Origin of the sequence: Spirulina subsalsa PCC 9445 (genome assembly GCF_000314005.1) — a bacterium.
In the GTDB taxonomy this organism is placed as follows: domain Bacteria; phylum Cyanobacteriota; class Cyanobacteriia; order Cyanobacteriales; family Spirulinaceae; genus Spirulina_A; species Spirulina_A subsalsa.
The window spans coordinates 5,044,907-5,160,249 of the sequence record NZ_JH980292.1; the positions used below are offsets into that span (position 1 = coordinate 5,044,907).

Here is a 115,343-nt window from a genome sequence, read left to right on the forward strand (position 1 = left end):
GAGCCTTAGCCGATACCCGTAAGCGCACTTCCCCGGCCGAAGCGTAGGGGGCGACGGTGGGATTGGGGGAGTCAAAGAAATCGGCTACTTTGGTGGCTAAGGTAGACTCCCCAATGCCCCAAAACTTGAGTAAACGACTGTGAATAATCTGTTTACCCCACCCTTGGGCTTGCAAAAAGGGAACCGCCGTTTCTTGCCACATCCGGCGCATTTCCGACGGCACCCCCGGAAAGGTGAGGAGAGTTAAATCCGGTTTAGGTTGCCAAATCATGCCCGGTGCGGTGCCACTGGGATTAGGTAGCACGGTCGCCCCTTGGGGGAGGAGGGCTTGCTTGCGATTGTTGGGGGTCATTTCCCGCCGTCGCATGGCAAACTTTTCCGTAATATCCTGTAAAACCTCGGGATGTTCCACTAAGGGGGTTTGGAAAAATGCGGCGAGGGTTTCGGTGGTTAAGTCGTCGGGAGTGGGGCCCAGGCCTCCGGTAAAGATCAAAATTGAGGAGCGGGCGATCGCCATTTCCACAACCTGATGAATTCGTCCCGGATTATCCCCCACCACACTTTGATAGTAGTGAGGAATGCCCAAACGCGCCAATTCCTTGGCCAAATACTGGGCATTACTGTTGAGAATATCCCCCAGCAATAATTCCGTTCCGACGCAAATAATTTCCGCACTCATACCCTTTTTCACCCTTTAAGACCGACTTGCCCGAGTATTGCGCCAAACCTGCCACCCCACATAGGCTAATAATGCTGTTGCGCCCATCGCATAGGCTTCTCCACTGGGAATCCCTGAGAAGGCGAGGGCTAAACTGCCCACCCAGAGGGTGAGACAGTAAATAAACAAAACCGTTAAGCGTTGGGAAATCCCCGCATTGAGTAAACGATGGTGGAGATGACGATTATCGGACAAAAACGGGGATTTGCCTTGACTCAGGCGAGAGATAATCACCGCCGACATATCCAAAATCGGCACGGCTAAAATCAAATAGGGTAGCACTACGGCTGTGACAGCCGTAGTTTTCACCAACCCAATCACCCCCACGGCCGCTAAGACAAAGCCCATAAAATAAGCCCCTCCATCGCCCATAAAAATCTGAGCGGGGTTGAAGTTATAGCGCAGAAAACCCAATGCTCCCCCCGCGAGGGCTGCCGCAATCAGGGCGGCGGCCGACTGCTGCATAAACAGGGACACCACCAACATCACTACCGCCGCAATGCCTGAGACTCCGGCGGCTAACCCATCTAGACCATCAATCCAGTTAATGGCATTCGCCATCCCCACCAACCAAATCACAGTCACAGGTAGACTGAGCCAACCAATTTGGACTAAACCCGCAAAGGGAATGGAGAGAAAATCAATTTGGACTCCCAACATCCAAGCCAAGGTAGCCACCCCGACTTGCATTAGTAAGCGAGGCAATGGACCAAGACTAAATAAATCATCGGTCAGTCCAATGAGGAAAAAACCAACCCCTCCGACAATCAGACCGAAGATATCGCCTTTGTCTTGGGGGAGAACTTCAAAGCCCCCTAAAAGCCAAACCAAACACAGGGCAACTGCCGTCCCCGTAAAAATGGCAACGCCCCCCAAGCGCACCATTGGCCGCTCATGGACTTTCCGTTCTTCGTTGGGGTGGTCAACGTGACCGCGTTTTAGCCCAATGGTTTTGACGACTGGTGTACTCCATAGGACAACAATCGCAGAAATGAGGAAGGCAATCAAATGATACAGATGGAGAGGCATCTGGATTGTACACCTAATGGGATCAGGCAAAGTCTACAACAAATTCCCCTCCTTAGCCTAGAGTAATCCGGTTAATTTGTGACTTTTTTGGGATTTCTTGGGGGGTCAAGGAGGGGTGCAGTCTCAATTTAGCAGGGTTTAGGCGAGAGCAGGTACGGCAATCCGTAAATGATCATACAGGGGGAAGCGATCGCACAGCGCCCCCACCCGACGGCGACAATCTTCCGCCACCGCCTCATCGTCAGGATTCAACAACCGATCGGCGATAATATTAGCAATTTCGGTAAATTCGGCCTCTGCCATCCCCCGGGTGGTCATGGCCGGAGAACCTAAGCGTAACCCACTGGTGACAAAGGGGGATTCGGGGTCAAAGGGAACGGTGTTTTTGTTGGCTGTGATGCGCACCCCACTCACCAACTGATCCGCCCGTTTCCCGGTCATGCCAATGGAACGCAGGTCTACTAACATTAAGTGGTTATCGGTGCCCCCGGAGACGATTTTAAAGCCCCGTTGGATTAATCCGGCGGCGAGGGCTTGGGCATTGGCGATGACTTGCCCGGAATAGGTCTTAAATTCTGGTTTCAGGGCTTCCCCAAAGGCGACGGCCTTGGCGGCGATAACGTGTTCTAGGGGGCCGCCTTGGGTGCCGGGGAATACGGCTTTATTCAGTTTTTTGCCTAACTCTTCATCCCCAGTCAGGATTAAGCCTCCCCGTGGCCCCCGTAGGGTTTTGTGGGTGGTGGTGGTGACGACGTGACAATGGGGGATGGGGTTGGGGTGGTGTCCGGTGGCCACTAATCCAGCAATGTGGGCAATATCGGCCATTAAATAGGCTCCGACTTCATCGGCAATTTCCCGGAATTTGGCAAAGTCAATGATCCGGGGATAGGCAGAATACCCACAGATGATCAGCTTGGGTTGTTCTTTTTTGGCGATCGCGCGAATCATCTCATAATCCAACTGTTCGGTTTCAGGACTCACCCCATACTGCACCACCCGGAACCATTTCCCCGACACATTCACCGGGGACCCGTGGGTTAAATGGCCCCCGTGGGACAAGTCCATGCCCATAATGGTGTCACCGGGGTTTAATAGGGTCAGGAAGACGGCAAAATTGGCCTGGGCGCCGGAGTGGGGTTGAACGTTAGCACTGGCCGCCCCGAAGAGTTCTTTCGCCCGGTCAATGGCTAACTGTTCCACTTGGTCGATAAATTCACAGCCGCCATAGTAGCGTTTTCCCGGTAGACCTTCGGCGTATTTGTTGGTCAAGACGGAACCTTGTGCCGCCAGAACTGCTGCTGAGGTAAAGTTTTCACTGGCAATTAATTCTAGGTGATCCCGTTGGCGTTGGAGTTCTAGGTTAAGAATTTCGGCCACGCGAGGGTCGCTTTGTGCTAAAAAATCTAGATTGGTTCTGCTCATAGTTGCTTTTCACTTAAGGTCTATTGAGGGCGCCCACACCACAGCCCACCCCCAAGGGGTCAAAGTGGGAACTTTTTATCATAACGCTCTTGGGGGTCTATCCGGGATTTGCTTAGAGTATTTTTATGGGATAGGGAACGGGGAGCGGGGGAGCAGAGGAGCAGGGGGGCAGGGGAGCGGGGGAGCGGGGGAGCAGGGGGGCAGGGGAATAGTGAATAGCTAAAACTCTTTTATTTTAGGGAACAGGGAACAGGGAACAGGGAACAGGGGGGGAGAGTTCCCGACTCCCGACTCCCGCTCTTTCCGAAGAAAGTATTAAATTTGATTGTGTAGCCTACGATACAGGATTATGGTCATTATAGGCACTGCGTTGTTTTGAGCGCCCCGAACGAGGGACAGTGAACCCGAATAACTCGCTCTACATGGTTTTGGAGTTCCAACGGACGAATGCAGTGGGTCAAAGGTAGTTGATCTAAGCCAATGGCGTGAGGGTGTTGGCCGTTGATGGGCAAGCCGATTAAGGGGAAATACGATGAAAATTTGGCAGACCAGTTTAAAATTTCGGTTAGTTAGCTATTTTTCGGTGTTGTGCTTGGTGATGACGCTGATGACAGGCACACTAACATTTTTTGGCTTGCGTACGGTGATTCGGGAGAATGGGGTACAGCATTTTGAGCGGATGACGGACTTAAAGGAAGATGCGCTGAACTTGTGGTTACAGAATCAGCGTCAGGCGATCGCACAACTGAGTCAATGCCCTACAGTTCTCGCCCCCCTAGCCACCCTCAATAATCCCCTGGCGACTCCTACAGAATGGCAAAGCGCCCAAGAACAGTTACAAGCTATTTTTACTATTTCCTTGGCCGGGAATGATGCTTTAGACAATATCACGATTCTTCGTCCCTCCGGTCAGGTTCTCTTCTCCACCCTACCCCCCCCTTCCTACCAAGATTTACCCCCCCTCGACTCTGCCCCGTTAGCCGGATCCCGCTTCGATCTCAATTCTTCTTCTAGTTCTCCCCTATTCGTTACTGTTCCGCTCACAGCTGCCGGAGAAACCCATTCTCTGGGAACGTTAGTGGCTCATCTAAACCCCGTTATTTTCCAAGGCATCGCGAACAACCCGACTGGACTGGGGAAAAGCGGGCGAATTTACCTGCTCAATAGTCAAGGGGAATTCACCCCTCAATTCCCTCGGGAGATGACGTTACAGCCTAACCACAATCAAGGCATTCAAAAGGTACTCAACCATCAGAGGGGGGTGGGATGGTATCGCAATCGCCAATCGGTTCCGGTGATTGGGATTTATCGTAGGTTGAAAGAATCCCCTTTCCTGCTGTTGGTGGAAATGGATCAGGCCGAATTGTTTCGCCCGGTTTATCAAGTCGTGTGGCAATTGGTGAGCGCTGAACTGTTTGGCTCAGTGTTATTACTGATGGGGGTGTATTGGCTCGCTGGTCGAGTAACTCAGCCGATTTTAGCGATCGCCCAAAGTGCCACCCAAATCGCCGAAGGGAACTTTAGCGTTAAAACGCCCCCCGTGAGTGAGGATGAATTAGGGATTCTCGCCCAAGCCTTCAACCGCATGGCTAAACATCTCTGCATTCTCTATGCGAGTCTCAATGAACAAATTGTACGTCTCCGTCACACGGAAACCTCTCTGCGGGAAACTTGCCAACAGCTAGAACAAGAGGTTGCCGAACGTCATAAAGCGGAAATAGCCCTAGCCCAAGTCAATCAACACCTCTATCAACTGGCCACCCTAGACGGCCTCACCCAAATCCCCAACCGTCGCCAATTTGACGAAACCCTGCACCACGAATGGAAGCGCATGGCACGGGAACGCCTTCCCCTCTCCTTGATTATGATCGACGTAGACGAATTTAAACGCTACAACGACTATTACGGTCACTTGATGGGAGATGATTGTTTACAGAAAATTGCCCAAGGCATTGAGCAAGTTCTCAAACGGTCTGGAGACTTAGTAGCGCGCTATGGTGGAGAAGAATTTGCTGTTTTATTGCCTCATACCGACACCACAGGAGCCCTGCGCCTTGCCCATTTAATTCAAGAAGCGGTTACAGACTTACAACTGATTCACGCCACTTCCCACGTGCAACCCTATGTCACAGTGAGTCTGGGATTAGCCACAGTGGTTCCCCATCCTGAACAAGCGGCCACGGATTTAATTGAACAAGCGGATAAAGCCTTGTTCCAAGCGAAACGGAACGGCCGCAATTGCGTTAGATCCGGTTCTGCTTTATCGGTGATTGCCCGTTAATTAGGGTCTTTAGTACATTCGCGTTAAAATGTAGTCCGCTAAATCAATCAAAGCTTGATGACAGTCGGAGGGTTTGAGATTTTTAAGGCTTTCAACCGCTTGCTGGGAATGGTAGGCGGCCAGTTCTCTAGAGCGTTCAATGCTGTTCCCTTGATTGACTAAGGCGATCGCCTCTTCAATATCCCCCTCCTCGCTGAATTCCCGTTCAATCAAGGTGGCTAAATAGGGGGCTTCCTCCATAGCATAAAGTGCGGGTGCTGTCAAGTTCCCACTGATCAAATCCGATGCGGCGGGTTTCCCTAACACTTCACTAGAGGCGGTAAAGTCTAAGATATCATCGACAATCTGGAAGGACAACCCGAGGTGACGACCATAATTGTACAGGTCATTGGCGATCGCATCAGATACCCCACTTAACACCCCAGCCGCCTTAGCACTATTCGCCATCAAGGAAGCCGTTTTAAAATAGCTTTTTTCTAAATAAGCCTCAAGAGATAAACTCGTATCAAAGCGGTTCAAACCTTGGCGGATTTCCCCCTCCGCAAAATCCCGAATCACCTCCGATAGCAGTTTTACCACCTCTAAGTTATCTAAATTCGCCAGATACCAAGAAGACTGCGCAAACAAAAAATCACCCGCCAACACGGCAATCCGATTGCCAAACAAACTATTCACCGTTGCCACATTGCGGCGGATTTCTGACTCATCCACCACATCATCATGGACTAAACTCGCCGTGTGAATCATTTCGGTGATTTCCGCCAGACGACGGTGACGAGGCGTAATGTCCTGGTTTAACATAGTACCTCGGGAGACTAACAACACAATAGCTGGCCGTAACCGCTTGCCACCCGCCCCAAACAGATGTTCGGCGGCGGCACTGAGAATCGGGTGTTGTGCGCCAACTAATTCTTTCAAGTTCGCCGATAGGATGCTGAGGTCATGATCGACCGGGGAAAAGAGAGATGTTACTGAGGTCATTGGTGAGCCAGATTTGGCAGAATAGTTAAGAAAGTTTACATATCTTTGTAAATTATATTAACAGATTCCCTCAACTGTCCTCATCTATCCGTCTGAGGGTTTTTCGCGTAATTGGCGGGAAACCGCGCACTACTGAGGGGTCAAGGCGATGGTTAGCGCAATATAGCGGTACAATTGTGCAAGAACCAGACAATTTAGGTCAGTTTTAAGCGGTTTGATTTTTACGGTAACTCTCAACTCTATGGAAAAACCCTCTATTTCCTCTTGGTCTTCAAGTTTACTGGCGAGTCTCACAGCTTGTACATTAGGACTGGCAACGGTTCCGGTACGAGCGCAACAGCCCATGTATCGACCCATTCCCATCGTTTCTGGTCAAGTGGTAGAGGACATCCTCTCAGAACAAGACATTCCAACAGGAGACGGAGGTTTTTCACGGGACTATCGCGTTCGTCTCGAAAGCGGCGATCAAGTGACCATTGATCTGATGTCTGATGAATTCGATACTATTGTGATCTTGTTATCGGCTGATGGTAGCACCGTCGGGGAAAATGATGATGGCCCCGACGGAACAACGAATTCTCTCCTGTTTGCGCGCATTGTGGAGGGAGGGGATTATGTGGTGAGAGTTCGCGCTTTTGGAGAAACAGGAGGGGGAAAATTTACACTAAAGGTGACGCGTTTACGTCCGGTGGATGATTAGGAAATAGGCAATCCCTATTCCCGAGACAAGAGAACAAAAGACTCCTGCTGATGAAAACAATCTCCCGTCTGATTCTACTGGTATTCAGTCTGGTGTTGGCGCTCCTGCCTGTTGCCTGTCAGGGGAATAATTTACCGCGACAGACCGTTGATCCCATCCGGGTGGGGTTAATCTTACCGTTGACGGGGGAATTTGCCGATAGTACGGGGCAGGATGGCTTAAATGGCGCTCAATTAGCCGTGAGGCAAATTAATGAGGCCGGAGGGGTAGAAATTAAGGGGAAACAGCGTCTGGTGGAATTAGTGGTGGAAGATGATCAAGATCGTCCTGATGTGGCGCTGTCGGCTGTGCGAAAATTGGCGTTTCAGGAACAAGTGGTGGCTATTGTGGGGGTGCCGTTGAGTCGGATTGCTATTCCGGTGGCGGAATTTGCGGAAACCATTCCTTTGCCGTTGATTAGTTCTTGGTCTACTCATCCGAAAACTACGGAGGGAAAACGCTATATTTTCCGGGCAACGGTGACGGATCGTTTTCAGGGGCGGGCGATCGCACAATTTGCCTATACCCAACTCCAAGCCCGCACCGCCGCCATTCTCTACGATGTGGCCAGTGAGTATAATAAGGGTCTGGCGGAGTTTTTCAAGGCGGAATTCCAAGCGTTGGGGGGGCAAGTGGTGGCCTCGGAAACCTATACCACCGACACCAATCAAGATTTTACCGAACAACTCAAAACTATTCGCCAGAGCAATCCAGCTGTTCTCTTTCTGCCCAACTATAGCGTCGATCTCGCCCAACAAGCGCCCCAAATCCAAGCCCTAGAACTCTCTGCGGCCTTGATTGGGGGGGATACTTGGGGCAGTTTGTCCCCCATCACCCAGCAACAATTAGAGGGGGGATTCTATAGTTTAGATTGGACTCCTCAGCCCCGCACGGAACAAGGGCGACAGTTTTTTCAGGCCTATGAGGAGAAATACCAAAAACCCCCTAAAGTTCATGCCGCTTTAGCCTATGATGCGATGGGGTTGCTTTTTGCTGCCTTGAGTGACCAAAAACAAACGGACCCCGAGGCCATTCGTCAGGGCTTAAGTCAACTGGAATATGAGGGAGTCACGGGGAGGATGTTATTCCAAGGCAGTGGTGATCCGATTAAAGAATTGACGATTTTTAAGCTAGAATCTGGTCAACCCCAGATATTTCAGACCATCCAGCCCCATGTTAACCGCGCCCACCAAAACAAAACCAGAACCCCCATAGCGATGCCATCGGCTTTTTTTAAGCGGAGTTGATGCCATTGAACGCGGTGTTCATTGGGGCGAGTAAAGCCGCGTACATCCATCGCAATGGCAATTTGTTCCGCCCGACGCAGCAGATTTTCTAACAATCGTTCCGCGACAATCAACCAGATTTTAAAACTTTGGCGCAGGCCTAACTTTTTCCAATTAATCGCACGGGTACGAATGGAACGGGCTAAATTTTGCACTTCTTCCAACACTAAGGGAATAAACCGTAGGGAGAGGGTGAGGGTGAGAGCAACTTCTGTGACAGGGAGTTTAAACCGTTCTAGAGGCTGCATAATATCCTCCAATCCGGCCGTAATTTCTTCTGGGGCGGTGGTGAGCAAGTATAAGGTCGTACTATAGACCAAGGTGAAAATAATCGTACTCAGACGCAGGGCTAAATCAAAGGAACGGCGAGTCACTCGGAGATTGCCCAACTCTAACAAAATGTATTGATAGGGGGTGTCGGGAATGTTCTCAATGTCCACCGAGGGTAAACGGGCTTGATAAGTAATGGCCAGCCCGTCATTCATGACAGAGGTAATGACAAAGGCCATTGTCCCCACTAATAATAACCAGCCCATTTGTTGCCGCCAAGCTCGTAGGGGAATCCGGGCGGATAGGGTGAATAGCACTAAAATGAGGACTAGACTCAAACGCCACTCGGAACTGGCTAAAACCGGGGTGAGTAAAAAACTCATGAGCCAGGCCAGTTTGACTCTCGGATCGAGTTGGTGTAACCAAGTAAAAGGTTGTTCAAGATAGAGTCCAATGGGAAGCGATCGCAATAAATCCATCGCAAGTTAGCCAAATTAGAAAAACAACAATCCAGATCGCCTTGCCGCCCCCCTACCCCCCCAGCAACCACCACTTAAACAATTAGGGTATTCTAGGGAAAGGGTATCACTCCCGCGCCTATTCTAGCAGAATTTCTCCTTTACTCCTGAGCCATGACTAATACTCAAACCGCCCGGAAAGTCTCCCCCAGTCGCATTTTCTTAATTGCCGCCCTCGTGTTCATTATCGGCTGGGTGGCCATGCGTCTCGTCGCCCCAGAACGCCCGACCCTCCTCGCAGGCAGTCGCCCGGCTAACTTAGGGGTAGAAGCCGGACAATTAGCCCCTTGCCCCCCCACCCCCAACTGTGTCAACAGTCAAAGCAACCTCCCCAGTCAGGCCATTCCCCCCCTCACCTTTCAAGGCAATCCCGACCAAGCATTACCACAAATAGAGAATATTGTCAAGAAACTAGACCGAACCCGTATTATTACCAGCACCGATCGTTATCTTTACGCCCAATTTAGTAGTCATTGGATGGGATTTGTGGATGATGTGGAATTTGTTCTCAATCCCGAGCAGAAATGGGTCGATGTGCGCTCGGCCTCCCGTTTAGGAGAATCAGATTTAGGAGTGAATCGCCAACGAGTAGAAGAAATACGCGCTAAATTCAGCCCCTTAGAACTTTAACCCGATTGCAGTGGGGTAGTTCACCGAATACAGTTTAGGGACTCAACCCAAACTCTCTTAAACTCCCGCCCCTTGATTAGCCACGCCATCCCTTGCCCTCGGCTATGACTCTCAATCAAATTCTACTCTGGACAGTGTTTCTTTCCTGTTTTTCCCTGATGATTCGCACCCTCTATTCCAATCAGCATAGAGGGTGGAGTCTGGTGTCAGGTTCAATTTTGGGTGTCACCAGTGGTCTATTCTACCTTGCCCCCAATTTAGCGGGAATTATTGGCGGGAGTTTGTGGGCTGTGTTTCTGCTGGTGCCTTTGGTGGGTTTTGCCAAAGTCAATAAACTGATTTATCAGGAAAGATACCGGGATGCGCGGCGCTTGGCGGCTTATTTACGCTGGCTGCACCCGGCCGATGGTTGGTTAGAACAGCCTGTGATCTTAGAAGCATTGGAAATGGGGCAACAGGGGAAAATGGCGCAGGCCCTGAAGAATTTGCACCCCTACGAGAAAGCAGAAACTCCTATCGGGCGCAATGCCACAGCGTTGTTATTCCTAATGAGAGCGCGCTGGCAGGAGTTACTCCAGTGGATTCAACACACCATTCCTGAAAGCCTGCTGATTCAAGATCCCTATCTTGTCACCTACTATTTACGGGCTTTGGGGGAAATGGGGGATCTCAATGATCTACTTTGGACTATAGAGCGCTATGAACGCCATTTGCGCAAACAGGGGCAACCCATTCCCTTACATTTGGCTTGGCTCTTTGCTTTGGCTTTTTGTGGGCAAACGGAGGATGTCGGCTGTCTCTTAGGGAGTTCTCTGTCTACTCTCTCACCAAAAGTGAAGACTTTTTGGCGGTTAACCGCTCAAATGGCCACAAAACCCAATCATCCCGTTCCGAGTCAACTGGGGCAATTGCGGGATGATTGCCCTAATACGGTGTTAAATCATGCGATCGCCTGGCGCAGTCGTCACCCCCTCGCCAATCCCCGAGAAGTCCTCACTGGAGCCTCTTGGGAAATGTTATGGCGCATTAAAACTGAAGTGCGGCAAGAAGTCCGTTATGGTCAACCGTTTCTGATGACTCCTCGTAAAGCCCACGCTACCTATATTTTAATTGCCCTCAATTGTCTAGTTTTTAGTCTCGAAATTCACTTAGGCGGCAGCACTAATCCCCTCACCCTAGACCGGATGGGGGCATTAATCCCGAGTCAAGTCTGGGCGGGGGAGATCTGGCGTTTAGTGACGGCTAACTTCTTGCACTACGGCGTTCTGCACTTACTCACGAATCTGATTGGGTTATATATTCTCGGTCCCTTTGTCGAATTACGTTTAGGGTTTGAACGGTACTGTATCACCTACTTTGGCGCAGGAATTGGGGCAATGGCGGCCTTTAGTGCGATCGCCCTCACCTTTGGAGATCCAGAACAGCGCCTCGTCGGAGCTTCGGCAGCCATTATGGGCATTTTGGGCGCCATTGTAGCGATTCTTCTCCAAGGTTGGCTACGAGAAAAAAGCCACATCGCCGCCAAGCGCCTTTGCTGGTTTTTGGTCATTATTGCCTTACAAACTACTTTTGACCTGTATATCCCCGAGGTGAGTTTTCTCGCCCATGCTTTAGGTTTAGGCTTTGGGTTTACAATTGGTACGCTATTGTTGCCCAATCGTTAGGGGAAGCTATTCCCTAAGTCATTCATTCATCCCCCAAAGTTTTATCCTTCACCCCTCGAACAATACGGGATAACTCCGTTTTCTCATCAACCGTAATCCGACTTGGAGAACCACTAATAATCCGCTCATAATTGCGGAAAGAATCCCGAATATCTGGCCCTTCGGAACTAATCGTGTACTCCCGAATTCCCTTATCATGCCAAGAACCGCGCATTTTAAACACATTAATCGCCCGAGACATTTCACCACGAATTTCTACATACTGCAACATAATAATCGTATCGGTAATAGTAGAAATATGGGATTCAGTAATCGAATTTGACCCCATAAATTGATCCGTAGTATTGGTAAAAAATCCCGTAATTTCTTCCTGTTTTGCGTAGCCCGTCACCCCGATGACAAATTGCCGGAAAGCATTGTTCGTCACCCCACGTGCTAAAGCTGAGAGAGAGTCAATGGCAATCCGAGAAGGTTTAAACTGCTCAATTTCTGATTTAATAATTTGTAAGTGGTCTTCTAAACCCGCCGATTCAGGATAGGAACAGAGCAATTTTAACAATCCTTTTTTTTCCATTTCCTCAAAATTGACCCCCCAAGAACTGGCATTTCGGGAGAGTTGAGCGCGGGATTCTTCATAGGCAAATAAAATCGCCCGTTCCCCTTGGCGACAGCCTTCTTGTAAAAACTTGCTGACGAGGAGCGTTTTCCCGGTACCTGTGGCTCCAGTGGCTAAGATAATGGAATCTTTGAAGAAACCACCGCCACACATTTCATCGAGTTTCTTCACACCCGAAGAAGCGCGGACATTAGAAGAACGTTGAGTCAAACGCATTGCTCCTAGGGGGAAGATATTAATCCCATCATTGGTGATGGTGAAAGGATATTCTCCTTTCATGTGGGTTGTACCTCGTAATTTGAGGATTTCTATGGTTCTGCGTCGTCGTTCACCTTCTAATACATTGCGCAGAATAATCACATTATCCGAAACAAATTCTTCGACCCCAAAACGTGCCACTGGACCGTATTCCTCAATCCGTTCTGTGGTCATGATAGAGGTGACTTTAATTTGCTTTAAACGGGCGACTAAACGGAAGATTTCACGACGCACGACAGAAGCTGCTTCATACTGTTGAAAAACAGCCGTTACTGAGTCAATGGAAACCCGTTTTGCTTTATATTTCCGAATAGCGTATTGAATCCGCTCAATCAAAGCAGAAAGGTCAAAGTTCCCCACAACTTCTTGACCTTCTGGGTCAGGAGAAGCATCGAGGATGAAGAGTTTTCCTTGATCAATTAACTCTTGTAAATTCCAGCCAAAACTGTAGGCATTCGTGATAATATCCGAAGGAGATTCTTCAAACGTTACGAAGACTCCCGCTTCTCCAAGGTGTTTAATCCCGTTGTAGAGGAATTGGATAGCCAGTAAGGTTTTCCCTGTGCCGGACGTTCCACTCACAAGGGTTGTTCTTCCAATTGGCATCCCCCCATGACTAATTTCATCAAACCCTTCGATCATGGTCCGAATTTTACGGACTCCTAAAATGGATGTGCTATTAGAAGGGTGATCACTCGAATTAGGTTGATTCATCACTGAGTTGTTTAAGGTGTTCGGTGAAACAGAAGATGAGAAACGGATTCAAGAATCAGAAGAAAACGTTTTCATCCTAACAGAAAGATGGCAAGCTGTTGATTTAACTTTCGATTGAACTGTTAAGTCATTTGATACAGGTTGAGTAGGGGTGACTCAGTGATGGGTCTTTTCCGTTGGAGGAAACCGTGTCTTTGCCGAGATGGGGCGACCTCCCTTAAGCTTCGGTAATTTCTTCATATAATAAATCTAAACCGATTAGCACTTTTTCTCGATCGGATAAATCACCGATAATTTTCCGCACCGGGGGAGGCAATACTTTTGATAAGGTGGGCGTGGCTAGGATTTTATCCTCTTCGGCAAGTTGTGGATTTTTCAGTACATCAATAACTTTTAGAGCATAAACTCCTTGAAAATCCTGTTCTAAGATGTTTTTTAAGGTTTTCAAGGCTCGCGCTGAATTTGGGGTATTGCCAGCGACGTAGAGCTTGAGAACATAGGTTTTTTTGGACGCACTCATAGGATAACAGTTCAAAAAAAGAAAATAAAGGTTAATTTTTAGTTACTTTGTTCTACCTTGAGGTAGACTTTACTCACTAGACGTGAAGATTTCAAAGGGAATATCTTCTCGGGGGATAGAACGACGATACATTTCACAGAGGTGAGCGATGATGTCAATGAGTGCGAGACGGTAATCTAAGAGGATTTCTTCGCTGCGTCCTTCTAGCTTGAGTTGTTGGGAGAATCGATCCATCAGTTCCATGTGAATTTCCAAAATTTGTGAGACAGATAAATCCGCAAAGAAGGCTCGGTTGACAAACTGATCAATCGTTTGATTGAGGGGATAGTCTGGGATGAAGTAGTTGAGGATAATTTCACGGTATTCTACGCTCAATTCTTCGAGGAGTTCTTGCTTGTCTTTGGGGGGGAGGTTTCGCCAAAATTCTTGGGGGTTTCGTTTGTAGTAGATGCCGAGATAGCCTAGACGTTCTTTCAGTTTTTCAGCGAGTCGTCGCTGTTGGAGGAGGAGGAAGTTTGGGCAGGGTTGCTCATGGTGGGGGTTGGAGAGGGTGGGGGTTTGGGCGAAGGTGGGGGTTTGGGTGAGGGGGGAGAGTTGGACAAAGGGGGGGAGTTGGAGGAATTTAGCGATCGCCTGTTCAATGGCGTTGGTAATCTGTGCGACTTGGGTCGCCAATAACCAAACCTCTCCGGTATGATACAAGTAGGGGGATGCTCCGGGGGTGGAATGCTCAGAAATTCTATCATCTCCGGTGGTGTCCAAGAGGGAGGTATTCTGATTATCAGAGTTTCTGGGTTCAATAATCACCACAGGCAAAAGAGTCCCTTGAGTGAACAAGTGATTTAAGACCGCTAACTCCCCATCAATATTTTGTAAAATCAGGCAGTCGATCTGTTCTTTATGGTGTTCGACAAACTCCAAAAACTGAGCTTGTTGATCAAAGCGATAGCAATTATACCGTTCATGATTCAAAAAATGTTGCAAAGACTGAGCGAGTCCCTCGGTCTTGGCATAGAGACAAATACACAATTTAGGGTTCAAGAGGTTACTGGGATCGGACTCCAAAGGAGCGTTTTCATGGGTCATCAGACATAAACGGGGACATACATCGTAGGCTTGTCGTAAAAGTTAACATCAGATCGATTATACCTGATCCCCTCTCATTCTTAAGTTGTAGCTGATACTCGTAGATGATGTTTAGCATGGGGCTATGATAGCATCGGGGGCAGGCCATCGGCTCAGAGTCAAGCCGCCCTAGAAGGGCGGGACTTGTGTCCCATGAATTTTGCTTAATTGGAAGGCAATATGATGAACAAATGGTCGAAATGGTTGCGGTTGGGGGTTTTTGCTCTGTTAGGGCTTGGGGTGAGTTGGTTGGTGAGTTGTTCCCGTCCGGTGGCTACGTCGGGAACGGAGATTGAGTTCTGGACGATGCAACTCCAGCCCCAATTTACGGCCTATTTTGAGGGGTTGATTGAGGACTTTGAGGCGGAAAATCCGGGGGTTAAGGTGCGCTGGGTGGATGTGCCTTGGGAGGCGATGGAGAGTAAGATTTTAACCTCGGTGGCGGCGAATACGGCTCCGGATGTGGTGAATTTAAATCCTAAGTTTGCGTCCCAGTTGGCTAGTCGTGAGGCTTGGCTGAATTTGGATGAACAGCTTTCTGAGGATGACCAACGGCTTTATTTACCGAAGATTTGGCAGGCTAGCACTCTGAATGGGAAAACCTTTGGTCTGCCTTGGTATTTAACGACGCAGGTAACGATTTATAATCGGGCGCTGTTGGAGGCGGCGGGGATTGAAAATCCCCCCCAAACCTATGAGGAGTTGGCGACAGTGGCGCGTCAGGTGAAGGACCAAACGGGCAAGTTTACGCTGTTTGTGACCCTGATTCCGGAAGATTCGGGGGCGGTTTTGGAGTCTTTGGTCAAAATGGGGGTGACGTTAGTAGATGAGTCGGGGAAGGCGGCGTTTAATAGTCCTGAAGGGGTGGCAGCGTTTGAATATTGGGTCAATCTCTATCGGGAGGGATTATTACCGCCGGAAGTCTTGACAAGAGGACATCGTTATGGTATAGACCTGTATCAAACGGGGGAGGCGGCGTTAGTGGCGACGGGGCCGCAGTTTTTAAATGCGATCGCCACCAATGCGCCAGATATTGCTGAAGTCTCGGGAGTTGCGCCAGAAATTACCGGAGAAACGGGCAAGAAGAATGTGGCGGTGATGAATTTAACGATTCCCCGCACCACACGACACCCGGAAGAAGCGGTTAAGTTTGCCCTGTTTGTCACCAATAGTCAAAACCAGTTAGCTTTTGCCCAAGAGGCGAAGGTGTTGCCCTCTACTCAGGAAGCGGTGGCGGAGTTTATTGAGGTGCTGGAAAGTTCTAGTGAGTTATCACCCCAAGAGGAGGCGGTTTTAGTGGGGGCGAAACAGTTACAAGATGCTGAGGTATTAATCCCAGCGATGGACAATTTGAATGTGTTGCAAAGGGCAATTTATGAGAATTTACAGGCGGCGATGTTGGGGCAAAAAACTATAGAACAGGCGCTAGCAGATGCGGCTCAACAATGGGATCAAGACCAGAGTTGAGGACGTTGGGAGAGGACAAACTATGAGTTGTTCAGTTGTTTGTCCTCTATTCTCATCAGAGATTTTAGCAGGATAGGTTTAAGTGGAGTTTGAGGGCAGTCTCTACTATTTCCATAACTTCTTGGCTCAAAAATCCCACTGCATCCCCACGAATCCTTTGTTTAGAAATAGAACGCACCCTACCACTACTCATGAAATCGCTCCGGGTTGGGGCTGAATCTGTTGTCCGCTAATGTTAGAGTGGAGAATTGCCGAAGTAACTGATGATTGACGAAGAATGCCGTTCTCCTCTCTAATTCGCCACTTAATGCGATCGCCTCTCACCCAAGACCTGATCGCTAAACTCCAAGACAGGCAAAACCTCCAGTTAACTGGGATTCCCCGATTACCGAAAGGGGTAGTCGCTTCTACCCTGGCCCGGAGTTTGGGGCGCAATCTTTTGGTGGTCTGTGCGTCCTTGGAAGAAGCCGGGCGCTGGACGGCACAAATGGAAATGATGGGCTGGGATACGGTGGACTTTTACCCCACCTCAGAGGCCTCCCCCTATGACCCGTTTGACCCAGAATCGGAGATGATCTGGGGTCAGATGCAGGTTCTCTCTCACCTCACGGGAGAATCGCGCCAGAACCTCGCTATTATCACCACAGAACGGGCGTTACAGCCCCATTTACCCCCGCCAGAGGTCTATCGGGACTATGGCCTCACGTTGCAGGTGGGGAACGTATTTGGGGGGAAATTGCTAGATCGGCAACTGGCGAAACTGGGTTATGAACGGGTGGGACTGGTGGAGACGGAGGGACAATGGAGCCGTCGGGGGGATTTGGTGGATATTTTCCCGGTTTCGGCGGAATTGCCTGTACGGTTGGAATGGTTGGGGGATGAAATTGAGACGCTGCGGGAGTTTGACCCGGCCACTCAGCGCTCCTTAGATGCTCTCCCGGAGTTAGTTCTCACCCCGACGAGTTTTTCCGGTGCGATCGCCCAATCTCTCTCCTATCCCGAGGAACTCTTTTCGGATCAGGAATTAGAGCAATTACGCAGGGGGAATTATCCCGAAGGAATGCGGCGCTTTTTAGGGGTGGCCTTTAACCATCCGGCCTCCCTATTGGACTATTTAGCCCCAGAAACCCTGATTGCTGTGGATGAGGTGGAATTATGCCGTTTAAATTGCGATCGCTGGGTAGAACACGCTCAGGAACAATGGCAACTCACCCAAGAGCAATTCCCCCCCGAAACGGCCACACTTCATCACCCCTTCGCCCACTCTCTCCAACAGATTCAAGAAAAATACTATTCGCTGCAATTATCCACCCTAACTGAAGACAACCCCCAAACCCCCTTTCCTAGCATTAATTTATCCAGTCGTCCCCTGCCCACCAGTCCCCACCAGTTCGCCAAACTCGCGGAAATCTTAAGGGGGAAACGAGATATTTATAGCGGAATGAACCTGAAAGAATACGCCACTTGGCTCATTTCTGCCCAACCTTCGCGCTCGGTTTCTCTCTTACAAGAACACGATTGTCCGGCGCAATTTGTCCCCAATATCCGCGACTATCCCGCCATTGAACGGTTAGTTATTCAAAAAACCGCCATTGCTTTAAAATATTCGGGTTTAGCAGAACTGGAGGGCTTTATTCTCCCCACGTTTCGAGTCGTTATTGTCACTGACCGGGAGTTTTTTGGACAACATACCTTAGCCAGTCCCAGCTATATCCGCAAACGTCGCCGCGCTGCCTCTAAAAAAGTTGATCCAAACAAGCTCAGTCCGGGAGATTATGTGGTGCATAAAAGCCACGGGATTGGCAAGTTTTTAAAATTGGAACGGTTGGGAGATCGGGACTATTTAGCCCTGCAATATGCCGATGGTATTTTAAGAGTGCCTGCGGACAGTTTTGATAGTTTGTCCCGCTTCCAACCTGCGGCCAAAACGCGCCCCGATTTGGATAAAATGACGGGCAAGGTGTGGCAAAAGAATAAAGCCAAAATTCGCAAACTGGTTAAAAAGTTGGCGGTGGATTTATTGGCACTCTATGCCAAACGGTCTAAACAAACAGGCTTTGCTTATCCCCCGGATACCCCTTGGCAACAGGAACTAGAGGATTCTTTCCCCTACCAAGCCACCCCCGACCAACTCAAGGCGGTACAAGATGTTAAGCAGGATTTAGAACAAGATCGACCGATGGATCGGTTAGTCTGTGGGGATGTGGGCTTTGGGAAAACAGAAGTCGCGGTGAGGGCGATTTTTAAAGTCGTAACAACGGCTCATAAACAGGTGGCTTTTCTCGCCCCGACGACCATTTTAACCCAACAACATTATCACACCCTCAAAGAACGGTTTGCGCCCTATCCCATCAATGTGGGGCTATTAAATCGCTTTCGGACGGCTTCTGAACGGCGAGAGATTCTCAAACGTTTAGAAACGGGAGAATTAGATATTGTGGTAGGCACTCATCAACTCCTAAGTAAGTCGGTGAAATTTAAAGATTTGGGGCTATTAGTGATTGATGAAGAACAGCGCTTTGGGGTCAATCAAAAGGAGAAAATTAAGGCATTAAAAACCCAGGTTGATGTATTAACCCTCAGCGCGACTCCCATTCCCCGCACCCTCTACATGGCCATGTCGGGCATCCGGGAAATGAGTTTGATTACCACCCCTCCCCCCTCCCGTCGTCCCATTAAAACCCATCTCTCCCCCTACAATCCCGAAGTGATTCGCACGGCCATCCGCAATGAGTTAGATCGAGGGGGACAGGTGTTCTATGTTGTGCCGCGTGTGGAGGGGATTGAGGGGGTGGCCGCCCAACTACAGGAAATGTTACCGGGAATTCGGATTGCGATCGCCCATGGTCAATGTTCCGAGGCTGAATTAGAGTCTACCATGCTCACCTTTAGTAACGGAGAGGCGGATTTATTGGTCTGTACCACCATTATTGAGTCAGGGTTAGATATTCCCCGCGTTAATACCATTATTGTGGAAGATTCCCAACGCTTTGGACTGTCCCAACTCTACCAACTGCGGGGCCGGGTAGGACGGGCAGGAATTCAAGCCCACGCTTGGCTATTGTACCCCCAACAGGGGGGGCTGTCCGAAGCAGCCTTAGAACGGTTGCGCGCCCTACAAGAGTTTACCCAATTAGGCTCCGGCTACCAACTGGCCAGTCGAGATATGGAAATTCGCGGGGTGGGGAATATCCTAGGGGCTGAACAGTCGGGACAAATGACTACCATTGGATTTGACCTTTATATGGAGATGTTACAGGAGGCGATTCGGGAGATTCAAGGTCAGGCCATTCCCACCGTTGAGGAAACTAGCGTCGATTTAAAACTGACGGCCTTTATCCCCAATGATTATATCCCCGACTTAGAGCAGAAAATGGCCGCCTATCGTGCTGTGGCTACTGCCCATTCTAAGCGGGAATTAGACCTGTTAGCGGAAGATTGGCGCGATCGCTACGGAGAAATCCCCTCCCCGGCCTTACAATTGATTAAAATCGTACACCTCAAACAACTCGCCAAATCCCTCGGTTTCTCCCGCATTAAACCCGACGGCAATCAGCACATTGTCCTTGAAACCCCCATGGAAGAACCCGCTTGGCGACTGTTGCAAGAAAACCTCCCCCAACACCTCCGCTCCCGTTTCGTCTTCTCCCCCAAAAAAGTCACCGTGCGCGGTTTAGGCACCCTCAAACCCCAAAAACAATTAGAAAACCTCATCGAGTGGCTAGAGAAAATGCAGGGCGCGCTCCCCGACTCCCTGCCACAATGAAGAAAATGCCCAACCTGCGTTAATATTCACTAGATGACGCTTGCTGAATCAATCTGGTAGTGGGGCATGGGGAACAGGTAATAGGTAATAGGCACTCTTGCAATAGGCAATAGCCAAAAGTTTTTGCTATTCACTGCTCCCCCTCCTCCCCTCTCCCCCCTGTTCCCTGTTTCCTGTTCCCTAACCCCAAGCCCTAGACACCCCTTAAAAACATCTACTATGGAATGGACTGCCGAAGCTGAAGCCAAACTGAAAGAAATCCCTTTTTTTGTCCGTCCTGCCGCCCGGAAAAAGATAGAAAAATTTGCCCAAGAAGCCGGACAAACTCAGATTACTGTTGAGGTTTACGAACAAGCTAAAGCCAAATTTGGCTAATTCTAAATCGTCCCCTCACATCCCACTTGATGACCCTCTATGAATCAATCTAAACTTCAGAGACTCTGGAATTATGTCCGCCCCTATTGGCGCTCTGTCGTGTTCGGGGTAAGTGCCCTGTTAGTGGTGAATTTAATTGGGGTTTATATCCCCCTATTAATTCGCGATAGTATCGACACCTTAAGCGGGTCTTTAACCTTTGCCCAAATCTCTAAATATGTCTTTTTAATCTTTATTTACGCCTCCATTATGTGGGTCATTCGGATGACTTCCCGCATTATCTTATTTGGGGTCGGTCGTCAAGTGGAATATGACTTAAAACAGCGACTTTTTCAACATATTTTAAGATTAGAACCCGCCTATTTCGCCACCAATAGCATCGGGGATTTAATGAACCGCGCCACCAGTGACGTAGATAATATTCGCCGCTTACTGGGGTTTGCGGTGTTGAGTATTGCCAACGCCCTATTTACCTATGCCTTAACCCTGCCCGTCATGTTGGCGATTAATGCACGGTTGAGTTTAGCGGCTTTGGCGGTTTATCCTTTTATGTTGGTTTTGGTGCAGTTATTTAGTGATAAATTGCGGGAAGATCAGCGAGAAGTTCAGGAGAACTTATCCGACTTAAGCCAATTGATTCAAGAGGATATGAGTGGAATTTCCCTCATTAAAATCTACGCCCAAGAAGCCAACGAAACCGTCGGATTTCAACAAAAAAACGCCAAACTATTAAAAGCCAATTTAAGCCTTGCCCGCACCCGAAATTTACTCTTTCCCATTATTGAGGGTCTGGTTTATATTTCCCTGTTAATTCTGCTCTGGTTAGGTTCAGGCGCTATTGCCCAAGGAATCATCACAGTGGGGGATTTTCTCGCCCTGATTCTCTATGTAGAACGCCTTGTATTCCCCACCGCTCTCCTTGGGTTTACGATTACCACTTACCAACGGGGAGAGGTCAGTATTGACCGAGTGGAGTCGGTGTTATTAGCGAAACCTGCCATTACCAATCCTGAAGAAGCGATTACCTTACCCCCGGAATTGGTGCAAGGGAAAATTGAAATTAAAGACTTAACTTTTATCTATCCGGGAACGAAAAAACCCGCCCTGAAAAACATTTCCTGCACCATTGAACCGGGAGAAACTATTGCCCTTGTGGGATCGATTGGTTGCGGCAAATCTACCCTCGCCAATGCTATCCCGCGCTTACTGGATATTGAACCCGGCCACATCTTCCTAGATGGCTATGATGTCACGCAATTGAGGCTGAATGATCTGCGAGAGGCGATCGCCTACGTTCCCCAAGATAGTTTCCTCTTCAGTACCCAAATCCGCAACAATATCCGCTATGGGCAACCCTTAGCAGAACAGCCAGAAGTCGAAGATGCCGCCCAACAAGCCCAGATTCACCCCGAAATCCTCAACTTCCCCAGCCAATACGACACCCTCGTAGGAGAGCGAGGAATCACCCTCTCCGGGGGACAACGACAACGCGCCTCCCTCGCCCGGGCTTTGATGATTGATGCACCTGTATTAATTCTTGATGATGCCCTATCCAGTGTTGATAATAAAACCGCCACCGACATCCTCGATTTTCTCTCCCAAGGCACAGCACGGCAAACGGTGATTTTTATTTCTCACCAACTCTCAGCCGCCGCTACTGCCGATCGGATTTTTGTCATGGATCAGGGGGAAATTGTACAAAGCGGCACCCATCAGGAGTTAGTGGAACAACCGGGCCCCTATCAACACCTCTGGCAACAGCAACAACTGGAAAAAGTTCTAGAGTAGGAGGTGATGGCAAGCCAAACGGCAAGAGCAACTGTCTCCGACTGAGGCTAAAGCTATTTCAGCCAAATCTGGGATCGAAGTTTACCCCCATTAGTGGAGCAAGCCCCCATTTCCAATACAATACACCCCTAAAATACACCCCATGAAATACACCCCCAAACTTCAAGAATGGATGGAGCGCGCTAACCTGACCAGTTTTCGCCAGTTAAGCATCAAAGCTCGGGTTTCCCCCTGGTCCGTCCAACAACTCCGACAGGGTAATGTTGCCAAAATGCGCATAGAAGTCCTCTCTAAACTGGCGGCTGCCTTACACGTCTCCCCCCCTGATCTCTGGGAGGCTTTTTCCGGGCAAGAGAAGGTCAAGGCCGCTCAGGGCGCAACGATTGCCCCCCGACTGTCCAGCGAAGAATGGGAAACCCACAATTTACAAATCTTAGAAGGCTGGCTGCTGCAATGGTACACGGCCGTTGCAGCCGTGGAGAAAAACCCCGATCTCGCCGCCAGTCATTTGGTGCCGTTAGTGAGGCCTGTTGAGGAATTGATCCAAAGTTGGGGAGTGGAGGCGATCGCACCCGTTGGGGCAGAAATTCCCTATGATCCCCAGTGGCACGAGCTTATGGGCGGCTCTGCTTCCCCCGGTGATCCCGTGTGCGTCCGTTATGTGGGCTATCGCCACCGAGGGAAATTACTCCACCGGGCTAGGGTGAGTCCCTGCTAACCATTCCTCCCCAACAGACTGCTATGATGAGGCAAATCATCAGAGATTTTGATCCATGAACACCACTCAAGCCTTAGTCGGAATTATTATGGGCAGTGATTCGGACTTGCCCACCCTTGAAGCCGCGATCGCCATTTGTAAACAATTTGCTGTTCCCCACGAAGTAGCCATTGTTTCCGCCCACCGCACCCCCGAACGCATGATCCACTACGCTAAAACAGCCCACACCCGAGGTCTAAAAGTGATTATCGCCGGAGCAGGAGGAGCCGCCCATTTACCCGGAATGGTCGCCTCCTTAACCCCCCTCCCCGTGATTGGGGTTCCCGTCGCCACTCGTCACCTCCAAGGGGTAGATTCCCTTTACTCCATCGTCCAGATGCCCCGAGGGATTCCCGTGGCAACCGTCGCCATTGGCAATGCTCAAAACGCCGGATTATTAGCCGTGCAGATTTTAGCCACACACCAGCCCGAATTATTAGAAAAAGTTCAACAATATCGTCAAGACCTGAGCCAATCCGTTCTAGATAAACAGAATCATTTAGACTACATGGGCTATCAAAATTACTTAAAAACCTTTGGCTCCAATTAGTCTGAATCTGGACATTGTTTTTTAGGGGTGCGGCTTATGTCCTATTGTTTAGTCTGCCTTCCCGATACCCGACAGGAACGAAGTTTTCCCCTTCAGGTCGGCTCCAACATCATTGGGCGTTCTCCCAACAATCATATCGCGATTAAACATAACAGCTTATCCCGCCGTCATGCTGAAATTATTGTGACCCCCCATCGGGTTATTTTGCGAGACTTAAATAGTCTCAATGGAACCTTTGTCAATGAACGACAAATTCACACAGAACAGATTGTACAACCGGGGGATAAAATTGTCTGTGGCATGGTGATCTTTAAATTAATCCAGAAAGGCTTTTCTCCCTTTGCCACTAGCCCCGACTCCCAAGAACAGGGAATTGATACCCAAGGAATCCCCATTGTTCGCCAACTTTCACCCCGTCAAACTCGTATTGAAATTCAAGACATTTTAGATTCCAGTTCCCCCAGACAAACGGGATCTGCCTTGAAAATTCGGGAACAAAATGAAGCCCAACGTGCCTTAGATAAACTAAAAATTCTCCTAGAAGTCAGTAAAGAATTATCCTCTCCCGAAGACCCAGATAAATTATTAGAAAAAATTCTAGACTTATTATTAAAAATAATGAACGTGGATCGGGCTGCCATTTTAATGGTCAACGAAACCACAGGACAATTAGAACAACAAGCCGTTCGCTCCCGCTCGGGAATTTCCGTCAGCTACCAGTTTTATAGTACCCAAATCACCAACTATGTTCTACGACATGGGGATGCCATCCTCACCGACGAGGCGCGCAAGGATCAACGCTTTGAAGGATCAAACTCCATCTTAATCCAAGCCATTCGTTCCTCTATGTGTGCGCCCTTACAACCCAAGGAGGAGGTTTTAGGGGTATTATACGTCGATAATTTATCTTGTTCTAAAGCCTACACCGACGAGGATTTAGAGTTTTTAACCGCTTTGGCCAGTCAGGCGGCGATCGCCATTGAAAACGCCCGTCTCACCAACAAAATGCAAAGCGAAGCCATTTGGCGCGATAAATTAGAGCGTTTTTTCCCCTCAGCCGTCAGTCGCAAATTACGAGAAGAAGGCCATCTCGATATTATTGATACAGAAGTTACCGCACTTTTTGCCGATATTAGCGACTTTACTAGAATGTCTTCCACCATGCAGCCTCGGGAAGTTATTGAAATGTTAAACGACTATTTCAACGTCATGGTCGAAGAAATTGTTTTCGCCTACGAAGGCACCTTAGAAAAATACATTGGTGATGCCTTATTAGCCATTTGGGGCGCACCCTACCCCCAAGAAAACGACGCACAACGCGCCGTTCAAGCCGCCATTGATATGCAGTGGGCTGTCCGTCGTTTAAATCGAGAATGGGAGAAGCGCAACCGTCAACCTATTGCCATTCATATTGGCTTAAATACAGGGAAAGTCGCCGCCGGAAATATTGGCTCCCGCAAACTCATTCAGTATGCTGCCATTGGCGATACAACGAACGTCACCAGTCGCATTTGTAACGTCGCCAGAGCCGGGGAAATTCTACTCTCTCAAAGTACAATCGATCAACTTCAACCCGGACTCTTTGCCTTAGAAAAATTGCGCCCTGTACGAGTCAAAGGCAAGAGCGAACCATTACAACTCTATCGCTTAGATTGGCGACAAACCCCCGTAGATCAAACCATCGTTCACGATGCTAATTGTTAGCTTGACTATCTTTGTTTAACGATCAATAACGTAATATCATCAAAAACCTTTTGTTCTCCAATATGTTGATAAACATCCTCAATAATCTTTAACTTAATTTCTTCACTCGATTCATGCCAATACCGAGAGACTAAAGTACAGAGTCTCTCAATCCCATAATGCTCTTGCTCCAGATTTTCCGCTTCCGTAATCCCATCCGTATATAACACAATTCCATCCCCCGGTTCTAACTCCACAAAATGATGATTGATAAACTCCTTAATATCATCATGTAAACCGATGGGAAACCCTAAATCAATCGTATCAATTCTTTCAACCTTCCCTCCCTTTCTCACTACAATGGTTTCCTCATGTTGACCACTAATGCTAATTTTACCCTTAGCATAATTCAGAATCGCTAAAGTAATATTTTTATCCGACTGCATCCGTTCAATATTATTATAAATTGCCCGATTTAAAGTATCTAAAAACCGAACCGGATTTTTTTCTTGAATCTCTTGCAAAGTTCTAACGGCGGTTTGAGTCATCACCATCAAGATGCCACTTTCTAATCCATGACCCGTAACATCTCCAATAGCAATCGTAATCACCCCATCTGAACACAAAACATCATAGTAGTCTCCCCCTACTTCATCCGCAGGCTGCATAAATCCGGCAATATCTAACTCCTGAATACTCTCTAATTCTTCAGTTTTAGGCAAAATTAATTGCTGCATTCGCTTAAGTAAATCTAACTCTGCTGACATCCTCAGATTATCTTTTGTGAGTTGCTCTTTCAGCAGGGTTTCTCGTTTTAATCTCTCCAGAGATTTCAAAAGCTTTTTGTTCTTATTTTCTAATTCCTGCATTAATTCATAACGACTTTTCTCCGCGAGAATCCTTCTGGCCTCGTCTAAAATTCCATCATTGGGAATACCTGTCTTGAGGAAAACAAGACATTGCAACTGAAACGCTCTACGTTTGGATGTGAGATAATTCACTTCATCAAAAAAACTCAATAAAAAAGTAGCCTCTGATAGGGGGTTTTGCCCCACAAAAGTTAAACAAAATGCCACGTGATGAGCCTTGTTAAATAGAGCAACATTAACCGTTGATTTGACAGATGTTTGGTATAATAATCGACAGACTTGGGATGTTGCACTCGCAACTCTACCCGACATAATCGGATCTTCAGTCAATAACTTTAAAACCTGAAGTACCTTTTTTCGGATGGCATAAATTGAATCGGAATGGGTTAAACTGATGCTACCGAGACGGATCATTTTTTATAGCGTAAAACAAGGCAAGTCGCATCATCATAAACTTTCTCAAACTGACGTACAATATTACGAGCTAAAGATTGGGGACTTTCATATAATAATTGAGGATAATCATCTACTTCAAAACGATCTTTTACCCCGTCGGTGTACATCAACAGAATATCTGTTGGCGTTAAATATAATTTTTGTTCAACGGGAGTTCGCATTCGATTCCCTACAATGCCATCCACAGAATAAAGACGTTTGGACTGCCTGCCGACTACGCGAATTGTAGTATTTCCTATCCCACAGTAGGATAATTCTCCCGTCTGCACCTTGAGGAGGCCTAAACCAACCGCAGCACCTAATGTTCCTTTACAATGGTCATGTAGACTGAAGAGGGTTGTTCGTAGATCAACTGTCCAGTTTTCTTGCAAAAAGTTTTGCATGAGTACTGAAACCTGATTGGCCTCTCTTCCATGACCTAAAGCGTCGATAATCCCTAAGAAAATAATACCATCTTTTTCATCGATCATGGCTTGATCTCCGCTCACTCGTTCGCCAAAGCAGGGACGACCAAAAATGGAGTAGTCTACAAGACTTAAAGCACTGGCTTGATTTTCATTGTCCATGTTTTTTTAGAAAAGTTAATTGCCAGTATAATTATATGATAATGTTTTACTATTCACAGCCATTTTCGGATAATGACTTTTGTTCCCTGATTGACAATAGACGTAATTTCAAATTCATCCATCAGACGTTTGACTCCGGGCAATCCTAAACCGAGGGTTCCCGATGAACTGAAATAATCTTTCATGGCTTGGTCAACATTGGGAATACCGGGGCCGCTATCTTGACAAATAATCTCGATGCCGGAACGTCGTCTCTCATTTAAGGGAGTAATAATAATTTTGCCTTTTTCGGCGTATTTAATAATATTGCGAGCCAGTTCAGAAACGGCGGTTGCAATCATTTGGGCGCGACCATGATCAAATCCTACGCTTTGAGCCATCCGTTGGCTTTCAAAAATTGACCGAGTAATATCAGCTTCCCGATTAATCACAATCCAGATTGATTTTGGATAATCCATAATTTTAGTTCTTTAATCAATTGAAGATCAGGTGAGACTTCTCCTGATAATTTTAACGTAACCATTTTATGAAAATTCGTCTTTTTTTCCTAAATTCTCAGAGACAAACTCGGGTTTTGTTGTTTGAACTTGTGACCATTCTTGTCGTAGTTCTTTCATCAGTTCAAAGGCATTATCTAAGGTTAAGGTAGCGTGAATTCGTTCAAAGTCTACCCTAAAATCAACGAGGGCGGACACTACGCCGGGTTGAAATCCACAAAGAATAGTTTTTGCACCCATTAAAGAAGCCATTGCTATAGTAGCGGTGAGATCCTGAAATTCGATCATATCCATCACTTCCACGCCGGATAAATCCAAAATAAGGCCGTGAGCGTTGGTTTGATGGAGATAGGTTAGGACATCTTGCCGAAATTGCTGTAAGACGGCATCCGTTAAATCAATTTGAATGGAGGCAATAACACAATTTTGGGCAAATTGTAGGGGGATGCGTTGAATTTCGGATCTTTTGATCATAACCTAGGTTATCCATTGGGGGTGATAGGTTGGGGATATTATCTGGTTATCGCTCGACTTTGTGAATTTGTAAGTTTAGTGAACGGAAGGAGTCGTTGAGTGCGTCCATCATGTTGGCGGTTGTTTTAATAGTTCCTACGTCAATTCCTAGTTCAATCATGGTTTGAGCAATGGCGGGAGAAATGCCGGAAATGGTTGATTCACAGCCCATTAAACGAGTGGCTTTGGTAATTTTAATTAGGTGATTGGCTACGGCGGTATCAACAACGGCAACGCCACTAATATCCAGGATAAAAATTCTAGATTGGGTGCGATTAATGGCTGATAAAACGGCGTTCATGATGTCTTGAGCGCGTTTGGAGTCTACAATCCCCACCACGGGTAAAAGTAAGATATTTTCCCAAATTTGGGTGACGGGGGTAGACATTTCCATCAGGGAGCGACTTTGGGCTGTAATTGTCTCGTTAGACATGATGGTATAGACTTCGCAGACTATGCCTGTGTCGAGATGGAGGAGTTTGCTCACAGCATCAATGGTGCGGACTTGTTCTTTTAGTTTCAAGTTTCGTTGTGCCATGATTTTAGAAAAAAGGTCATGGAAAATGCTCATCCCGGCGAAAAAGATGGTCATGGACAGTCCGATTCTGGCGTGAGTTTCTCCAATTTTGCGCCGAGATTCTACATAGTTATCATCAAGTTGGGCTTCGATAAATTGTTCCCAGTAAATATGCTGCATTTTTTGGGCATGATGAAGCGCTCTACTGTCGGAAAAAAACTGTTCATATTCGGGTTGAGTCATGAGCCATTCATACCACGTATGAACCATGTGATCCATTTGGGGCAGCATAAATTCTCCGAGTTCTCGGATATAGTGAATGTCCTCTTCTGAGATTTTATAAAGTTTTTGTAGGGTGGCTGCATTCCTCATGTCTCCAGCGTCGCTAGCGTAAAAGTTGCTCATCATGGTGGTTGTCTTGATGGTCTGTTAGTTTTTCTATAATATACGGCCTCTCCCTCGTGAACTGTTCCGGGATTATTGGGGTTGAGGGAGAAGAATAATCCCCCGCCAGAATAGCGAGGGATTTAAACTCTATCTGTTTTTGGCTGTCGGTTTAGCCTCCCGAGGCGGTTTGAGTTTCTTGGGCTTTGAGTTCTAATAATTCCGGGACGGTGACAAATTCATAGCCTTGTTCCTGGAGTTTGGTGATAATGGTGGGCAGGGCGAGAATGGTGGGACGGCGATCGCCTCCTCCGTCATGAAGTAGGACAATTGCGCCGGGTTTCGCTTGGCTGAGGACGTTTTCAATGATGCGCGGGGCGGGGGCGTAGTAGTCTTTGGAGTCTACAGACCACATGACTACGGTTTGTCCCTGTTTGGCGGCATAGGCGGCTAAACCGTTATTTAAAAAGCCCCCCGGTGGACGGAAGAGACGACTTTTCACACCTCCGGTGGCCTGTTCAATCCAGTGGGTGGTATTGTCAATTTGCCCGGCCGCTTGACTGTCGCTATGTTGGTGATAAGGATGACTCCAGGTGTGATTGCCTAAAGCATGACCATGTAAGTACATTTGTTTTGTGCGCTGGGGGAAGTTCCGCACGTTGCGCCCGATGACAAAAAAGGTGGCTTTGACGTGATGGTGTTTGAGAATATAGAGGATTTCGTTGGTGAATTCGGGCCAAGGTCCATCATCAAAGGTTAGGGCAATGACTTTTCGCCCACTGTTGAGGGGAACTTGACTGACGGTTTTGCTTTGAAACTCTTGAGGAATCATCCCGTTCAAGGTTTTGGATAGCTCAACGGTTTGTTGATGGAGGGCTTGACTGGCCGCGCTATTGAGTTGTTCTAGACCTGTGCTTAGGAGAACGGGGGAAACTAGCGTTTGACTCATTAATTGCTGATGAGCTACAAAACCTATAGGCAGAATGGCTCCTAATACGGTGATTAGGATTCCAAGAACAAAGGCGAGCTTAATTCTCGCTGAAATGACGTTTTTCTTTCGCTTAGACCGTTTACGGGTTGCGACTTGTTGCTTAGACAGATCCGCCTCCTCACGCCTCAAAAATGTGATATTAATTGGAATAGACAAAATTAGCCCTTCAGAGGATAGTGATCCGTCTGAGGACTTAACCCTGACAAGCTGTTCTTGAAACTCTTCAAATCTTACTGCTTTTGTTTAGCAGTTCTGTTTCAATCTTATCCGGAATATTACCAAATGTTTTGAGCGAATTGGGGGGTGGCAATGGGTGATTTCTCGGGATCATTGCCTAGCCAGTGATCCCCGCTACAACAGATTTTTGATAGAGTTGAACAATTTGTTCAATGACGGTTTCTATGGTCAATCCGTCGGTGATGATTTCGATGGCATTGAGGGATTTACGGAGGGGGGAGGTCGGGCGGGTGCTATCAAGGCGATCGCGCTCGGCAATTTGGGCTTCTAATTCTTCTAGATTTCCCCCAGGGATCCCCTGTTCTTGCAGGTCTTGGAGACGGCGACGGGCGCGTTCTTGGACGGAGGCGGTGAGGAATATTTTCAGGTCGGCATCGGGGAATACTCGGGTGCCAATATCTCGCCCTTCGGCGACGATGCCCCCTTTGCGTCCCCAGCGTTGTTGCTGGGCGACTAGGTGCTGACGCACGGCGGGGACTTGGGAGACGAGGGACACTTGGGCGGTGACGCGGGGGGTGCGAATGGCTTGGGTGATGTCTTTGCCGTTGATGAGGACTCGTTGGTTGTGGTCTTCGGGGGAGTTAATAAATTGAATTTGGCTATGGGCAGTTAATTCTGCGATCGCCGCTTCATCGTCTAGGGAGATTCCGGCTTCTAGCACTTGCCAGGTTAGGGCGCGATACATGGCTCCGGTGTCGAGATACAGCAAGCCTAAGCGTTGGGCGACACCTTTGGTTACGGTGGATTTTCCGGCTCCGGCGGGGCCGTCGATGGCAATAATGGGCTGGCGCTGACGCAGTACGAGATTATCAATTAACCGGGTTTGACCGAGATAGGCGGCGATCGCTAATAATCCCTCATCTTCCACTTCTCCTAGGGGGGCGAGGGTTTCGGGATCCACTAATTCGGCATACTGGACCGATAGGGCGGGTTCGCTGGCTAGTTCCTGATTTACCATGTCTAGGAGGCGATCACTATTGCGTTCCCCGGCCTCAAAGGCCTGTTTTGCCCGTTGTAAACTGCGGGACAAAACCACGGCTTGCTCTTTTTCTTGGGGCGTTAAATACTGATTGCGGGAACTATAGGCTAACCCAGATTCTTCCCGCACGGTTGGACAAGCTCGAATTTCCACAGCTAAACTTAAATCTTTGACTAAACGTTGAATAATGGCTACTTGTTGCGCATCTTTTTCGCCAAAATAGGCGCGGTCCGGTTGCACCACATTAAGCAATTTTACAACAATAGTAGCCACTCCCTGAAAATGACCCGGCCGATAGGTTGCACAGAGTCCACTGAGGAGGGACGGGGGGGGTTGGATAACGCTGGTTTGTTCGAGGAGGGGGGTGGCTTTGCCGTTGTTGGTTGGGGAAGATGCGATCGCCAAATCTTCCGGACTCGGCGCAAACACCACATCCACCCCCAACTCTTCGCAGAGTTCACAATCAGTCCCTAACTGGCGAGGGTACTGTTGAAAATCCTCCCGTGGACCAAACTGAAGGGGATTGACAAAAATGCTCACGATTACTACTTCATTTTCCCGTCGAGCCTGTTCAATTAAGCGGCTGTGGCCCCGATGTAATGACCCCATCGTAGGCACTAAACCCACCCTTTGCTGATGCCAAATCGGCGCTAAATAGGTTCGTAAGCCCGCCACTGTTTTAAACAGACGCATTTTGACCCCCTTGCTCTTTCAGTTAGATTCTACCCAACTTCCCCCAGATCCGTCACAGAAAAGAGAGCATTCAAGGCTTAACCCTCAATGCTCATCCCAACGTTAAAATTCCAAGTGTTCATCTAGTGTAGCAAGAAGCTTGTATTTTGCAAGAAAACAGGAAAAAACAGCCAAAATAGAGAAAATGCCCCCTCTAGCCTATCCTAGGTTGGTCTGACTTTTTTGGGACATTTACCCCCTATACTAGGGGGAATTGATCAATTCCCCTGACCAAAACCGATTCAGTACGGCTACAATTGTAGTGCTTTTCGGGAGGATGACCGCTAATCATGAGCCGAATAAACTTAGAAAACCTGTATAAACTTGATGACTTAGAATGGTTAGAAAAAACCATTACTTTATTAAAAAAGCAGCAATTCAATCAACTAGATATAGAACATTTTTTTGTCCAGATCAAAACCCAACAGACCCTAAACTTGCCCCCAGAATGTCCCTACCGTCTAGAGCAACTGCTCGATATTCATTGGTTGCCCCCGCAAAAAGACTAGGATATTTAGGGATTCCGATGTTCAATCCCAGAGCAGAGCGCAGGACTTATTCCCCCCCAAACCATGATCAATAAAGAGGGTTCCGTTTTCGGAAGAAAAGGTTAGAATAACAGATACCCCCCAAAGCATCCCCTTCTCCTATGCGGGAACATTGAATTGAAGTCCCTTAAATTAACCTCCCAGTCTGGTCTATTAGAGGTGCCGGGGAACATTCGATTAGGTCATAGCCATTACGTTATCGCCATTAGGTCACAGAGACAGTGAGAACAATATGAGTAGGTTTGGCAAGTCAATTTACTGGGAACTTGTATCACCGTTAACCGTAGAAGATATTCAAGCGCAACGGTGGGGAATCCTCAAGCGCCTACAAAAAGTCTCCGATGATGTAGATTTACAAATGCTAGACATTCAAGGAGGACTCGCTCAACCCACTATTGTCCGGTTTGAAGGTTCTCCTCAAGGATACCAACGCATCCGTACCCTCGTAAAAACCATGCAACTGACGGACCTAGTGGGAGTGATGGTCAAAGAAGTACGGGAAAGACAGCACAATCAGCATAATATCGCGGAAACTAGCCAAATTTCTCAAATCCAGCCCAGGAGTCCGGGAGCAGGTTGGAGAACTGTAGCGGTTGATTCCATTGACCTAGAAGAACTGCAACGGGAGATATATAATCATCTCAATGACTGTGTACAGAAACAAGATCCGGCAGATGTTTTAGAACGGTTTCGTTGTTTATTTATTGATAGTGGCGAATATTCCGATTTGAAGATTAGAGCCACATTAGAGAAAATTGTTAATGCAAAATCGGCAGAAAATGAGTATCATTTGTTCCTGAATCACTGCTGTTATTTACTCATTGACTATTGGCAATTAGACAGTAAACAACGCCATGCGATTCCAGAACTCATTGCCCTCTTTGAAGAAATTCCGCCTCCGGGTATGAGGCAAACTCGCTCCGTGCGAAGGTTGCGGCAACTTGCAGAAATGTTTGTTGAAACCCATCAGTATAAAATGCTGCAACGATTAGCGCGGGTGATTTGTCCGGTGAAGGATAGTGAAGATCCTAATCGTCAACTGGTGAAGGTTTTACTTTATCGTTACACCTACTTATTCCGCCACTATTTGTTAGATGAAGAGAGTACCTATGAGCAACAACAAACGATTAAGTTAATTCAATCTCGTCTACAAAATCGTTTTGAGTTTCGTTTAAATCGGTTTGTTACCTATCAAGTGACTTTAGCCGAAATTGCGAAGGCGCGCCAACTCTCCCAAGGGGCTGGGCGAATCCTACGACGGGAGAAGAATCCAACGTTTTTGAGCGATCGCGAATTAGCCATTGCTTTACGTCTCTTTTTTGGCAAGGTACAGGGGAACTATACCTATCAGCAGTTAGCCGAACGTTTTAGTAGCCATATCCCTGAAATCTCGTCCTATCAAGAGTTTAAGGATAAATTACTCGCCTATTTAGTTTCTAATTTAGATTCAGATTTTGCCTTACATCAGTTGAATCCTCAACTCAAGAAATGCCTTAATGAGACATTAACTCATTACAACCATCAGAAAATGAGCAACTCCTTGATTTTGAGAACTTCTACAAAGTTGCTCAGTTTTTTAGTGGTAGAAAATGCCCAAAATGTCCATCATTATCTTTTCATAGATTTAGTCACCCATTTAGGAGCAGCCTCGACCCTTGGGTTGCTGTTAAAAATTGTCTTACTTTGTCCTCCGGTTTTAGGGGAATTAGAAAAGCGTTTTGCGATTCTTTTTAATCATTATGAGGAATTTCCCCAGTCGGATGTAGTCTGGTTTATTAAAGTATTGGAAACCTTCCGCGTTGCCCATAGTATTCAATTTGGGACGGCGGATTTATCGCCTTTGTATAAGTTAGTCAAGCGCTAAACCAACTGTCCTAAACGCCGAAATTCCTCGGCAATTTCCGCCACCAACGCTCGATTGTGGGGATCCGTGCGCAGGGCTTTTTTGAGGTAGATTTTGCCTTTAGCCAGTTGACCTTGGCGAATCAGTTGCCGTCCCCAAGCTTGATAGGCAATGGCCTGCCATTGTCTCACCTCCGCATCTTGAGGTAAACGGAGCGTTAATCCTTCAACTAAAGCGATCGCACGAGCAAAACGGCGCTTCTTCAATAAATCCTGTAAACGCTGGTAAGCCTCCCGTTTGAGTTTCTGCTCTGCGGGGGAGAGGGGGGAAACCGGGGGAGGAGAGGGGGGAGGGGGAGGAGGGGAAGTCACAACAACCGGAGAACGAGGAGGTTGAGGTTCTAGAGTCGCCTTGACCAAAAACTGATAAGCCTCATTGAGACGGATAAAAGCCTCTTGGGCTGCCAGTTGATTCTGTGGGTTCACATCGGGATGATAACGCCTCGCTAACCGCCGATAGGAGGCCTTAATCGCCTTCAGATCCGCCCCCCGTTTTAGTCCCAATAGGGAATAACACTCCTCCAAATTCATGTTTTTTGCCTGACCCCTAATGCCCCCTGACCCCTATTATGAGTGTGACTTAATCCTCATGATCCTCAAAGGGATCACTCAATTCCGCCGAAGGCGCACCAAAGGACATATAAATCGAGTATCCCGTCACCGCTAAGACTAAAGCCGCCAAGCCAATTACAAAAATTGTTGCCGTTTCCATAGAGTTTGATTAAGAATGATTGCTTAATAGCCTTATACTATCATGTAGTACAGTCCTTGGAAGCCCTGTCCGCCTCCAATATCAATCCCCTGAAAAGGGTCGGATTGTGATATCATCCTTCAAATAGAAACTCTGAAGTTCAAACAGGTTGCGACATTCAACCTGTGGGTTAAGACAGGTAAGGCAACACCGAACCCTCTCACCTTAGCCCATAAATCCCTCTATCTCAAGGTTAGGGAATATGTCAAGAAAAATTAACAAAAACTCACTTACATTCACAATTTGGTGACTTATGGCACAGCGTACTTGGTTAGGCGATAGACTCAAACCCTTGAATTCTGAATACGGCAAAGTTGCACCCGGTTGGGGAACTACCCCAGTGATGGGCGTTTTTATGCTACTCTTTTTTGTTTTCCTCTTGATTATCCTGCAAATCTACAACGCTGATTTGTTACTGGAGAACGTAGACGTAGACTGGACTAGCTTCGGTCGGTAGGCTCAATTTTACCCACTTCTTAGTGATTTGGATTAAGATTTCGAGTCAATCATATCCCCGCTTGTCGGGGTTTTTTTGTAGAGACAAAAACCCTTAACCCGGAGCAAATTATGAATATTTTTGGCATTGGACTACCCGAAATGGCTTTAATTTTTGTGGTAGCGTTGTTAATTTTTGGGCCTAAAAAGCTCCCTGAAATTGGGCGAAGTTTAGGGAAAGCCTTGCGCAGTTTTCAAGAGGCCTCTAATGAGTTTCAAAAAGAGATTAAACGAGAAGCCGAACAAACGGAAACATCAGTTAAAATGCAGGCACAGCTTGAGCCTGAAGCGAAAAAAACACCTCAGCCTAGCTCAGAAACGGAAACGGAAAAAGCGTCAGAGAGTTAAAGGGCTAATGAGCCAAATCTCCTCACTACATTGGGGAGATTGCCCTAGATACACTTAAGCTTCAGCACTCTTTTCTCCAGAAGGGACTTCAAAACGATAACCAAAACCGCGAATGGTCTTAATAAAACTAGGATCTGAGGAGTTGGTTTCAATTTTCTTGCGAATTTGCCCAATATGAACATCCACCACTCGATTATCCCCAACCATTTGGTCATATTCCCAAACGTCATTAATCAAAGTCGTCCGTTTTAAGGCTTGACCGGGATGAGTGGCGAGATAATAGAGCAGATCAAACTCTAAGGCCGTAAAAGACACCAAGTTATCATGAACTCGGACTTCTCGACGTTCCGGGTCAATGGATAAGTGACCAAAAACGAGAGGTTGTTTCGTGGACACTTGTTTAACATCCCGTTTACGCTTTAACAGCGCGGCCACTCGTAATTCCAATTCCAGCAGATCAAACGGTTTGGTTTGATAATCGTCGGCACCCTGACCATAGCCGATCACCTTATCATCAGGATCCGTGCGACTGGTGAGCATCATGACTAGCACCCCAGTCTGTTCTTGCATCGTCTTACAAAGATCATAGCCCAAGGCATCGGGCAAATTGACATCAAGAATCACAAGATCCGGGTTAAATTTTTGGAAAACCTCCAGAGCAGACTTTCCATCCGCCGCAGCCTCCATCTGATAGTTTTTTTGGCTGAGGAAACGGAAGATTAGATTACGGACTGCCGGGTCATCGTCCACAACCAGAATCTTGACAGATTCATTAGCCATAGCCATTGTTCTTTCTCGGTAAAAGTTAGGAAACTTAACAATTTAAAGCCAGAATAGTTGATCCAAGGGGTTTAAACAGCATTCTAGACAAAAATGGCGAGAGAATCTGTCGAATTCCACAAAGATTGACATTTCCAACCATACAAATGCTCATCAACGATAACAACGAGGGACTAGATTGGTCAATCTACACACTAATCCATCAGCAGCTATGGTTTAGAGTGTAGGCGATCGCGCTCTTGGCACATTTGGTCAAGAGAGGTCAAAATAAACTAAAGACCGACCTAGCGGATCTGTTACAGAGCGCAAGGTTCAAGCTACACTAACAACGAAAGGGTCAGTTAGAGCTATTGGTTCTAAAGGACGGCCTTTACTGCTGTAGTCAATTGTCTATTAGTTTACAGTTTGCAGCAACCACAGGCAAAAACGGGACAATCGCGGAGGTTCAACATGAGTGAGCAAAATCCCTACGAAACGCTTGGGGTGACAGAAGATGCTTCTTTTGAAGAAATACAAAATGCTAAAAGTCGTCTCAGCCAGGAACATCAGAATGATACCAAATTGGTAGAGACGATTGAGGCAGCCTATGATTCGATCATCATGGAACGGTTGAGAATGCGGCAAGAAGGGAAAATTAAGGTTCCTGATCGCATTCGGTTTCCTGAACGATCCATCGAGGTTCCCCCGGCCGTCACCCCCTTGAATCCAAAAGCCTCAACCGGGTGGCTACAGAATTTTCTGGACAATCCATCTCGTTCAGATATTCTCTGGGCAACGGGTGTCTTTGGCGGTTTAGCCATTCTCACCCTGTTATCCCAAAGTAACGGATCGTCTTTTTTACCGTTGGCGTTGGCATTGGGGTTCTGTGCCAACCTCTATTTCCTCAATCGCAAGGAAAACCGCCTAGGACGTGCCTTTTTAATGAGTTTTGTCGGATTAATCCTCGGACTGCTTTTAGGGGGAGTATTGTCCCAATTCCTTGGCACTCCTGTAGGAAATGGAGGGATTCGCCCAGCCGAATTTGCAGAATTAGTCACTTTTGTCTTTTTCTGGCTGATCAGTTGCTTTCTGCGCTGACGGATGGGTTTACCCCAATAGGTTCAAAAGTTCTTACTACAGAAACCCGGTTTTCTTTTGAGATTCGTCATCAGTTAACAGTGAATCCTTTTTTCTCCTGATGGCTAATCACACCTAAGAAACCGGGTTTCTTTCCGTTGCCAGAATGATTAGGGGGTGGGGAAATTAATTATCGATTAAATTTGTCACCCAGGCGGACTGATAGGGATTTAAGACCAACTGATCATAGATGTCTGTGATCACGATGCCGCTAATTAAATCTACCCAAGGATCCGTCGCGACGAGATTCAGATCCGTTAAGCGCAATTTTTGGGGGCGATCGCTTAAATTGTGAATAGAAAAAATACTCTGATCCCGTGCCATACTCTGCCGCCAAAACACAAACAAAGCCTTATTCAAGGGGTGCAGGGTGTATTGAGTCGCGTTGGGGTGAAACGCAGGCTGACGGCGACGAATGCGAATTAGACGGGAGAGTTCCGCTAAAACCCTAGCGTGGGGACTCTGTTCATCCTGTAACTGTTTTTCCAGTTCCACCCCTGACCAACGATAACGATTAATAGCGCGATTTTGTCCCGTGGCTTCTACCCCAGCCTCATGATTGTGGGTGGCTAACAAACTATGCAGATAAAAGGCCGGAATTCCCTCTAACGACATCATAATGGTTTGACAACAGATGAACCGTTCAATCTGCCATTGATCTACCCCTTTAACGGTTCCTTGGAGCGCATCAAACAGAGAAATATTTAACTCATAGGGACTGGCTGAACCATCGGGTTTTTGCCGATAACTAATCTTGCCGCCAAAGCGTTGAACTGTTTGTAATAAGCTCTGATACTCCTCGTCATTTAACAAACCCTCCGCCGGACGTAAACCAATCCCATCATGGGAGGCCGTGAAGTTTAAATAAGCACAGCCCAAAGGAGCGGGAGGCATACTCATCATCCAAGTTTTCAGGTGATCAGAACGACCTTGGAGTAAGGCATTGAGCAACAAGGGGGGTAAACTGAAGTTATAGATTAAATGGGCTTCATTTCGATTGCCAAAGTAACTTAAGTTTTCTCGATTAGGAACGTTAGTTTCCGTAATTAAAGAAACTTCCGGATCAATCATTTGTAAGACTTCTCGCAACAATCGAATGACCGAATGAGTTTGGGGTAAATGAATGCAGGGTGTGCCGATTTCTTTCCACAAAAACCCCACGGCATCTAAGCGAACATAACGCGCCCCCATTGTAACATAAAAAGCGAGAATTTTGATGAATTCTAACAAAACATCAAAATTGCTAAAATCTAGATCAATTTGGTCTGGGCTAAAGGTTGCCCAGACGTACTGTTTACCGTTTTTGGTGTCATAAGGGACTAAAACAGGGGTATTGCGAGGGCGTACAACTTGGGATAAATCTTCGGTAGGGTCAACGGTAATAAAGTAATCACAGCCGGGTTTTTCCCCTTGCTTAAATTGTTCAAACCAAGGGCTTTGACTAGAGACATGATTTAAGACTAAATCGGTCATTAAATCATAATCTTGGGCAATGGTTTGAATTTCAGCCCAAGTGCCTAGGTTAGGGTTAACGGCTAAATAGTCAATAACGGCAAAACCATCATCGGAACTGTAGGGAAAAAAGGGCAGAATATGAACCCCGGTAATGGTATCTTTTAGGTGTTGATCTAGAAAGCGTTTCAGGGTGACTAAGGGTTTTTCCTGACCTTGGGGATTGTAGATACTATCCCCATAGGTAATGACTAATATATTGTCCTGACTCCACTTATAGAGATTTTCCTGACTGTTTTGGGTGAGATGAGGTTCAATAATGGTGAAGATTTGACCAAGTAATGATTCAGATTGAGCGGTGGGATAAAGGGTTTCCAGTAAGGGGGTTAAACGTTGAGTTAGGGTGAGAAAATCGGGGGATGGATTAAGCATAGATTAGGGGGTAAAGATTAGGAATAAACGGTGGGGGGGTTGAGGGCGACAAAAACTTGCATTGGATAGTCCCCTTCTGGGAATAAAAAGGGTTCATATCCCCCATCCCAGCGGGTTTGTTTAACGGGGAGTCCTGCCTCCTGAAATGCCGATTGCCAGTCACTTTGAGCAAAAAGACCGAGGAGATGGCGATCGCAATGAATCGTCAGTTCCCCCCCTTGTCGAATCAGGTAGACTAAGGTCGCCTCATAGGAAGTCGGCGGATCACCGGGCAGAATGTAGTTATTCTCAAAAATGGTAATTTCTACCGCATCATTCCCCCCCCTATAGCAAAAATTATTATGCCAAAATTCCTCACGAGTTTTCCCCACAATCACCAGCACTCCCCCCGGTTTAAGATGTTGACGGGCTACCGCAATCACCCTTTTAAGGTCAGGTAACGTCACCATATAATCAATTGCATCGGGAATGATGACCGCATCAAAACAGGCGCAGAGTTGCAGGTTGCGCATATCTCCCTGAACATAGGTTAGTTCAGGATTGGTCTGTCTGGCAATAGCTAACATTTCCGGGCTGATATCCACGCCAGTTACTTGGAAGAAACGCTTAAAAATAAAATCATAACCCCCTGCCCCACAGCCTAAATGGAGTAAAGTTTTAAGCTCAGATGGGGAATTTTCCTGAAGAATTTTGACACAATACCCAACTTCTTCTTCATAATCGGCGGGAGGGGTAATAATCGGTTCTGTCCAAGCGAGCAAACTATAACTTAGGTAAGAATTAGGTTGCATTTTGATGAATCAATGAATTGAGTGATGAATGCAGCTAACATTAAACTAGCCAATCTCTAGGAGATGAGCCATTATGGCACAGACCCCCGTCCAACCGGAAACGGAAACGCTGTTATGTCGGGTTTGGAGTTAATCTACCGATGGGAATTCCCCTCAAGGTTGCCTCTGGCAAACTCGGCCTCAAAATTTTCTGCTGTTTTTCCGGATTGGGAAATTTTCTCTGGTAGAGAAAAAATATAGACCATAATTCAAACCCTATTTGCTCTCTTTCACTGTTGAGGGGGGGCTTTTTTTGTTTAATTAGGGTTGGCTGAATAAGTCGGGGGGAGGGGGAGAGGGGAGCGGGGGAGCAGGGGAATAGTGGCTAGTGAATAGCTAAAACTCTTTTATTTTAGGGAACAGGGAACAGGGAACAGGGAACAGGGGGGGAGAGTTCCCGGACTCCCGACTCCCGACTCCCGATTCCCGACTCCCAACTCCCCGATTCCCTATTCTCTATTCCCTATTCTCTATTCCCCGTTCTCGACTCCCTGTTCCTCATTCCCTAGCGATGAACGAACGTAAGGGCTTAACCATTAACAGGGAATGGGTGTGATAGCCGAACTTGTGGTATAGGGAGAGGGCGGTTTGATTGTTGGCGAACACTTGTAAGCCTATTTGGCGATCGCCTCTTGCCATTGCCCAAGCTTGTGCTTCTTGCATCAAGGCACTTCCCAGGCCTTTCTGACGGTGTTCGGGTCGGACATAGAGCAGGAAAATCTGGGCAAAGCGATCGCCTTCTATCGGATCTAAGGCATTCCCTAACCATAATCCTGCTACCGGATTAAAGGCTAACTCGTCTTCTGGCACCACCCACCAGCGCGGCGTTTGTTCGGAACAATACTGATCAATCATTTGCCATCCCAAACCCTCAGCAAAGCCATCCGGACATAATTCCTGATAGGTTAAGGAGACAAACTCCAATAAAACCGACCGCTCCTCAGAGGAAGCTTTAGCCCAACCATACCCTACAGGCAAACTCACAGCCCCCTCCTAGACCCGAGGCGCTGCACTCACCCCTCCCCAAGGTGTTATCGGTGTAATCCGGGCTTGATCCGCCTCAAACGCCTCCACTGGAGCAGGCGCCGCCAAATCAGAAGGCAGGAAAATCCGCGCACTCACTGCCACTAAAGCCACCAAAAAGATTAAAACCACGATGAAAGGGGCTACATATTGACGGAAAAATGCCATAGAGATAACTCCAATTTCTTGGGTAAGGTTTGCCTTGACAAAGTTATCTGAGCTTGTTGGGTCTAACTCACGTTCTTAAGCCCTTAGAGATGTTTAAAGTTAGACGACAGAGCCGCGAACTGGCACCCATTCCGAGGTGTCTTGACCCAGATAACGTAGTTCTTGAAAAACCTAGTCTGGTCACGTTTAGACTTTTTCAAGCCCCCGTTAGATTGTGTCAGCAATTTAACGGCGGGTTCGTGACAACACCAGATTCAGCCAGAACAACCTTCTGATTTTAACCCAATGTCGGGCAGAATTCCCTTATCCTCTGTAGGTTAGGGTTAAGTTGTTGTTGGCAGCCCCAACTTCAGCCAAGCAAGTTGGCGAGCCAGTGAACGAAGAATCCCCGTCTAGGCAAGAGTAGGGACTGTCAACGTCCTATTACCTTGACTACGCCAATGCCGCCGAAATATAAGCCCAGGACGGCTCCGGCGAGGAGGGATTGAGTTACTGGGTCGGTGGAAGGGGTTAAGACAGCACCGAGGATGACGGCACCGAGGACGACGAAACGCCATCCGGCGGTCATTTGGGCGGAGGATACGATACCGAGGAGACTTAATAAGATTTGTAAGATGGGGACTTCAAAGACTAAGCCGGTGCAGAACATGAAGAGCAGGATAAAATCAAAGTAACGCTCAATAGACCAAGCTTGTTCGACGACATCGGCTCCATAGTTAATGAAGAAGTTAAGGGCGGCGGGGACTAGGACCCAATAGGCAAATCCTAGACCAACGAAAAAGAGGACACTGGCTCCTAGGACGACTGGACCGAGTAAACGTCTTTCGCGACGGGTGAGGCCGGGGAGGACAAAGCGGACAACCTGATAAATAATGAAGGGACTGGCGAGTAAGATTCCACAGTAGGCGGCGACTTTGAAGGATACCCAGAAGAATTCCCCGGGGGCAAGTTGGAGGAATTTCACGCCTTGGGCGGGAACTTCTAGGATGTTGACGATGGGACGCACGGCAAAGAAACAGCCTACCATGGCGATCGCAACAGCGATTAAACTATAAAAAATCCGCATCCGCAATTCTTCGAGATGGTCGAATAAAGACATTTCGAGATCCTCGGGGATTTCGTCGAGATACTCTTCCGGGTTGAGATCAGGGTTGGGTTTTACTTCAGTCGTCGCCATGCTTTGTGATTCTGGGGTCTATTGCTCCTTCGTTATTCTAACCAATCACGGGTTCAGGGAGCTATGGGACGAGGCATGGGGATCCCTAGGGATCTCTATTTTTGGGTTTTTTCTCAGTCTTGAACGGGGATTAATCCAACTCACTAAATGTCACATTTCCTACAGAACACTACATTGGGTGACAAAAATTGGGTTGACGAGATGTTATGATTTAATGACGGTTGAAGATGTGAACCACCCCACCCTGCCTAGGCGTGAGGATGGAGCTTCCTGATTCAATGGGAAGTGCTTTCTATACCGAAATATAGCGAGTCTTATCTTCCCTCCCCAGGCAGAAGTCCTAGTTCCTAAGACCCAAATTTTCTCTTGCAACACAGCCCTTTTTAGCTTGGTTTTCGCTTTGGGAGTTAGTGGTCAAGATCTATTTATCTTAGCATGGATTCGCTGTCGCTCAGTATATTGCTGGGTTGCTATCCATCCCCTCCCTGCAAGCGAGGAAGGGGAATTCCGCAACATTTTTGTTAAATATCAATGGTTTCCACTGCCCCCCATCTTGTTTATCCGTCTCAGATTCGTCCGGCCATTCGCAATTTACAACCCCAGTTAGTACAATGGCGCAGACGGTTTCATCGTTTGCCAGAGTTGGGTTTTCAAGAAAAAATTACTAGCACTTTTATCTCCGCTTGTCTCTCCCAGTGGGGAATTGAACATCAAACGGGCATCGCCGAGACGGGGATTGTGGCGCTGATATCGGGGGAAGAATCCGGGTCGGTGTTAGGGATTCGGGCGGATATGGATGCGTTGCCGATTCAGGAATTAAACGAGGTGTCCTATCGGTCCCAACATGATGGGATTATGCACGCTTGCGGTCATGATGGCCATACGGCGATCGCACTCGGAACCGCCTACTATCTTTCTCAACACCGCGATCGCTTTCGGGGTACCGTGAAAATCATTTTCCAGCCAGCCGAAGAAGGCCCAGGGGGAGCAAAACCCATGATAGAAGCCGGAGTCCTCAAAAACCCCGATGTAGACGCTATAATTGGCCTCCATCTCTGGAACAATTTGCCTATGGGACAGTTGGGAGTTCGGACCGGCCCGTTAATGGCAGCAACAGAATGTTTTCGCTGCACCATTTCCGGCAAGGGAGGACATGGAGCCATGCCTCATCAAACCGTAGATTCTATTTTAGTCACAGCCCAAGCAATTAATGCCCTCCAGACCATTGTGGCGCGCAATGTAGACCCCATTCAATCCGCCGTGGTGACAGTGGGAACTGTGGAGGGAGGAACAGCCCTCAATGTGATTGCTGACTCAGCGCGCTTTAGCGGCACCGTGCGCTATTTTAACCCCGACTTAGCCGACTTTTTCTGCCGACGTATTGAGGAAATTGTGGCGGGCGTGTGTCACAGTCACGGGGCGACCTATGATTTGGACTACTGGCGACTCTATCCCCCCGTGGTGAATGATGCCCAGATTGCCGACCTAGTGCGGTCTGTGGCGTTTAGTGTGGTGGAAACTCCCGCCGGGGTAGTGCCGGAATGTCAGACCATGGGCGGTGAGGATATGTCGTTTTTCCTGCAAGAGGTGCCAGGGTGTTACTTTTTCTTGGGGGCGGCCAATCCTGAAAAAGGGTTAGCTTATCCCCATCATCACCCTCGCTTTAATTTTGATGAAAGTGTGTTAGGGATGGGGGTGGAAATGTTTGTCCGTTGTGTCGAGCAGTTTTGTCAGTGAACAGTCAGTTGGTGGGAAGCTTCCCACCCAACCCTTAAATTCACATCAAATAAGACTGTCCTAACTTCGCCACCCAAGCATCACCCACCCCATGATGCACATTATCCTCCGTATGATCATTTACCCCAGCAGGCATCACACCAGACGTTACACCCGCCACATACACAGCATTTTCTCCCAAGGCGATCGCATGAGACACATCATTACGCACAGTTCCCAACTGAACCGCCCACTGATAAGCCCCATCCCGGTTATACATCGCCACAAAACCATCCCGGCCCCCTGCCTCCCCATGCAGTTCACCCAACGCCCCATCCGTATAGCCCGTAATATACACATTGCCCTCCCCATCCGTCGCCACACCCGTCGCCCGATCCGCCAACTCCGTCCCCAGAAGACGTTTCCACTCAGAAACCCCATCCCCCGTAAACTGAGCCACCCAAGCATCCCCTTGGCCGTGATAAGTGCCACCTAAGCCCGACATATCCCCATGCACCCCAGCCCACACCGCCACGGGATCTTTCCAATCGTAAATATTCACCTTTTGTCGATCTAACGTTTCACCCAACCATCCCCGTGTATACCCCGCCAGATGAATCCGCACCAACGAAGGATCATGATCATCACCCCCCGAATTGGGATCATAAACAGAAATCCCCAACACCTCATCCGTTGCCATCGTGCCGAACTGTTTCACCCATTGGAAATTCCCCTCCCCGTCATACTTCGCCAACCAGCCATCCTTATCCCCCAAGTGAGTTTGTTCCTTCATCGCCCCTTGAGTATGTCCTGTTAGATAAACATTTCCCGCCTTATCAACTGCCACCCCCGTCGCCTCATCCCACCGGGACGATCCCACAGAAGCTCCCAACTGTCGCAACCAAACCTGTTCCCCATCCGGGCTATATTTAGCCACCCAAGCATCCGCCGTCCCCGCAACAGTTCCCCCTAAATTCCCCGTCGTGTAGCCCGTAATATAGAGAAAACCATCATCCCCTAGGGTCATCTTGCCACTAGCAATGTCATAATTCAGCGAGGACTGACCACTGATGCGTTTATTCCCCACAAACTCCGTCCATTGAACCTCACCAGACCCATTATATTTGGTAATAAAAGAAGCCCGACTGCCGTTCATACTATCTTCCCCATCAGTCCAGCCTGAAATATACACATCTCCCGTGTGAGGATTCACTACAATACTGTTCGGTTCAGTAAATCCATCATTCCCCCATTGTTTCACCCAAGTTAACTCCCCATTGGGGTCATATTTCGCCACAAAACCATCACCCAATTGGATAGCCGGAGAGTCGGAGTCCTTGTCTCCTAAAGCCCCGGCCGTCCGTCCAGTCAAATAAACATAACCCGCCCCATCCACAGCAACTCCCGTTGCTAGATCAAAAGCGTTTGTCCCCAATTGCTGAACCCATTGCACCTCGGTTTTATTAATATCATCAATCCAGAGTTCAACCGAGAATCGTGACCCAATAGAATAGGCATCATCTTCTCGCAACACAATCCGAACTCGTTTATTGTTTGGATCGCGCAACCCATTATTAATCGGCACAATTTCCAATGTCACCGATTCTTCTCCATCGGGAATAATAATACTGCCCTGCAAGCGGTTATTTTGATTAAATTCTCCATTTACCACAGGGCGGCCGTGAGCGTCTGTAATATAACCTCCTTCTGGCACTTCATAATCAATTCCCGGCAGTGCTTTCAACCACCACCCATTATCCCAATAGTGAATTTCTAAATCCCCCTCTAGGAATCCCTTGCGGGTAAACGTGACTTGTCCCACTGTGCCATCTTCAGAAGCCCGTTGAGTGACGGCCATTTCGATCACAGGTTGAGAATCATTATCTAAAATTTCTATCGGAATATAGTTTGGTTGCCGACGATTATAGGATGGATGAACGATATAAGAAACGTCCGAATCATCTCCTTGTAAATTGCTAGGTTCAATCTGGATAATAACTTTTTCTGTGGGTTCTACTTCGTCATCATTAATAGGGGAAAAATCGATCCATGGCGATTCCCATTGACCCGCCGCAAAGGTAACTGTTCCTGTCCCTAAAATCATACTATTGGGGTCGGGATTAGGGGTAAATACATCCCGTGTATTTCTTGGGTTAATCGTGAAATCATCCAGTTGAGCAGGATGGAAGATTTCCGTCAAAAATTGATCATAGCTAACTCCGGGATAAACTGGAGCAAATATATCATTAAAGGCCTGTTCTGTCACCTCTGTTGTAATCGAATAATTAACCGTTAACTCTTGATCTAAATCACCCATTCGGCGTAATTTAAACATTGCATTATGTGACCCTTCAGTGGCTACACCTCCCTTGTCTTGATATTTAGAAGACCAATGACTTAAAAGCCAGACTAACGGCACATTATTATCCCAAATTGTCACCGCAGCTATGTCGTTTGTTCCCACTTCATAGTGTTTATCTTCATCTTTTTTCTCCGTTCCATCTTCCTGTTGATCTTCTGCAAGGTGTAAGTACACCATTTCACGATACTCGGATAAATCATCATCAACGGGTTGCACTGTAATTTTTACTTCGGATTCTCCTGCTGGAATAATCACACTCCCCTGCGCTAAATTGCCTGTTGCACGGTCAATGGACTGAATTAAATTGCCATTATCATCCGGGTTTTCTGTGGTTAGGAAGTAATCCACATTAGGAGTTGCCGCAGGACGAGATATGCTATTCCGCCCTTCTATCGTGTAATACACTGTTAACGCTTCTTGGGTGTTACCCGTGCGCGTAATCGTAAACTCCCCTGAATGTTCCCCCTCCTTCGCATCCGGATTCGTAGCGACAATAGAAATCGTTGGTTTATAACCGTACAGATTCAATTTCCACTGTTTTAATTCCCCTGTTATCTCATTATTATTCTCATCAAACACTTGCAGCGTCCAATCCCCAACAGACGACTCTCCCCAATGACGCGCCGATGTAAATATCCACTTATCAAAATTATTCCCCGTATCCTTTAAACGAGGTTGCGCCAGAATCGACTCTGTACCACTCGGAGACGTTAACACCACTTTTAAATCCCCTCGATTGCTATGAGTCGCATCAAACATCACCTCAACTTTTTCTAGGGTTATATTTTCCCTAATCTCTACAGTTGAAGTCACAGAATCACCATTTTCGGGAATCTGTTCACCCACCGGAATCACTCCCGACGTAACCATCCATTCCCGCCCCACTAATTTCCCCGTTTCCCTCCACTCCTTCGCTAACTCAACCGCCCTCGCCGCATCCAATGCCCCAAACCCATACTTATAATTATGTTCAAATCCCCCACCATTCACCGTCCAACCTTCATCCTCTGGATCATTTTTCCGCGCACTTTCCACCAGAATATGCTGCACATCCCGCCAGGTTAAACTCGGATGCGCCTCCAAAATCAACCCCACCACCCCAGAAGTCAACGCCGCCGCCGCCGAAGTCCCCCCAGTGTCTACATAGTCAGCAAGATCCGTTGTGATAATATTGTGACCATCACCACTCGAATAAGCGGAAATCAACAGAGGTGCGCCCGACTCACTATAAACCGCTTGCACACCCTCACGGGTAATCGCTGCCACCGGAATCACATAACGAGAATTTGCATAGCCATCAAAATTCACCCCATCATCCTGCTGCCCTCCATTGCCACCAGCCCAGACAAAAATACTCCCCAGTCCATTCCGTCCTTGGTTAATTCCGTTATATAAAACCATCTGAGTTAGAGGATCTGGCGCGCCTAATGTTGAGCCATTATCCAACGGTCCCCAACTATTGTTATAAATATCAATATTGTGATTTAAATAAGACAGAGTATCCGCTTTTACTAAATCTGTAGGGTTGCTTGAGTCAGGATCCAAACGTAATCCCACCAGAGAAGCATCGGGTGCCGCTCCTTTATAATCTCCCAAACCATCATCATATCCATTCCCCCCAATAATTCCCGCCATCTCAGTCCCATGAGCTTGCCAAAAACCCGGACTCGCATCATTGCCATAAATCCCAAAACCTTGAGAATCGGTAAAATTACGACTTAAATCCACCCGATAATTATGACTTAAAGCCGGATGATTAAAAGCTACCCCATCATCAACAATGGCAATTGTCACCCCTGTTCCCGTTACTCCCTGCGCCCAAGCCCCATTAATATTCACACTTTCTCCACCCGGATTATGTAAATGCCATAGCAGAGTATCATCAGGTAACAAACCTCGTAATTCTAACTCCCGAGGGACTAAAGGATAGGCAAACTCTAACCCCTTCAAACCATCTAACTGACGCAACACCTCACCCGATGTCACCCCCTCCCCAAACTGCCAGACATAAGTATTGGGAATATGCCGAGTTGTCCCTAAACTTTCCGCCTCCACTAACGTTAATAAATTGGGCAGTAATTGTTGACTGGTTACTCCCACCACCCACTGATGATTCTGGACTAATGTTTCTGGACTATAACTATCAGGATTAACCGCTCGTTCTAGGGAATATCTTACGGGGTCAGGTAGTCCTTCAACAATGGAAATTTCCGGCTCATCAAACGTCACATATTCAATCAAAGCCCTGCCCAACTCTGTCTCACGCCAATCCAGCGCAGGATTGATCACTTCCTCAATATGAATTGCTTCCCCCCTTGCACCATTCACCCGAAAAATAATGTCATTGTAATCAAAATCCGTCTTCCCATCCACTCGGGCATCTTCCCAAGCAAACGTCATCCCCTCCCCCGTCACATCCGCAATCTGACCCAAGTTTAAACCATCATCGGGATTGGCGGTTGCTAAAGAAAATAGAGGACGGAGTGACCCCCCTGCACTAGGATTAGCGGCCAATCGTTGCACCGTTCCATTCGGTACTAACATCACCCCAAAAGTGTCCCCCGGTCGCATTTGAAAGGTTTTTTCTCCTAGATATTCCCCGGTATTCCAATCCGGTTCTCCCAATTCTCCACTAAATCTTGCCCCTTCCAAACGGTCAGAAATAACCACATAACCCATTTCAGAATCACTTAATGAACGAGCCACGGCTTCCCGAATAAAGTCCACTGACCCCGGTTCAAATTCCTCCATTCCCTCTAGGCTAAAAATGGCTAATTCTCCTTGATATTTCCCCCCATCAAACACAAAATCAATGGTCACTTCTCCCGTCTCACCCACCGTAAACACCCCAGAGGTAAATTCAACCCCTTCTGACTGGTCAAAGGTTTCCATGAAGGGCAAAACTTCCAGGTCATTTAAATCCACCTCTAGGGGGTCAGTAATCTCAACCGCCGCCTCGAACACTTCCAGCGTTTCTAGAGCCATTTCCGGGTCAAGTTCAATGCCATCCTCTCCCACATCAATTAATCCCGACGGCGTTAAAATTGGCTCAAGAATAAATGCTTGAAACAGGGGAGTTTCGTCCGGGGTCGAGGAAGACTTTTTAAACCAAGAGAACACCATAAAACCTCCAAAAACTTTAGCCTTGTTGTCTTGTCGGTTAGGCACAGGAAAAGCACAACCCAACAATTCTCACATCAAAATCTCTCATAGAATGCGTCAGACCGAGCCAATTTAAAACCATTAAAACTGACATAAACCCGACGCACCATCAACAGCGAACCCGTCAAAATTTTCGTTCATTATGCCGTTGAAAAAACTGCTGACCAGTCCCCATAAAAACAGCCCCTAAAACCAATAAACTCAACAGACTAGAAGGTTCAGGAGTAGAAGCTTTATTAGAATTATCTTCAGAAGGCCCCCTTACTATTTTGTCCCAGTAGTCAATACGCTCCTTTGGTGTTTCCTGACACCCAGAAATTAAACTACCATTGCTCGCATCCCCAAGAATGGCCAAAGCATCCGCATTACATAAACCGAAAAAGTCAATAACATATTGACCCTCTAAACGTTCAGGAATAAAAAAGTGTTGTTTCCCCTCACCCCTGTCATAAAACGCATTGGGAATTTCCTCAAACAAGCCAAACTCTTCAGTATAGCCCAAACGTCGCCCTAAAGGGTCTGTGAGTAGAAACTCAACATTCTGGAATAACCCCTGTAAAGTGTCCGAATTGTTCGAGAAATAATGGTTCAGGAGATAGTGCAGAAAACCGGAGGAAAGCGTTGGTATCTGTAGCGGATTTCTCAACTCATAATCAGACCGACATTCAATCGTCGTCGGAAAAACACTTAGACATTCCCAAGGGACTTGAGAAGCTGGCTGGCTACCATTAACATGGATTAATTCGAGATGGTTGAAAATAAAACCCTGACCATTAAAGATTCCCGCTTGTTCAGCCGCCCGTTCAATCAAACCGATGCCGCTAAATACTCGCCGAAAATCATAGCCCTTTTGTCGCACAGGGGTAACATTAACATCTGAGGAAACATAAGGGCGATTTTCCTGACTTTGAATATAAGCCAGCATCAATTCTACTTGATTTTCGCTGACATAAGGAATATCGGAAAAACGCACAATTTCTCGATTTTGAACAGGGGAACTATTCGGGTCAGATGAAAGATGGAGGAATGTCCCCAAGGTGTGAGTAGATTGCACTCCACTTTGAGAATTAACGGCTATACAATCTTGTGCAAAAATATCCCAATAGCAGGGCTGAGTATAAGCTGGACTTGACTCATAAATATTCGTCCCGTCAAAGAATCCTACATGATCAAATGATGAGTTAGTCCCGGTGCTAAGAAAAACTAAGCCCGCCTCGGTAGAAATCTTAGTGTCTACATTAAAAGTGTAGTTCTGGCTGGGGTCTTTGGGTGTTACCAGAAATTCGATAATAGACCCCTGTTTAACTTTTAAATAACTGTCCCAGCTAGTTTCTCCACTGGCTTGTCCGTTGGTTTGATTCGTATTCTGAATGTCTAAATTACCAAGGATATCCTTTCCATCAAGCAAGATTTGAAAGGTCAATTGATCTACTGTCCCCAACGTTGTGGAAAGGTCAATATAGCCTGTAAAGGGACTTTGCCAGATTAAACTTTGTTCGGTGCTGTTGAGGGTTCCTTGAAATAGGGTCATCCCTAGGGTGGGAGAGACTCCACTAAAGACTCCTAACGTTAGGCTGGCTAAGGTGAGGAGGGTTTTATTAAGGTGTCGCATAGGTCAATCATAGAAGCTAGTTGTTTTCAGTGATGTATTACTTATGAAAAATTGGTCAGTGGTGCGAATTCCACTCGATAGAAACATTTAGAGGGATTTGGGTTGAAGGAGACATCTGACAACCTATTATTTAGTTAGTGCGTGCAACAGCTTAGATTTTTATTTAGCTGGAGTTAATTCTAAATCAGTCCATAGTATCTGTCTCCTGTAATATTACCGAGTTTATTTAAAGAGTTGATGAAGTTTTTTAGGGTTTAATAAAAAATTGAATAAACTCTTTATCAAGTTGGTGTAAAAATACGGAGACTTGCTAATAATTAAACACGAGAAAGTTAGAGTGATATTTAGTCAAAATCCAGTAAATGGGAACAGACTAAATCATCACTCCGCAAAATCAACAGAGGAGTTGCGACAGACTAGGCCACAACTTAGGGGAACCTGACGAACTGAGTCAGTGAAGACTGACTTACTGTGTTCGTCTTCATTTAGTTCTCTGGAGGTGGGGCGGGTTTTGATGCAGGGTGGCCAAGATTGTTACATAAGTTTACATCTGGCGGGGTTGGTGTGCCTTGGGATGAGGGAGTTAAGATGGCGTGGAATGGAGAATCCCCGTGCTTTGATGCGGGGGATTCTGACGGTGAGGCTTTTCTGGGGGTTATGGTTTAATCTACTTTGGGGGAGGTTGCAAGTAATCCCCATGTTCCGGTGATTAGTAATCCTAAGATAATAGAGGGTTCAGGGACTGATTGTGACTGAGTTTCTGGTCGTAAATTCTCCATAACAGTTGTTGAGGTTTGACAAAGGTCTAGTTCTGTCCGAATGGTCTGACTTCCATCTTCAATTGTTGATGATCCTTGACGACTGTTTCCGATTTGCTTAATTTGATATTGACCGGGTAATCGATCCATAATAAAAAACTGGAAAATACTGGAAACAAAGTTAGTAGATTCACTGTTATTTTGATTCTCTGAATAACTAATGGGTTGAGATACAGGGGTTACATTACAAGTTTTTTCTTCGGTTGCAGGTTGAGATGACTGAGGTTTTAAAAGGGGAGCTATTTGTCCCATTGCATCGGGTAGTCCTACTAGGTTTTCCCCCGTATAAAGAACATTGGGAATCTCGTTAAAGAATCCGAATTCTTGACTGTAACCCATTTGGCGACCAAGAGGATCGGTTAAGATAAAATCTACGGAGTCAAAAGAACCTTGTAACCAACTTGATCGTTGAAACGGATTAATTAATGTGGCAAACTGTTGAGGTTTAAAATATTGGGTTAGAGTTAAATTTTCATCATAAAGAAAGAAAGCCCAATAAGGTATATCTAAGCTAAGATTATTGGGGTCTTTTATAATAGAAGTAATATATTCATAAGTCTCTTCTGTTGTTTTTTCAAGCTCCTTAAATCCCTGTGTTTGAAGATAATCAAATTGGGTGTTGTTTTGATGTTCAAGACTTTGGGGAATAGAGGGCATTCCGTGATGTAGAAAATCCCAAATTCTATACTGTAACATATCATAATTTAATCGTGTACAATGAAGACTAAGGCATGAGATTCCAACTCGATAATCTTGCTCCAAATGTGTAGGAATAAATCCTTGCCTATTGTTAACACGAGCTTCTTCTGCTGCTCGCTCAATTAGACCTACATTAGTAAACTCACCAAACCATCCTTTTTGGGCAAGAGGAGTTAAATTCGTGGTAGATGGAATTAAGTAAGGTTTTCCTACTTGTGATTCAATATAACTGGCCATCGTTTGTGAGATAAAGGGAGGGAGTTGTTTAAATTGATGGTCAAAAGGAGATAGATTATGGTCTTGGATGAATGTGTTAAAGGGTTGAACTATTACACCATACTGGGAATGAGCGTGATAGACGTTACCGTTAAAAAGAAGTGCTACATGACCTCCCTGAATGCCGGGATATTGATCCAAAAATATCAACCCTGAAGAGGCTTGTATTTTTGCCATTAAATTAAATTGCCCACTCCAGTTGTTAGAAGGAGCGAAAATAAAATCAACCTGAGAGCCAATGTTAACCGCAATATTATCCAAATTATAGATACTATGTCCGTTTTGAGAGGAACTATCTTGAGATAGTAAAACTTGATTATCAACGATAATTTTTTGGGCAAAGGTAACATCGGAATTATTACTATCTGTGGAAGGCATTAAGGCAGATAGGGAGATAATTCCGTTGAAGTTACTAACCCAACGGCGGGCAATCCATTCTGGATTATTGCCGCCGTTGATAATTCCTCCAGAAGAGCTAAAAGTTCCCCATTGTGGATTAGAGTTTAGTTGAAAACCATTGCTGTTGTAATATCCATACTGCCATCCATAAAGACTGGTTTCAAGGGAAAAGTCTTTTTCTGAATCGGCAATGAAGGAGCTAGCATAACTGGGAAAAACGGAACTCGATAAACCACAAATTATCAGTAATAGTTGAGCGACGGTATTTTTGAGATTAATCATGATTTTTAAAGGGAGCAGAGGAATGAGGAATAATAAGAAATAATGTAGATTGCACCCTGTTTTAGCTGGGGGGTCGGGTTGCGCTGGTGCTTTAACTAACCGACAAATGGCTAAAATGGTGTTTAGTTTAGGACGGCTAGATAAGGGTTATTGCTGACGAGAGACGGTCAACAAAACACCACTGGCACTGAGCATAATTAATCCCATAATGGTACTGGGTTCAGGGACTGGTTTTGATGGATTGGTTGAACTATCTTGAGTTAATTGAACCCCTAAAACGGATTGATTGGAATTTGATGTGAAGATGCAAGCAGACGCTTGGTCAAAAGCGGTGCTGGAATTTAAGGGAGTTCCCCCTTGTGTCGCTGGATTATCGGGTTTACCAAAAACTTGAACCCAATAATTTTCTTCTGAATTGCGATCGCTAGAAACCCCAAAACCAATTTCTGTGTAGTTGGGGTTGAGAATATTTTCTCGGTGTCCTTGACTATTCATCCAGCCTTCCATGACTGATGTAGCACTCCGGTGTCCACGAGCAATATTTTCGCCGACATAATTCCAATTATAACCTACGGCTCTGGCTCGATCTCCAACGGATGAACCGTTCAATCCTGTATGACTGAAGTAGTTATTTTGAGCCATATCTTCGGCATGGTTTTGAGCGGCTTGGGTGAGTTCTAACACTAAGGTTAGATTATTCAGCCCTTGTTTTTGTCGCTCGGTATTGGTTAAATCGAGCAATCTCTGGAATAACTCTTTTTGAGCAATATTGACACAAGAATCCTGATGGTTGACTTCTACTGTGTTGGTTGATGGTGTGGAGGAGTTTCCCCCCTCTGCATCATTGATATTACTCGTGTTACTACTGTTTCCACTTCCACCGCCACGACCACAACCCGTCATGACTAAGGAGAAGACAACAAGACACCAAAACACCTGATTCGGAATTCTTTGCATGAGCATTTTTCCTTTTGGGTTGAATAGAACAGGAATAAGTTGTGGCAAACTAGACCACAACTTATAAGGAATAGACGAACATTCCAGTGTTATTTTGGCTCCGGGTTGGTGTGGCACACTAGACCACAACCAGCGAAGACGGACTGACTTTTGTTGTCTTCATCTAGTTCTCTGGAGGTGGGGCGGGTTTTGATGCAGGGTGGCCAAGATTGTTACATAAGTTTACGTTGGGGGGGGTGAGGGGGTTAAGATAGCGCAGAATGGAGAATCCCCGACCTAAAAGCACGGGGATTCTCACGTTAAGTTGCTTTTGGGGATAGGTTGTGAGAGTAGCAGAAATCAGAAACGGGGTTTCTACATTTTAAGCGGGGGGGTGTTGGGTTGCGCTGGCGCTTCACCCAACCTACGGATAGGGGGGTGTTGGGTTGCTGGCGCTTCACCCAACCTACGGTTCTGGGCGGCAGGGGACGAGGAGATGACCGGGGGCGATTTCGGCGACTAATTCAATGTCCCCCTGGGCGTTGGTGCGCCAAGTTTGGGCTTCGATGAGGGGGGGATGGGGGAGGTTGAGGTCTTGCCAGATGTTGGTGTTGCTGAGGGGGGCGGTGGGGAAGTTGGGGAAGCCACCGGAACCGATGTTATAGAGGGAAACGGGGTTTTCGGATTCGAGGGCGGCGCATCCGGTGGCGAGTTCGGCGGTGATGAATTCCCGGGGTAGGTTGTCGAGGCTGAGTTTGTCGAGGATGTCGATGTTAACGATGCCGTCTATGCCGAGTTCGGAGGTGGCGGTAAAGTCACTTTCGGGGGTGCGACGGCCTTGGAATTGCCGGAAGCCGAAGATGCCCCGGGCGCGTCCGGTAATGTTGCCGCCCCGTCCTTGGAAGGCGCTGGCGACGATATCGCTGTTTTCGGAGAGGAAGGCGAGGATGAAGCCGCCAACGTCGAAGGTAATGTTACCGCCTGTACCGAATCCTCCGGCTTCGGCGGTGATGTCGCTGTTGAAGCGGAGGATGATGGATTCGGCGACGGTGAGGTTGATGTTGCCGCCGTTGCCTGCGGCGGTGCTGGCGTTGAGTTTGCCTTGATTGTTGAGGAGGATGGAACGGGCTTGAATGTCTAGGTTGCCGGAGTTGCCTATTCCGTCGGTTCTGATGGAGATTTCGGAGTTGTTTTGGATGGTTAGGGTTCCGGTTTGCAGTTGGATGTTTCCGGCGTTGCCTGTGCCTGTGGCTTGGGCGAGGATGCGGCTGTTTTTGTCGAGGGTGGTTTGTTGGCGGGGGGTGGCGGTGATGTTGCCGCTTTGTCCGTCAACGGTGGAGGCGGAGATTTGGCTGTTGTTGAGGTTGAGGTTTTGCAGGTTTTGCAGGGTGATGTTGCCGCCACTGCCTCGGATGGTTTCGGCTTTAAGGGTGCTGTTGGTTAGGTTGAGGTTGTTGGCACTAATCCCTAAGTTCCCGGCGTTTCCGGTTCCAGTATTACTCACACCAACTTGAGCGTTCCTCTGTAGGTTCAATTGTGGGGTGAATAGGTCTATATTGCCCGCATTCCCGGTTCCGGTGGCGTTACTGGAGATGAGGCTATTTCCCCCTAAACTTATCTGTTCGGCGGCACGAATGCCAATATTTCCCCCCTGTCCGTTAACGGTGCTGGTGCTGATTTGGCTTTGATTTTCTAGAAAAAGCGATCGCACATTTCCCAATACTACATTCCCCCCCGCGCCCTGTCTGGTTTCTGCGCTTAATTTCCCTTGATTTAAGTTAATCTCACTGGCACTAATCCCTAAGTTCCCCGCGTTCCCGGTTCCGGTATTACTCACACTAACTTGAGCCTTATTCGTAATATTTAAAACCTGCCCCTGTAGCGTCACATCTCCAGCGCGACCAATCCCTATAGACTGGGCAATAATTTCACTATTGCCCCCTAAATTAATCCGATTCCCGTTTAAAACTTCAATATTTCCCCCTTGTCCCCTTTGAGTAGAAGCCGAAATTTTACTATTATTAGCAAGGGTTAATAATTGTGAATTTCTGATGATAAGATTGCCCCCTTGTGCTATATCTGTTTCAACCGAAAGTAGGGCATTTTGATTTAATTCCAGAACCCCCACCCTTAAATCAATATTGCCCGCCTTGCCCTGTTGTTCACTTTTCGCTAAAACTTGCCCCCCCTCTAAAATTCGCATTTGATGGGCGACAACATTTAAATTTCCTGCGTCTGAATTGCCCAAAGTTTGGCTTGTAATTAAACTAGGAACTCCATTCTGAGATCCTCGAACTTCAACTAAATTCCCATTGAGATTAATTGTTCCAGCTTTTCCCAAACTATTAACATCCGTTGACGTGGAAATTCTAGCCCCATTTTCCACCAAAAGATTCCCCCCATTCACCGTAATATTCCCCGCGTTTCCCGTTGCACCTAACCCTGATTCTGAATAAATCCCACTCGGGCGATCTCCCACAACACCCCTTAAAACGACATTTCCTGCATTAATAACCGTATTTCCTGCATTACCTGCTCCCACTGTAGAAGTTAAAATCACTCCCCCATTTTCTAGGACTAAAAGCGGGGTTGAAATATTGATATTCCCCCCATCGGCAATTCCCCCTAAATTTTGAGCATAAAACCCACTCCTAATATTCGTAGATAATGGCGAATTTCCCGAAATTTGCACCGATTCAGAAGCCCTGACCGTTAACCTTCCCCCCGGTTGATCAAACGTAGGAGGAACACCGACAGTAGAACCCCCAGTTAAAATAATATTGCGACCATCTAAGGTTACATTTCCCCGCTCTACAGAAATATTAGAAGACTGAGGAATACCAAAATTCAACGTATCGGAAAGGATAATATCTCCACCCACGAAAGACAAGTTATTGCCCGGACTTGGGATTAAATTTGCCCCTTGCAGTTGAATTGAACCGGGATTAGTCCCCCGTTGGATTCCTACAGGAACACTCATCGTTAAAGGAGGATTATCGCCTGTTGCGGGAAAAACAATCCCATCACTAAAAACTATCCCTGTTCCCGTAGCTGCCGTAAACGAACCGTTAAAATTTAAACTAGCATTAGCTCCAAAAATAATACCGTTGGGATTGAGCAAAAATAAGTTAAAATTAGGGTTAGTGGGTGCAGCTTGAATAAAACCATTAATCTCTGACGGCAATCCTCCCGTTACTCGGGCAATGACGTTATTAATAGCCGGATTATGCTGAAATTGGGCAGTATTGAAAAGGGGAACAGAAAATGCTTGAAAACTGTGGAATAGGTTATTCCCTATCGTTGTTCCTTGGGTAATTGTCCAAGTAAATCCTGCATGATTCACAACCGTATTATTAGGTAGGGTTGTATCTTCAGCAATTTGAGCTTGTAGGGAAGCATTAAAATTGAGCAAACCGAGGACAAACCCACTTGATACAACCAGCGCATTTTTAAACATATTATAGTTTGAACTCCAAAAATAAGGTTATTTGTCTTAATTCCTAGGTTAGGCACAGGAAAAGCGCAACCCAACAAATAAATTACCGCCAGTATTGGGAAGGTTGGGTTACATTTCATTTCACCCAACCTACAAATTTAAGTAAAATGATGTCACCGAACCTAGCTCAACCCATCTACCACCAAAATATGAGAAAAATTGCTCAATTTTGCGGCATTCCAGCCTTAATTCTCCTCAGTTGGGGCGGGATCTTAAATCCCCTATTTTTAAACCCCCTTGCGGCTCAAAATCTACCCAATCCTAACCCAAATTTCCCCCCTCCAGATCCCCCCTCTCCTCTCCCTCCCCCGGAAGAATTGCTCACTCCCCCCTCTCCCCCCACTCCTCTGAGGGAGACGCTTCCCCCCGATAGGATAACGGTAACGCGGTATGAGGTGCGAGGGAGTACCGTGTTTAGTGAGGAACAGTTACAGGCCATTACAGCGCCTTTTACGGGGGAAGGGGTGACATTTGATCAGCTAGTGGCTGCCCGTTCTGCGGTGGAACAATTGTATTTAGAGCATCAGTATTTAACCTCTGGGGCCTATCTACCCCTACAAACCATTCAAGGGGGGGTGGTGATTATTCAGGTGGTGGAGGGACGGATTGCAGAGATTGAGATGCAGGGGTTAAATCGTCTCCCAGAACAGTATATCCGCCGACGTTTACCGAATGCCCAGAGGGTTCCTTTACATCTGCCCAGTTTGGAGGAGGAGATTCAACTGTTGCAACAAAATCCTTTGATTGCGGGAATCTCTGCCAACTTGATTGAGGGGGAAAATCCGGGGGAAAATGTGCTAGATGTGACAGTACAAGAGGCATCCCCGTGGCAGGTGCAAGTGGGGGTGACAAATGATCGGGTGCCGACGGTGGGAACGGTGGAAGGGTATGGAATGATCAGTTGGGGGAATGTTGGGGGATGGGGAGATCGTTTGGGGGGGAGTTATCGCAGGAGTGAGGGGAGTGAGGGGTGGGAGGTAAGTTATGCGCTGCCGTTGAATGCTCAGGAGGGGACGCTGGGATTGCGTTACAATCTCACGAATAGTCGGATTATTGACCCGGTGTTTGAGATTTTACAGATTAGTTCTCGTTCTCGTTATTGGGAATTGACGGTGAATCAGCCTGTGGTGCGATCGCTCCGAGAAGAGTTTACCCTAGGATTTAGTCTATCCCATCAGGTCAATGAGACGTTTTTACAGGATATTCCTTTCCCCCTCAGTGTGGGGGCCGATAGTCGGGGGGTGACTCGTGTTTCTGTGTTGGGTTTTAGTCAAACTTGGTTGAGACGTTCAGAAAAAAGTGCGATCGCCCTCCGTTCCCAATTTAACTGGGGAGTCAATCTTTTAGACCCCACTCGCAATAATACCCCCCCCGATGGTCGGTTTTTCACTTGGCTTGGTCGATTACAATGGGTTCATCGTCTAACCCCCGATACTACCCTAATCCTACGGGGAACCTACCAATGGGCGGATCGTCCCCTCCTTGGGGTACAACAGTTAAGTGTGGGAGGTCGAAACACGGTGCGAGGATACCGTCAAGACTTGAGCCTTGGGGATCACGGGTTTTATAGCACGTTAGAACTACAGTTTCCCCTAGCCCGTCTCCCAGAAGACAGGGGAACTCTTTACCTAACCCCCTTTTTGGACTATGGCCGAACTTGGAGACAGGGGGCCGAGTCGGTGAACACCTTGGCCGGACTGGGAACCGGGATGATCTGGCAAATCGGCGACTCATTTCAAGCGCGCTTAGATTGGGGGGTGCCGGTGTTGAATGCTTCCTCTTCCGTTGGGACATGGCAAGAACAAGGGTTACATTTTTCCCTACAATTGTCCTATTAAATCCTGCCTGATACATTTACGCTACATTTTTCCGGTTTTTCCCGGACAATGGGACGATAGCACTATTACCCGTTAAGGTAACAGAGGCGTTATCCCGCAAAGCACGCACGAAAGATTCCCAAATCAGGGGTACATTTTCCCGGACAAAATAACCGGAAACGTTTTTATGACGGGGGAAAAGAGGGGAGAGGAAACTTTTCCCGGAGAAGGGTGTCCTCAGTGAACATACAGAGTTTAGATGGGTAAACCGTCATGAAATATTGCGCTCGGATTCGGTTTTGGCCTGTTATTTGTTCTTTAGGGGCGATCGCACCGTTATTCCTATTTAACCCGGCCGCCCAAGCACAAACGGGGATGTCAGGGAATTATATGGGGTTTGGTATGGGGAATAATTCATCAGGTTTAGTGGAGGACTTAATCCGTCAACAGTTTGGGGGAATTACCATTGATACCCTCAGCACCTTAACAGGAATTAACTTATCCACTCCGCCTAAATCTTCCGCTTCCTCTTCCCCCGTCGGGACTTCTTTTAATGGCCGTTATGATGTCCCCCATAGTAATTTATCCGTCCGAGGGGCGGCATTTTTAGGCAGTCAAACCCGCGTTGTTGAACCGTCTGTTTCCTATGATTTTCCGGTGGCCGAAAATACCAACGTTTATGTTGGGGGCGGTTATACTTTTGTGGAAGGAAAATCAACAGCAACTCCCCTCGGAGAAACCAGTTCCCCCGTCATTACCGCCGGGGTAGAAACGGCCGTTATGGGGGATTTTGTCATTTATGGCAATGCCCGATTCCGGTTAAGTAATCCCACCCCCAACAGTTCTCCCTTGCGGATGCAGGTGGGAGCAGGGTATCGTTTTTGAGCCAAGAGGTAGAACGTCCTGATGACATCCTCAAACAAAATAACGAAATAGATGGAAAATTTGTCCGGAACACCATAGACCCTCACCGTAGTAGAAAAAAGAGTAGATGCACCCTGATTGGTTGACCTTGGCTGGATACCAGCCAAGGTTTTTATTGCTCTTTTTACCGCCAGTTCTCCCGATTTTTGCGCTTTTTCTAAAAATGTCCGGAATCTTAGGAGAACCTGCTGTAACAACACATTAGATGCACCCTGATTGGTTTCCCTTGGCTGGTTTCAGCCAAGGCTTTTTCTTTTTTTAGCCCAGTTCACTACAGGATAACCTACCCATTTCGTCCAAATTTAGCGACAATAGACTGAGATTTTCCATCTCGTGACTGGCAAGCCCATCTAAAATGCTATGTACCGTTATTGTCTTTCTCTCCTTCTCGGTTTTTCGTTAGCCACCCTTCCGGGGAGCGTTCTCGCTCAAAGGGTGGATGCTCAAAGAATTGAGCAGTTGTTTGAACAAGGAAATGCGGCTCAGGACGCAGGAGATTATAATGGGGCGGAGTCGATTTGGCGCAGGTTGTTGCGCATTGATCCCGAAAATGGGGCGGCTTATAATAATCTGGGCAATACCCTACAAGCCCAAGGGAAGCTAGAGGAAGCCATTGCCGCCTATCAACGCGCCATTGAACTCGAACCGACGGCCATTCGTTACTATAATCTGGGGAATGCCTTCTATGAGCAAGGAGAGTTAGACGAGGCGATCGCGGCTTATCAAGAAGCCATTCGTCTGGATCCTGAATATGTCTACAGTTACAACAATTTGGGCAATGCTCTAAGTGATCAAGGAGATTTAGAGGGAGCTATTGCTGTCTATCAACAAGCCATTCAAGTAGCCCCCGATGATCCCCTAGCCTATAGTAATTTGGGGGTGATTCTGGGGGAACAGGGACGCAGGGAGGAGGCGATCGCGGCCTTTCGCCAAGCCCTCCAACTAGACACCCCCCCCAATGGTGTCACCCACAATGGCTTAGGCATTGCTTTAGCCGAACAAGGGGACTTAGAAGGGGCAATGAGAGCCTATCGGGAAGCGTTGCGCATTGAACCCAATCCCATCTATTATCGCAATTTGGGCATGGTTTTAGTCGAGATGGAACAATGGGAGGCGGCCATTGCAGCCTACCGACAAGCCCTCAATTTAGACCCCAATTATTACCCCGCCTATAATAGTCTGGGCTTGGCTTATACCGACTTGGGGCAATATGAAGACGCGATCGCCGCCTACCAAAAAGCCCTAGAATTAAACCCCGAATACCATTGGTCCCACTACAATCTCGGCGTTGTCTTAAGTCTCATGGGGCGTTATACAGAATCCATCCAAGCCTATCAACGCACCCTAGAACTTGATCCCACCTATGCCCCCGCTTACTACAGTTTAGGCATTGATTTAGGGCAGGAAGGCAACTATAACGAAGCCATTGAGCAACTCCGTCAGGCCATTGTTTATGATCCCAGCTTCACCGATGCCTATATTTGGCTTAGTATCTGGTATCAACGGGCGGGGGATTTAGAACAAGCCCAAAGCATGATTCAACAAGCCCTTAATTTAGAACCCCAATCTACTTGGGCCTATGCGAGTTTAGGGGATTTATTATTAGAACAGGGAAATGCTAGTGAGGCGATCGCCCGTTACCGCCAAGCCCTTGGTTTACCCGATCGCCCCGGTGTGGGAACCACAGCCCACGCTCACGCCCACAATGGCCTGGGCAGTGCCTTAAAAGTCCAAGGCAATCTAGAGCAGGCGATCGCAGAATTTCGTCAAGCCCTCGCCCTCGATCCCGATTACACCACCGCCCAAGAAAATCTACGCACCACTCAACAACTGTTACAACGGAATAGGGAGTAGGGAGTCGGGAGTCAGGAATCGGGAGATTGCCTCTCCCCTGCTCCCCCTTCCCCCCTCTCCCCTCTCCCCTATTCCCTGTTCCCTATACCCTATGAAAATTACCCGAAGACTCCATCATTGGCTTGAACAACGCTGGGCTGCCCCTGCCTATAGTGGGGGGATTTTGTTAACCCTAGCCTTGTGTTTTTTTGGAGCAGCAACCAATACAATGGCCGGATGGTTATATGCCATCAGTGGGCTAATTCTCGCCCTCTTAGGCCTCAGTATCCTGCTGTCTATGCGCAATTTATCTCAGTTGAAAGTGCGGCGCTTCCCCATTACCCCCGTAACCGTGGGAGATGAATTAGCCATTGAGTTAGAACTAGAAAACCCCACCCTCCAACCGAAACTTTTACTACAAGTGTGGGATCAAGTCCCTCCCCCCCTCCAAACTCAGGAGGCGATCGCCCTCGAAGTCATCCCCCCCCAAACCACCCAACGCTGCACCGCTTACTATCAGGCCCGGAAACGGGGAGTTTATCGTTGGCAAAACGTGGATTTACGCACCGCCTCCCCCTTGGGCTTGTTTTGGTGTCGTCGCAGCCACTCCGCCCCCGGCAAAGCCATTGTTTACCCCACCGTCTTACCCCTCACCTACTGCCCCCTCGTGGAAAGTTTAGGCCAAGACGACACCCTACAAATTGAGCGCGATCGCCGCTACCAATCCGCCACCCAAGGCATCACCAAAGCCCTCCGCCCCTACCGTCTCGGAGATCCTACCCGCCTCATCCACTGGCGCACCAGCGCCCGTTTAGGCATCCTACAAGTCCGAGAATTGGAAATGCTCACCAGTGGCCAAGAAGTGGTCATCTGTTTAGATACCCAGCACCCCTGGGACCCAGACAGCTTTGAACAAGCGGTAACAGCCACAGCCTCCCTTTATTTTTATGCCAGTCGCGCCCAACTCGCCGTTAAATTATGGACGGCTAAAACGGGCTTAGTCCAAGGCAATCACTTAGTTTTAGAAACCCTAGCCGCCACCTCTCCCCAAGAAGAAAGACACGGGGATCCCCCCCAAAATGTCCCCCTCGTTTGGCTAACGTCTTCCCGACAAACCTTGCAAAATTTGCCGACTGGGAGTTGTTATGTGTTGTTCCCCGATCCCCTAGCCGGAACGATTGCACCCATTCTTCAATCTACCTATCCCGGGTTAGTAATTGATCCCGAAAAAGGTTTACAGCAACAACTTCAACGCAGGATTTGTTAAAAAAATGGCCTCAAAATTTGCACTTTTTTTGTTGACTTTTGACTTTTGTAGTGATATTATTAGATAATGGGAGTGGTTGCTTTCATTGACAGGTTCAACCACTCCCATTATGAAAAAACTTTAACTAAAAACATTATCCCAAGGCCTCGCCCTTTCGTCAAAAAAAATTACATTTCGTTACATAATGTGATCAAGTTTTCAATTTCTAGCCTGAACAATCCTGCCCGTGTTAAGTAGCATTTAAGGAAAAATAGTGCTAGAACAGAAAATACGACTTTGAACGTGTTTTCAAATCTGTTTTCCAATCCATCCCAATAACTCACCCCATCTTTAACCGAGAAACCACCATGATTTTAACGAACTTAGAGAGCGTTCCTGGAAAGACCATCGTTAAACACTATGGCATAGTCCAAGGTAGCACCGTCCGAGCGAAAAACGTTGGTAAAGACATTTTAGCGGGACTACAAAACCTAGTCGGGGGGGAATTAAAAGGCTATACCGAATTATTGCAAGAGGCACGACAAGAGGCCGTTAATCGGATGATTGCTGAGGCGGAAAAAATGGGAGCGAATGCCATCATAAATGTACGTTTTGCCACCTCTTCTATTTCCCAAGGAGCCGCAGAACTCTTTGCCTATGGAACAGCCGTTCAAGTCATGTAAAGGTGTGAATAGTTAATAGATAGGGTCTGCTGACTGTTTACAAATAAAACCTTGAGGATTAAATTATGACAGCAATCTTTGACTTGATTGTAATTATTTTAAGTCTAGGGATTCCCTTGTTTTTGCTGATTTTAGGTTATTTTGTAGGTAGCTGGCGGGAGAAATCCCATTTTCAAGACTTAGAACAACGAGAGAAAAAAACGGCGGACTTAGAGACTTGGAACTATGGAGGAAAGCAAGAATTTCTACGGGCAAAAAAAACAACTTTGGTTGTGGGGAGTGTTGTATTAACGTCAGATTATTTTAAACAGTTTATCCTCGGTTTCGTTCAGCTAACTGGGGGCAAAATAACGGTTTATGAAAGTATTGTAGAACGCGCTCGTCGGGAGGCACTTTTACGGATGAAAGAACGAGCTATTGGTTGGGGCGCGACCAAAGTAGTCAATGTGCGCTATACCAGTAGTTCATTAAATGGGAATAATCCCAAAGATGGGGGGTTTTCGATTGAAGTTATTGCCTATGGCACCGCTATTCAAGATTAGGAGAAAAGAGGCAAAAGGCAGGATGTAGGAGGGAATAGGGAATAGGGAATAGGGAATAGGCAACCTTAACAAGTTAAGCTTGTGTGCATTTTTTCAAGTCCCATATATAGTGTCCAATTAATTGGACACTATATATGGTCTGCTGAATATCCCTCTAAGCATTGTTACTAGGACTTTTAGCCGTTTATACCAAATTAAATAGACTTGAGGGCAAAAAGCTGAATTTCCCCTGTTCCCTGCTCCCCTGCCCCCCTGCTCCCCTGTTCCCTAGCCCAGTTATTCAGCAGACCCTAGTTAGTGAAAGTACAATTAATCATAGAAAGCATCCGGTGAGTTGGGAGAAAACTGTGAGAAAACAAACCCTAGGGAGAACTTGCGCGATCGCCTTAATCCTACCCTTTCTCTGGAATGTATCGCCGGGGATGGCTCAGGATATGGATCGCCTAGACGAACAACTGCGCACATCTCCCCGTCAAGATGTGTCCAGTGGACAACGAAATGAGGCGGATTTACTGCTCAATCTAGGCAGTCAAGCCCAAAGTCGGGGGGATCTCAATCAAGCCATTGATCTATGGCTGCAAGCCCTCGTTCTCTATGACCGCTTAAACGCTGATGACGGCATGGCACTAGCCTATAAGTATCTTGGCATTGTTTACACCCAATTGGGGCGTTATGATGCCGCAGAGAACGCCCTCCGTCGTCATTTAGCCATTACTCGGGATGAACGGAACTTTTCCGCTCAGGTGTATGCCTTAAATAATCTCGGGGTGGTGTTACTGGAAATGAATAATTTAAGGGGAGCCGAAGCAAGTTTTGCCGAAGCGTTGACCATTGCCCGCAGTATCCGAGATCAAGAGGGGGAAGGCCTCAGTATTAGTAATTTGGGCTTAGTCGCGATCGCGCAACAGAATTACAGCACCGCTATAGCTTACTTTGAACAAGCGTTAGATTATCGGCGGCGAATGCGCGATCGCGCTGGACAAGCCAATACCCTCAATAACTTAGGGGATGCCTACCGAGGCCTAGGGGAAATAGACAAAGCCCTTGCAGAATACCGTCTCGCCCGGTGGTATGCCCAAGAAGTGGGAGACTTACCCAATCAGTTTCGCGCCTTGCGGGGATTGGCGGAAGGTTATGCTCGGGGGAGACGGTGGAGCCCTGCTTTTAAGGCCTTGGATGAGTGGGTTTTATTAGCGCGCACGACAGGGAATTTAGCCCAACAAATGCGGGCATTACATCTTTATGCCCAATATCATACAGGCCTCGGGATTTGGCAGAGAGCGGGGGAATTTTATCAAAGTGCGATCGCCGTTGCGCGTCAGTTAGGAGATGAAACCAGCGAAGCGATTCTATTAAATGAATATTCTCAAGTCGTCTATGGTTTCCCCTTTGGTTTGCCCAGAATGCCTTAAACCCTAAACAGACAAGAGCGAGTGATGAATCCTAACTTTCCCTGACTCTGGCAAAATAAAAACCCGATGTTTAAGAAAATCCCCCTGCACTTAATTCTAACCCTCCAGTTTGTGATCCAAATGTTGGTCGTTGTCGGATTGGTCGGGTATTTTTCCTATCGCAGTGGTCAGGAAGTGGTCGGGGAGTTAGCCCATGAGTGGATGAATACAACAGCCAACAAAATCCAAGCCGAACTAGATCAATTCCTTGGCGATGCGTTGTTACTCTTGGCGACTAATCAGGGCTTAATTGAGCGGCAGCAACTGAATCCCGACGATTTTAGAGAGTTAGAAACCCATTTTTTACAGACGCTCAAACTGTATCCGGGGTTAACCGCCATGAGCTTCTATAATCCCCAGTCTCAGATGATTGGGGTAGCAAACGATAGGTCGGGACTTCTCACAACACCTGAAACCATGATTGTGCTGGAAAAGGCAGAACCGGGTCTAAGTGAGGGTCGGTTTTATCGCTTGAGTGAGGAAGGTGAGCGGCTCGATCTAATCCGGCGGATTCCGAACTGGAATCCCACTCAACGCTCTTGGTATGCACAGGCGCTCCAACAAGACCAACCGGACTGGACTGGCATCAGCGCCTTAGCAGTAGCCCCACTTCCGGCAATTCTAGGGGTGAACTCCATCAAACAAGGGGGGGAAATTCGAGGAGTCATCACCATTACACTGATCCTCAATGACATCAATCAATTTCTGGCCGAGTTGGATCTTTCCCCCCAAGGACAGGTTTTTATTCTCGAAACCACTGGGGAATTAGTCGCCACCTCAACCACTGAAATTGTTGCACCCATTACCCGTCAAGATAATCAGAATGTTTTAACTCGTTTAGGGGTCACGGAAAGTCAGAATCCTTTAACCCAAGCCGTGGGGGAAGCCCTTCTCACTCAAGAACGAGAGAGGGCATCGGGTCAACCCTTCAACTTCCAATTTACCGCCTCTGTGCCGGGGGTGGAACATCGGGGGGTTTTTAAGGGGAATCGCCTTGCTGTAGCGTCTGGGAACGGGAATCGCCAGCGCTTCTTTGTCAATGTTACCCCCTATCAAAATGGTCAAAATTTGAATTGGCAAATTGTCAGCGTTATTCCAGAATCGGATTTGATGGGGGCAATCTATGCCAATTTACGGCGCACCTTGCTACTCGGGGCGGTAGCTTTAGGGGGGGCGGTGGCCAGTAGTCTGTGGATAGCGCGCCGAATTACGCGATCGCTCTCCCACCTCACCGCAACCAGCCAAAACTTTATGACCCAAAGGCGAGAGCAAACCCTTCAACTGACCCGGATTGCAGAAATTGCCACCCTCTCCCAATCCTTTCAAGCCATGATGCTGGCCATTCAAGAAGGCGATATTTTGCGTCACAACTACACCCAAGATTTGGAGCAACAGGTCGCCCTCAAAACCATTGCCCTCACGGAAGCTCAGAAACTGGCTCACATGGGCAGTTGGGAAGTAGATCCCCAGCAAAACACCGTCACCTGGTCAGAAGAAGTCTATCGCATCCATGAGGCGGAAGCTCATCCCCCCACCACTCGCCCCGACCGCGAGATAGTCAAAATTCATCCTCAAGATCAAGAGCATTATCAAAAAAACGTGATTGAAGCCATAAAAGCCGGCCAGTCTTTTGATACAGATGTGCAGATCATAACTTGTCAGGGCAATGTTCGGTTTGTCCAAATCCAAGGGCAGCCCATCTATAATGAGGCCGGGGAGATGGTTAAAATTATTGGCACCACAACGGATATTACAATCCGCAAACAAGCTGAACAAGCGTTAATTCAAGCCAAAGAAGCGGCCGAAGCGGCGAATCAAGCCAAAAGTATTTTCTTGGCTAATATGAGCCATGAACTCCGCACCCCTTTAAATGCCATCCTCGGCTACCCTAGACTATTACTGAATAGCCCCACACTCTCCCCTGAAGACCAGAGCTATATCCGCACCATTGAGCGCAGTGGGGAGTATTTATTAGCCCTAATTAACCAAATCTTAGACCTGTCGAAAATTGAAGCAGGGCGAATGGTTCTCAATGTAACCCCCCTCAAATTACATCAATTACTCCATGAGCTTGATATTATGTTGCAACCTTCGGCACAAGCCAAAGGGTTAATATTCACCCTAGAAAAAGGGGACAATCTGCCGGATTTAATTCAAGCCGACGGGGTGAAGTTACAGCAAGTTTTAGTGAATTTGCTCAACAATGGCATTAAATTCACCTCAAAGGGGACAGTTCGTTTAACGGTGGTCTATTCTCAGGAGGAAGATCCTCCTTCGGCCTCACCCTGCCTCAAGTTCACGATTCAAGATACTGGGGTAGGAATTGCTCCGGAGGAACTACAGACTTTATTCCAAGCCTTTGTACAAACCCAAAGTGGCCGGAATAGCCAGACGGGAACGGGTTTAGGTTTAGTGCTGAGTCAGAAATTTGTGGCGTTGATGGGGGGAGAACTTGAGGTTGAAAGTGAGGTGGGGAAGGGGACAACCTTCAGCTTTGCGCTTCCGATCTCTTGGCCTGAGTCCGATGAGTCGCTGGATTCAGTGTCGGAGTTTATTGACTGGCGACTGGCACCCCAAGAACCTGCTTATAGGATTTTAGTGGCCGATGATGTGGCGGAGAATCGGGAAGTTTTAGTGAAACGGCTGGAATGCTGGGGGTTCAAGGTTTTTGAGGCTGAGGATGGGGAGGATGCGATCGCCCAAGCGGCCCAACATCATCCCGATTTGATTTTTATGGACATTCGGATGCCAAAACTCAACGGGATTGAAGCCAGCCAACGGATTCAACAAATCTTGACCCCTCCCCTTCCCAAAATTATTGCTCTAACGGCCAGTGTGTTTGAGGAAGATCGAACCAAGATTCTGGCCTCGGGTTGTGATGATTTCATCCGGAAGCCGTTTCAAGAACAGGAGATTTTAAACAGTTTAACGCGCCATCTCAAGGCTCAGTTTATTGAACAAAAACAGGGGGGAGTCTCTCCCGCTTGGGAAGAAACCCCCCCCACTTTAGAGATGGAGGATTTAGGGGCTTTACGAATTCTTATAGCTGAGGATAATCTCATTAATCAGAAAGTGCTGTTACTCAACCTCAAAGCACTGGGTTATCAGGCTGATGTGGTTGCCAATGGTTTGGAAGTGTTGGAACGTTTGTCGCTGAACCCCTATGATCTGATTTTGATGGATGTACAAATGCCGGAAATGGATGGGATTACGGCGACACAAATCATCCGGCGCGATTTTCCCCCAGTGGTTCAACCCTATATTATCGCGCTGACGGCGAATGATGAAGCAGGCGATCGCACGACCTGTGCGCAAGTGGGGATGAATGGTTATCTCACAAAACCTCTAGGGCAAAACCAACTGGCTGAAGCGTTGGCGGTTGTTAAGCAGACCCTATAAATCGGGTCTGCTTGAATATCCCTGTAAGCACTGTTAATAAGGCTTTAGACCATTTTAAGCGCCAGAAAGTGCAAGGTTTTTTTAGGTCTTAACTTGTCAAGACGGGTGACTCCCTATTGCTCTGGGTAGAAAACAATAGAATCATTGAGGGGTTCAACCTTCGCACCGGGATAATAGAACTCTAAAATCCGCGTAGCATTCCAGCCCAAATTTGCCAAAGTATAGGAGCTATACTGACTCAATCCTACACCATGACCAAACCCCCCCCCAACAAAGCGATATCCCGTTAGATTCTGATTACCGTCCCGAATAGGGTCAACATAAAACAACGTACTGCGCGGGGGGCCGAAAGCGCTGCGGGCTTCGGTTTTGTGGAGTTCCACCGTACCCTTATCCGTTTCCACCACAAAGCGCAAAATCCGACCCGCCACAGAACGTTCTGCCACCTCCATACTTAAAATCCGATTAATCCCCCCCAGAGGGTGTTTCGTCCGTTCCAGATAGCGGTTTAAATCCGCCGTTAAGTCCCCAATACTACTTTCCCGACTCCAGCGAAAGACCGAACTATTAGAACCATTGAGTCCCGTTTGCAAACTCATAAACTCCCGAAACGCCTGTTCATCACTCAAAGGCCGTGCGTTTAAGTCCCAAGGAGGTGTCACCGCATCCACCCGCGCTTGTAAATAGGGGCGAGGTTCTCCATCCCAAGTATCCTCAAAGGGTGAAGTAGTGCCGCCACTGTGGGCAGAATAGAGCGCGTCTACTAGCTCATTATTGTAGGTTAAAACCAGTCCGGCTGTAGCCGTAATGGCGCGGTCAGAGCGTTCCACCGTCCCCGTCAAGCCCCGGTAAACCTGACAGTGAACTGTAGCGCAGAGTTCGTAATTATCAGCCTTAAAACGGCGTAAATTGCGCAGGGCATAGGTGCGAGCAATAATAGCTTGAGCTTCTACGGCATTGTAAGGGGCATTGGGGCCAATTTCGTGGGGAACAACTCCTCGTAAATAGGTTTCAATGTCAATGTTATTCACAAGGGTAAAATCCCCGTAGGCATTGGGTTGAATGCGCAAATCTCCGGCATAAACGTATTGATTGGTGCCGTCATTCACCCGGATACGGTTGTTGGCGCTGCGAATGGCAAAATTCGCCCGGTTATAGCGAAAACTACCCACCACAAAAGACACTACAGGGGTAGTTTCTAACACTTCTGACTGTAAATAGATTTCGGTTTCTCCGGCTTCTTGTAAATTCTTAATTAACATTCGCCGCAGGAGGGGGGTATTATAAACCTCCCGTTTAGCCCACACTTGCCAGCGTCCGGGCTGAGTCACTTCAACTTCAATCCCTTTTTCTTGCCATGCTTTGGCGCTATTTTCGGCGGTTTCAAAGGTGGCATGATCACTTAATACGACCCATTCCCGCACGACGGGGTTTTCTTGGGGTTGGCGGACGATTTCTAAGGTGACGCTGGGGGTGGTGACGGTTTGGGTGCTACCATCTCCGGCTAAAAATTCTAGGGTGAGGGGGTTTCCGTCGCTGCCGGAGAGGGTGAGACGATCACTATCTTCATCCCCAAACCGTTGCACTATACCCACATCAATGAGAACTGTTGCACGGGCAAGGGAGGGGTTAAGACTGAGGAGGGATAGGGGGAAGAGGAGCAGCAGGAAGGTTTTAAACATGACTCAGTTTGGATAAGGGCTAGTGAAAATCACAGGTTCTGTGCGATTGTAGCTTGTAGACGGGGGATTGAGCGCAATCTGTTCCCCGGCTGGCTTTATGCTCCGGTGATGGGGGGAAGTTGGCTGCGATCGCCAGTCCTACAGTTCCAATCGTGAGCGTATATTGAAGTTCTCCACCCACAAGGGGATGGGGATTCTTGGGTAAAATGAATAAAGATCAAGGAGGGTAAGATTAATGGACTCCCGACGTACTGAAAACCCCCGTCCCTTTAAGCCGGGGAGTGTCAACATAGAAGTAGACTATCGCTTTCCCTTGGGAGTTGATGCCCACAAACAAGCTAAAATGATCGCCGTGGGTCAAACCGTCGGCACATGGGACGGGCGCTTTTCTCACCGAGAAGAGAGCTTACGCGCCCACCTCGCTGAAGTCGTGAACGTCGTGGAAGATGACACCGGAAGCACCGCTACAGTACGTTTTCCCGAAAGTAACGTAGAAGGGGATATCCCCAGCTTACTGACCATGATTTTTGGCAAGTATTCCATGGCAGGACAAGGCAAAATTATTGACTTGCGCTTACCCGAACACTACGGCAAAAAACCCACGGTGGGCATGAGTGGCATTCGGGAACGTTTAGGGGTTCCCCATCGCCCCCTGATCATGGCTATCTTTAAACCAGCCCTCGGACTCTCCCCGGAAGATCATGCCCTGATTTTTTCTCAAGTTGCTCATGCGGGTCTTGATATCATCAAAGATGATGAAATTCTGCCGAATTTGGACATCGCCCCCACCAAAAAACGCCTAGAAGCTTGTTTAGAAGTCATTCAGGAGGTAAAAGCCAAAACCGATCGCACGGTTCTCTATGCGGTAAATGTTACCGGATCGGCGGAGGAATTAATCCAGAATGCCCGTAAACTGGTTTGGAAAGGGGCAAATGCTCTGTTGTTAAATGTCCTCACCTATGGGTTTTCTGTCCTGGATACTTTAGCTAGCGATCCAGAAATTAACGTTCCTATCTTTGCTCATCCAGCCTTTGCCGGGGCGCTCTGTGGTGCCCCCCATACGGGGTTAGCCTATAGTGTGGTGTTGGGAACTCTCATGGCGCATGGGGGAGCGGATGCGGTGCTGTACCCCGCCCATTATGGGAGTTTACCTTTTGACCCCCAAGAAGAGGCGAAAATCTGCCAAATTCTCCGCCAGCGCAATGTTTTCCCGGTTCCTTCAGCGGGCATTCATCCGGGGATTTTCCCCCAAGTGATTCAAGACTATGGCACGGATGTAATTCTCAATGCAGGTACGGGGATTATGGATCATCCCGAAAGCCCGGCCTCTGGGGTACGCGCCTTTTTTGAGGCTTGGGAACGATGGCAAGGGGGGGAATCTTTTGATCTAACCTGTTTACCCGAGGGGGCGTTAAAGCAGGCTGTGGAGAAGTGGGGAGGGGCTTGATGGGCTGACCTCTTCAATTAGGGTCTGCTGAATATCCCTCTAAGCACTGTTACTAGGACTTTTAGCCGTTTATACCCAATTAAATAGGGTCTGCTGAATAACACGCCTATGCTAGGCTCAACAAGGGAACAGGGAACTCTTAACAGGGAACAGATCATCTAAAACTGGCACGATTGCCTATTCCCGACTCCCGACTCCCGACTCCCGACTCCCGATTCCCCAACTCTCGGACTTATTCAGCAAGCCCTAAATAGACTTGAAGGCAAAAACCTGAATTTCCCCTGTTCCCTTGACTTCTCACAGCGAGAAAGTGCAAGGTTTTAGGGATAAATCATCAAAAAGGCTTGCTTTTTTCCGACTCTCTCTCCCCCTGTTCCCCGTTCCCTAACCCCACCAGCAGACTTATTCAGCAAGCCCCAATGATAACGAGTCGGCGAATGAAGTATCCACTCACCTTGAGGCCGTGGAGCGTCAACCGTCTATTAATCGCGAAGCACCATGATGAAATTCCCTTTAATGATGATTGCCCTTGGTTTAGTGTTGCTCTTGAGTGCTTGCTCTGGGGCAACGCCCCCGATTTCTCTGGCTCCTGGGATGGATATTATTAAAAAGGCGATCGCACTCCAAGTTGAACAAACCCAAGAGCAACTGAGCGAACAACTGGCGGCCTCCCATCCCCAGTTAGATATTTCTCAGGTCAAACTCAAAGCCATTGAACCCCTGTATCTGGCGAAACTCCCCACCTACCATATACAAGGAACTTATAATCTAGACATTGACCTACCCAATCAAAAAGTCAGCCAAAAACAAAACAGTTTTGACGTTTACCTCCAACGGCAACGGGAAGGGAAAACGTGGCGCTGGTTAAAGCGAGATGTTTCTAATCCCGATGAATCCCCCCTTTGGCGAACTTACTGGATTCATTGATTCATTAGGGCTTGGGGAATAACATCAGATTCCCCAAGCCCTAGGTATTTTAACTTTAATTGACTTAAAAAATGACCTAGTATGCTACCACTCATTTTGAGTAAAGAATTCTATCTATAATTTTTTCTTTATCTCTGCCAGTTTTACAATGAATACAGCAGTTTTAAGGGAACTGCGTAACGCCTTGGACTGGATCAGATCAAATTGTTGGCAAGAGGAAGAATAAAATGACCGTCGCCGATCAAACTGTGGCAGGGTATCGACTCATTGAACAAATTTATGACGGTTCGCGAACTGCCGTTTACCGGGCAATTCCGGGCTTATCGGGGGAAATCCTTCAAGGGGATTCCGTCATTATTAAACTCTTGCAACAAGATTATCCAAGCTTCAACGATTTACTCCAATTTCGTAATCAATACACCATTGCCAAAAACCTCAATATTCCGGGGATTGTCCATCCCTACGGCTTAGAAACCTATCAACACAGTTATCTATTAGTTATGGAGGATTGTGGGGGGGTTGCCCTGCGGGATTATGTGCGTTGTGAACGTCTGAGCCTGCCAAAAGTGTTAAATATTGCTATTCAACTCGCGCAGATTCTCTATGATCTTCATCAGGCGAATGTCATCCATAAGGACATTAAACCTGCAAATATTCTGATTCAACCCAATAGTGAAAAAATCAAACTCATTGATTTTAGTATTGCCTCTCTGTTACCGAAAGAAACCCAATCGTTGCAAAATCCCACAGGTTTAGAGGGAACGTTAGCCTATATTGCCCCAGAACAAACAGGGCGGATGAATCGAGGGATTGATTACCGGGCGGATTTTTACGCGTTGGGGGTAACATTGTTTGAATTGTTAGCGGGGGAATTACCTTTTTCAAGTAATGAACCCCTCGAATTAGTCCATTGTCATATTGCCAAAACACCACCTACTCTGAGTTTAGAACAAGCACCAGAAATGGTAAATGCTATTGTGCAGAAGTTAATGGCGAAAAATGCGGAGGATCGTTATCAAAGTGCTTGGGGGTTAAAACATGACTTGGAAATGTGCCTTGAACAGTGGCTAAGAAAGGGGAAAATTGAGCCGTTTGATCTCGGAGAACGGGATCAGTGCGATCGCTTTTTAATTCCCGAAAAACTCTATGGCCGCGCTGGGGAAGTCCAAGCTCTTCTAGAGGCTTTTGAGCGCGTCACAGAATCCGGGGCGGAATTTGTGCTGGTGGCGGGTTTTTCCGGCATTGGTAAAACGGCGGTTGTCCATGAAGTGCATAAACCCATTGCCCGACAACGGGGTTATTTTATTCAGGGCAAATTTGACCAGTTTAATCGCAATGTGCCGTTTTGTGCTTTTGTGCAGGCTTTCCGGGATTTAGTCAATCAACTGCTTTCGGAGTCCAGCCTAGAATTGCAGACTTGGCGGGAACAAATCCAAGGGAGCTTAGGAGAGAATGCCCAAGCTATCTTAGAAGTATTACCAGAACTAGAGCGCATTATTGGGCTACAGCCTCCGGTGCCAGAACTATCTGGGACGGCGGCTCAAACTCGCTTTAATCTATTGTTTCAGGGCTTAATTCAGGTTTTTGCTACGGCGAAACATCCTTTAGTGATCTTTCTGGATGATTTGCAATGGGCCGATTCTGCCTCCTTAAAGTTGATGGAATTGTTAATGGCGGAGGGAGAAAGTGGACATTTTTTGTTAATTGGGGCTTATCGGGATAATGAGGTATTTCAAGCCCATCCCTTAATGCTCATGTTGCAGGACATTCAGCAACAAGGGGCGAAAGTTAACACGATCACCTTGAAGCCCTTAAGTTTTCAGAGTTTAAACCAACTGGTAGCGGATACGTTGAACTGTTCTAACCCGGCCGCCGAACCCCTAAGTTGGCTCATTCAACAAAAAACCCAGGGCAATCCCTTCTTTGTCACTCAATTTTTAAAAGCCCTTTATCACGATCACCTCGTTTATTTTGATCCAGAAAGCCATCACTGGCAATGTGATTTAACCCAAGTGCGTGGCCTTGCGCTAACGGATGATGTGGTGAGGTTTATGGCCGAGCAGTTGCAGAAGTTGCCGCCCAAGACCCAAGAAAGCCTAAAACTGGCGGCTTGTATGGGCAATCAGTTTGATTTAGAGACTTTGGCGATCGCCTCCGAACAATCGGAAACCGACGTAGCGGATCATCTCTGGCCGGCTTTACAACAAGGATTTGTCATTCCCCAGAGCCAAGTTTATAAATTCTACCTTGCCCAAGAAGAAGGAGAAATCGGGGGAGAAACTCGGCAAACCGTCCCCTACCGTTTTTTGCATGATCGCGTCCAACAAGCGGCCTATTCCCTGATTCCAGACTCTGAAAAGCAACGCTTTCACTACCATATTGGCCAATTGCTGTTAGCCCAAATTCCCCCCCACGAACGGGAAGAGCGGATTTTTGAACTGGTGAATCAGTTAAACTATGGCCTTGAGTTGATCAACACTCCCCAAGAAAAACAAGAACTCGCTCAACTGAACTGGATTGCTGGCCAAAAAGCTCGCAGTGCTACCGCTTATCAGGCCGGACGCACCTATGCAGAAGTCGGCTTATCTCTGTTGGGGGAACAGCCTTGGCAGGAGTATTATGAGCTTTGTTTAGTTTTCCACCATTTGGGGGCAGAACTCGCCTCTTTAGAGGGGGATTATGAGCAGATGGAGGGCTTGGTGCAAGCTATCCTGAATCACGCTCATAGCTTACTAGAAAAAGTTCCCGCCTACCACACTCGCATCCTAGCCCATGTCTACCGCAATCAACTGACGGAGGCCATTGAGGTGGCTCATCGTGTGTTAAATCAGTTAGGGGTTCATTTACCCCCATGCCCCAGCGCGGAAGACTTGCAAGGGTATATGGCAGAGATTCAGGGGTTAATGGGCGATCGCGACGTACTCGATTTAGTTCACCTACCCGTTCTGACCCAACGGGAAACCATCGCCGCCCTCCAAATTGGCAATAGTATCATCCCCGCCACCTATATTACCGGGTCGTCCCTTTTCCCCGCCCTGATTTGTTCGGCCGTGAAACTCTCCATCGAGTATGGTCATGGGGCGGCCTCTCCCTTTGGCTATGCCTGCTATGGGTTTCTGGTCTGTAATATCTTGCGGGATGTGGAAAACGGGGTGAAATTTGGTCAATTAGCCCTCAACGTGGCCAATCAACTGGACATTAAGGCCGTTAAACCGGAACCCTTAGCCACAACGGGCTTATTTATTCTCCATCGCCAGTTTCTCGCCCAAGACACCCTGAGCTTACCCAAAGAAGGCTATAAAATTGCCCTAGAGGTGGGGAACTTAGACTTTGCTGGACGAAGTGCCTATACCTTCTGTATTAATGCTTTTTGGGGAGGTCAACCTTTAACGACCTTGGCATCCGAAACCTATGGCTATTATCACGCCTTGAAGCAGTTACACCAACAGGCCACCGCCGATTATTGTTGGCTTTATTGGCGCTCCATTTTGAATTTAATGGAACAGAGGAAGTATCCCAGCATCTTAACGGAGAACGACGACCAACCGGAAACCCTCTTACCGAAACTGTTAGCCGCCCATGATTTATTCGGTTTATATTTCTTCTACCTTTATAAACTCATGCTGGCCTATTTGTTTGGGGATTTAGAGGCAGCCGAACGGTACAGCGTGGCGTTAAAAACCCACTTTATCGGCGGGGTGGGAACGATGGGGGAACCCGCCTTTTATTTCTATGATTCCCTCTTGGCCTTGGCACAATTTAACGGTTCTGTGGAACAACAAGCGCGATTATTGGAGCGCGTCGCCCAAAATCTAACCCACCTCAAAGACCACTGGGCGCACTATGCCCCCATGAACCATCAACATAAGGTAGACCTCATTGAGGCGGAGAAATACCGCGTCTTGGGGCAGCCAGCGGCCGCTCTAGAAGCTTATGATCGGGCGATTGCCGGAGCCAAAGCTCATGATTATGTACAGGAAGAAGCCATCGCTTATGAATGTGCCGCCCGCTTCTATCGCACTTGGGGGAAAGAAAAAATCGCCGCCGTTTATATGCAGGAGGCCTATTATAGTTATTCCCGCTGGGGCGCAAAAGCGAAAACCGAACAGCTAGAAGCTCGTTATCCTGACTTACTCCGCCCCATCCTCCAACCCAAAACCCCTAGTTTCAATGCCTTAGATACCCTCGCAACCTTGAGTATCGGTGCTTTCAATCCTCCTGCAAGTCATTCTTCCTCTAGTTCCACCATTAACACCGTATTGGATTTCGTCGCCATTCTCAAAGCGGCTCAGGCTCTATCCAGTACAATTAAACTAGAGGAACTGCTCAATCAACTCAGTCAAATCATCCTACACCATTCAGGAGGCGATCGCGGCCTATTGCTTTTAAACACACCAGAGATCGGTTGGCAACTGCGGGCGATCGCAACCCCAGAGGAAACCCACCTCTGTAGTTTATCCCTCACGGATGCCGCCCAGATGCCCCTAGAGTTGATTCAATATGTCCAAAATACACAGAGTCCTGTTGTGATTGACGATCTCAAAACCGAGTTACCCATTTGGGGGGATTATCTCCTTGAACAACAACCCAAGAGTGTCCTTTGTTTACCCCTACTCAATCAAACCCAACTCATCGGTATTGTTTATCTAGAAAATCGTCTTGCGAGTGGTGTGTTTAGTGCCGATCACCTGCTGATTTTAAACTTCCTCTGTACTCAGGCCGCCATTTCCTTAGAAAATGCCCGACTGTACCAAACCACCCAAAACGCCTTAAATAACTTGCAGGCAGCCCAATTACAAATCATTCAGAGCGAAAAAATGGCCTCTTTGGGGAATTTAGTGGCCGGGGTAGCCCACGAAATTAATAATCCCCTCGGTTTCTTGCAAGGGAGTATTAAAAACACCAAGGACTATATGCAGGACGTGCTGGAACATTTGGCTCTCTATGAACAACATCATGGGGATGGGGGGCGAGTGATTGCCGCCCATAGTCAGGAGATTGAGTTAGACTTCATCCGAGAGGATTTCCCCCAACTGATGCAATCAATGCAGGGGGCGATGGAGCGCATTGGGTCGATTAGTAACAGCTTGCGGACTTTCTCCCGAGGAGATACTCACGAAAAAATCAGCGCCGATCTCCATGAGGGACTCGATAGCACGCTGTTGATTTTAAAGTACCGCTTAAAAGCCAATGCTAAACGCCCAGCCATTCAAGTGTTGAGAAATTATGGGGATATTCCCCCGGTGCATTGTTTTTTAGGGCAACTCAATCAAGTGTTTATGAATTTGATTGCTAATGCCATTGATGCCCTTGATGAGGCGAGTGTGGGGCGGAGTTTTGGCTATTTGGAAACGAATCCCAATCAGATCAGGATTCAAACCCAAATGCAGGGGGAAGAGGTAATCATCACCATTGGGGATAATGGTTTAGGAATGTCTCCGACAACTCAAGCCCATATTTTTGATCAGGGATTTACGACGAAAGCCGTAGGGAAAGGCACGGGGTTAGGTTTGGCGATCGCACAACAGATTATTGTGGAAAAACACGGGGGAAGTCTGGATATGACCTCTGGGCCCGGTCAAGGTACTATCTTTATAATCCGTTTACCTAAATAGGGCTTGCTGAATAAGTCCGAGAGTTGGGGAATCGGGAGTCGGGAGTCGGGAGTCGGGAGTCGGGAATAGGCAATCGTGCCAGTTTTAGATGATCTGTTCCCTGTTAAGAGTTCCCTGTTCCCTTGTTGAGCCTAGCATAGGCGTGTTATTCAGCAGACCCTAAATAATTGTTGGTTAATTTTCGGGGCATCGAACCCCTCAATTAACCGTCTTTCATCCCGACACTGACATTTGTACAGTGCGGGGCTTCCCGACGATGAGCTAAATCCCACCCTCTAAATACTTCGCCACCGTCTGCACATCCTTATCCCCTCGTCCAGAACAGTTAATCACAAGACGAGGACTGCCCGTTAATTGAGGACAAAGGGTTTCTAAATAGGCGATCGCATGAGAGGTTTCCAAAGCCGGAATAATGCCTTCTAACTCCGCCAAACGCTGTAAAGCGGCGATCGCCTCCCCATCCGTCACACTATAATACTCCGCCCGTCCCGTCTCCTTCAAATAACTATGCTCAGGCCCCACCCCCGGATAATCTAACCCCGCACTAATCGAATGAGCCTCAATCACCTGTCCCTCCTCATCCTGCAATAAATAGCTCATCGCCCCATGTAACACCCCCGGACGACCTTTTGTGAGGGTAGCCGCGTGTTTATCCGTTTCCGTGCCTTCTCCCGCCGCCTCCACGCCAATTAAGCGCACTTGGGAGTCCTGCACAAACTCATAAAACAGACCCATCGCATTAGAACCGCCCCCCACACAAGCCAACAAAATATCCGGCACCCCGCCCCACTTTTCTAAAGCCTGTTGACGAGTTTCCTTGCCAATCACCCCATGAAAATCCCGTACCATCATGGGATAGGGATGAGGCCCCGCCACCGAGCCTAAAATATAGTGGGTGGTTTCCACATTGGTCACCCAGTCCCGAATCGCCTCCGATGTCGCATCCTTCAGCGTTCCCGTACCCGCCGCCACAGGTTGCACCCGCGCCCCCATTAAGCGCATCCGAAACACATTGAGCGCCTGCCGTTCCATATCCTGAACGCCCATATAAATCACGCATTCCAGACCAAAACGAGCGCACACCGTCGCCGTCGCAACCCCATGTTGTCCGGCTCCCGTTTCGGCAATAATGCGCCCTTTCCCCATGCGTTTAGCTAACAACACCTGACCCAAAGCATTATTAATCTTATGGGCTCCGGTATGGTTTAAATCTTCCCGTTTCAAGTAAATTTGCGGCCCGCTGCCATCGGGTTTGGCGTAGTGTGCCGTTAAGCGTTCGGCAAAATACAGGGGATTGGGTCGTCCCACATAGTCCCCTAATAAGCCATCGAGTTCCTGTAAAAAATCCGGATCCTTGCGATACTGCTCATAGGCCGCTTCCAGTTCCGCCAAAGCAGGCATGAGGGTTTCAGGAACATATTTCCCACCAAAACGGCCAAAGCGGCCAAGAGAATCCGGCTGTTGTTGGGCAGGAGTGCTAGGGGAGAGAGGAGTAGTCGTCACAGTTGTTCTGGGATTGAAGGGACAATTTTTTATTGTGACATACTCTCTCGTTCACGGCTACGCCAGATCACGGGAATCCATCCTCAATTCCCCTATTCCCCCGATTCGTGAGCCATAATCGAGGTAGCAGCCATTGTGTGGGGTAACGGATCATGAGGAATCAACCAAGGTTACGTTCTATCCGTCGCGTTGGAGTTTATCTGTTTATTTTCCTCTGCGCGAGTCTGGCTTTTCCGGTTTTTGCTCAACTGCAACAGACGATAGAATTTCGGCCGCCCCGTCGTGGGACTCCCTCCCGGACGATTCCCGCCGGTACTCGGATGACGGAACCTGAACCCTTTGATGATCCTCAACGGGGTTCACCGACAGCCCCCATTGCTCCGGCTCCCCCGATAGTTGCGCCTGTTCCCTCTCGAATACCGGATGATGTCCTATATTTGCGCGGCCCTGATGCTTGTTATGATGAAGTAATGCCGCCCTTACAGGTGCTATTCCCGACTCCCCGGGAACCCGATGTAGAAGATGATCAGGTGGTGGTTTTACCCACTGGCACCACAACTCAAAGCAACCCCAGTTTATTTGTATATGTTCCCTCCAGTTCAGCCCAAGAGGTAGAGTTAACAGTGGTCAGGGCAGGAGATGGGGAAACGATTTTCCACGAGTTTGTCACGCTACCTGAAGGGGAAGGGGTGATCTCGGTGTCCTTGCCGGGGATTTTAGAACCGAATCAGGAGTATCTCTGGGAATTTGCTTTGATTTGTGACTGGCAAAATCGAGAAAGCGATTCCTATATTCAAGGCACCCTCACCCGTTTACCCAGAAATTGGGTTTTAGATCGGCAAATTGCCCGCACTCGGGATTCCCTCACCCAAGCGCAAATTTACGCCCAGAATGGCGCGTGGTTGGATGCGCTCAAGATATTAGCCGAACGCCGTCAAGACTACCCCGAATTATGGTCACAGTTGCTGGAGTCTGTGGGCTTAACTGAGGTGGCGAATCAACCGTTTTTAGGGGATTCCGAGCCGTTTTAAAGGTTTTTGCTTCCCAGAGTCGGGAATCGGGAATTGGGAATTGGGAATCGGGAGTCGGGAATAGGTAGGGCTTGCTGAATAAGTCCGAGAGTTGGGGAATCGGGAGTCGGGAGTCGGGAATAGGCAATCGTGCCAGTTTTAGATGATCTGTTCCCTGTTAAGAGTTCCCTGTTCCCTTATTGAGCCTAGCATCTGGTGTTATTCAGCAGACCCTAGGTAATAGGTAATAATTATCAACTCCCCTGCCCCCCTGCTCCCCGTTCCCTAGCCCAGTTATTGAGCAAGCCCTAATTGACCTTAAACTGCCGCACCACCTCCTGTAACTGTTCAGCCGTGGCTAAAGAATCTTGGAAGGTATTCGACAACTGCACCGAAGCAACCGACGTGCTATTAGACACCTGGGCCACTTCTCGCATGGTTTGGGTGACAGATTTAGACTGCTCCAACTGCGCCGTCGTCGCTTGAGTAATCCCGGCCACTAATTCGCTAATCTGTGCCGTTGCCGCCGCGATCGCATTTAAATTTCCCTTCGTCTCCTCTACCAACGTTGTCCCTACACTGACCTGAGAAATAGCCGCCTCCGTCACCTTAATCACCTCGCTGGTTTGTTGACGAATTTCCGCCACCAAGTTGGAAATCTCCAACGTCGCACTGGCCGACTGACGCGCTAAAGACCGCACCTCATCGGCCACCACCGCAAACCCCCGTCCGTACTCCCCCGCCCGGGTTGCCTCAATGGCCGCATTAAGGGATAACAATTGGGTCTGGGTGGCAAAATCACTAATCAAATTGACCACCCGATCAATTTTTTGGGAGGACTCACTCAACTCGCGAATCTTCTGGGAGGCCTGGGCTACCGTGTCCCGAATCGCCAGAATCCCCTCCACCGTGCGATTCATCGCCGCATCCCCAGAGTGAACCGTTTGGTTGGCATTCTGCACCGCCTGCTCAATGGCCGCCGCGTTTTGGGTTACGTTTTGGGTCGAATTAACCATTTTCTGCACCTCCGCCAAGGCCTCATTTAACTCTTGGGCCTGTTCTTGGGCTTGGGCGGCTAAATTGCGGATTTGGGCATCACTCCCGGCCGAGGTTTCCGCGACCCGTGCCGTGGCCGTCTGGACCTGCATCACAATGGCGCGCAAACTTTGCAGGGTGTTGTTGTACACATCGGCAATGGTGCCTAACTCGTCTTCTGAAAGGGGCGCTCGCACCGTTAAATCCCCCTCCAAAGCCGGACGCACGGCCGAGAGGAGTTCAATCGCCCGCCGTTGTAACAATTGGCGCTCCGCCTTTTCCCGTTCGGCCGCTTGGGCTAACTGTTGGGCTTGGTCTTGTAGGGTTTGTAAATCCTGCGCCCGTTGGAGGGCAATCCCTAACTGAAGCCCTAACTGTACCATTAACTTAATTTCCGCATCGTCCCACTGCCGAGGCCCAGAGCATTGATAATTCGCCATTAGGCCCCAGAGTTTATCCCCCAAAAAGATGGGCACCGTAATATAGGCGCGGGCTTGGAAACTCTCCAATAACTCCACATAACAGGGAGGAAACCCCGACTCATAAATATCATTGCTGGCGCGGAACTGTTCCCCTTTGCGGTAGGTTCCCCCTTGGGTTTGTTGGAGGTAGGTGTCTTGGGAGGCTAACTGAGACACCCGCATCTGTTTAATGGTGCAACCTTCCGTGTCGATGTTGGCCTGGGTTTGTTCTAAAATGCTCCCATCTTCAAACTGCGCCCCCAATAAGGGCAACCAATCGGCCCCCACAGACTCCGCCACAAATTCCCCACTCCAGTCCTCATTAAAGTGATAAACCCCCACCCGGTCGGATTTAAACACCTTCCGCGCTTCCGTCGTAGCAATGCGGAAAATGGTTTTGATCTCGCTGGATTGTTTAATTTTGTCGGAAAGAAGTGCGATCGCCCGTTCCCGTTCCACCGCTTCCTCCAACTTCTGGGCTTGGAGCCGCAATTGCTCCAAATCTTCCCCCCGTTGTAAGGCAATCCCTAACTGCGCCCCCAAGTTCACCACCAGATTAATCTCTTCCGAGGTCCACTGCCGAGGCCCCGAACATTGATAACTGGCCATCAAGCCCCATAATTTCTTGCCTAAAAAGATTGGCACCGTCACATAAGCCCGGGCTTGAAAACGCTCCAACAGTTCCAAATAACAGCGCGGAAACCCTGCCCCATAGACATCATGACAAACCCGGTATTTATCCCCCGTAACGTAGGTTCCCCCCTTCGTCCGTTCTAAATAGGTGTCCTTGCTGACCACTTCCTTGGTCGTCATTTGTTTAATCGTGCAGCCTTCGGTGTCAATATTGACTTTAGTCGCTTCTAGTAAACTTTCGTTTTCATACTGCTCTCGTAACAAGGACTTCCAATTCCCCGTCACCGACTCGGCGACAAATTCCCCACTCCAATCGGGATTAAAGCGGTAAATCCCCACCCGGTCGGCTTTCAGCAGTTCTCGCACCTCTTGGGTGGCAATACGAAAAATGGTGTCTGTATTCAGGGACTGTTTAATTTTGTCACTGACCACCGCAATGGTCCGTTCCCGTTTGACGGCCTCTTCTAAGCGTTGGGCTTGGGCTTTCACTTGGGCTAAATCCTCCGCCCGTTGTAGGGCAATCCCCAACTGGCCGCCCAAGTTGACCACCAGGTTAATTTCCTCATCCTGCCAGACCCGGGAGCGAGAACACTGATAGTTCGCCAATAAACCCCAGAGTTTATCCCCCAAAAAGATGGGAACCGTAATATAGGCCTTGGCTTGGAAACTTTCTAGTAGCTCAATATAACAATCGGGAAAACCGGACTGGTAGATATCATTGCTCACCCGGAATTTTTCCCCTTGGCGGTAGGTTCCCCCCTTGGTGCGTTGGAGATAGGTGTCTTGGGCGGCCAATTCCTTGACCCGCATCTGTTTAATCGTGCAGCCGTCGGTGTCAATATTGCCCTGGGTTCCGGCTAAAATGCGCTCATCCGTCTCCTGAGCGCCCAGAAGGGATAACCAGCCGGGGGCGACGGATTCGGCCAAAAACTGCCCACTCCAATCCTTATTAAAGCGATAAATCACCACCCGATCGGACTTTAACAACTTGCGAATCTCTTCCGTGGCTACCTTAAAGATGGTCTGGGTGTCGAGGGACTGTTTAATTTTATCGCTGACCAGTGTGATCGCCCGCTCCCGTTCCACCGCCTGCTTTAACTGTTCGGCCTGTAACCGTTGTTGACGCAGAGAAGCGGCCTGTTGTAGGGCAACCCCCAACTGGTCGGCAATCTGCCCCACCAGCGCGATTTCCTCCTCCTGCCACTGGCGAGGTCCAGAACATTGATAGGTCGCCAATAATCCCCAGAGTTTATCCCCTTGATAGACCCCCACCGTGAGATAAGCCCGGGCTTGAAAGCGTTCGAGCAGTTCAATATAACAGGGGGGGAAGTCTTGGGCGTAGACATCATGAGCCACCCGGAATTTTTGCCCTCGGGTATAGGCGCCCCCCTTCGTCCGTTCTAAATAGGTGTCGGCAATGTCCCCACGGGTGCGGTTTTTAATCGGGCGATTTTTGGGGTCTTTAGGACCGATCATTAACTGAAGGTTGCAATCTTCGCTATTCTCTTGCAGTAAGGCATCTTGGGGCGGGTTTTGCATCAGGGAAGCCCAGCCCCCGGTGACAGACTCCGCCACAAAGCGGCCACTCCAATCATTATTAAAGCGGTAAATTCCCACCCGGTCGGCCTTGAGGAGTTGGCGCACTTCTTGGGTGGTGGTTTGAAAAATGGTTTTAATATCGAGGGAACGACGAATGCGGTCAATCACTTTAGCCACGGTCTTTTCCCGTTGGGCTTGTTTTTGTAAGCGATCGCCAAATTCATAGGCCACCAAATGCAGAGCGAGGGCCGTAGCAATTTGTTCAATTAAGTTAATCTCCTGTTGATTCCAGCGCCGTGCTTCATTGCACTGCTGCACCGTCAACAAGCCCCAAATCTGCCCGGAGAGCAAAATCGGACAACTCACACTGGAGCGGACTTGAAATTTCTCTAACAATTGCAATTGATAGGGCGTGACCTGGTTAGTCGCCACATAATCAATCGTGCTACAGTCCAAACGTTGATAATCCCCTTGATGTTCTGCGCCAAAAAACGCCACAGGCAAGCTTTCACCCCGTGCCGGAGTCCAGCCCCGGTCTACACTTTCGGCTAAAACCTCCCCTTGACTGTCACTGGTGAAGCGATAAACCAACGTCCGGGAAGCCTGGGTAAGTTCTTGTAAATGTTGCGTCGTCAGATTCAGCAGGCTTTCTGATGTGGTGGCCTGACTCATTTGATCCCGAATCCGGGCTAAGGAGGAGCGCACCTGTTGGAAATGCTGTTCTAGGGTATTGCGCAAAGACCCGGCCGCATCGGGAAAGGTTAATTTTGGGTTGCGCTGGGTTTCTTCTTGCCGCCCATTATCGGGAGTCTTGCCTTCAAACAGCAAGGGGGGATCGGTTAGTGGCTGAGTGGAAACAGTGGGAGAAGGGTTAGAGGGAGAAGTTTGAGTCATATTGAGGAATGGATAGTGATTAATCTAAGGGTTTTTGGTCATCCGGGAACTACGGATTAGGCTTAGGGGAGTTGTCAACTTGTCGTTTCCACGAAACGCTGCACGGTTTTTAGAACCCGTTCGGCATCAATGGGTTTAGACATAAAATCATTAGCCCCTACCATTTTCGCACGGACACGATCGACGATTCCATCCCGTCCCGTTAAGATAATGACCGGAGTTTTTTCCAGTTGAGCCACCCGGCGAATTTGGGCGCAGAGTTCATAGCCATTAGCAATGGGCATCACTAAATCCAGAAAAATCAGTTGGGGCTTATATTGAATCAGTAAGGGCAGGGCATTCAGCGAATCGGCAATGGGCAGAAACCCATATCCGGCCTCGGTAAAAATTTCCTCCATCACCTGACGAGTTTGGGGACTATCATCTATACAAGCAATCAGGGCTTTTTGAACCGACTTTGGGGGCGGGGTGGGAGTAGGGCGACGACGTTCTTGGGGTGGGGTGACGGTATTGGCGGGAGGGGTGAGAAAACTGGGGATGGGGAGATCGGGTAAACTGTGCAGACCAATAATTCTCTGCTGGATATAGGGAACTAAAGAGCGCGTCACATCAATAGCGTCTTGTTTCATCATCCAAGCTAAATCCCGCAGGGTGCGCTTGCCCGTAATCAGGGTGACTAAATTTTTATAAACATTTGGAGAGGTTTCCTCTTCTAACTCAGGCAAACTGTTAATCACCGGGGCAACATTGGGGGAAATACTCTTAAGGCCGGCCGTTTCCCACTGCTGCCACTGGCGTTGTACCGTTTCTACAATGCCCTCCAATTCTAAAATTGAGTTCTGTAATACACCCAAATGGGAAGGACGTACTCCCGGGGATTCTTGAATTGAAATGGCAGGAATCGCCGAAGTTGCCCGGGGGATTAGGCTAGCATTTTGTAAAATATCAAAGACCACTTCACTCACAATCCCCTGAATGGTGCTTAACACCGGCTCCGTTTGGGAAAGTTGACGACGCACCAATAAAACCAAAATATTGTAGTCCCAGCATTCGGTTAAGTCATTTTGTCGCAGGGACATCTGACCCGGGTTAATTTGGGGGCAATGTTTTAATAAATGCCGTCGCCACCGTCGTACAGGATGCTTGCCGCCCATTGCCCAAACCAAGCGCCCAATGCTCAAATATAACACCCATTGCTCTTGGGCGGTCAGGTTAATAGTCACTTTGCCTGTGAACTTGTCCTGAGCATAGCGACCCAGTTCAGATAAAATCAAGTCTATAGGGTGTTGGGCGGAAGCAACCATATCGGGATTATCATCATGTAAGGCTTTGTGGAATTGTAGCGTTTTCTTTTTCTTAATTGATCAAAAACTTGCTGTTGTGCTAGTTTTCGCAAGGGAAAATTGATAATTAATAATTTGTGACGGTTTACTGATTCCTTTTTAAGACTCGACCATGTTGGTTGTTTTGGTGTGTTTCCGAATTACACTTAGGACTTTTTCTGAATCAATGGGTTTGGCTAAAAAGTCGGTTGCACCTACAATTTTCGCCCGGACCCGATCCACAATTCCATCATTGCCTGTCAAGATAATTACTGGAGTTTCTTTTAAGATGGCAACTCGACGAATTTGGGTACAGATTTCATAGCCACTGGCAATGGGCATCATTAAGTCCAAAAAAATGAGGGCGGGTTTATTCTTTAAAATTACAGGTAACGCGTCTACCGCCTGTTGAACTGTAATACATTTATAGCCTGCATTGGTGAGCAATTCCTCCATCATTTGACAGACTTGGGGGCTATCATCTACACACACGACTAAATCCTGTTCGGGGGCAAGGGGTTTTTCTGCACTTGGACGGGCAGCGTTGGCGATTTTTAAATTGGGTTCAGGAAGATCGGCAATTTCCACTAAGCCAATATAATGGGCGCGGAGATAGGGTAGCAAGGAGCGGGTTAAACTTAACAGGTCTTTTTTGGTTAAAACGGCTAAATCTCTTAAGGTGCGCTTCCCGTTAATCAATTCCACTAGGTGTTTATAAACTTGGGCAGAGGTTTTTTCTTGTAATTTCTCCTGCTGGGTCAAAACGGGGGCTAAATTGGGCGAACAAAGGGCTAGACCGGATTTTGCCCAGTATTCCCAAACTTTTTGGGTCATGTCGAGGGCGGGCTGAATCTCTAAGGTCCAGTTGCGGGGTAAAATCCCGGTGTCTGTGTTGGAGGGGCGCACGCCCAGAGCCGGAACAATTTTAATGAGTTCCTCCCCATTGCCATGACTAGGATTGGGTTCTCCTCCTTGATCTGGGGAACGGGCGGCCACTTGGCTTAAGGTGGCGAGTTGGGTGGCCTGAAGAATCTCAAATAAAACTTCGGTGACGGTGCCGCGAATAACGGCAATCACCTGTTCCCCGTTGGCAATCCGACGCTGGGCTAATAGGGTTAGGACTTGGTAATCCCAACATTCAAAGCGGTCATTTTGGCGCAGGCGGACTTTACTAGCACTGCTGAGTAGGTCATTGCGAATCATCTGCCTACGCCAGCGCCTTGTGGGATGGACTCCACCTGTCGCCCAAGAAAAACGGCCTAGGGTCAAATATAAGCTCCAGTGCTGTCCGGGGCTGACTTCAACATCTAAACGCCCGGTAAATTGCTGCTTGTGGTAAATCCCTAAGATAGATTCTAAATTGTTCGGTGTTGGCTGTTCCCCGTGCATTGGTGTATTGGGAGGGTTTTGGTATTTTTGTGGTTGATGCTCTTGGGTGAGTTTCACCACAGGAGAGTGGGTTTTGTTTAAAACGATACTATTCAGTAATCGGCTTTTCACTAATCGGATTTATCTGTAATATTTTTTTAACGTTGTATTTTATTTATGATCATAGGATAAAATCCCGAGAAGGTTGAGAGGATAGGGAGATGAGTTGGGTAAAGAATTGTTGAAGGTTGAGGAAAAATACTTAAATCTTGATCGTTTTGATAAAGAATTGTTGAAGTTGACCAGAAAAGACAATAACTTTCAGACAAATTGACGCAGTTATGCTAGTGAAATCTTGGATCCGCCCTGTGATTGGCGCGATCGCCTTTTTGGGAATGACCGTCACCGGATACTTGACCTGGGCGAAGTTCACCGGACACCCGGTTAGTTGTTTGGCTGCTTCCCCGGAAGCTGTCAGTTCCTGTCAAACCGCCCTCGACAGTTCCTATGCAACTTTATTGGGTATCCCCTTGACAATTATCGGTCTATGTGCTTATGCCATTATGGGGGGGTTAGCCCTGAGTCCTTATCTTGTAGACCCCGTGGAAAACAAAACCCTGAGAGCCGGGGTTGAGCGGGTCACAGGTCAGGGGTTGCTGGTGGGTGCGATCGCCATGACCAGTTTTAGCGCCTACTTAGTCTCTATATTAGTCTTTGAACTGAAAACCTTCTGTCTGTACTGTACCATTTCAGCCCTTTGTTCCCTTAGTTTCTTGCTGTTGACCCTGTGGGGGAAGAGTTGGCAAAATTTGGGGAAAATTGCCCTCAATGGTCTGTTAGCGGCCGTGATTATCTGGACAGGGGCGGGGTTTCTTTACGCTCAAACGCCCCCCACCGTCACCGATGGCCGCATCCCCATCCCCAAATTAACCACCTTGCCGGAACCGGGGATGGGTTGGCCCGTAACGACGACTTCCGGGGCGGCGGAAATAGCCCTAGCGGAACATTTGACCACCCAAGGGGTGAAAATGTACGGGGCCTATTGGTGTCCTCACTGTGCGGAACAAAAATTGCTGTTCGGCAAGGAGGCGTTTGGGAAAATTGATTATGTCGAGTGTGCCAGTCAGGGCAAAAATGGACAACCGGAACTCTGCCGGGAGGTGGGGATTGAGTCCTTCCCGACTTGGCAATTTGGCGATCGCCTCATCTCAGGAATTCGCTTCCCCGAGCAACTGGCGCAAGAGTCCGGGTATCAAGGGTTAATGGAGTTTCAATACACCATTCCGGGGCTGTATGGTCGATTTTAAGAAAGGGGAACAGGGGGGGGAGGTAATAGGGAATAGGCAATTTTGACAACTTAAGCCTGTGTACATTTTCTCAAGTCCTAGGGAACATCACAAGGAATAACTTGGGTAACAACCGAATCACTTGATCTCACTGAGAGAACGAGCGGAACGTTTTCGACGCTTACTCTTGGAAAACGGGATTAATCCCGATGAAATTTAAGTTCTAAAACGATAGGATGAGTCAAAATGTCCTGATGGCTGTGCTATGGTTAATCTCACCCCAAGGCAGAAAACCCTGCCTACAATGTATGAGCTACCCAGTGAAGAAGTAGGAGAACCGGGTTTGCCCGACCAATTCCACCCCCTACAAGCCGAATTACTGCGTCTAACATTTCAACCGGGCAATTACGACCCAGAACAGGTTTTTTCGGCAATGGATCTCAATGTTTATTACGATGAGAACCACACCAGACGATATAAACGCCCCGACTGGTTTGGGGTGGTGGGAGTGCCTCGCTTATACGAAAATCGAGACTTGCGCTTAAGTTATGTAGTGTGGCAAGAAGGAGTTAGCCCTTCTCTGGTAGTGGAATTATTATCCCCAAGTACCCAAGGTCAGGATTTAGGACAAGTAGAAGCGGAGGCGGATGGAACACCGACCAAATGGGAGGTGTATGAGCAGATTCTGAGGGTTCCCTACTATGTAGTATATGACCGGACGATGGGGGGTTTTCGAGGGTTTGAGTTAGAAAGGGGAGCAACAGCAGAATCCCCTCGCTATGTGGAGGTAGAAGTAAGGGAGAATCGCTGGTGGTTGGAGGGATTGGAATTAGGAGTGGGTTTGTGGCAAGGGACTTATGAGAATGTGAATCGTTTATGGTTACGTTTCTATGGGAGTTCGGGGGATTGGATTCCTACGCCGACGGAAGAGGAACGACGGGCTAGAGAGTCCGCCGAACAACGGGAAGCACGGGAACGACGGGCTAGAGAGTCCGCCGAACAACGGGAAGCACGGGAACGGCAAGCCAAAGAACGGGAACGGCAAGCTAGAGAATCTGCCGAACAACGGGAAGCACGGGAACGGCAAGCTAGAGAAGCAGCAGAAGAACGAGCGGAACGTTTTCGACGCTTACTCCTGGAAAACGGGATTAATCCCGATGAAATTTAAGTTTTAAAACGACAATTTTGGACACAACCACATTTTCCCGACTCCCAATGCTTTGACTTATAACTGTTTCCCTATTCCCTATTCCCCAAAAGGCGCAACAGATCACCCTGGAACCTGAACTGAGCGCACGAATCGCTGAAGTTGCCGACTTTCTAACTCTAGAACTCGTCGGGCAAAGTCAGGATCATGATCCAGTAAATCATCAAAGGCATCCACCGGAATGGCGAGGATGCGGGTAGTTTCACTATCCGCCACGATGGTATTTTCTGAGTTGCTATGGGTTAATACCTCTAACTCGTCTAGGGTTTGTCCGGGGTGCAACTGCTCCACTCGCCTCTCCCCTCCTGTTTGATAGTGAATATTGGCATCTCCTTCAATTAATAACAGGAGTTCCCGACAAGTATCTCCGGCTTCTGTGATTACATCCCCTCGGTTATAGACTTTCACCACTGCCCGATCTGCCAGAGCAATTAACGTTTCGCTCTGCATCCGGTGGAAGAAATCGCTGTTCAATAAATAAACGGATTTTTCTAAGCCAGGAAAATCGCTGAGAGTGGGGTGAGTGGGGGAGGAGGAGGGCCAGGATAGGAGAAGATCCACCATCTCCCGCAGGAGGAGAGAATTGAACTCATGACCATGCTGGCGTGCGATCGCCTGACTCCGTTCGGTTTCCCATTGGGCAATTAGATAAAGGGCGGCGGCCTGAACCATTGGATTGGGATCTTCAAGCAGGGCTTCTAAATGACCCAGAATGATCTCAGGGGAGAGATCAAGGGAACAGGATGCGGGGGTTACTCCGGGCTGGGTGAGGTATTGCAGGATTTCCGGGGAGAGGCGATCGCGCCAATTTTCCCGCTCTAAAAGCTCCCCTAAAATGGCAGGGGAGGCCTGTTGTAACCCCCCCGCTAGGGTGAGGGCGACGGAATCCGTTTGGAGTTGTTCTAGGGTTTCGAGGAGCGATCGCACAATCAGTTCTTTTTTGTGACTGATATTTTCCCGCAGCAACGTTAACACCCCTTGATGTTCCCGTAACAGAGGCTGATTGAGGGCGCGGTAACAGTCAATTAATGCAGGGAGTTGGGCAAGCAGAAATTCCGCCTTTTTCACCAAACTAGCATCCGGAGAAAAACCACTCAAAATCCATTCTTCCTCTTGGGGCGTGATGGAATATTGGCGGCCCAGGGAGCGAACATCCGCCGAATCTTGCAATGATAACACCTTGGGATCGGGCTGTTGCTGTTGGAGTCGCAGCAACCGTTCTAAAGATTTCCGGTAGCCCGTCAAGCGAATCTGATTCTCTAAACTACGTTGACGATCTGGATTGAGCAACTCTGGATCCTCAATGCCCAATTCCTCTAAAACAATCCGATGCTCCTCATCCGTAATGCCCAACTCTTGGCGCATTTGCTGCAAAATTTCCAAACTGCTGGAATAGTTCACATAACCCTCTGCCAAAGCGTCTCGCACCACCCCCTTATAGGCCTGATGTCGTTTCTCACGGGTAAAACCGGGCAGCACTTTCGCCAACACATACACCTCATGGGTATTGAGATCACTCAGCGCCCGGCCTTCCAAAAACGATCCCACATTCAATTGCAATTTTTCCAACTGTTTGCGGAAGCGATTGGCCAGATTTTCACGGGAATAAAGCTCAGGACTCCGCCGCCAAGTTTTATAAAGCCAGAGGGTACTGAGCGTTACTAAAGCGAGATCATAGAGATATTGCACCGAAACCGGGAGAAGCTGCACTAAAGGACGACCACTAAAGATAAAGAAAAAGTTAAAAATGCCAAAAGTACAAAGGGTAAAAATCCGATGGCGCAGGGTTTCAATCCTTATGTGATGTCGCCGACTGTAGGATTTAGCCCGTTTTTCAATCCACCGTCCCCCCCAATAGCCAAGAGCGGTACAGGTCCCCAACACAAGCGGCACGGCCACCAATTTGGGAATATTAATCACCTGCCCAAAGAGGTAAAGTCCGGGATTCAATAGGGAAGCCAGTTGATCCGTTTGTCCCAGCCATGCCCCAGAAAAATAATAGTTCCAGTTGCCTGCATAGAGATAGTAATAGCTAAAATAGCCAATCACTAACCCCACATAGCCATAGCGTAGAAATTGGGTTTCGGGTTTGTTTAAGCTGTTCCAGTAGGTGCGTTCAGCGTCAATGTCAATGCAGGGATTTTGACAAGCAACGCAAGCACTCTGTTCTTTCCCATCCGATAGCACTGTTCGACACATAGATTGAGTAATCAATGGCTCACTGGTATGAGCTTTACTACCCAACAGCCCCCCCGGTTCACTGTAGATACTTTGCACCGGAGCCATCGGACAAAAGTATTGACACCAAGACTTGCCCCCGTACCAATAGCCCACAAAAATGGCCATAGCAATGGTGAATAAAACCCAACTTGCTAACACAAGACGATCCGCATTAAAAAACAAAATGCGCCCACATAACCCCACAAAAAGCCAACCAAATTGGAGATAGATATAGTTTCGCCCTAACCAAGAATCGCCTTGAACCTTGGCCAATTCATAACGCACTTTACCCGTCTTTTTATTCTCCCGCTTAAATTGACGCTGCCATCCCAAAGCGCGGGGGATTTGAGAGAGGAAAGAGAGGGGACAAATCCGCCGCCATAACTCATGGCCAAAGACTAATAAAATAAAAATGGCACTTGGTACAATTGCCCCCCAGAAGAGGGTTGTTCCCAAAGGATAGGGCTGCTGGGCTAAACATTCTCCCTGCACCTCCACACAGGCATCCGCTAGCCGCAAGGGACTCCAAGGGTGATCCGGTTCAGTGAAGGCCCGAGTCCAAGGATCGTAAAATAGGGAGGCAATCACCAGGAGCCAGGCGATCGTCAATCCCCAGCGAATCCAGTGCATTCGGGTTTCTGAGAGCTGTGCAAACATGGATGATTCATTTAATCATTTTGACACTCCCAGTTTATAAAGATAGCCGAGAAAACCCCATCCCCTTCTGGGTAGGGATGAGAGGCAAGGCTGGCGATGAGGTTCAATACCCCGCTCGCCGGCCAACAGTATATCGGGATAACAGTTAGCCCCTCTGCCTCTCGCGAGTCCTAATGAGACGTGAACTCTGGGCTATGGTCCTATCCCGATTGCAGCCGAGCCTTTTTTGCACGACTCAGGTAGGTTGGCTAGAATAAACTTGTGCCAATGCAGGTTAGTTACAAGCCCCATGCCACAAGTGGAGTGGGGCAGTTGACTTAATCATTTTGACGCAAGAGCGGGGAGCATCAAATCTGTAGGGTCTGCTGAATAACACGCCTATGCTAGGCTCAACAAGGGAACAGGGAACTCTTAACAGGGAACAGATCATCTAAAACTGGCACGATTGCCTATTCCCGACTCCCGACTCCCGACTCCCGACTCCCGATTCCCCAACTCTCGGACTTATTCAGCAAGCCCTCTGTAATTGTTCCCACTAATCCTTAGCAAAAACCCGCTTTCTGGATGTTCCCCATTAAGGCCAGAGCGAGGACTGTCCAATGGGTTTCGGTTCAAATACTCCGAGATGCCACTACATCTACCCCTAATCCTAAAGCATTGGGCAAAATCACGTCTCCCAAGGTCACAGGAGACTGAACTCTAACTTGGCGCAGGGTTTGACAAAGTTCCACCACCCGATCCTTGGGGATCGGTTCTTGGGTTTTGACGGGTAAACGCGCCCAAATGCCATCATCGACTTGGACTGTTGTTGTCACCATCCGACGAGGTTCTGTGTGTTCTTGGGTGGCATATTGTTCCCCCCGTTTACAGGAAAAGCCTCGGATTTCAACGATGTTTCCTTCTGCTTCTTCGACTTCTAAACGACAGCCCATGGGACAGCCAATGCACAGATAATGGCTAGTTTGCGGTTCTTCGTTGGTTAAATAGGTCATGATCTTCCTCCGAGAAACCCCCTCCTCTGGTGGGCGGGGTTGTTAATGATCTATCTCAATTGGGCAACTCAACGGGACTGTATTTGATTGACCAATAACCAGCCCCCACTGGCATTATATTGTCCGGTCAGGATTAAACGGGAATGAGCGGGACAATTTAACAGTTCTTCTTGTATTAAGGGGTCAATAGTGATCACTTGCCAAGTGTCCTGACTCTGGAGGGGGGTAAAACGATAATCATTGTCTCCTTGGTAAACTAAATCCCCCGGATAAGATGAGCCAAGGCTGGGGGAAGGACAGGGGGAACAGGGACAATTGCCATTGAGGGGATACTGGTCTGGGTGGTCTAAATAATACCGTTGCCACTGTAACCAGTCGGGATGGTGGGGGGGGAGGTTGAATAGGGGGATGAGGGCGGCGGGGGCGGTTGGATCGGTTAGGAGGGCTTCTTGAAGGGTGCGCCGGGGGAGATCCCGAGGTTGACAGTTTAACTCGATACAGAGGGCGGCGGCCATGCCTGCGGCTTGTCCGAGGTTGAGGACGGTGGGCTGTAACCGGGTGGAGCCGTTGGCGATGTGGGAGACGGAGATATTTTTTTCACAGACTAAAAAGCCGTCGGTTTGGGCGGGAATGAGACAACCGTAGGGTAGGGTGAAGGGGGTGCCAGTCCAACGGCCGCCCCAGCGTAGGGATTTGGGGTGTAGGGGGAAGTCATGGCCGGGGTAGTGATGATCGTTGGCGTAGTTGCCAAAGGCGATCGCACTCACCTGTTCTCCCTCTATCGGTAAGGCGGCTACCGTGCCGGAGGGTTGGGGTAAAATAGCTTGCTCAATGACTGTGATTTGCCCCTGTAGACGGCGACTTTCCCGGAAATAGGGATGGAGGGCAAATCCCCCGTTAGAAGGGGCAGGAAAGGCGTTTTTTGCCCAACCTAGATGGGGATTTAACTCCTGTTGCACCCAACGGGCAAAGGCTCGGCTATGGTGTTGGGCTTCTTGCTCATAGTCCCGTCGGGCGCTGGCGGATTCAATTAAGCGCCCTAACTGTTCGCCGTAATCATTGCCCTGTTGTGGCCAGTTGAGCATATATAAATTTTCGGGTAAGCGGCCATAGGTGAGGAATTTTTCCCCGCCATACCCTTCCCATGCCCCCACAAAGGGACTAAAGTCTAGTCCCTCGGCCTCTATGGGGGGCGCAGGTTCTCCATAGTCTTCTAATAACACAACCCAAGTAGGAGACTGGACGGGATAGCGTTGGGTCAGTTCATTAGCATTAATCGGCGCGCTGGGTTCGTCAAACTCCCCGCGCCACTCCCACCCCCAACGGTGGGGAATCTCTCCCAAGGCGAGTAAATCCCCTAATTCTGTGCCATCTAGGGTAATTTGGGCGGTGATGTCGTAGTCGGCAAAACGAACCCCGGTGATGCGTTGGCCTTGGCGATGGACTTCGAGGGGGGTTTGTCCTTGAATCCAGTGCAGTTGGGGACATTGCGCCACCCACTGGGCGAAGATCTGCGCACCGAGGGCGGGGGGGTAGGCGAATAAACTCACCCAACTGGTGTTGAGGTTGAGTTGACTTTGCAGGGTGCGCACATAATGCCCCCAAATCCCGGTTTGAAAGGCGAGTAATTCGTTGCCATCGGGTACGGCTACCCCGGCACTGGTTAACATTCCCCCTAACCAAGGCCCCTCACTGACTAGGATGGTGGAGACTCCCCGACGGGCGGCTTGTAGGGCGGCGGCTGTTCCTCCGGTTCCTCCTCCCACGATGAGGAGATCAGTGGTTAGGTGAGTGGTCATGCTGTTGGATCGACGGTGAATGGGTTGGGGTTATTGTCTCATATTTGGACAAGGGAACTATTGTATTGATCTTGAAGGGGGGATTTTTATCATCCCAAGGGGCTGAAGATGAGAATTGGTGCAGGATCAGTCAAAGAAAAGTAAAGAAAAAATAAATTTGTTAAATATTATACGGTTCGCCAAATTTGGCCTAGCGAAAGTCCTAGACTAGATATACAATATTCCGTCCTGATAAGGGGGAGGGTTAATGGCTATAGCAACGGTTAGTCCAGTAACCGGAGAAACACTGAAAACCTTTACACCATTGACGAGTGAGGAAATTCAGTCCAAGATTGCGATCGCCCAGACCAGTTTTGAAGCTTATCGAAACACGACATTCGCCCAGCGGAGCCAATGGTTACACCAAGCCGCCGATCTACTGGAAAAAAACAGTGCTGAGTACGGTCGGATTATGACCGTGGAAATGGGTAAAACTTGGAAAAGTGCGATCGCCGAAGCGAAAAAATGCGCCCTCGTTTGTCGCTACTATGCCGATCACGGGGCTGATTTTCTCAAAGACATTCCGGGAGAAAGTGATGGCAGCGCGGCCTTTGTGCGCTATCAACCCCTCGGAGTGATTTTAGCGGTCATGCCTTGGAATTTCCCGTTTTGGCAAGTCTTCCGTTTTGCCGCCCCGGCCTTGATGGCGGGCAATGTGGGACTGTTGAAACACGCTTCCAATGTCCCGCAATGTGCGATCGCCATTCAAGAGATCATAGAACAGGCGGGCTTTCCCCCTGGGGTATTTCAAACCTTACTCATTGGTGCTTCTCAAGTAGAAGAAGTCCTCGCCGATGAACGAGTACAGGCCGCCACCCTCACCGGGAGCGAATACGCCGGAGCCAGTTTAGCCGCCACCGCCGGGAAATATATCAAAAAAACGGTTTTAGAATTAGGGGGCAGTGATCCCTTTATTGTTCTCAACAGTGCTGATGTAGAATTGGCCGTTTCAACCGCCGTCACAGCCCGGATGTTAAACAATGGACAATCCTGCATCGCCGCCAAACGGTTCATTTTACAAACAGGTATAGCCGATCAATTTATTGAACAACTTACCGCCCGGTTTGAAGCCCTAAAAATGGGTGATCCGATGGATGAAAATGTAGACGTGGGGCCTTTAGCCACCGCCAGCATCTGTCAAGAAATTGACCAACAAGTTGAGAAAACCGTGGCGATGGGGGGCAAAGTGCTAATCGGAGGTAAACCCTTAGATCGTCCCGGTAACTTCTATCCACCCACCATCCTCACCGATATTCCCCCCGACTCCCCCGGAGCCTTAGAGGAGTTTTTTGGCCCGGTTGCCCTAGTGTTTCGGGTGAAGGAGCTAGAAGAGGCTATCCGTCTCGCTAATGGGATTAATCTGGGCTTAGGGGCTAGTGTGTGGACTCAAGATGAGGGAGAGCGCGATCGCCTGATTAACGACATCGAAGCCGGAGCCGTCTTCGTCAACGGTTTAGTCAAATCGGATCCCCGTCTGCCCTTCGGCGGTATCAAACGATCGGGCTATGGTCGTGAATTGAGCATTCAAGGAATCCAAGAATTTGTCAATATTAAAACAGTTTGGATTCGTTGAACCCCTTACTCTAAGCCAAAATAGTCTAAACCAAGCCTTGAGTCGGGAGGTTGGTCTGCTCCCACAAAACTCAAGCTTAAAAACGCCCAAACCCTGACCATTCACTATTATAAAAGGGCATCTTTTAGACTCATTTTCATGCTCCGAATCTTCATAATTTTTCGATCATGAACTTTGATCTCATGATCTGTACTGATTTGACACTTCATTTTGCAGTTGCTCTAGCTGACCCCTAGAGCAGTCTGCTGTCCTTAACCAACCTACAATTTACTGCAAGGATTAACCATTATGGGCGAATTAAACACAGCCGAACTCTTGATTCAATGTTTAGAAAACGAAGGCGTTGAATACATTTTTGGCGTACCGGGTGAAGAAAACTTACACATCCTACAAGCTCTCAAACATTCCTCGATTCAGTTTATCACGACCCGTCACGAACAGGGAGCCGCCTTCATGGCCGACGTTTACGGACGATTAACCGGAAAAGCTGGAGTCTGTCTCTCCACCCTCGGCCCCGGTGCCACTAACCTGATGACGGGAGTTGCCGATGCTAACCTAGATGGGGCCCCCGTTGTGGCCATTACCGGACAAGTCGGTACCGATCGGATGCACATTGAATCTCACCAGTATCTTGATTTGGTGGCCATGTTTAATCCCGTCACCAAATGGAACACCCAAATTGTCCGACCCAGCAACACGGCCGAGATTATCCGCAAAGCCTTCAAACTGGCCCAACAGGAAAAACCCGGCGCAGTGCATATTGACCTCCCGGAAAATATTGCCGCTATGCCTGTGGATGGTCAACCCTTACAAAAAGACCAACGGGAACCGATTTATGCCTCCTATCGAAGCTTAACCAAAGCCGCCGAAGTGATTTCTAAAGCCAAAAATCCCCTGATTCTAGCGGGAAATGGAGCCATTCGCGCCCATGCCAGCGAGGCCTTAACGGAATTCACTACCCGAATGAATATTCCCGTGGTCAATACCTTTATGGGGAAAGGAGCTATTCCCTATACCCATCCTCTCTCCCTCTGGACCTTTGGCCTACAACAACGGGATCATGTTACCTGTGCCTTTGAAAAAGCCGATCTCGTGATTGCCGTGGGTTACGATTTAGTCGAATATTCCCCCAAACGCTGGAATCCCGAGGGCAATATTCCCATTGTCCATATTGGCACCAATCCCGCCGAAATTGATAGTAGCTATATTCCTCTAGTGGAAGTGATCGGAGATATTGCCGACTCCCTCCATGAGATTAGTAAACGGGGGGATCGTCATGGCAAACCTACCCCCACCTCAGCCAACTTAAAAGCCGAAATTCGCCAAGATTATGAACAGTATGCGGAGGATGCCGGATTCCCCATTAAACCGCAGAAAATTGTCTATGATTTGCGGCAAGTCATGGGGCCTGAAGATATTGTTATTTCTGATGTGGGCGCTCATAAAATGTGGATGGCGCGTCATTATCATTGCGATCGCCCCAACACCTGCCTAATCTCCAACGGTTTCGCCGCCATGGGCATTGCTATCCCCGGTGGATTAGCCGCTAAACTGGTTTATCCAGATCGTAAAGTCGTCGCCGTCACCGGGGATGGGGGATTCATGATGAACAGTCAGGAATTAGAAACCGCCCTCCGCGTTGGCACCCCCTTTGTCACCCTAATTTTTAACGACAATGGCTATGGTTTGATTGAGTGGAAACAACTTAATCAATTTGGAGAATCCGCCTTTATCAAATTCAGTAATCCTGATTTTGTTAAACTGGCCGAAAGTATGGGCTTAAAAGGCTATCGGGTAGAATCGGCGGCTGAACTTGTTCCTATCTTAAAAGAGGCCCTCGCCCAAGACGTTCCCAGCGTCATTGATTGTCCCGTAGACTATCATGAAAACATCCTCTTTTCCCAAAAATCCGGCGGTTTGACCTGCCCCATTTAGGAAAAAATTGGAAAAAAAGTCTCGTAGGTTGGGTGGAGCGAACGCGAAACCCAACCAGCCCCTACATTTTATTTGGTAGGGGTTTCGTTCGCGTAGCGTTATTCAGCAGACCCTAACTAACCTTAAAAATAGCACTCCATCAGGAGGTTTATCAAAGAGAAAAATTATCCCAATTTTTTCCATAATCTCTAATCTGATATTGAACCCAACAACTTCTTAACCATTCTCTTCCTTTGTCCTTGAGATACCAATGGACACTACTTTCGTGCCAATCATAGGGGGATTTAACTTGATTATGTTTGACTGGATTATAGTGAATATAATTTAGTGTTGTATAGTAATGGCGTTCTGAACGAATGGCGCGATCGCTATAGGAACACCAAACTTTCCCAGTGCAGCGATCTTCAATGTTCCACTGACGGGCAAAACGCCCATGAATGAGGCGTAGTTGTTGACTTAACCATTTAAATTCAACAGTGGTAATTAAGAGGTGATAATGATTAGGAAGAATTACCCAAGCGCGGATTTCAATACCTTGATGGGTCAAGGTGTCAACTAAACAATTCCATAATTCTTGGCGGCGTGTGGGAGTATTTAATCGGTGTTTATGTTCGTAGCAAGCGGCAGTAATCAAGTAATAATCTTGGTTTTGAATGAGATGCGGGGGTGAATGGGGTGGGTATTGCTTTTGAAGTCTAGATTGGACAATTTCGGCTTTTTGTTCATCTGTAAGTTTACGGTACTCGTACATTTTCCCTTAAAATCCCATCAAAGGTTCGTCGTTGCGCTTCAGCGCGCATTTTAGGGCTAAAGCCCAACAACGAGCAACTGGGTTCGTCGTTGCGCTTCAGCGCGCATTTTAGGGCTAAAGCCCAACAACGAACAACTGGGTTCGTCGTTGCGCTTCAGCGCGCATTTTAGGGCTAAAGCCCAACAACGAACAACTGAGTTCGTCGTTGCAAGATTCCCCATCAAACGCCAACCCCCCCTTTGGGACTTGCAATTTCAGCCCAGACCGATATAATGGACGATCCCCCTGTGATCATCCAGGACCGAAGGCCTCATGACGAGGGGTGGATTAAATACCTCTTCTGCCTAGATCAATCCCTCAAATCGGATTGTAAGATCACTAAAGCGGTGGACAGTAAAGCTTGCACTGTCCACAAACCCTTATCAAAAAAATCAACCGTCAATCAGGTTAACGCACAATATGGAAAATCAAACCCTTAAACATACTTCTACAGTAGAACATCCCTACCCCGGTCAGCCTTGGTTAGTGGAAGAACGAGATGCTTGTGGGGTAGGCTTTTTAGCCAATACCACCGGAAGCGTCAACCATGAAATTATTCAACAGGCACTGGGGGCGCTCGGTTGTCTCGAACATCGGGGAGGCTGTAGCGCTGACTACGATTCCGGCGATGGGGCAGGCATTATGACGGGGATTCCTCGTCTCGTCTTCGAGTCTTGGTTTAGCGAACATCAGATCCCCATGCCCGGAGTGGATCAATTGGGGGTGGGGATGGTGTTCTTGCCCCAAGGAGAAGCCGAAGCCCAAGCGGGACGGGCTTATATTGAAGAGATGGTGCAACAGGTGGGGGTGCAGGTGTTGGGGTGGCGGGTAGTTCCCACTCATCCTGAAGTGCTAGGCCCCCAAGCTCGGCAATATATGCCCCGGATTGAACAGATCATGGTGACATCGGATACCTTGAGTGGGGCGGAATTAGACCGGGTTTTGTATATTGCGCGATCGCGAGTGGGAAAAAAACTCTCCGATGACTTCTACATCTGCTCCTTCTCCTGCCGCACCATTGTTTATAAAGGTATGGTGCGTTCCGTCATCCTCGGCGACTTTTACTCCGACCTCAAAAACCCCCAATACACCAGTCAATTCGCCGTCTATCACCGCCGTTTTAGCACCAATACCATGCCCAAATGGTATCTCGCCCAACCCATGCGTTTACTGGGGCATAACGGCGAAATTAACACCCTCTTGGGCAATATTAACTGGATGGCCGCCCGAGAAAATCATCTCACGGTTCCCGGTTGGACAGCCGAAGAACTCCAAGGCCTCACCCCCATTGTCAACCCCGCCAATAGTGATTCCGCTAACCTGGATAGTACAATGGAACTGCTAGTGCGCACAGGCTACAGTCCCCTAGAAGCGGCCATGATTTTGGTTCCCGAAGCCTACAAAAATCAGCCCGACTTAGAACCCTATCCCCACATTGCCGACTTTTACGAATTTTACAGCAGCATCCAAGAACCTTGGGACGGCCCCGCCCTCCTAGTCTTCTGTGATGGGAAAACCGTAGGGGCAAGCTTAGACCGCAACGGATTGCGCCCCGCCCGCTACTGTTTGACCCATGATGGCCTAGTGATTGTCGCCTCGGAAGCCGGGGTAGTTCCCATTGATGAAAGTCGCATTCTCGAAAAAGGACGCTTAGGCCCCGGTCAAGTGATGGCTGTAGACTTAGAAACCCACGAAGTCCAGAAAAACTGGGAAATTAAAGAACGCATCGCCATTGCCAAACCCTTCGGGGAATGGGTCAAAACCCATCGTCAGTCCCTGTCGGCTCAACCCTTTAGCGACCAACGCACCTATCACCACTCGGAACTGTTGCAACAACAAACCAGCTTCGGCTACACCGCCGAAGATGTGGAAATGATTGTGATTTCTATGGCCTTGGACGGTAAAGAACCCACCTTCTGCATGGGAGATGATGCCCCCTTAGCCGTCCTCTCGGAAAAACCCCGTCTGGTCTACGATTACTTTAAGCAACGGTTCGCCCAAGTCACGAACCCCCCCATTGACCCCCTACGGGAAAGTTTGGTCATGTCCCTAGTGATGGAATTAGGGAAACGGGGGAATCTGCTTAACGTGCAACCCTCAGACGTGGCCACGCTGAAAGTCTCTACTCCCGTCTTAAACGAAGGGGAATTAGCCGCCATTAAAGCCTCCAATTTCGCCCCGGCCACCCTCTCCACCCGTTACCCCGTCGCTGCTGGTCCAAGTGGATTAGAACAGGCCTTAAAGACCCTCACCCAGCAAGCGGCCGAAGCGGTGAAAGGAGGGAGCCACATCCTGATTCTGAGTGATGCCATCTCCCCCGAAGGGGCAACAGAACCCCTCCGGGCCGACCAAACCTATATCCCCCCCATGTTGGCGGTGGGGGCGGTGCATCACCACCTCATCCAGAAGGGGTTACGCCTAGAGGCCTCTCTGGTCGTCGAAACGGCTCAATGTTGGAGTACCCATCATTTCGCCTGTTTAGTGGGTTACGGTGTCTCCGCCATTTGCCCCTATTTAGCCCTAGAAACCGTCCGGGACTGGTGGCATAGTGAAAAGACCCAGAAGATGATGGAACGGGGGCAGATTGCTAAATTAAGCCTCTCTGAAGCCCAATCCCACTATCGCAAGGCGGTAGAGGCCGGGTTACTGAAAATCCTCTCGAAAATGGGGATTTCCCTCCTCGCTTCCTATCACGGGGCGCAAATTTTCGAGGCCATTGGTTTGGGCTTAGATGTGGTTGACCTCTGCTTTAAAGGCACAACCTCCCGTTTAGGGGGGATGACCTTAGGGGATTTAGCCCAGGAAAGCATGACCTTCCATCAGCGCGCTTTCCCCGAACTCCACGCCAACAAGTTGGAAAACTACGGCTTTGTGAAATATAAACCCGGTGGGGAGTATCACATGAACTCACCGGAAATGGCCAAATCCCTGCATAATGCGGTACGGGGCTTTAAAACCATGCAGGAACAGGGGACTGGGGCTAAGGCCTTGATGGAACAGGGCTATGATCACTATGAAACCTATTTGAAGTATCTCGAAGACCGCCCAGCTACGGCCTTACGGGATTTATTGGACTTCCAGAGTGACCGTTCCCCCATTGGGGTGGATGAAGTGGAAGGGGTGGAGGAAATTGTCAAACGCTTCTGTAGTGGGGCCATGTCTTTGGGGGCTTTATCTCCTGAAGCCCACGAAACCCTAGCGGTGGCCATGAATCGCATCGGGGGGAAATCTAACTCTGGGGAAGGGGGCGAGGACTCCCTACGCTACCGGGTGATTAATGATGTGGATGAGAAGGGTTTATCCCCCTCCCACCCCCATCTGAAAGGCCTGCGCAATGGTGACACGGCTAATTCTGCGGTGAAACAAGTGGCATCGGGACGCTTTGGCGTGACTCCAGAATATTTGATGAGTGGCGACCAAGTGGAAATCAAGATGGCGCAAGGGGCAAAACCGGGAGAAGGGGGCCAACTGCCGGGTAAAAAGGTGAGTGATTATATTGCCATGTTGCGGCGGTCTAAAGCGGGGGTGACGTTGATTTCTCCTCCCCCTCACCATGATATTTATTCCATTGAAGACTTAGCACAATTGATCTTTGATCTGCACCAAATCAACCCCAAGGCTAAGGTTTCGGTGAAGTTGGTGGCGGAAATTGGTATTGGTACCGTGGCCGCTGGGGTGGCGAAGGCCAACGCTGATGTGATTCAAATTTCCGGCCATGATGGGGGAACTGGGGCCTCTCCCTTAAGTTCCATTAAACACGCGGGGGTTCCTTGGGAATTAGGGGTGACAGAGGTGCATCGTTCCTTACTGGAAAATCATCTGCGCGATCGCGTTCTCCTACGAGCCGATGGTGGGATCAAAACCGGATACGATGTCATCATGGCCGCCCTCATGGGTGCTGAAGAATACGGCTTTGGGTCGGTGGCGATGATTGCCGAAGGCTGTATCATGGCTCGCGTCTGCCATACCAACGCTTGCCCCGTCGGTGTCGCCACGCAACAGGAACGTCTGCGCAAACGTTTCCCCGGCACCCCCGATGATGTGGTGAATTTCTTCTATTTTGTCGCCGAAGAAGTGCGCCAACTCCTCGCCCGTTTAGGCTATCGTTCCTTAGAGGAGATCATCGGTCGTTCTGACCTGCTCAAAGCGCGGGAAAATAACCCTGTGAGCAAAACCCAAGGCTTAAACGTCACCTGTTTAACCTTACCCCCTGTAACGGAAGAACGGTCTTGGTTAGTCCATGAAGCGGTTCACAGTAACGGCCCCGTCCTTGATGATGAGTTATTGGCCGATGCAGAAGTTCTGGAGGCCATCACCGACCAAGGCCAAATCACCAAAACCGTGAACATTGTCAACACCGACCGCAGCGTAGGCGCTCGCCTTGCCGGAGAAATTGCCAAACGCTACGGCGATGAAGGCTTTGCCGGACAGCTTAACCTCAACTTCCAAGGGGCGGCCGGGCAGAGTTTCGGGGCCTTTAACCTCCCCGGCATGATCTTACACCTGACCGGAGAGGCCAATGATTATGTAGGGAAAGGGATGCACGGGGGCGAAATTATCATTACTCCCCCCGCCAATGCGCCCTACAATCCGGCCGATAACGCCATTGTGGGCAATACCTGCCTCTACGGGGCCACAGGAGGCACCCTCTACGCCAATGGTCGCGCTGGGGAACGTTTTGCCGTGCGGAACTCCCTCGGCCAGGCCGTCATTGAAGGGGCTGGCGACCACTGCTGTGAGTATATGACCGGGGGCGTAATTGTGGTGTTAGGGTCTTGTGGCCGCAATGTGGGCGCAGGGATGACCGGGGGACTGGCTTATTTCTATGATGAAAGTGGTCGTTTTCCCAGTCATGTTAACCCGGAAATCGTCAAGATTCAGCGCGTTGTGACTCCGGCCGGAGAACAACAACTCAAGGGGTTAATTGAAGCCCATGTTGAGAAAACGGGCAGCGCTAAAGGTCGGGCGATTTTAGCCGATTGGGAGCAGGCGTTACCCAAGTTCTGGCAAGTGGTTCCCCCCTCCGAGGCGGATAGTCCTGAAGCGGGAGAAGTGAGCGCAGATAAAGCGCTGTCGGCGGTGTAATCTTGGGGATGAGGGGCGGGGTAGACCCGCCCCTTGATTACCGTCGGCACTTCACCCAGACCCAAGTGCAGAAACCACAGAATACACTCGCCCCTAGACTCAAGAGAATAGCCAGAATAAAGGGGTGTAGACTCTCGCCCTGATTGGCTTGTCCCGGCCAGGTGAGGGGGTGGTCAAAGATCAGGGGGGAAGTCGAGGCGACAATGGCTCCGGCGGCAATCCCCACCCCGATGATTTGAATAGAGTCCTGGAGTTTTTGGTTTTGGTTTTGTAGGGTGCGATCGCGCTCCGCCTGATCAACCTCCACTAGGCCGCGAATCGAATTAATCGCCGTATCCAACAACCCCGATCCGTGACGAAAATAGTTCAGATCCGCAGTAATTTGGTCTTGAAACGTGACAGCCTCCTTTTCCCCAAACACGCGCAGCACCTCTAAAGGCTGTTGCGCCAATTGTTCCATCTGGTCAAGAATAGCAAGATAATTCTTGTGATTAATAGCAATGGTATTGTGGGCATATTCCAGATTGCGTAACTGCTGGGAATAATTTAAAGCAGTAGTCAGCAAATCCTTCAGCGTCTGTTTTAGCTCCGTTAATTGTTGCTCAGTCAGGGCGTTACGTTGCTCATTTTGGAGATAATCCCGGTTTAATGTTTGCAGATATTCTTCATTTTTATTCACAATAGTATCTGCTGTTTGATAAAAGTCGCGGCTCTGTCGAAAAGTTCCGCTAATTTTGTGATAATACAATAAAAGCTCTGGCAATTCCCAATAACATCGCTCTAAAATCAAACTGGTTTCCTCTGTAAAGAAAAACCAAATGAGTAGATGACCAAAAGGATTCACCCTTAAATCATCTTCAGGATTCCCATACTCATAAAGGTAGCCCCCCCAAAACTCATAGGCGCGATACAATCGGGGGAAAGAACCCACCTCTTGCCCCTTAAAAAAATTTTGCCAGCAGCTGTGGGCTAAGGGTTCAAGTTTCGCAATTTCTGAAGGGCGAGGTTGATTGACATAGGCAGTTAATAATAGCGTTTGTCCTAAATAACCAAAAGGGGGCTTTTTCGGGGGAGTAAAACAACCTTGACGATTGAGTTGGTCTAAGTTTTCAACCAGATATTGATCCGCCCCCGGATTTTCTGGACAGAAGAGATTGAGATTCAGCCCATAGCTATCATGGAGGCATTGAGGATAGACAAATCCCTCTAAATTTTGGGTGGGAATCTGGAAATATTCATATTGTCGTCCTTGCTCCAAATCGGGATTATTCAGTAGGTCAAAATCGCGGGTTATTCCCTCATCTTGCCATGCTGAAGTGAGCGCAACACCAAAGGGAGATAAAACCCTATCATATTCTTGTTTCACCCAGTCTAAATCGGCGAGAGTTGGGTCAGAAGCCCCTTGAGTATCCGCCACCACCAACCCCTCACGATAGCGATAGGCAAACCAATAAAGACTAGGAGCGTAGAGATAATCGCTCATGTTGATTGTTTCGGGAGAGCATTATTAATTGACTCAGTAATTACAGCCTTATTGTAGACCTTACTAGCTTTTTGTCCTGCCGTTGGCGTAGGAATCTCTTGCCCCTTTTTAAGCACACTTACCCGCAGTTGGTGCATGGTGGCGGGGTCAATTGTTACCTGAAATTCTCGACACCACGATTGAATAAACAGCGCTAATTTTAAGGGGCGATCTTCCACCGTTTCAAGTTGAGTCCGAAAACTTTGGAGATTTGCCCAGAACGGGTCAGCCGTCGGGAGAGTGGCGCGGGCATTCTCAATAAATGTGAGAAAGTCTTCAATAATTTGGATTTCTTCGGGAGGCATAATTTGAAATCAGCAATAGAGAGAAAAATTGGCACCCCTAACACACCGGGGAAGTGGTTCAGTGTTGAATGTCTTAAACACCGAGAGAAATAGGTTCTAACTGTGGCATTCCATAGCCAGTATAGGGGCGTTTATAGGGAGGATGTAGCCCTAAAACAATATCTTCTGGTGGGACTCCCATCTTGACTAATGCTTGAGCAATATCGGTTTCTGTGCGATTGCGTTGAATCCAGATTTTCCCCTCCTTAATATCCAAATGCAGAAAGCAAGTATAAACCGATTCAAGCTCAACCCAACCCAGATCAATCCAGAGGTAATGGTCGCCCTCGGAGTCAAAAATAAGTTGACTTTCGACATCAGATGTGCTTGAATTATGACCCGATTGGGTTTGTAATAGGGTTTTAATACAGTGGCGATAATGTTCTAATTTATCCATTGGGCAATCTCCGAGTGAATAGGATTATAAACAATCAGCTTAATCTGATAAGAACGGATAACTTCTTGGGGGAAACGCTCTCTAAAAAAAGCATTGAAGGCATCGGCGGGAACGGCTAAATACAACACTCGCTCTGACTGCAACATCCTAAGAGCCGTCCGGTAATTGATAAACTGTCCAACGGCTAAATGAAAATCAGTAATGAGGGAGTTACTGATAAAACTCTTAATTTCAACCGCGATTTTTTCCGTCCCTTTGTTGGCAACTAAGAGACTATCCGCCGCTAAATCTATCTCCAGTTTAACCTGATCAATTTTGAGCAATAAAGGGTCAGCCGTAATCTGCCATTGTTCCTTTTGTAGCCCTTCCTTAACTGCTTCATGAAACAGGTCTTTGGCTGCCATGTTTTCCCCTAGTTTTCTCGCGGACGCTTTTTCTATTCTAGCCCGTTGACGCGGAAGGCGGACCAGTAGAGACGCTGGTTAAAAGGAGTTTGGGGATTGTAGCGGTTAAGTCTGATTTGGCAACGGTCTAAATCGTCCTCTGAGAAGTCGAAGGTCTGCTTGCACCAGTTTAGGATTTGGGCGGGGGTGCAGGTGCGGAACCAAGTCTGGGCGGCTTTTAAGGCTTGGGGAATGGTGCGGTTGGGGGTGAGTTCTTCATGGAAGCGGACGGCTACAAAGGCAGTGGCGAAGTCATCGACGCACCAGAGGGTATCAACGACGGTGTTACTTCCAGCATAAAGGAGGGCGTTGGCGAGGCCGATGTATTCGTCGGTGGTGCGGGTGTCGAGGCGGCCGGTTTCGCAGGCGGAGAGGATGACGAGGCGGCAGGCCAGTTTCAGGTTGCGGTAGATTTCGGCGGCGGTGAGGCCTTGGTGTTCGGTGTCGAAGCGGCGGCCATCCCGGAGGGTGAGGGTGCGATCGCCGTCGGGGGGGGCGGGTTTGTCTCCGGCGAGGATCAGGGCGGAGTTGAGGGGGTTGGTGCTGTTGAAGCCGCCATGACAGGCGAAATGGATGATTTCGCTGTTTTCCAGTTGGGCGCGGGTGGTGGGTTGGGCGAAGGCGGGTTTATTGGCGGCGGCGTGTTTGAGGATGTGGGCGGGGTCGAAGCGGCGGCGGATGAGGTCAATTTCTACGTCGGTATAGGGGAGGTCTTGGGTGGGGTTTTGGATGGCGAAGAAGGGGGCGGTGGTTTGGGGGCGGGGGCGGTTGTACAGGTAGGCGAGAATTTGGCAACTGGGGGCATAGCGCACCCCTTTTTCAAAACAATCCTGTAGGGGCGCAATGCTTGCGCCCTCTGGATTTGTGGCGGTTTGGATCGGGATGGTGAGGGCGTGGAGGGGGAAGAGGTGGAGGTAGAGGTGGGGGATGAGGATGAGGTGATCGCAGGGGTTGGGGCGATGGGTGAGAAGTTGGGGGAGGTCGAGGAGTTGGGCGAGGTGGTCGAGGCGTTGATCGAGGGCTTCGTACCAACTGTTTTGGCGGTAGTCGTCGTTATAGGTTTGGTTGAATTGGTCGAGGGCTTGGCGTTGGGCGGGGCTGTAGCGGTGGGGGTGGATGTGGGTTTGGCTGTTTTGGTGGGTGATCAGGAAGGCGTAGGCTCCAAGGTCGGAGTCTTGGGGGAGGAACCATTGGAGGATGGCGGTGGTGTTGTTGAGGAGTTGGCTGAAGTCGGGGAGTTCAGGTTTGACGGTTTCAAAGGCGTTGAAGGTAGGGTCGTTGATTTCGGCCAGGAGGGCTTTGCGTTGTTGGATGAGGGTGAGGAGGGGGGTGGTTTGGGGGGCGGGGTTGGGGAGGTTGTGGCTGCGTTGGCCGGGTTGGGGGTTGGTGGGGTCGGTGGGGGGTTGGTCGTTGAGGGCGTATTGCAGGGCGGCGATTTCGCGGTTGAGTTGTTGGTAGCGTTGGATTTGGTCGGGGGTGGCGTTTTGGGGGAGGCGGTTGGCGTTGTGGAGGAGTTCGGTGAAGGTGCGGGCTTTGCTGCGTTCGACGGTGAGGAGGGCTTGTTCGTAGCGTTGGAGTTGGAAGCAGGCTTGGATCATGCGCCCGTAGAGGGGGAGGGCATCGGCGATCAGTTGTTGTTTGGTTTGGGGGTTGGTGGCCCAGTCGCGGCTTTGTTCGACGGCGCGGATGGCGTTGTCGTAGCCTTCGATGGCGATTTCCCAGTTTTGGAGGTTGTAGCCGAGGTCGCCGAGGTTGCGCCCGGTTCTGAGGCAGTCTAGGGGGAAGGAGGAGGGGGTGTAGACTTCTAAGGCGGCCTGGTAGCAGTTAATTGCGGTTGCGGCCTGACCTTGTTGCTCGTAGGCAGCCCCCAAGTTATTTTGAGTTGTTGCCCATTCATAGGGAAATGCCTTGCGGGTGAGGACTTCTAAGGCGGATTGGAAGCAGCGAATCGCCGACTCGATATTGTCGGTTCGCTCTCCCCGGATGCGTCTCCAGTAGGCAGCCCCCAAGTTCATTTGAGTCCTTGCCCATTCATAGGGAAATGCCGTGCGGGTGTAGACTTCTAAGGCAGCTTGGAAACAGCGAAGTGCCTCCTCAATATTGTCCGCTCGCTTTCTCTGGATGCGGTTTGAGTGGGCAATCGCCAAGTTATTTTCAGCCCTTGCCCAATCTTCAGGAAAAGCGTTACGCAGGCGGACTTCTAAGGCGACTTGGAAGCGGCGAATAGCTTCCTCAATGATATTGTTGGCTCGCTCTCTCCGGATGATACGGATTTGGTAGGCAGTCGCCAAGTTATTTTGAGGATCTGGCCATTTTTCGGGAAATGACGTGCGGCTGTAGAATTCTAAAGCGACTTGGAAGCGGCGAATTGCCTCCTTGATGATATTGTTAGCTCCTTTTCCCCGGATGCGGTTACTATAGGCATTCCCCAAGTTATTTTGAGTCTTTGCCCAATCTTCGGGAAAGGCGGTACGGGTGAAGACTTCTAAGGCGGCTTGGTAGCAGCGAATCCCCTCCTCGATATTGTCGGCTCGCTCTCCCCGGATGCGGTTACGGTAGGCTTCTCCCAAGTTCATTTGAGTCGTTGCCCAATATTGGGGAAAGGCAGTGCGGGTCAAGACTTCTAAAGCCGCTTGGAAGTAACGAATCCCCTCCTCGATATTGTCGGCTCGCTCTCCCCGGATGCGGTTACGGTAGGCATTCCCCAAGTTATTTTGAGTCCTTGCCCAATCTTCGGGAAAGGCGGTGCGGGTGCGGACTTCTAAGGCGGCTTGGTAGTAGCGAATCCCCTCCTCGATATTGTCGGCTCGCTCTCCCCGGATGCGGTCACAGTAGGCAGTCCCCAAGTTATTTTGAGTCTTTGCCCAATCTTCGGGAAATGCAGTGCAGGTGAAGACTTCTAAGGCAGCTTGGTAGTAGCGAATCCCCTCCTCGATATTGTCGGCTCGCTCTCCCCGGATGCGGTCACAGTAGGCAGTCCCCAAGTTATTTTGAGTCTTTGCCCAATCTTCGGGAAATGCAGTGCAGGTGAAGACTTCTAAGGCAGCTTGGAAGCAGCGAATCCCCCGCTCGATATTTTCGGCTCGCTCTCCGCGCAGACGATTCCAGTAAGCAACCGCCAAACTGTTTTGAATCGTTGCCCAAGCTTCGGGATTATCTTGACAGTCCCAAAAATCTAGGGCTTTGATGTAAATCGCAATGGCAATTTCTACATTAATCGCCCGTTGACCGTGGGGAAATTGCTGCACCAAATTGGCAAAATTGAACAAACCACTGATGTTGCTGCGAGTGGCAAAGGCGGGAATGAGTGCGATCAGATCCTCATTCAGCTTGTCTTGCTGGCGTTCAAGGAAGGGATAAACAACGGAGGGATTAAAGCTGCTCTCATAGGTCAAGCGCAGAGCTTCTTGTAAAAACGCTTCGTACTGTTCCATCGCCACACCACCAGCAAAGACATCCCCCCCATTTTAACCCCCCAACCCCGAAACCGGGTTGCGTTCATCCCCTCGTTTGCCCCCCAACCCCTACCAAAAACCCGGTTTCTCACCTCAAGCCTGAAACCGGGTTTCTTGCACCAACCCCTTACCCCCCGAACCCCCTCCCCAACAAGTACAATTAAAACAACCCACAACTGAGGTAGATCATGAGTCCTCTCCTAGAAAAAGTCTTAGCAGAAATTACCCAACTCAATCAGCAAGAACAGCGACAACTGATCTCCTACCTCATTACCCACTATCAACAACAGCCCCACCCATTAACAAACCCAACCATCAGCCGCAAAAACCTCTTTGGCTGTATGCAAGGCAAAATCAAAATTGCCGACGACTTTAACGCCCCCCTCAAAGACTTTGCCGAGTACATGGAATGAAACTATTGTTAGATACACACATCTTTATTTGGCTTATCGATGGCAATTCAAACCTTAGCCAAACCGCAAAACAAGCCATCGAAGATCAAAAAAACACCCTACATCTCAGCATTGCTAGCCTCTGGGAAATAACCATTAAAACAAGCCTGGGTAAACTCGAACTTGCTATCCCACTCGAACAAATTTTAATGAACTATATCCTTCCCAGCGGTATTGAAATTTTACCGATTTATCTTCCACACTTATTAACCCTAAAAACTCTACCGTTCCATCATCGAGATCCCTTTGATCGATTGTTAATTGCCCAAGCCAAATCGGAAACATTCGCATTGGTATCAGAAGACCGTATATTTAAGCAATATGACGTAGAAATATTTTGGTGATTTATAAATAAATTCCCTCTCGATGAACATTCAGTAAAAAAGGACTTTTTTCGTGATTAAACCGAAAATCAGAAATAAAAGCACGGGAAATTACCGTATCATACCTTAAAGACAACTCTTGAATAAACTCACTCGTTCTCTCAATTTCCTGAGCATAGTCAAAACCCGACTGCAAAACAATCAACAAATCAATATCTGAATCAAGCCGCGCTTCCCCCCTTGCCTGAGAACCATACAACACAATCTGACTCACCCGCTCCTGATAATGCACCCCAAACCAACCCTTGATCAACTCAATAATTTCCGATAAATTTTGATGTTGCATCACACGAAATTTGTCCCTAGCGCAAAAATTCTAATCACCTCAGCCATTGCCACACCATCAGCAAAGACATCCCCCCCATTTTAACCCCCAACCCCGAAACCGGGTTTCTTCCGTAGAGGCAATCCTCAATAGGTCTAAAATCAGCAATACTAGATCCAGTCAGCATCAAAAGGAGTAGAGTCGCCATGACCGAATTACTCGAAAGTGCGATCGCCCGATTACAAACCTTGTCCGAAAGTGAGCAAAATGCGATCGCTGCCATCATCCTAGAAGAAATTGAGGATGAGCGCCGTTGGGATGAAGCCTTCTCACGTTCTCCGGATCTTCTGGCTCAACTCGCCGCTTCAGCAATGGCTGAATATCATGGGGGCAAAACTAACAACTAGCTCAAATTCTTCTTTGGTCATTTTACACACCTGCTTACAACTGTTTATTTTACCCCCCTTCCCCCCCCAAGCCAAGAAACCGG

General features: G+C 48.3%; 84 protein-coding genes (2 of these 84 running past the window's edge). 39 read left to right on the plus strand and 45 right to left on the minus strand.

The genetic code is table 11. The features are described 5' to 3' along the window. The 3 genes from SPI9445_RS0122995 to glyA all read right to left on the minus strand — a co-directional run. Positions 1 to 679 carry the 5' portion of a competence/damage-inducible protein A gene (locus tag SPI9445_RS0122995; protein ID WP_017307151.1) on the minus strand. The gene continues 578 nt to the left of window position 1, outside the view, so the window shows 679 of its 1,257 coding nt (coding positions 1–679); its start codon is at positions 677 to 679; its stop codon lies off the left edge, out of view. A gap of 15 nt (positions 680 to 694) precedes the next feature. Then, positions 695 to 1,747: a glycosyltransferase family 4 protein gene (locus SPI9445_RS0123000; protein ID WP_017307152.1), complete on the minus strand. Its 1,053-nt coding sequence runs from the start codon at positions 1,745 to 1,747 to the stop codon at positions 695 to 697. A 138-nt stretch (positions 1,748 to 1,885) separates the two neighbouring features. Beyond that, complete coding sequence (gene glyA, locus SPI9445_RS0123005; RefSeq protein ID WP_017307153.1) at positions 1,886 to 3,169, minus strand: serine hydroxymethyltransferase; 1,284 nt, start codon at positions 3,167 to 3,169, stop codon at positions 1,886 to 1,888. Between the two features lie 532 nt (positions 3,170 to 3,701). Between glyA and SPI9445_RS27940 the strand changes: the two genes are divergently transcribed. Then, the gene (locus tag SPI9445_RS27940; protein ID WP_017307155.1) at positions 3,702 to 5,450 is read left to right on the plus strand and encodes a diguanylate cyclase domain-containing protein; all 1,749 of its coding nucleotides are present in this window, start codon (positions 3,702 to 3,704) and stop codon (positions 5,448 to 5,450) included. A 9-nt stretch (positions 5,451 to 5,459) separates the two neighbouring features. Here the strand turns inward: SPI9445_RS27940 and sds are convergent, their stop codons facing one another. Further along, positions 5,460 to 6,431 carry a solanesyl diphosphate synthase gene (gene sds / locus SPI9445_RS0123020; protein ID WP_017307156.1) on the minus strand — a complete coding sequence of 324 codons (972 nt, stop codon included), beginning with the start codon at positions 6,429 to 6,431 and terminating at the stop codon, positions 5,460 to 5,462. Positions 6,432 to 6,672: 241 nt separating this feature from the next. Between sds and SPI9445_RS0123025 the strand changes: the two genes are divergently transcribed. Further along, complete coding sequence (locus SPI9445_RS0123025; protein WP_026080038.1) at positions 6,673 to 7,131, plus strand: PPC domain-containing protein; 459 nt, start codon at positions 6,673 to 6,675, stop codon at positions 7,129 to 7,131. Positions 7,132 to 7,181: 50 nt separating this feature from the next. Next, a complete protein-coding gene (locus SPI9445_RS26755; protein WP_017307159.1) occupies positions 7,182 to 8,417 on the plus strand; it encodes an ABC transporter substrate-binding protein in 1,236 nt (411 codons plus the stop codon). Here SPI9445_RS26755 and SPI9445_RS0123035 read toward each other — a convergent pair. Beyond that, complete coding sequence (locus SPI9445_RS0123035) at positions 8,327 to 9,205, minus strand: energy-coupling factor transporter transmembrane component T family protein (RefSeq protein ID WP_017307160.1); 879 nt, start codon at positions 9,203 to 9,205, stop codon at positions 8,327 to 8,329. The two genes, SPI9445_RS26755 and SPI9445_RS0123035, sit on opposite strands and share 91 nt — an antisense overlap. Before the next feature lie 153 nt (positions 9,206 to 9,358). Here SPI9445_RS0123035 and SPI9445_RS0123040 point away from each other — a divergent pair, with 153 nt between their 5' ends. Together SPI9445_RS0123040 and SPI9445_RS0123045 are read left to right on the plus strand one after the other, a co-directional pair. Next, positions 9,359 to 9,874 (plus strand): DUF1499 domain-containing protein, encoded by a 516-nt coding sequence (locus tag SPI9445_RS0123040; protein WP_017307161.1) that lies wholly within the window; start codon positions 9,359 to 9,361, stop codon positions 9,872 to 9,874. Between the two features lie 104 nt (positions 9,875 to 9,978). Then, the gene (locus SPI9445_RS0123045) at positions 9,979 to 11,538 is read left to right on the plus strand and encodes a rhomboid family intramembrane serine protease (RefSeq protein WP_017307162.1); all 1,560 of its coding nucleotides are present in this window, start codon (positions 9,979 to 9,981) and stop codon (positions 11,536 to 11,538) included. 22 nt (positions 11,539 to 11,560) lie between these two features. Here SPI9445_RS0123045 and kaiC read toward each other — a convergent pair whose 3' ends face one another. The 3 genes from kaiC to SPI9445_RS0123060 form a co-directional block, all read right to left on the minus strand. Then, complete coding sequence (gene kaiC / locus SPI9445_RS0123050; protein ID WP_017307163.1) at positions 11,561 to 13,126, minus strand: circadian clock protein KaiC; 1,566 nt, start codon at positions 13,124 to 13,126, stop codon at positions 11,561 to 11,563. Between the two features lie 217 nt (positions 13,127 to 13,343). Beyond that, a complete protein-coding gene (kaiB, locus tag SPI9445_RS0123055; protein WP_017307164.1) occupies positions 13,344 to 13,646 on the minus strand; it encodes a circadian clock protein KaiB in 303 nt (100 codons plus the stop codon). A 69-nt stretch (positions 13,647 to 13,715) separates the two neighbouring features. After that, positions 13,716 to 14,732, minus strand: coding sequence for a circadian clock protein KaiA (locus SPI9445_RS0123060; protein ID WP_017307165.1), 1,017 nt, complete (start codon positions 14,730 to 14,732; stop codon positions 13,716 to 13,718). 222 nt (positions 14,733 to 14,954) lie between these two features. Here SPI9445_RS0123060 and SPI9445_RS0123065 point away from each other — a divergent pair, with 222 nt between their 5' ends. The 7 genes from SPI9445_RS0123065 (at position 14,955) to SPI9445_RS0123095 (ending at position 25,178) form a co-directional block, all read left to right on the plus strand. Beyond that, a complete protein-coding gene (locus tag SPI9445_RS0123065) occupies positions 14,955 to 16,238 on the plus strand; it encodes an ABC transporter substrate-binding protein (protein WP_017307166.1) in 1,284 nt (427 codons plus the stop codon). A 277-nt stretch (positions 16,239 to 16,515) separates the two neighbouring features. After that, complete coding sequence (gene mfd / locus SPI9445_RS0123070; RefSeq protein WP_017307167.1) at positions 16,516 to 20,004, plus strand: transcription-repair coupling factor; 3,489 nt, start codon at positions 16,516 to 16,518, stop codon at positions 20,002 to 20,004. Between the two features lie 219 nt (positions 20,005 to 20,223). Beyond that, positions 20,224 to 20,379: a PCP reductase family protein gene (locus SPI9445_RS0123075; protein ID WP_017307168.1), complete on the plus strand. Its 156-nt coding sequence runs from the start codon at positions 20,224 to 20,226 to the stop codon at positions 20,377 to 20,379. A 39-nt stretch (positions 20,380 to 20,418) separates the two neighbouring features. Then, on the plus strand, positions 20,419 to 22,167 hold the full coding sequence (locus SPI9445_RS0123080) for an ABC transporter ATP-binding protein (RefSeq protein ID WP_017307169.1): 1,749 nt from the start codon (positions 20,419 to 20,421) through the stop codon (positions 22,165 to 22,167). Positions 22,168 to 22,309: 142 nt separating this feature from the next. Next, positions 22,310 to 22,885, plus strand: coding sequence for a helix-turn-helix domain-containing protein (locus tag SPI9445_RS0123085; RefSeq protein ID WP_017307170.1), 576 nt, complete (start codon positions 22,310 to 22,312; stop codon positions 22,883 to 22,885). A 55-nt stretch (positions 22,886 to 22,940) separates the two neighbouring features. Then, positions 22,941 to 23,474: a 5-(carboxyamino)imidazole ribonucleotide mutase gene (purE, locus tag SPI9445_RS0123090; protein ID WP_017307171.1), complete on the plus strand. Its 534-nt coding sequence runs from the start codon at positions 22,941 to 22,943 to the stop codon at positions 23,472 to 23,474. 36 nt (positions 23,475 to 23,510) lie between these two features. After that, the gene (locus SPI9445_RS0123095) at positions 23,511 to 25,178 is read left to right on the plus strand and encodes an adenylate/guanylate cyclase domain-containing protein (RefSeq protein ID WP_017307172.1); all 1,668 of its coding nucleotides are present in this window, start codon (positions 23,511 to 23,513) and stop codon (positions 25,176 to 25,178) included. A 5-nt stretch (positions 25,179 to 25,183) separates the two neighbouring features. Here SPI9445_RS0123095 and SPI9445_RS0123100 read toward each other — a convergent pair whose 3' ends face one another. From SPI9445_RS0123100 to SPI9445_RS0123130, 7 genes are all read right to left on the minus strand, one after another. Beyond that, positions 25,184 to 26,440 (minus strand): PP2C family protein-serine/threonine phosphatase, encoded by a 1,257-nt coding sequence (locus SPI9445_RS0123100; RefSeq protein WP_017307173.1) that lies wholly within the window; start codon positions 26,438 to 26,440, stop codon positions 25,184 to 25,186. Beyond that, positions 26,437 to 27,048: a SpoIIE family protein phosphatase gene (locus SPI9445_RS0123105; RefSeq protein WP_017307174.1), complete on the minus strand. Its 612-nt coding sequence runs from the start codon at positions 27,046 to 27,048 to the stop codon at positions 26,437 to 26,439. The genes SPI9445_RS0123100 and SPI9445_RS0123105 overlap by 4 nt, the downstream gene beginning before the upstream one ends. A gap of 53 nt (positions 27,049 to 27,101) precedes the next feature. Then, a complete protein-coding gene (locus SPI9445_RS0123110) occupies positions 27,102 to 27,506 on the minus strand; it encodes an anti-sigma regulatory factor (protein ID WP_017307175.1) in 405 nt (134 codons plus the stop codon). A 66-nt stretch (positions 27,507 to 27,572) separates the two neighbouring features. Continuing rightward, entirely contained in the window at positions 27,573 to 28,019 is a 447-nt protein-coding gene (locus SPI9445_RS0123115) for an STAS domain-containing protein (protein WP_017307176.1), read from the minus strand. Positions 28,020 to 28,065: 46 nt separating this feature from the next. Next, positions 28,066 to 28,983 (minus strand): protoglobin domain-containing protein, encoded by a 918-nt coding sequence (locus tag SPI9445_RS0123120; RefSeq protein WP_202803760.1) that lies wholly within the window; start codon positions 28,981 to 28,983, stop codon positions 28,066 to 28,068. Positions 28,984 to 29,131: 148 nt separating this feature from the next. Continuing rightward, positions 29,132 to 30,106 carry a polysaccharide deacetylase family protein gene (locus tag SPI9445_RS0123125; protein WP_202803761.1) on the minus strand — a complete coding sequence of 325 codons (975 nt, stop codon included), beginning with the start codon at positions 30,104 to 30,106 and terminating at the stop codon, positions 29,132 to 29,134. A 178-nt stretch (positions 30,107 to 30,284) separates the two neighbouring features. Further along, on the minus strand, positions 30,285 to 31,859 hold the full coding sequence (locus SPI9445_RS0123130; protein WP_017307179.1) for a bifunctional pantoate--beta-alanine ligase/(d)CMP kinase: 1,575 nt from the start codon (positions 31,857 to 31,859) through the stop codon (positions 30,285 to 30,287). A gap of 329 nt (positions 31,860 to 32,188) precedes the next feature. Between SPI9445_RS0123130 and SPI9445_RS0123135 the strand changes: the two genes are divergently transcribed. Then, positions 32,189 to 32,407, plus strand: a complete 219-nt coding sequence (locus tag SPI9445_RS0123135; protein ID WP_017307180.1) for a DUF29 family protein — start codon at positions 32,189 to 32,191, stop codon at positions 32,405 to 32,407. Between the two features lie 271 nt (positions 32,408 to 32,678). Next, positions 32,679 to 34,310 (plus strand): hypothetical protein, encoded by a 1,632-nt coding sequence (locus SPI9445_RS0123145; RefSeq protein WP_017307182.1) that lies wholly within the window; start codon positions 32,679 to 32,681, stop codon positions 34,308 to 34,310. On the opposite strand, the gene SPI9445_RS0123150 is transcribed toward SPI9445_RS0123145, so the two are convergent. Further along, positions 34,307 to 34,879, minus strand: a complete 573-nt coding sequence (locus SPI9445_RS0123150; RefSeq protein WP_017307183.1) for a J domain-containing protein — start codon at positions 34,877 to 34,879, stop codon at positions 34,307 to 34,309. The genes SPI9445_RS0123145 and SPI9445_RS0123150 overlap by 4 nt on opposite strands. 49 nt (positions 34,880 to 34,928) lie before the next feature. Then, the gene (psbN, locus tag SPI9445_RS0123155) at positions 34,929 to 35,060 is read right to left on the minus strand and encodes a photosystem II protein N (RefSeq protein ID WP_017307184.1); all 132 of its coding nucleotides are present in this window, start codon (positions 35,058 to 35,060) and stop codon (positions 34,929 to 34,931) included. Between the two features lie 292 nt (positions 35,061 to 35,352). Between psbN and psbH the strand changes: the two genes are divergently transcribed. Both psbH and SPI9445_RS0123165 read left to right on the plus strand, forming a co-directional pair. Further along, positions 35,353 to 35,556, plus strand: coding sequence for a photosystem II reaction center phosphoprotein PsbH (gene psbH, locus SPI9445_RS0123160; RefSeq protein WP_017307185.1), 204 nt, complete (start codon positions 35,353 to 35,355; stop codon positions 35,554 to 35,556). A gap of 110 nt (positions 35,557 to 35,666) precedes the next feature. Then, entirely contained in the window at positions 35,667 to 35,942 is a 276-nt protein-coding gene (locus SPI9445_RS0123165; protein ID WP_017307186.1) for a TatA/E family twin arginine-targeting protein translocase, read from the plus strand. A 54-nt stretch (positions 35,943 to 35,996) separates the two neighbouring features. Here the strand turns inward: SPI9445_RS0123165 and SPI9445_RS0123170 are convergent, their stop codons facing one another. Next, complete coding sequence (locus tag SPI9445_RS0123170; protein WP_017307187.1) at positions 35,997 to 36,722, minus strand: response regulator transcription factor; 726 nt, start codon at positions 36,720 to 36,722, stop codon at positions 35,997 to 35,999. Positions 36,723 to 37,172: 450 nt separating this feature from the next. Between SPI9445_RS0123170 and SPI9445_RS0123175 the strand changes: the two genes are divergently transcribed. After that, positions 37,173 to 37,799 carry a CPP1-like family protein gene (locus tag SPI9445_RS0123175; RefSeq protein WP_017307188.1) on the plus strand — a complete coding sequence of 209 codons (627 nt, stop codon included), beginning with the start codon at positions 37,173 to 37,175 and terminating at the stop codon, positions 37,797 to 37,799. A gap of 165 nt (positions 37,800 to 37,964) precedes the next feature. On the opposite strand, the gene SPI9445_RS0123180 is transcribed toward SPI9445_RS0123175, so the two are convergent. The 5 genes from SPI9445_RS0123180 to tatC all read right to left on the minus strand — a co-directional run bounded on the left by SPI9445_RS0123180 (position 37,965) and on the right by tatC (position 42,920). After that, positions 37,965 to 39,722 carry a sugar phosphorylase gene (locus SPI9445_RS0123180; protein WP_017307189.1) on the minus strand — a complete coding sequence of 586 codons (1,758 nt, stop codon included), beginning with the start codon at positions 39,720 to 39,722 and terminating at the stop codon, positions 37,965 to 37,967. Positions 39,723 to 39,739: 17 nt separating this feature from the next. After that, positions 39,740 to 40,513, minus strand: a complete 774-nt coding sequence (locus SPI9445_RS0123185; RefSeq protein ID WP_017307190.1) for a class I SAM-dependent methyltransferase — start codon at positions 40,511 to 40,513, stop codon at positions 39,740 to 39,742. Positions 40,514 to 41,050: 537 nt separating this feature from the next. Next, a complete protein-coding gene (locus SPI9445_RS31525) occupies positions 41,051 to 41,536 on the minus strand; it encodes a GNAT family N-acetyltransferase (RefSeq protein WP_017307192.1) in 486 nt (161 codons plus the stop codon). A 9-nt stretch (positions 41,537 to 41,545) separates the two neighbouring features. Further along, a complete protein-coding gene (locus tag SPI9445_RS0123200; RefSeq protein ID WP_017307193.1) occupies positions 41,546 to 41,743 on the minus strand; it encodes a hypothetical protein in 198 nt (65 codons plus the stop codon). A 412-nt stretch (positions 41,744 to 42,155) separates the two neighbouring features. Then, positions 42,156 to 42,920 carry a twin-arginine translocase subunit TatC gene (gene tatC, locus SPI9445_RS0123205; protein WP_017307194.1) on the minus strand — a complete coding sequence of 255 codons (765 nt, stop codon included), beginning with the start codon at positions 42,918 to 42,920 and terminating at the stop codon, positions 42,156 to 42,158. 531 nt (positions 42,921 to 43,451) lie between these two features. Between tatC and SPI9445_RS0123215 the strand changes: the two genes are divergently transcribed. After that, the gene (locus SPI9445_RS0123215; RefSeq protein ID WP_017307196.1) at positions 43,452 to 44,657 is read left to right on the plus strand and encodes a M20 metallopeptidase family protein; all 1,206 of its coding nucleotides are present in this window, start codon (positions 43,452 to 43,454) and stop codon (positions 44,655 to 44,657) included. Positions 44,658 to 44,697: 40 nt separating this feature from the next. Here SPI9445_RS0123215 and SPI9445_RS27945 read toward each other — a convergent pair whose 3' ends face one another. The 5 genes from SPI9445_RS27945 to SPI9445_RS0123240 form a co-directional block, all read right to left on the minus strand. Further along, positions 44,698 to 50,121, minus strand: a complete 5,424-nt coding sequence (locus SPI9445_RS27945; protein WP_083883620.1) for a S8 family serine peptidase — start codon at positions 50,119 to 50,121, stop codon at positions 44,698 to 44,700. 163 nt (positions 50,122 to 50,284) lie between these two features. Then, positions 50,285 to 51,772 carry a hypothetical protein gene (locus SPI9445_RS0123225; protein WP_017307198.1) on the minus strand — a complete coding sequence of 496 codons (1,488 nt, stop codon included), beginning with the start codon at positions 51,770 to 51,772 and terminating at the stop codon, positions 50,285 to 50,287. Positions 51,773 to 52,434: 662 nt separating this feature from the next. After that, positions 52,435 to 54,246: a hypothetical protein gene (locus tag SPI9445_RS0123230; RefSeq protein WP_017307199.1), complete on the minus strand. Its 1,812-nt coding sequence runs from the start codon at positions 54,244 to 54,246 to the stop codon at positions 52,435 to 52,437. 147 nt (positions 54,247 to 54,393) lie between these two features. Beyond that, entirely contained in the window at positions 54,394 to 55,203 is an 810-nt protein-coding gene (locus tag SPI9445_RS27950) for a CAP domain-containing protein (RefSeq protein WP_017307200.1), read from the minus strand. 445 nt (positions 55,204 to 55,648) lie between these two features. Next, on the minus strand, positions 55,649 to 58,639 hold the full coding sequence (locus SPI9445_RS0123240) for a two-partner secretion domain-containing protein (protein ID WP_017307201.1): 2,991 nt from the start codon (positions 58,637 to 58,639) through the stop codon (positions 55,649 to 55,651). Positions 58,640 to 58,785: 146 nt separating this feature from the next. Here SPI9445_RS0123240 and SPI9445_RS26770 point away from each other — a divergent pair, with 146 nt between their 5' ends. From SPI9445_RS26770 to SPI9445_RS27960, 8 genes are all read left to right on the plus strand, one after another. Next, positions 58,786 to 60,516 carry a ShlB/FhaC/HecB family hemolysin secretion/activation protein gene (locus SPI9445_RS26770; protein ID WP_083883581.1) on the plus strand — a complete coding sequence of 577 codons (1,731 nt, stop codon included), beginning with the start codon at positions 58,786 to 58,788 and terminating at the stop codon, positions 60,514 to 60,516. A gap of 252 nt (positions 60,517 to 60,768) precedes the next feature. After that, positions 60,769 to 61,380 carry a hypothetical protein gene (locus tag SPI9445_RS27955; RefSeq protein ID WP_017307203.1) on the plus strand — a complete coding sequence of 204 codons (612 nt, stop codon included), beginning with the start codon at positions 60,769 to 60,771 and terminating at the stop codon, positions 61,378 to 61,380. A gap of 399 nt (positions 61,381 to 61,779) precedes the next feature. Continuing rightward, positions 61,780 to 63,273 carry a tetratricopeptide repeat protein gene (locus tag SPI9445_RS26780; RefSeq protein WP_017307204.1) on the plus strand — a complete coding sequence of 498 codons (1,494 nt, stop codon included), beginning with the start codon at positions 61,780 to 61,782 and terminating at the stop codon, positions 63,271 to 63,273. A 91-nt stretch (positions 63,274 to 63,364) separates the two neighbouring features. Continuing rightward, a complete protein-coding gene (locus SPI9445_RS0123260; RefSeq protein ID WP_017307205.1) occupies positions 63,365 to 64,519 on the plus strand; it encodes a DUF58 domain-containing protein in 1,155 nt (384 codons plus the stop codon). A gap of 347 nt (positions 64,520 to 64,866) precedes the next feature. Beyond that, the gene (locus SPI9445_RS0123265; protein ID WP_017307206.1) at positions 64,867 to 65,181 is read left to right on the plus strand and encodes a YbjQ family protein; all 315 of its coding nucleotides are present in this window, start codon (positions 64,867 to 64,869) and stop codon (positions 65,179 to 65,181) included. Positions 65,182 to 65,246: 65 nt separating this feature from the next. Next, entirely contained in the window at positions 65,247 to 65,723 is a 477-nt protein-coding gene (locus tag SPI9445_RS0123270; RefSeq protein WP_017307207.1) for a YbjQ family protein, read from the plus strand. Positions 65,724 to 66,070: 347 nt separating this feature from the next. Beyond that, positions 66,071 to 67,135, plus strand: a complete 1,065-nt coding sequence (locus SPI9445_RS0123275) for a tetratricopeptide repeat protein (protein ID WP_026080045.1) — start codon at positions 66,071 to 66,073, stop codon at positions 67,133 to 67,135. Between the two features lie 66 nt (positions 67,136 to 67,201). Then, the gene (locus SPI9445_RS27960; RefSeq protein WP_017307209.1) at positions 67,202 to 70,573 is read left to right on the plus strand and encodes a response regulator; all 3,372 of its coding nucleotides are present in this window, start codon (positions 67,202 to 67,204) and stop codon (positions 70,571 to 70,573) included. Between the two features lie 113 nt (positions 70,574 to 70,686). Here the strand turns inward: SPI9445_RS27960 and SPI9445_RS0123285 are convergent, their stop codons facing one another. Beyond that, on the minus strand, positions 70,687 to 72,255 hold the full coding sequence (locus tag SPI9445_RS0123285; protein WP_017307210.1) for a SpoIID/LytB domain-containing protein: 1,569 nt from the start codon (positions 72,253 to 72,255) through the stop codon (positions 70,687 to 70,689). Positions 72,256 to 72,490: 235 nt separating this feature from the next. Between SPI9445_RS0123285 and SPI9445_RS0123290 the strand changes: the two genes are divergently transcribed. From SPI9445_RS0123290 to SPI9445_RS0123305, 3 genes are all read left to right on the plus strand, one after another. Further along, positions 72,491 to 73,702, plus strand: coding sequence for a RuBisCO large subunit C-terminal-like domain-containing protein (locus SPI9445_RS0123290; protein WP_017307211.1), 1,212 nt, complete (start codon positions 72,491 to 72,493; stop codon positions 73,700 to 73,702). 498 nt (positions 73,703 to 74,200) lie between these two features. Further along, positions 74,201 to 74,629, plus strand: a complete 429-nt coding sequence (locus SPI9445_RS0123295) for a hypothetical protein (protein ID WP_026080047.1) — start codon at positions 74,201 to 74,203, stop codon at positions 74,627 to 74,629. A 227-nt stretch (positions 74,630 to 74,856) separates the two neighbouring features. Next, on the plus strand, positions 74,857 to 80,244 hold the full coding sequence (locus tag SPI9445_RS0123305; RefSeq protein WP_017307214.1) for a trifunctional serine/threonine-protein kinase/ATP-binding protein/sensor histidine kinase: 5,388 nt from the start codon (positions 74,857 to 74,859) through the stop codon (positions 80,242 to 80,244). A gap of 261 nt (positions 80,245 to 80,505) precedes the next feature. On the opposite strand, the gene trpB is transcribed toward SPI9445_RS0123305, so the two are convergent. Beyond that, positions 80,506 to 81,747, minus strand: coding sequence for a tryptophan synthase subunit beta (gene trpB, locus SPI9445_RS0123310; RefSeq protein ID WP_017307215.1), 1,242 nt, complete (start codon positions 81,745 to 81,747; stop codon positions 80,506 to 80,508). Between the two features lie 152 nt (positions 81,748 to 81,899). Here trpB and SPI9445_RS0123315 point away from each other — a divergent pair, with 152 nt between their 5' ends. Further along, positions 81,900 to 82,778: a DUF928 domain-containing protein gene (locus tag SPI9445_RS0123315; protein ID WP_017307216.1), complete on the plus strand. Its 879-nt coding sequence runs from the start codon at positions 81,900 to 81,902 to the stop codon at positions 82,776 to 82,778. 287 nt (positions 82,779 to 83,065) lie between these two features. Here the strand turns inward: SPI9445_RS0123315 and SPI9445_RS26790 are convergent, their stop codons facing one another. The 3 genes from SPI9445_RS26790 to SPI9445_RS0123330 all read right to left on the minus strand — a co-directional run bounded on the left by SPI9445_RS26790 (position 83,066) and on the right by SPI9445_RS0123330 (position 90,141). Next, positions 83,066 to 87,319, minus strand: a complete 4,254-nt coding sequence (locus SPI9445_RS26790) for a GAF domain-containing protein (protein ID WP_017307217.1) — start codon at positions 87,317 to 87,319, stop codon at positions 83,066 to 83,068. Between the two features lie 74 nt (positions 87,320 to 87,393). Next, entirely contained in the window at positions 87,394 to 88,623 is a 1,230-nt protein-coding gene (locus SPI9445_RS0123325; RefSeq protein WP_017307218.1) for a response regulator, read from the minus strand. 138 nt (positions 88,624 to 88,761) lie between these two features. After that, the gene (locus SPI9445_RS0123330; protein ID WP_017307219.1) at positions 88,762 to 90,141 is read right to left on the minus strand and encodes a response regulator; all 1,380 of its coding nucleotides are present in this window, start codon (positions 90,139 to 90,141) and stop codon (positions 88,762 to 88,764) included. 215 nt (positions 90,142 to 90,356) lie between these two features. Here SPI9445_RS0123330 and SPI9445_RS0123335 point away from each other — a divergent pair, with 215 nt between their 5' ends. Further along, a complete protein-coding gene (locus tag SPI9445_RS0123335; RefSeq protein WP_202803762.1) occupies positions 90,357 to 91,316 on the plus strand; it encodes a vitamin K epoxide reductase family protein in 960 nt (319 codons plus the stop codon). A gap of 283 nt (positions 91,317 to 91,599) precedes the next feature. Then, positions 91,600 to 92,463: a Uma2 family endonuclease gene (locus SPI9445_RS0123340; RefSeq protein WP_017307221.1), complete on the plus strand. Its 864-nt coding sequence runs from the start codon at positions 91,600 to 91,602 to the stop codon at positions 92,461 to 92,463. A 102-nt stretch (positions 92,464 to 92,565) separates the two neighbouring features. Here the strand turns inward: SPI9445_RS0123340 and SPI9445_RS0123345 are convergent, their stop codons facing one another. From SPI9445_RS0123345 to SPI9445_RS0123355, 3 genes are all read right to left on the minus strand, one after another. Continuing rightward, entirely contained in the window at positions 92,566 to 95,379 is a 2,814-nt protein-coding gene (locus tag SPI9445_RS0123345) for a cyclic nucleotide-binding domain-containing protein (RefSeq protein ID WP_026080050.1), read from the minus strand. Positions 95,380 to 95,990: 611 nt separating this feature from the next. Next, positions 95,991 to 96,371 (minus strand): DUF1667 domain-containing protein, encoded by a 381-nt coding sequence (locus tag SPI9445_RS0123350; RefSeq protein ID WP_017307223.1) that lies wholly within the window; start codon positions 96,369 to 96,371, stop codon positions 95,991 to 95,993. Between the two features lie 68 nt (positions 96,372 to 96,439). Continuing rightward, complete coding sequence (locus tag SPI9445_RS0123355) at positions 96,440 to 98,170, minus strand: FAD-dependent oxidoreductase (RefSeq protein WP_017307224.1); 1,731 nt, start codon at positions 98,168 to 98,170, stop codon at positions 96,440 to 96,442. 247 nt (positions 98,171 to 98,417) lie between these two features. Between SPI9445_RS0123355 and SPI9445_RS0123360 the strand changes: the two genes are divergently transcribed. Both SPI9445_RS0123360 and SPI9445_RS0123365 read left to right on the plus strand, forming a co-directional pair. Beyond that, positions 98,418 to 99,782 carry an NAD-dependent succinate-semialdehyde dehydrogenase gene (locus SPI9445_RS0123360; RefSeq protein WP_017307225.1) on the plus strand — a complete coding sequence of 455 codons (1,365 nt, stop codon included), beginning with the start codon at positions 98,418 to 98,420 and terminating at the stop codon, positions 99,780 to 99,782. A gap of 288 nt (positions 99,783 to 100,070) precedes the next feature. Beyond that, positions 100,071 to 101,717 (plus strand): acetolactate synthase large subunit, encoded by a 1,647-nt coding sequence (locus SPI9445_RS0123365; protein WP_017307226.1) that lies wholly within the window; start codon positions 100,071 to 100,073, stop codon positions 101,715 to 101,717. Between the two features lie 151 nt (positions 101,718 to 101,868). On the opposite strand, the gene SPI9445_RS0123370 is transcribed toward SPI9445_RS0123365, so the two are convergent. Both SPI9445_RS0123370 and SPI9445_RS30855 read right to left on the minus strand, forming a co-directional pair. Then, positions 101,869 to 102,468, minus strand: a complete 600-nt coding sequence (locus SPI9445_RS0123370) for an REP-associated tyrosine transposase (protein WP_017307227.1) — start codon at positions 102,466 to 102,468, stop codon at positions 101,869 to 101,871. A 56-nt stretch (positions 102,469 to 102,524) separates the two neighbouring features. Beyond that, complete coding sequence (locus SPI9445_RS30855; protein ID WP_164674588.1) at positions 102,525 to 102,689, minus strand: hypothetical protein; 165 nt, start codon at positions 102,687 to 102,689, stop codon at positions 102,525 to 102,527. A gap of 238 nt (positions 102,690 to 102,927) precedes the next feature. Between SPI9445_RS30855 and SPI9445_RS0123375 the strand changes: the two genes are divergently transcribed. Continuing rightward, the gene (locus tag SPI9445_RS0123375; protein ID WP_017307228.1) at positions 102,928 to 107,592 is read left to right on the plus strand and encodes a glutamate synthase-related protein; all 4,665 of its coding nucleotides are present in this window, start codon (positions 102,928 to 102,930) and stop codon (positions 107,590 to 107,592) included. A 37-nt stretch (positions 107,593 to 107,629) separates the two neighbouring features. Here SPI9445_RS0123375 and SPI9445_RS0123380 read toward each other — a convergent pair whose 3' ends face one another. From SPI9445_RS0123380 to SPI9445_RS31765, 5 genes are all read right to left on the minus strand, one after another. Further along, positions 107,630 to 109,075, minus strand: a complete 1,446-nt coding sequence (locus SPI9445_RS0123380; RefSeq protein WP_017307229.1) for a hypothetical protein — start codon at positions 109,073 to 109,075, stop codon at positions 107,630 to 107,632. Then, positions 109,072 to 109,419, minus strand: coding sequence for a hypothetical protein (locus SPI9445_RS26795; RefSeq protein ID WP_017307230.1), 348 nt, complete (start codon positions 109,417 to 109,419; stop codon positions 109,072 to 109,074). Before SPI9445_RS26795 ends, SPI9445_RS0123380 begins: the two co-directional genes overlap by 4 nt. 73 nt (positions 109,420 to 109,492) lie before the next feature. Then, positions 109,493 to 109,855 (minus strand): XisI protein, encoded by a 363-nt coding sequence (locus SPI9445_RS0123390; RefSeq protein ID WP_017307231.1) that lies wholly within the window; start codon positions 109,853 to 109,855, stop codon positions 109,493 to 109,495. Next, positions 109,843 to 110,259 (minus strand): XisH family protein, encoded by a 417-nt coding sequence (locus SPI9445_RS0123395; protein ID WP_017307232.1) that lies wholly within the window; start codon positions 110,257 to 110,259, stop codon positions 109,843 to 109,845. The genes SPI9445_RS0123390 and SPI9445_RS0123395 overlap by 13 nt, the downstream gene beginning before the upstream one ends. A 32-nt stretch (positions 110,260 to 110,291) precedes the next feature. Further along, on the minus strand, positions 110,292 to 113,732 hold the full coding sequence (locus SPI9445_RS31765) for a CHAT domain-containing protein (RefSeq protein WP_017307233.1): 3,441 nt from the start codon (positions 113,730 to 113,732) through the stop codon (positions 110,292 to 110,294). A gap of 209 nt (positions 113,733 to 113,941) precedes the next feature. Between SPI9445_RS31765 and SPI9445_RS0123405 the strand changes: the two genes are divergently transcribed. Both SPI9445_RS0123405 and SPI9445_RS0123410 read left to right on the plus strand, forming a co-directional pair. Continuing rightward, entirely contained in the window at positions 113,942 to 114,166 is a 225-nt protein-coding gene (locus SPI9445_RS0123405; RefSeq protein ID WP_017307234.1) for a DUF2281 domain-containing protein, read from the plus strand. Further along, positions 114,163 to 114,549, plus strand: a complete 387-nt coding sequence (locus tag SPI9445_RS0123410) for a type II toxin-antitoxin system VapC family toxin (protein WP_017307235.1) — start codon at positions 114,163 to 114,165, stop codon at positions 114,547 to 114,549. The genes SPI9445_RS0123405 and SPI9445_RS0123410 overlap by 4 nt, the downstream gene beginning before the upstream one ends. Position 114,550: 1 nt before the next feature. On the opposite strand, the gene SPI9445_RS0123415 is transcribed toward SPI9445_RS0123410, so the two are convergent. Then, a complete protein-coding gene (locus SPI9445_RS0123415; protein WP_017307236.1) occupies positions 114,551 to 114,874 on the minus strand; it encodes a nucleotidyltransferase domain-containing protein in 324 nt (107 codons plus the stop codon). Positions 114,875 to 114,908: 34 nt separating this feature from the next. Further along, positions 114,909 to 115,061: a hypothetical protein gene (locus SPI9445_RS30860; protein WP_017307237.1), complete on the minus strand. Its 153-nt coding sequence runs from the start codon at positions 115,059 to 115,061 to the stop codon at positions 114,909 to 114,911. Here SPI9445_RS30860 and SPI9445_RS0123425 point away from each other — a divergent pair. Together SPI9445_RS0123425 and SPI9445_RS0123430 are read left to right on the plus strand one after the other, a co-directional pair. Then, complete coding sequence (locus SPI9445_RS0123425) at positions 115,060 to 115,260, plus strand: hypothetical protein (protein WP_017307238.1); 201 nt, start codon at positions 115,060 to 115,062, stop codon at positions 115,258 to 115,260. The two genes, SPI9445_RS30860 and SPI9445_RS0123425, sit on opposite strands and share 2 nt — an antisense overlap. Next, positions 115,238 to 115,343, plus strand: the beginning of a protein-coding gene (locus SPI9445_RS0123430; protein WP_017307239.1) for a hypothetical protein. Its footprint extends 152 nt past the window's final position; only the first 106 of its 258 coding nucleotides appear in the window; its start codon is at positions 115,238 to 115,240; its stop codon lies beyond the right edge, outside the window. The genes SPI9445_RS0123425 and SPI9445_RS0123430 overlap by 23 nt, the downstream gene beginning before the upstream one ends.

What these genes read in the sequence shown, in the direction of transcription:
- SPI9445_RS0123000 (WP_017307152.1), bottom strand. Translation starts at nt 1,747, where the DNA reads ATGCCTCTCCATCTGTATCATTTGATTGCCTTCCTCATTTCTGCGATT.
- glyA (WP_017307153.1), bottom strand. Translation starts at nt 3,169, where the DNA reads ATGAGCAGAACCAATCTAGATTTTTTAGCACAAAGCGACCCTCGCGTG.
- SPI9445_RS27940 (WP_017307155.1), top strand. Translation starts at nt 3,702, where the DNA reads ATGAAAATTTGGCAGACCAGTTTAAAATTTCGGTTAGTTAGCTATTTT.
- sds (WP_017307156.1), bottom strand. Translation starts at nt 6,431, where the DNA reads ATGACCTCAGTAACATCTCTCTTTTCCCCGGTCGATCATGACCTCAGC.
- SPI9445_RS0123025 (WP_026080038.1), top strand. Translation starts at nt 6,673, where the DNA reads ATGGAAAAACCCTCTATTTCCTCTTGGTCTTCAAGTTTACTGGCGAGT.
- SPI9445_RS26755 (WP_017307159.1), top strand. Translation starts at nt 7,182, where the DNA reads ATGAAAACAATCTCCCGTCTGATTCTACTGGTATTCAGTCTGGTGTTG.
- SPI9445_RS0123035 (WP_017307160.1), bottom strand. Translation starts at nt 9,205, where the DNA reads ATGGATTTATTGCGATCGCTTCCCATTGGACTCTATCTTGAACAACCT.
- SPI9445_RS0123040 (WP_017307161.1), top strand. Translation starts at nt 9,359, where the DNA reads ATGACTAATACTCAAACCGCCCGGAAAGTCTCCCCCAGTCGCATTTTC.
- SPI9445_RS0123045 (WP_017307162.1), top strand. Translation starts at nt 9,979, where the DNA reads ATGACTCTCAATCAAATTCTACTCTGGACAGTGTTTCTTTCCTGTTTT.
- kaiC (WP_017307163.1), bottom strand. Translation starts at nt 13,126, where the DNA reads ATGAATCAACCTAATTCGAGTGATCACCCTTCTAATAGCACATCCATT.
- kaiB (WP_017307164.1), bottom strand. Translation starts at nt 13,646, where the DNA reads ATGAGTGCGTCCAAAAAAACCTATGTTCTCAAGCTCTACGTCGCTGGC.
- SPI9445_RS0123060 (WP_017307165.1), bottom strand. Translation starts at nt 14,732, where the DNA reads ATGACCCATGAAAACGCTCCTTTGGAGTCCGATCCCAGTAACCTCTTG.
- SPI9445_RS0123065 (WP_017307166.1), top strand. Translation starts at nt 14,955, where the DNA reads ATGAACAAATGGTCGAAATGGTTGCGGTTGGGGGTTTTTGCTCTGTTA.
- mfd (WP_017307167.1), top strand. Translation starts at nt 16,516, where the DNA reads ATGCCGTTCTCCTCTCTAATTCGCCACTTAATGCGATCGCCTCTCACC.
- SPI9445_RS0123075 (WP_017307168.1), top strand. Translation starts at nt 20,224, where the DNA reads ATGGAATGGACTGCCGAAGCTGAAGCCAAACTGAAAGAAATCCCTTTT.
- SPI9445_RS0123080 (WP_017307169.1), top strand. Translation starts at nt 20,419, where the DNA reads ATGAATCAATCTAAACTTCAGAGACTCTGGAATTATGTCCGCCCCTAT.
- SPI9445_RS0123085 (WP_017307170.1), top strand. Translation starts at nt 22,310, where the DNA reads ATGAAATACACCCCCAAACTTCAAGAATGGATGGAGCGCGCTAACCTG.
- purE (WP_017307171.1), top strand. Translation starts at nt 22,941, where the DNA reads ATGAACACCACTCAAGCCTTAGTCGGAATTATTATGGGCAGTGATTCG.
- SPI9445_RS0123095 (WP_017307172.1), top strand. Translation starts at nt 23,511, where the DNA reads ATGTCCTATTGTTTAGTCTGCCTTCCCGATACCCGACAGGAACGAAGT.
- SPI9445_RS0123100 (WP_017307173.1), bottom strand. Translation starts at nt 26,440, where the DNA reads ATGATCCGTCTCGGTAGCATCAGTTTAACCCATTCCGATTCAATTTAT.
- SPI9445_RS0123105 (WP_017307174.1), bottom strand. Translation starts at nt 27,048, where the DNA reads ATGGACAATGAAAATCAAGCCAGTGCTTTAAGTCTTGTAGACTACTCC.
- SPI9445_RS0123110 (WP_017307175.1), bottom strand. Translation starts at nt 27,506, where the DNA reads ATGGATTATCCAAAATCAATCTGGATTGTGATTAATCGGGAAGCTGAT.
- SPI9445_RS0123115 (WP_017307176.1), bottom strand. Translation starts at nt 28,019, where the DNA reads ATGATCAAAAGATCCGAAATTCAACGCATCCCCCTACAATTTGCCCAA.
- SPI9445_RS0123120 (WP_202803760.1), bottom strand. Translation starts at nt 28,983, where the DNA reads ATGATGAGCAACTTTTACGCTAGCGACGCTGGAGACATGAGGAATGCA.
- SPI9445_RS0123130 (WP_017307179.1), bottom strand. Translation starts at nt 31,859, where the DNA reads ATGCGTCTGTTTAAAACAGTGGCGGGCTTACGAACCTATTTAGCGCCG.
- SPI9445_RS0123135 (WP_017307180.1), top strand. Translation starts at nt 32,189, where the DNA reads ATGAGCCGAATAAACTTAGAAAACCTGTATAAACTTGATGACTTAGAA.
- SPI9445_RS0123145 (WP_017307182.1), top strand. Translation starts at nt 32,679, where the DNA reads ATGAGTAGGTTTGGCAAGTCAATTTACTGGGAACTTGTATCACCGTTA.
- SPI9445_RS0123150 (WP_017307183.1), bottom strand. Translation starts at nt 34,879, where the DNA reads ATGAATTTGGAGGAGTGTTATTCCCTATTGGGACTAAAACGGGGGGCG.
- psbN (WP_017307184.1), bottom strand. Translation starts at nt 35,060, where the DNA reads ATGGAAACGGCAACAATTTTTGTAATTGGCTTGGCGGCTTTAGTCTTA.
- psbH (WP_017307185.1), top strand. Translation starts at nt 35,353, where the DNA reads ATGGCACAGCGTACTTGGTTAGGCGATAGACTCAAACCCTTGAATTCT.
- SPI9445_RS0123165 (WP_017307186.1), top strand. Translation starts at nt 35,667, where the DNA reads ATGAATATTTTTGGCATTGGACTACCCGAAATGGCTTTAATTTTTGTG.
- SPI9445_RS0123170 (WP_017307187.1), bottom strand. Translation starts at nt 36,722, where the DNA reads ATGGCTAATGAATCTGTCAAGATTCTGGTTGTGGACGATGACCCGGCA.
- SPI9445_RS0123175 (WP_017307188.1), top strand. Translation starts at nt 37,173, where the DNA reads ATGAGTGAGCAAAATCCCTACGAAACGCTTGGGGTGACAGAAGATGCT.
- SPI9445_RS0123180 (WP_017307189.1), bottom strand. Translation starts at nt 39,722, where the DNA reads ATGCTTAATCCATCCCCCGATTTTCTCACCCTAACTCAACGTTTAACC.
- SPI9445_RS0123185 (WP_017307190.1), bottom strand. Translation starts at nt 40,513, where the DNA reads ATGCAACCTAATTCTTACCTAAGTTATAGTTTGCTCGCTTGGACAGAA.
- SPI9445_RS0123200 (WP_017307193.1), bottom strand. Translation starts at nt 41,743, where the DNA reads ATGGCATTTTTCCGTCAATATGTAGCCCCTTTCATCGTGGTTTTAATC.
- tatC (WP_017307194.1), bottom strand. Translation starts at nt 42,920, where the DNA reads ATGGCGACGACTGAAGTAAAACCCAACCCTGATCTCAACCCGGAAGAG.
- SPI9445_RS0123215 (WP_017307196.1), top strand. Translation starts at nt 43,452, where the DNA reads ATGGTTTCCACTGCCCCCCATCTTGTTTATCCGTCTCAGATTCGTCCG.
- SPI9445_RS27945 (WP_083883620.1), bottom strand. Translation starts at nt 50,121, where the DNA reads ATGGTGTTCTCTTGGTTTAAAAAGTCTTCCTCGACCCCGGACGAAACT.
- SPI9445_RS0123225 (WP_017307198.1), bottom strand. Translation starts at nt 51,772, where the DNA reads ATGCGACACCTTAATAAAACCCTCCTCACCTTAGCCAGCCTAACGTTA.
- SPI9445_RS0123230 (WP_017307199.1), bottom strand. Translation starts at nt 54,246, where the DNA reads ATGATTAATCTCAAAAATACCGTCGCTCAACTATTACTGATAATTTGT.
- SPI9445_RS27950 (WP_017307200.1), bottom strand. Translation starts at nt 55,203, where the DNA reads ATGCAAAGAATTCCGAATCAGGTGTTTTGGTGTCTTGTTGTCTTCTCC.
- SPI9445_RS0123240 (WP_017307201.1), bottom strand. Translation starts at nt 58,639, where the DNA reads ATGTTTAAAAATGCGCTGGTTGTATCAAGTGGGTTTGTCCTCGGTTTG.
- SPI9445_RS26770 (WP_083883581.1), top strand. Translation starts at nt 58,786, where the DNA reads ATGATGTCACCGAACCTAGCTCAACCCATCTACCACCAAAATATGAGA.
- SPI9445_RS27955 (WP_017307203.1), top strand. Translation starts at nt 60,769, where the DNA reads ATGAAATATTGCGCTCGGATTCGGTTTTGGCCTGTTATTTGTTCTTTA.
- SPI9445_RS26780 (WP_017307204.1), top strand. Translation starts at nt 61,780, where the DNA reads ATGTACCGTTATTGTCTTTCTCTCCTTCTCGGTTTTTCGTTAGCCACC.
- SPI9445_RS0123260 (WP_017307205.1), top strand. Translation starts at nt 63,365, where the DNA reads ATGAAAATTACCCGAAGACTCCATCATTGGCTTGAACAACGCTGGGCT.
- SPI9445_RS0123265 (WP_017307206.1), top strand. Translation starts at nt 64,867, where the DNA reads ATGATTTTAACGAACTTAGAGAGCGTTCCTGGAAAGACCATCGTTAAA.
- SPI9445_RS0123270 (WP_017307207.1), top strand. Translation starts at nt 65,247, where the DNA reads ATGACAGCAATCTTTGACTTGATTGTAATTATTTTAAGTCTAGGGATT.
- SPI9445_RS27960 (WP_017307209.1), top strand. Translation starts at nt 67,202, where the DNA reads ATGTTTAAGAAAATCCCCCTGCACTTAATTCTAACCCTCCAGTTTGTG.
- SPI9445_RS0123285 (WP_017307210.1), bottom strand. Translation starts at nt 72,255, where the DNA reads ATGTTTAAAACCTTCCTGCTGCTCCTCTTCCCCCTATCCCTCCTCAGT.
- SPI9445_RS0123290 (WP_017307211.1), top strand. Translation starts at nt 72,491, where the DNA reads ATGGACTCCCGACGTACTGAAAACCCCCGTCCCTTTAAGCCGGGGAGT.
- SPI9445_RS0123295 (WP_026080047.1), top strand. Translation starts at nt 74,201, where the DNA reads ATGATGAAATTCCCTTTAATGATGATTGCCCTTGGTTTAGTGTTGCTC.
- SPI9445_RS0123305 (WP_017307214.1), top strand. Translation starts at nt 74,857, where the DNA reads ATGACCGTCGCCGATCAAACTGTGGCAGGGTATCGACTCATTGAACAA.
- SPI9445_RS0123315 (WP_017307216.1), top strand. Translation starts at nt 81,900, where the DNA reads ATGAGGAATCAACCAAGGTTACGTTCTATCCGTCGCGTTGGAGTTTAT.
- SPI9445_RS26790 (WP_017307217.1), bottom strand. Translation starts at nt 87,319, where the DNA reads ATGACTCAAACTTCTCCCTCTAACCCTTCTCCCACTGTTTCCACTCAG.
- SPI9445_RS0123325 (WP_017307218.1), bottom strand. Translation starts at nt 88,623, where the DNA reads ATGGTTGCTTCCGCCCAACACCCTATAGACTTGATTTTATCTGAACTG.
- SPI9445_RS0123340 (WP_017307221.1), top strand. Translation starts at nt 91,600, where the DNA reads ATGTATGAGCTACCCAGTGAAGAAGTAGGAGAACCGGGTTTGCCCGAC.
- SPI9445_RS0123345 (WP_026080050.1), bottom strand. Translation starts at nt 95,379, where the DNA reads ATGTTTGCACAGCTCTCAGAAACCCGAATGCACTGGATTCGCTGGGGA.
- SPI9445_RS0123350 (WP_017307223.1), bottom strand. Translation starts at nt 96,371, where the DNA reads ATGACCTATTTAACCAACGAAGAACCGCAAACTAGCCATTATCTGTGC.
- SPI9445_RS0123355 (WP_017307224.1), bottom strand. Translation starts at nt 98,170, where the DNA reads ATGACCACTCACCTAACCACTGATCTCCTCATCGTGGGAGGAGGAACC.
- SPI9445_RS0123360 (WP_017307225.1), top strand. Translation starts at nt 98,418, where the DNA reads ATGGCTATAGCAACGGTTAGTCCAGTAACCGGAGAAACACTGAAAACC.
- SPI9445_RS0123365 (WP_017307226.1), top strand. Translation starts at nt 100,071, where the DNA reads ATGGGCGAATTAAACACAGCCGAACTCTTGATTCAATGTTTAGAAAAC.
- SPI9445_RS0123370 (WP_017307227.1), bottom strand. Translation starts at nt 102,468, where the DNA reads ATGTACGAGTACCGTAAACTTACAGATGAACAAAAAGCCGAAATTGTC.
- SPI9445_RS30855 (WP_164674588.1), bottom strand. Translation starts at nt 102,689, where the DNA reads ATGGGGAATCTTGCAACGACGAACTCAGTTGTTCGTTGTTGGGCTTTA.
- SPI9445_RS0123375 (WP_017307228.1), top strand. Translation starts at nt 102,928, where the DNA reads ATGGAAAATCAAACCCTTAAACATACTTCTACAGTAGAACATCCCTAC.
- SPI9445_RS0123380 (WP_017307229.1), bottom strand. Translation starts at nt 109,075, where the DNA reads ATGAGCGATTATCTCTACGCTCCTAGTCTTTATTGGTTTGCCTATCGC.
- SPI9445_RS26795 (WP_017307230.1), bottom strand. Translation starts at nt 109,419, where the DNA reads ATGCCTCCCGAAGAAATCCAAATTATTGAAGACTTTCTCACATTTATT.
- SPI9445_RS0123390 (WP_017307231.1), bottom strand. Translation starts at nt 109,855, where the DNA reads ATGGATAAATTAGAACATTATCGCCACTGTATTAAAACCCTATTACAA.
- SPI9445_RS0123395 (WP_017307232.1), bottom strand. Translation starts at nt 110,259, where the DNA reads ATGGCAGCCAAAGACCTGTTTCATGAAGCAGTTAAGGAAGGGCTACAA.
- SPI9445_RS31765 (WP_017307233.1), bottom strand. Translation starts at nt 113,732, where the DNA reads ATGGAACAGTACGAAGCGTTTTTACAAGAAGCTCTGCGCTTGACCTAT.
- SPI9445_RS0123405 (WP_017307234.1), top strand. Translation starts at nt 113,942, where the DNA reads ATGAGTCCTCTCCTAGAAAAAGTCTTAGCAGAAATTACCCAACTCAAT.
- SPI9445_RS0123410 (WP_017307235.1), top strand. Translation starts at nt 114,163, where the DNA reads ATGAAACTATTGTTAGATACACACATCTTTATTTGGCTTATCGATGGC.
- SPI9445_RS0123415 (WP_017307236.1), bottom strand. Translation starts at nt 114,874, where the DNA reads ATGCAACATCAAAATTTATCGGAAATTATTGAGTTGATCAAGGGTTGG.
- SPI9445_RS0123425 (WP_017307238.1), top strand. Translation starts at nt 115,060, where the DNA reads ATGACCGAATTACTCGAAAGTGCGATCGCCCGATTACAAACCTTGTCC.
- SPI9445_RS30860 (WP_017307237.1), bottom strand. Translation starts at nt 115,061, where the DNA reads ATGGCGACTCTACTCCTTTTGATGCTGACTGGATCTAGTATTGCTGAT.